Raw genomic sequence first — 112,650 nt, 5'->3', positions numbered from 1 at the left:
ACCGCATCATCGGGCTGGAGATCGGCGCCGACGACTACCTCGGCAAGCCGTTCAACCCGCGCGAACTGGTCGCCCGCATCCGCGCCGTGCTGCGACGGGGCGGCGAGGCCGCGGCCGCGCCGTCCGCGCGCCGCTGGCGCTTCGCCGGCTTCCAGGCCGACGCGGCATCGCGCGCAGTGTTCGACGCCGACGGGGCCGCGATCGACCTCACCGGCGCCGAGTTCGATCTCCTGCGCGTGCTGCTCGACCGGCCGGGGCGGGTGCTGTCGCGCGACCAGCTCCTCGACCTGACGCAGGGCCGCGACGCCGACCCCCTCGACCGCTCCATCGACGTGCTCGTCAGCCGGCTCCGCCGCAAGCTCGGCGACGCGCCGCCCTTTCACATGGTGAAGACCGTCCGCAACGGCGGCTACCAGTTCGCCGCCCGCGTCGAGACGGAAGGGGAAGTGCCATGACGACGCTGCGCGTCCGCGTCGCGGCGCTGCTCGTCGTCGCCATCGTCGCCGTCGTCGGCCTCGCCACGGCGGTCGCCGTCCTCGTCATCGGACCGCCGGTCCGCGATGCGCCGTTCCGCGCGATGGCGGCGCAGGTGCGGGTGCTGCACGCGCTCGCCGCCGAGCGGGCCGGCCTCGTCGCGCCCGCCGAGGCAGTGGCGGTCACGGCGCAGCCGAGAGGAGACCTCGTCGAGCCGCTCACCTCGGCGCTGCGAAGCACGCTCGCGGCGGGCGGCACGCCGATCGCCGCCGAGGTCCGCCGCAATCCGGACCCGCCGTCGCTTACGCTTGCCGTCCCCGTCGGAAACGCCGGCTACGTCGTCGTGCCGCTCGACGACCGGCCGCCACCCGCGGGGGGCTGGCCAATCCTCGCCGCCTGGATGGGGGCGATCGTCGTCGGTGTCGCCGGCGTGGCGCTGGTCGGCGCGCGCTGGCTGACGCGGCCGCTGGCGATCCTGGAAGGCGCCGTCGCCGGCGTCGGTCCCGACGGCGCGCTGCCGGTGCTGCCGGAAACGGGGCCCGCGGAGGTCCGCGCGACCGCCGTGGCGCTGAACCGCCTGTCGGAGCGGCTGCAGGCGGCGGTGGCGAGCCGCATGCGCCTCGTCGCCGCCGCCGGCCACGATCTGCGCACGCCCATTACCCGCCTCCGGCTGCGCGCTGAGTTCCTGCCCGACGCCGAGCGCCCGTCCTGGCTCGCCGACCTCGACGAACTCGAGCGCATCGCCGACAGCGCCATCGAGCTGGTGCGCGAGGAGGCGGGCGGCGGTGGCGAGCCGGTCCGGCTCGACCTCCTCGCCGGCGAGGTGGTCGCCGAACTCGCCGGCCTCGGTATGCGGGTGGTGATGTCCGCGCGCGATCCCGTCGTGGTGTCGGCGCGCCCGCTCGCCCTGAAGCGGGCGTTGCGCAACCTCATCGCCAATGCCGCCACCCACGGCGGGGGAGCGTGCGTCGCCGTCGTCGCGGACGCCTCCGCGGCGACCACGACCGCGCTGCTGCGCATCGACGACGACGGTCCCGGCATCCCGCCGGAGCAGTTGGCGCGCGCGTTCGAGCCCTTCTTCCGTGTCGATCCGGCCCGTCGGCGCTCCGCTCCGGGAGCCGGCCTCGGCCTCGCCATCGCCCGCGAGATCGTCACCCGCGCCGGCGGCGAGATCCGGCTTGCCAACCGGCCGGAGGGCGGGCTGCGCCAGGAGGTGGTGCTGCCGCTCGCGTGATGCGTGCAGGCTTCGCCGCGACCACCGTTTCCGCTATGATCGCTGCCATGAACGCCCCGATGACGACAGCAGCCGAGGGACTGCCGCGCCGCGCCTTCACCGTGAAGGACGTCGAGCGGATGGTCGAGGTCGGCCTGATCGCCGAGGACGAGCGCATCGAGCTGATCGGCGGGGAGATCGTGCCGATGTCGCCGAAGGGCCTATGGCACGAAATCCTTAAGACGGAGCTTTGCGTGCTGTGGTACCGCGCGGCGCCGGACGACCTGGAGCTGATTCCGGCGACGACCTTCCGCCTCTCGAAGGACACCTACCTCGAGCCCGATGTCGTCGTGTACCGCCGCACCGACGGGCTGAAGCGCCTCGACGGCGGCACAGCGCTGCTCTGCGTCGAGATCGCCGATACGAGCCTCGGCTACGATCTCCACCGCAAGCCCGCGATCTATGCTTCCTTCGGCGTCGCCGAGCTCTGGGTGATCGACGCCGTCCGCCGCGTCACCCACGTGCACCGGGACCCTAAGCGGGGCGGCTACGGGTCCGTCACGGTTCACCAGCTCGGCGATACCCTGGTGCCGCTGCTGGCACCGGCCCTGACTTTGCGGCTCGACGACCTCGATCTCGGCGATCTCGACCAGCCGGACTGACACGGCCCCAGGCCGTTGACGTCCGACGCCCGCCCCACCATCTCCGCCGTCCGTCCACGCTTCGCGTCACCGGCCGGCGACGCGGGCGACGGACTTTCCTCCAGAAGGCCACGCCCGGTGGCCGGGACCACCCGCATGGCAACTCGCCGATGAAGGTCGACGCTCCCTCCATCATGGCCTGGCTCGTCGGCGAAGGCCGCAGCCTGGCGTTTTCCGCGCTGATCGACGGCTTCGGCTGGCGCCTGACGGCGGCCGGCCTGCCGGTCGATCGCTTCTCCGTCTCCGTGCGCGTGCTGTCGGCCAGCGTCCTCGCCGTGGGTGCGGTCTGGCGGCCGCACATGCCACTCGAGTTCCGCACCTTCGACTATGCCGACCGCGACGCCGGCTTCTACGACCGCAGCCCGTTCAAGGTCGTCTACGATACCGGGCGGCCCCTTCATCTCGACCTTCGCACGACTCCCGACGATCGCTTCGGCATCGTGCCGGAGCTAAAGAAGGAGGGCTACGTCCACTATCACGTGCTGGCGCTCGACTTCGCCGACGGCGTCAAGAACGCCGTGACGATGTCCTCGAAGGCCCCGGAGGGCTTCACTTCCGACCAGATCGCCCTCGTCGAGGCCGTGCTGCCGGCGCTGGCGGCTGTCATCGAGATCCGCACCTACCACCGGGTCCTGCGCGAGCTGCTCGCCACCTATGTCGGGCGCGGCCCGGCCGAGGCGATCATCGGCGGCACCGTCTTCCGCGGCGACGTCAAGACGATGCGGGCGGCGATGATGTTCGCCGACCTTCGCAACTTCACCTCGCTGTCGACGCGGCTGCCGCCGGAGGCCACCGCCGACCTGCTCAACCGCTACTACGACGTCCTGGTGCCGGCGGTGACGGAGCGCGGCGGCGACGTCCTGAAGTTCATCGGCGACGGCATGTTGGCGGTCTTCGAGCACACCGACGAGGGCGCCGATGCGGCCGCCCGTGCGCTCTCAGCAGCCGAGGTCGCCCTCCTCAACGGCGCGGAACTCACGGCCGGCGGCGAGCCGGTCCGCTTCGGCGTGGCGCTGCACCACGGCGAGGCGATCTACGGCAATGTCGGCGCCCTCGACCGGCTCGACTTCACCGTCGTCGGCCGCGACGTCAACGAGGTCGCCCGCATCTCGTCTTTGTGCGGCCAACTCGGCAAGCCGATGCTCGCCTCCCGTGCCTTCGCGGGCATGATGCCGGAGCGCTTCCGACCCGCCGGCGCGCATCCGGTGCGTGGGATCGTCGAGCCGCTGCCGGTGTTCGAGCCGGCCCCCGCCCTGCTCGCCCTGTCGCAGCCGGTGGCCGAGGCGCTCGGATGAGCCGCGGTCCCGACCGCGTCCGCGTCGCCGCCGTCCAGCTGGAGATCGTCCGGCCGGCCTCCTTCGCCGCCTGGGCCGACCGCATCGCCGATCTCGTCCGCGATGCCGCCGACACCGGCGCCGACCTCGTCGTCTTCCCCGAATACGGCATGCTGGAGCTGACCGGCATCTTCGAGGACGCCGTGGCGGCCGACGCGGCGCGGGCGCTCACCGAGATCGGCACGGTTCTGCCGGAGGCGCTCGGCCACGTCGCCGGCCTCGCCGCCCGGGCGGGCGTCCACATCCTCGCACCCAGCGCGCCGGAGGCCGGTCCTGACGGACGCCTGCGAAACGTCGCCCGGCTCTACACGCCGTCCGGTGGCGAAGGGGTGCAGGAGAAGATCGTCATGACGCGCTTCGAGCGCGATCCGTGGGGCATCGTCGGCGGCGGCCCGGTCCGTGTCTTCGACACCGCCCTCGGCCGGCTCGGCGTGGCGATCTGCTACGACGTCGAGTTCCCGCTGATCGCCCGCGCGATGGTGGAAGCAGGGGCCGAGTTCATCCTGGCACCGAGCTGCACCGACACGCTCGCCGGCTTCCACCGCGTCCGCACCGGCGCCCGCGCCCGCGCGCTCGAAGGCCAGTGCGTCGTCGTGCAGGTCCCGACAGTCGGGACCGCGCCGTGGTCGGGCACGCTCGACATGAACCGCGGCGCCGCCGGCTTCTACGGCCCGTCCGACGACGGCTTCCCGGACAGCGGCGTCATCGCCCAGGGGCCGCTCGACACCGGCCACATCCTCGTCGCCGACATCGATCGCGCGGCGATCCGGCAGGTGCGCCGCGATGGCCAGGTGCTGACCTTCGCCCACTGGCCGGAGCAGGGCGGCGGCGGCACTCCGCCCTGCGCGGTGGTGCGGCTCGACTGAGCCGCAGCCATGCCCCGTCGGAGCCCGCAGTTCGACCCTGCGGCTCGCGAACGCTCAGAGACCGCTCGGCTCGAGCGAGAAGATCACCGTGACGTCCGCCGACAGCTCGACGGAGCCAGCCTCGACCGGCACCGACGGCGCCGCCTCGGCGGCCATCCGCATCATCGGGCGGGGCGACGCGTCCGCGGTCATCTCGGAGATCGCCAGCACGCGGCCGGTCTTGACGTTGGCGGCGGCGGCATAGAGCTCCGCCTTGCGGCGGGCGTCGCGCACCGCGCCTTCGCGCGCCTGGTCGCGCAGGCTGGTGTCGTCCTCGATGGTGAAGGCGACGCCGTCGATCTGGTTGGCGCCAGCGCGCACGGCGGCGTCGAGCAATTCGCCGAGCTTGCCGACCTCCCGCACCCGCACCGAGACCCCGTTGCGCACGGTGTAGCCGGCGATGCGCGGCGGGGCGTCGTCGTCGGCGCGGTCGGCATAGCGCGGATAGACCGAGAAGCCGGACGTCTGCACGTCGGCGGCCGCCACGCCGGCCGCCTTCACTGCGTCGATCAGCCGGGTGGTGTCGGTGGAGTTGCCCGTCAGCGCGTCACCGGCGGTGGCGGCTTCGGTGACCACAGAGAGCGTCACCATCGCGGTGTCCGGCGCGCCGGAGACGGTGGCGGAACCGGTGACGACGATGCGGCCGTCCGCCGGCATCGCGAGCAGCTGCTGCGCCTCGGCGCGATCGAAGCCGACCGGGGCGAGGAGAACGCCGGCGAACAGGGCGGCGGCGAATGCGGCGGCTGGCCCGCGGCGGAAGGTCGTCATCGTGTGGTCTCCTCGGCTATCGGCATCGGCTCGCTGCGCCGGCGCGCGCCCGAGCGGTCCCACGCCATTGCGACCGCAATACGACGTGCTATAGCGCTGACACGCGCCTCGCGCGGGCCCGTAGCTCAATGGTTAGAGCCGGCCGCTCATAACGGTCTGGTTGCAGGTTCGAGTCCTGCCGGGCCCACCAGACGCGCCGGGCCCTCTTTCCAATCGTCTCGCCGGGCGACGAACGAGACGCTGCGACCCCGGCAGCGGAAGCCGAATAAAAGCCTAAACTTCACGCGACTATCTCGACCACGAGGTCGGCAGGCAGATTAGCGCGCGCGAGAAGACGCCGGAGAAAGTAGCCATTTGTCTTTTTTTGGATCCAGAGGCACACGGGGTATATAGTTCGGGATCCAGGTCGAATGGATCTGTGAGATTATGCTTCTCATTGTCAAAAGAACAATAATGATGAGCCGGCACTTCGGTGCTTTGAATGCTGGCTTTTGTAGTCGATAGTAGGGTTCGCTAAAGTTATGTAAGTGGGGTCGCTGCCGTACCTAAATGCTGGTAGCGCGGGGAGTGATCCGATGATCGAGAGCATTGAACTTGCAAGTGCAGGGGCTCGGCCTTGACCCGGATCGTCGTGACGAAACCGTGGCAGCCCGTCGTGGCGATCGCACTCGTGAGCACCGGGGTCGTCCTCGTCGATATTCCCTCCGGCACGTGGCTCACCACAGCAACAATGAGCCTGGCGTCGGGCGTCGCGGCTCTCGCCCTCATGGCGGCGGCCGCGATCCTGAGTGGACGATGGTCGTGGTTGGAGGGGCTCTTCGGAGGACTGGACCGGGTCTACGAGGTCCACAAGTGGCTTGCGATCGCGGCGCTCAGCTTCGCGTCTGTGCACCTATTGTTCAAGGCGGGCACTGGCGAGTGGGAGACGGCTGCGATCCTCGCGCTGCCCGGCGAGTGGACCCGGTTTGTCCGGCAGGCGAGCTTTGTTGGCCTGATGCTGATCGTGATGCTGGCGCTCAATCGCAATATTCCCTACAGCGCCTGGCGCTGGTGGCATCGCCTGTCGGGACCGCTCTTCCTGATCGTCGTGCTGCACTGGGTCAGCATCAAGTCTCCACTGCCATTGGTCAGCCCCGCTGGGATTTGGCTCGGCGCACTGAGCGTCCTGGGCTTCGGAGCCGCAGTCTACAAGCTGTTGCTCTATCCGATCATCGCCAACCACGCGGAATACCGGGTTCTGGGCGTGACCAGAGGACCCGCTGCTGTACAGATCGAACTCGAACCGACCCGCCGGGGGATATCGTTCCGGCCGGGGCAGTTCGGCTTCCTCAGGATGAAGGTCGATGGTCTTCGCGAGTCGCACCCATTCACTATTGCCGCTGCAGAAGCTCCGTCTGGGCGCGTTTCGTTCGTCATTCGCGCACTGGGTGATTATACGCAGAAGCTGATCTCGACTATCCAGCCCGGTATGCTTGCGGACATCTATGCCCCCTACGGCCGCTTCGAACGCTCCCCTCGCGCTGAACGAGAGATATGGGTCGGCGGTGGTGTTGGCATTTCACCCTTCCTAGCCTGGTTGCAGGACAGGAATGCAGAAAACCTCCAGCGCGTCAGCCTCTTCTACTTTTATACGCCGGACCGGGCTTTCCCGGAAATCAACGCACTCCGGGATCTGGCTGCTCAGAAGGGCGTCGAATTCGTACCGGTGAGCAGCGGTCCCAGCACTCCGAGTTTCGTTGAACGCTTCGCTGAGATCATCCGCGAAGATGACACCGCCAAACTGGATATAGCCGTGTGCGGGCCTGCCGGCCTGCTGAACCACATCCGTGTGCTGGCCGTCGCGAATGGAGTCGAGCCAGAAAAGATCCGGCACGAATTGTTCGTGTTCCGCTGACCGCCGGCTTTACCCGGCGGGGAGCGTTTGCGAGTGGACCCAGCTCAGGCAACGGAGTAGTCGCCTCCTGCGGGAAGGGGCGGCGCGGTTCATCACGCGCGGTTCCCCAGCGCCTCCACCAGCCCGTCGTCGACATAGTGCGGACCATCGAAGAGGTAGAGCGGATAGCCTTTGAGCGCCGCGATCTGCGGGGCGATCTCCGCGGCGACGGCGGCGCGGAAGCCGCCCTCGGTGTGCGGGCGGAAGGCCTCGACGATGACGCGCAGCCGTTCCCGCCCGAGCCTCTCGGCCAGCGCATCGGCGTATTCCCGCGCCACCGTCGGCGTGCGGGCGTGGACGCCCACCCCGTCCTGGAAGAACACGCCGATGTCGGCGGGCAGCCAGCCCGCGAGCCAGTCGGCGAGGGTCGCGGCGCCGACATTGGCGCTGTCGTAGACGCTGATCCACAGGGGCCGCGGCAGCGGCGCGAGGAGTTCGGCGAGGCGCGGCGCCTCCTGCCAGGTCGGGTCGACCTCGACGGGGAAGTACCAGCCGGTGATGTTGAGGGGCGTCGGCAGATAGGCGAGGCGCCACGACAGCTTTGCGAGCTCGGCGATGTCGGCGCGCGCCTCGCGCTCGCCGAAGCGGCCGGCGAGGCCGAGTATCACCTGGCTCGCCCACGGCTCGCGGGCGATGCGGCTCCAGTCCGGCAGCACGGGTACGGTCGGCAGACCAGCATCGGCGACGAAGGACTGGCCATCGACGACGATCCACTGCACGAGGAGCTCGTGGGCGCCGAGCTCGTCCCAGCGGCCGGCGATGCCGACGGTGGCGTTGTCCGGCTGCCAGACGATGCCGTCGACGAGCGGCGGCGGCACCTCCGGCGCACGCGTCCGCCACAGCGCCACGCCGCCGGCCCCGGCGGCGAGAGCGCCGGCGGCGAGCGTGCCGGCGACAAGCCGGCGCGAGGGCCCGCTCAGTAGGACACCGTCATGCCGGCGAACAGGCCGCGGGCGCGGTTGTCGCCGGCGAGCCTGAAGCGGTACTGCACGTTCATGTCCACATAGGAGCGCGGCGCCGCGTACTTGTCCTCGCGGAACCAGTAGCGCAGCGCGAAGCCCGGCCCGGTGCCGAGCGCGCCGGGATTGGCGAAGCTCGAATCATAGCTGCCGCCGAGTGCCAGGAACGGCGTCGCCACCAGCTTGTCGCTGATCGCATCGAGGCGGAAGCTCTCGCCGACGCGACCCTCGAACACCGCGACGTTCTGCGCCGTCTCGAAGAAGCGATCGGCCTCGCCGTAGACCTGCCAGGTCGTCCAGTGCGGGTCGACGACATTGAGGTCGGTGCCCTGTCCGGCCGAGAAGGCGGCGCGGGCCAGCCAGTCCTCGCGCGAGGCCGAGCCGAGCTTCACGAGGCGGGCGCCCTCGAAGATCAGGTTCCAGTCGGAAAAGGGCTTCCAGCGCACGCCGACGAGGCCCTGCAGCGTCTCCGGCCCGGTCTGGCCGCCGCGCTCGTCGTAGATCGTCTGGAAGGCGCGGGCGAACACCTCGACCAGCGCGCCGTTGCGGTAGCCGATCTCCGGCGGCCGCCAGTAGACCTCGGCACCGATCTGGCCGACGTTGCGCCCGCCGCTCGGCGTCGGCGCCGTCGTCGAGCTCGGCGCCACCCCGACGGCGCCGTAGGTGACCGTCAGGTAGGCACCCCAGGTGCGGGTGATGTCCGCCACCTCGCGGCGCAGGCCGAACTTGTACTGCGGATCGAGCTCGATCTCCCCGGCGTCCGCCGCGTCGATGCCCGCCTTGAAGAACTCCACCGCCTCCGCGTTGCGGAACCGCCGCTTGGCGGCATAGGCGGCGTCGAGATAGGCGCGGCCCTTGAGCTCGCCGGCAGCCTCAGCCTTCTCGTAGTAGGGCAGTGCGAGTTCATCGTCGCCGACGCCGCTCGCGAGATAGGCGATGTCGAGGTCGGAGGCACCGGCGAGCGAGCCGTCGGCGAGCGCATCGGTCAGCAGCGCGCGCGCCTCCTCCCGCCGCCCGAGCTCGCTCATCAGGGCGATGACGGTGCGGGTGGCGAGCGTCCGTTCAGTCGCGCCGGGGGCGAGGTGGCGGGCGGTCTCGAAGGCGGCGAGGGCCTCTTCCTTCCGATCGAGGGCCAGCAGCGCGAAGCCGGCGCGCGAGGCGACGGCGTAGCTGTTTTCGCCGGAAAGCGGCTCCAGCAGGTCGAGCGCCAACTGCGGCTGCTCGGCCGACATCGCGGCATCGACAGCGGCGAGCCTGAGCGTGCGCGCCTCGCCCGGCCGCGTCGGGCCGAGTCGCAGCGCCGCCTGGAAATCCGCGAGCGCGCCGGCGGCATCGCCGCGCTGCAGACGCAGATTGCCGCGCTGGGTGAACAGCGCGACCGTCGGGCGGCGCGAGAGCAGCTCGGTCAGGATCGTCTCCGCCTCGCTGGTGCGCCCCGCGGCGAGGGCTGCTTCGGCCAGCGCCAGCCGCAGCGTCCACGCCTCGGGCGATCCCGCCGGCAGGAGCCGCAGCGCGGCGGCGAAATCGTCGGCTGCGGCGGCGGGCTTGCCGAGCGCCTGGCGGAGGTAGCCGCGTTGCGTCAACAGCGCCGCGTCCGGCCGCGCGGCGATCAGGGCCGACAGCACCGTCTCCGCCTCGGCCCTGCGGCCGGCCGCGGAGAGCGCGTCGGCGAGCAGCAGCCGGTACTCGCGCCGGTCGGGGGCGAGGCGGACGGCGGCGCGGGCGCGCTCCACCGCCACCGACGCCCGCCCGGCGGCGAGTGCCTTGAAGGCGGCGTCGGCCTCGACGAAGGCCGGATCGGTCGTCGACGGCGCGCCGCCGATGGCGTCGCGATAGTCGAGGCTGTCCCACGATCGCCGGTCGGCCCGGAAAGCGAGCCGTTCGCGGATGGTCGCCAGCCGCTCGGCGATGCGCGGGTCGCCGGCATCGGCGATGCGCGCCTCGGCGGTGGCGGCGGCGAGGTCGTCGGCGGCGATCAGCGCATCGACGAGCTGCACGCGCAGCTGCTCGGAATCCGGCCGCTGGCGGAGCGCCTCGCGCAGCAGCGAGACGGCGGTGGTGAAATCGCCGGCGGCGACGGCCTCATAGGCGCGGGTGGCGAGTGCGAGCGGCGGGCCGGACAGCGGCAGCTCGATCGTCTCCTGGGCGCCGGCGCCGAGCGGCATCGCCAGCGCGAGCGCGAGCAGGAGAGAGGTCGACGGAATCCGAATCCGTCGAGCCCGTCGTGGCGGGGACGCTGCGCGCCCGCCGAACAACGCCCGCACCATCCCCAATCCTTCGACGCGAGGGCCGCCCTGTCGCGGCATCCGGTCGGCTCGTCGTGTTTGTTGTTCGAGCCGCCGCCTTCCGGCCGATTCTCACTGATTCGTCGCGTTTAGCCGAGCCCGGCGTGAATCGCGCCGCGAATAAAATCTCCGCGGGAATCGCCCTTCGAACGCTCAGGCGGCGGCGCGCTGCTGCAGCGACAGGGCCTTGGCGAGGTTGGCCGCCGAGAGAACGCCGGATTGCACCAGGAAATCGCCGATGCGGCCGTGCTCCTCCGGGCGGTAGAGCGCCATCGCCTTGTCGAAGGCGGCGCGGTCGATGAGCCGGTTTTCGATGAGGACGTCACCGAGGAGCGGAATGGCGCGGCCCGTGGCGACGTCATCCAGGGCCGTCTCGGCGCCGCGCAGGACGCGCAGGCCGGCGGCGACCTCGCTCTCGCGGGCGATCACCTGGATCGGCTCGGCACCGAGCATGGTCACCAGTTCCCGCAGGTCCTCCGCCTGCAGCGGCGAGGCGGTGGCGAGGATCGTCCGCCCCTCCTCGTTCCGACCCACGGCCAGCACGCGGTAGCGAACGGCGGCGTCCAGCGGCAGGTCGGCGGCATGGGTGCGCAGGTCATCCGCCGTCAGCGCCATTCGCCCGAGCCCGGACTGCACGGCGATCGCCTCGGCGAGCGTCTCCTCGTCGAGCCAGCCGTTGATGACGAGGATGCGGCCGAGCGGCAGATCCCGCTCGCTCTGTTGCTTGAGCGCCGCCGACAGCCGGCCCTCGTCCACCACCTGCCACGAGGTGAGCAGTTCGCCGAGCCGCCGCCGCCGCTTCTCCAGCACCTCCTCGGAGGGGAAGTCGTGGGCGGTCTTGTCCCAGGCGATGCGCGTGCCGAACAGGAGATGGCCGATGAACAGCTTCCACGCCCGCGCAGCCGCCATGAAGTTCACGAAGTTCGCGACGATCATCCGCGGGAGCGACAGCAGCCCGTGCTCCCAGCCGTAGATGCGGGCCACGAAGTAGAAGCGCTGAACGGCCCGCAAGGCCAGCGCCACGGCGTTCGCCACGAGCAGCCAGGCGAAGATGCTGTCGGGCTCGAACAGCGGCGGGAAGCGGATGAACCAGACGCCCGCCACCGCCAGGAAGTAGAAGGCGACGAGATTGAAGGCGATCAGGTAGCCGGCGATGTTGATGAACTGGGTGAAGATGCCCTTGCGGTCGCGGAACAAGAGGTAGCGGGCCGCGAGCGACCCCGTCCAGCCGATCTGCTGCCAGCTCTGCAGGCCGATGCCGACCGTCCAGCGCGCCTTCTGGCGATAGGCGGCGCGGAAGGAGTTCGGGAAATACTCGCGCACGCAGAGCGGCATGCGGATACGCACCTCGCGCTCCGGTCCGAAATTGAACAGGAGCCGCCGCCGCGTCGAGAACTCCACCGGGAAGCGCGCGAAGATCGAGGTCATGCCGGCGCGCGAGAGCCGCTCGCCGATGTCGTAGTCCTCGGTCAGCGTGTCGGTGTTGAAGGGCTGGTTGTCGGTCTCGGCGGCGAGCGTCATCAGGGCGCGCCGCGAGAAGCAGGTGCCGACGCCGGCCGACGGCACCACGCCGGCGAGGCTCTCGCGCACGACGAGGTCCTTGGCGTGCCACTCGGCGAACTCGTCCATGTAGGTGCCGGCAACCATCTCGAACCAGTCGCGGTCGAGCGAGACGACGGGGATCTGGATGAGGTCCTTGCGCGGCAAGAGGTAGTTGAAGAACTTCAGCTCGAGCGGGTGCAGCACGTCCTCGCTGTCGTGCAGCACCATGCCGGCGAAGTGGATGCCGGTGCGCTTCTCGTGGTGCAGGATCGCCTGGACGATCCAGTTCAGGCAGTCGGCCTTGCAGGTCGGGCCGGGGTGGGGCACCTCGACCCGCACGACCTGCTTGAAGCGCCGCAGCATGCGGTCGACCTCGCCGATCGTCGCGGGGTCGTTGACGTAGGTGCCGACGAAGACGACGTAGTTCCGGTATTCGAGCACCGACACCATGCTTTCCAGCATGGCGGCGATGACGTCGGATTCGAGCCAGGCCGGCACCATGATCGCCATCGGCTGCTCGGCGCGGGCGCGCAGTTGTTCCGAGGTGAGCGGCTTGTACTTCCGCTTCACCGTCAGCTTCCGCCACGTCTCCCGCGTCCAGAACCACGCGTCGATGAACAGGTCATCGATCGACGAGATCAGGATCAGCACCGCGACGAGCAGCGCCGCCCGTTCCAGCCAGATCTGGTACTCGGCGATCAGATAGGGCCAGAAGAGCTCCACGGCGGGCGGTCCGGTTCCTCAGCCCTGCTGGGCCTTGCGGGCCTTGCGCCGGGCGACCGCCGCGCGGATCAAGAGCAGCACGAACAGCAGCACGGCGATGGTGGCGATCGGCACCGCCCAGCCCATCGGTGTTCCGCTCGGCAGCGCCCGCACGATGGGCTGGAACTCGGCTGGCAGCCAGGCGCTGATGTCGGTGGCGCCGGGCAGCAGCCCGGACTGCGAGCCGCCGATCTCCAGCGTGCGGTTGCCGCTCACTTCCGCGAGCACGCCGGTGGCGCCGACGACGGCGACGTCGCCCCGCCCGAGGCGGATCGGCTTTTCGAGGATCGGCGCCCGCTGGCCGACGGTGGCGTAGGCGATGCCGTGGCGCTCGCCGGCCTTGACGACATCGACGACGCCGATGTCGTCGAGGCCGGAGATGTCGAGGATGGCGGCGCCGGCATTGTTGTCGACGACAAGCCGCCCCGCTTCGGCGCGCGCCTGGCCGCTGACGCCGGCGACGGTCGCCCCGAGCGACAGGAAGGACTGCGTCGGCGCAACCGGGATGGTGCCGGAGGCGACGACGAGGGTCGCCTTGTCGGCGGCGATCCCCACCGCCTCGGCGATGCCGGCGAGCGTCGGCAGGGTGGCGGTGGCATCGGCCAGCGCAGCCGCGGGCACGATCACCTCGGCGCCGCCGGCATAGCGGGCGATCATGCCGACGAAGTCGTCGGAGGCGGCGACGGCGCCGAGCTGCACGTGGCTCGTCGGCAGAACCGCCGCCGGATAGGCCTGCGGCGTCTCCCGGCAGTGCTCGCCGCCCGGCTGGCGCTGGAAGGTGACGCGCAGCACGTTGGTGGCGGCCAGCGCATAGCTCGGGATGCGGCCGCTGATGCGCTCGGGGCGTCCGTCGGCCGTCAGCATCTTCGCGCCGAGCAGCACGTCATTCAGGTAGACGGTCGCGACCGGCGCGGTGGCGGTGGCACCCGGCGCTGCGGCGACGTCGACGACGAGCTGGTCCGGCACGCGGCCGGCTCGGGCGATGGCGCCGAGGCCGAAGGTCGCCGTCCAGTCGCCGCGCGCCAGCACCTCGATCGAGCCCGGCGTGCCGCCGAGGTCGCTGAGCGGCAGGATGTCGGCGGCGGGCAGCGCCGGCTCGGCGACGCGCGCCACGACGCTGCGGGTCAGCACGATGCGGTGCCACAGCTGCGTGAACAGGCCGGCCGCCTGTGCGCCGGCTTCGGGAGCCACCGCGATGACCGGCAGGCCGGCGAGGCCGGCGACACGGATGGCATCGGCGGCGCCCGGCGTCGCCGCCGCGTTCGCCGGGCCCGTGCGCCAGTCGGCCAGCGTCTGCGCCGCGGCGGGGGCCTGGCTGGCGATCTCGGCCGCGAGCGCGTCGAGCGCCGTTGAGGTGGCGGCGGACAGCGCGGCGTCGGAGACCACGACGTCCGCCCTGAGCCCCCCGGCAGCGAGCGTCAGGAAGGCTCCCGCCTCCGCGTCGCTGGCGAGCACGCGGCTGCCGCCATTGGCGAGCGCCGCATAGGACGGGATCGCCCTGAGCGCCGCCGGTACGGTGACGCCGGCGAGGTCGACCGTGTCGCCCTTGGCCGGCAGCGCCGCGAAGATCGGCCGCTTGCCGGCGCGCGCCAGCGCGACGCCGATGCGCCAGGCCGCATCGTAGGAGCGCTCCGCAAGGGCGCGGCCGGCGACGAGAACGACCGGGCGGGCCGGCAAGGCCGTCCAGGCGGTGGCGACGTCGCGGACGGCACCGCCATCGAAGGCGTAGGTGAAGCGCGTGTCGGGGCCGATCGCCAGCGCATTGGCGATCTGCCGCTCGTCCTCGCAGGCGTCGACCGAGACCTGCGACGACCACGCGAGGCCGAGCTGCACGAAGCCGCTCGGGCGCGCCTCGCCGTCGACGCCGACGCGCAGCGACGCGTCGCCGGCGTCGTTGGTGAAGGCGCGGGCCGAGACCGGGAAGCCGTCGAGCGACATGAGCAGCGTCGAGCGCCCGGGCACGGCCCGCAGATAGCGCGCGTCGAAGTCGAGGGTGGCCTCCTCGATCGGAATGCCGGCCGGCACCGGCAGGTAGATCTCGCGCCGGGCGTCGAGGGAGGCAAGCACGTCCGGCCGGTCGAAGCCGAGCTCGCGCAGTGTCACGGAGCGTGTCACCTCGCGGTCGTCGAGGAGGGCCGCCAGCGCCGCCGCCGTGGCGTCGCCACCGGATGCGTCCTGCGCCGCGACGGGGCCGGCGGTCGCCAGAATCGCGGCGAGGATGATGGCTGGCAGCGCGCCCGGCCGAGCGGCGCGGTCGCGGCGGAGCGGAGAGACGGAGATCATCGAGGCTGTTCCTGTGCGGCCGCGGTCGGCCGTGCGTGCGGATCTGCCGCGGCAGACCCGTCGATGGCGGAGTGTGGGCGGAATTCGTCGACCGGCCGGCCGAGCAGGCCGGCGACGATGCGCCCGGCCGCCCGGCCGTCGCCGTACGGGTTGACGGCGCGCGCGAAACGCTCGCGCCAGGCCGCGTCGTCGAGCAGGCGGGTGACCTCGGCGACGATGCGGTCGGGATCGGTGCCGACGAGGCGCACGGTGCCGGCGGCGAGCGCTTCCGGCCGCTCCGTCACCTCGCGCATCACCAGCACCGGCCGGCCGAGCGAGGGCGCCTCCTCCTGCACGCCGCCGGAATCGGTGAGCACCACGTCGGCCCGCCGCATCAGGTGGACGAAGGGCAGGTAGTCGAGCGGCTCGATCAGGTGGACGTTGGAAAAGCCCGACAGCGCCGCCGTTACCGGCCCGTGGACGTTCGGATTGAGGTGGACGGGGTAGACGATGTCGAGGTCGGTGCGGCGGGCGAGCGTCGCGAGCGCCGTGCAGATGCCCTCGAAGCCGGCCCCGAAGTTCTCCCGCCGATGCCCGGTGACGAGCAGCAGCCGGTGCCCCGGCCGCAGGAAGGCGAAGCGGGCGTCGAGCCCGGCACGCAGGGCGGGGTCGGCGTCGAGCCGGCGCACCGTTTCCTGCAGCGCGTCGATGACGGTGTTGCCGGTGACCAGGATCCGCCCGGCGACGCTCTCCGCCTCGAGGTTCGCCTTCGCGGTGGCGGTGGGCGCGAAGAGGAGGCCGGCGACGACGTCGACGACGCGGCGGTTGAACTCCTCCGGCCACGGCTGGGAGAGGTCACGGGTGCGCAGCCCCGCCTCGACGTGGCCGATCGAGATGCGGCGATGGAAGGCGGCGACGGCCGCGGCCATTGCCGTCGTCGTGTCGCCGTGCACGAGGATGCAGTCCGGCTCCTCGGCGAGGATGACGGGATCGAGGGCCGTCAGCGTGCGGGCCGTCAGGTCAGACAGCGTCTGCCCCGCCGCCATCAGGGCGAGGTCGTGGTCGGGGCGGATGTCGAATAGCGTCAGCACCTGGTCGAGCATCTGTCGATGCTGGCCGGTGACGCAGACGATCGAATGGACGGCTGGCTCGGCGGCGAGCGCCGACACAACCGGAGCCATCTTCAGGGCCTCGGGTCTGGTCCCGAAGATCGACAGGATGCGGATCAAGATGGACTCGCTGTGTGCCCGCCACAGGTAGGACAGGACGGATCGCGCGCAGGATGGAAAGAGAGGTGCCAGGAGAGCGAACAGGCCGGTGCGGCGGAAACAAGGCCACCGTCCGCGGGCCCTTGTGGCGCCCGCCAGCGTTCACAGGTCTCGTCCCCCGCTTCAAAAGACGAGAGGCGCCCGGACCGGATGTCCCGCGCCTCGCTTCTTCTCGGCCGCTCCACGATGCATCCCCCGATGCACGCGTTGTTGGCGCGCATACGCTCATAAGGCGAGTGAATTGTCCAGTTACGACGGCGTAATCCGCTGGGAGCGCGGCTCACCCGGCGGGTTCGGTCTCCGTGGACTTTCCGACGACCCACTCGGCACCGTGTCGGATGGCGCGGGCTGCGATCGTCCTCGAGTTGGAAGGCCGGCGAGACAGCGAAGACGCCGGTCGTGACCATGGAGGGACGCCATGACCGATCGCAAAGCCATCCTGATGTCGCTCGAGGAGGGGTTCGACGCCATCGCCGCAGGCGATGCGCAGCGCGCCGTGGCCGGGCTTGCACCGGATGTCGTCGCCTACGAGTTGCAGCCGCCGCTGGCGTTCACCGGCGACGAGGCGCGCGACCCGGCAGGCCTCAGGGAGTGGTTCGCGACCTGGCAGGCGCCGCCGAAGATCGCGCTGCGCGATCCGCGCGTCGAGATCGAGGGCCCGCTCGCCGTCGTCTATGGCCTCGCCAACATGCAGGGTCGCAAGACGGATGGGGCCGACATCGACCTCTGGTACCGGGCGACCTTCGTGCTGCGCGACGGCGGAGGCGGATGGCAACTCGTCCACACGCACACCTCGGTGCCCTTCCGCATGGACGGCAGCGAGAAGGCGGCGCTCGATCTGAGGCCCTGACGGCTGGAAGCCGGGTGCGCGGTCGGCTTCAGGCGTCGGGATCGTCGCCCTCGCCGGGCTTGCGGTTGAGCGCGTCGGCCAGAGCCTCGATGCGGACGGCGGCCGCCTCCAGGCGGTGCGCCACGTCATGCTCGATCTCGTCGGTGCGGGAGAGCACGGTGTCGCGCGACTCCTTCAGGGCCGCGACTTCCGCCTGTGCCGCCTGCAGGCGGCGCTCGGCCTCCGACAGCTGGTCGGTCATCATGATGCCGGCCATGACGGTGAGGCGCTGGTCGCCGATCTCGCCGAAGCCGCTTCGAAGCTGCGAGATCGCCGCGTCAAAGCGGCGGGCGAGGCCGGACAGCCGGTCCTCCTCGCCGTCGTCGCACGCCATGCGAAACGTGCGTCCGTTGATGGTGACGCTCACCTGCGCCATGTCGTCACCCGCGCCTTCCCGTCATGCCGTTCACCCGCCGTGCCGTTCGAGCACGGCGCGGATCGATTCCATCGCTGCGACGAGGCGCCGGGAGACCTCCCGGTTCGCCTCCTCGAGGCGCGCCGAGCGGGCTGCCGACTGGTCGAGGTCGAGCGCCAGCTTCGAGCGATCCTCGCCGAGCCGCTGCAATTCCATCTCCAGCGCCCCGAGCGAACGGTCGACATCGAGCCGGCGCGCCACCGACACCTCGAGCCGTCCGATCGCCTGATCGAGTCTCGCCAGCGAGGTCTCGACGCTCCGTCGCTCCGCCATCGTCCGATCCCGCCGGCCCACTCGCGGCGCGCGCCCGCCGAGCCTCGTTGCGACTTGGCCCCGATTCGGAGCCCGTCGAAGACCTTACGCGTCCGCCCGGCGGCGGTCGAGACGTGCGCCCGGCCCGGGTCGTCGATCGATCTTTCGCGCGTGCGACACGGCATGCCGCAGTGCACGGCGACGGCGTGCCGCGCCGTCACAACCGCCGCGTTCGGTCCCCTCGCGTTGACAGGCGGGGTCTTGCTGCTAAGCAGTGCGCCCGGACTTTCGGCCGATCTTCGCGGCTGCGGGCGAGGGTGCCGCAGTGAATGCGGCGCCGCGGTCGAGGGCGTCCCGGCGACGGCGTCCGGGTGTCGGCCGGCGCCCCGCGCGCGGACGGTTCTCGGCGCGGACGCACTTCGGCACGGACGGATTCCAGAACAGACGGGCCTGGCATGATCGACAGCGACAAGCACAAGCGGATGGCCGATGCGCTCCGCGTCCTCGCCATCGACGCGGTGGAGGCCGCCAAATCCGGCCATCCCGGCCTGCCGATGGGTGCCGCGGACATCGCCACGGTCCTCTACGGGCATGTGCTGAAGTTCGATCCGACGGCGCCGCACTGGCCCGACCGTGACCGCTTCGTCCTGTCGGCCGGCCACGGCTCGATGCTGCTCTATGCGCTGCTGCACCTCACCGGCTACGAAGACTTCCCGATCGATCAACTCAGGCGCTTCCGCCAGCTCGGCGCCCGCGCCGCCGGCCATCCGGAGTACGGCCACGGCGCCGGCATCGAGACCACCACCGGCCCGCTCGGCCAGGGCATCGCCACCGCCGTCGGCATGGCGCTCGCCGAGCGCCTGATGAATGCCCGCTTCGGCGACGACCTCGTCGACCACCGCACCTATGTGCTCGCCTCCGACGGCGACCTCATGGAGGGCATCAGCCACGAGGCGATCTCGATCGCCGGCCACCTCAGGCTCTCCCGCCTGATCGTCCTTTATGACGACAACGGCATCTCCATCGATGGGCCGCTGAACCTGACGGAGACCGGCGATGCCGTGCGCCGCTTCGAGGCGGCCGGCTGGGATGCGGTGCGCGTCGACGGTCACGACCCGGCCGCCATCCTGCGCGCGCTGGAAGTCGCCCACGGCAACGACAAGCCGACGATGATCGCCTGCAAGACGATTATCGGCTTCGGCGCCCCGAAGAAGGCCGGCACCTCGTCCGCCCACGGCTCGCCGCTCGGACCCGCGGAGGCCGCTGCGGCCCGCGCCGCCTACGGCTGGACGGCGGAACCCTTCGAGCTGCCGGCGGACGTGCGCGACGGCTGGCGGATCAGTGCGCTCCGCGCCGGTCTCGGCCGCAAGGAGTGGGAGAAGCGCTACCGCGCGCTGCCGCCGGAGGAGCGCGCCGAGTTCGACCGCCGCGTCCGCGGCGACCTGCCGAACGGTTTCGACGAGGCCGTCCGCGCCTACAAGCGCCGGCTCTCCTCCGAGCGGCCGACGGTCGCGACCCGCAAGGCCTCGGAGATGGCGCTCGACGTCATCAACGCGGTCGTTCCCGAGACGATCGGCGGCTCCGCCGACCTCACGGGCTCGGTCAACACCCGCAGTGCCGGCATGGTGGCGGTGACGCCCGACGACTTCTCCGGCCGCTTCGTCCACTGGGGCATCCGCGAGCACGGCATGGCGGCGGCCATGAACGGCATGGCGCTGCACGGCGGCGTCATCCCCTATGCCGGGACCTTCCTCGTCTTCTCCGACTACTGCCGCCCGGCGATCCGGCTATCGGCGCTGATGGGGCTGCGCGTCGTCTACGTGATGACGCACGACAGCATCGGCCTCGGCGAGGACGGCCCGACCCACCAGCCGGTCGAACACCTCGCGGCGCTGCGCGCCATCCCCAATCTCCTCGTCATGCGGCCGGCCGATGCCGTCGAGACGGCGGAATGCTGGCAGATCGCGCTGGAAAATCGCGCGACGCCGAGCGTGCTGGCCCTGTCGCGGCAGAACCTGCCGACGGTGCGCACGCACCAGGAGGACGCCAACCTCTGCGCCCGCGGCGCCTATGAGCTCGAAGCCGCCGACGGCGACGCCGAGGTCAGCCTGTTCGCCACCGGGTCGGAAGTGCAGGTGGCGCTCGCCGCCCGCGACCTCCTGCAGCGCGACGGCATCGGTGCCCGCGTCGTCTCGGTGCCCTCCTTCGAGCTCTTCGCCCGCCAGTCGGCCGACCACCGCGCCGAGGTGATCGGCACGGCGCCGGTGCGCGTCGGCATCGAGGCGGCGGTGCGCATGGGCTGGGATGCGGTCCTCGGCACGGACGGCATCTTCGTCGGCATGACCGGCTTCGGCGCGAGCGGCCGCATCGAGGATCTCTATCCGCACTTCGGCATCACCGCCGAGCGCGCGGCGGCGCTCGCCCGCGAGGCGCTGGCGGCGAAGAAGGGCTGACGGCGACACGGCGGCAGGCACACAGGCAACGGCAGACAAACAGGCAGGAGGCGACGATGGCGGTGAAGGTTGCGATCAACGGGTTCGGGCGGATCGGCCGCAACGTTCTGAGGGCGATCATCGAGTCGGGTCGCACCGACATCGAGGTGGTGGCCATCAACGATCTCGGCCCGGTCGAGACCAACGCTCACCTGCTGCGCTTCGATTCCGTGCACGGCCGCTTCCCGGGCGTGGTGACGGTCTCCGGCGACACCATCGACGTCGGCCGCGGCCCGATCAAGGTGACGGCGATCAAGGATCCGGCGACGCTGCCGCACGGCGAGCTCGGCGTCGACATCGCCATGGAATGCACGGGCATCTTCACCGCCCGCGACAAGGCGGCGGCGCACCTCACCGCCGGTGCCAAGCGCGTCATCGTCTCGGCCCCCGCCGACGGCGCCGACCTCACCGTCGTCTACGGCGTCAACCACGACAAGCTGACCAAGGACCACCTCGTCGTCTCCAACGCCTCCTGCACCACCAACTGCCTCGCCCCCGTGGCGATGGTGCTGAACGACGCGATCGGCATCGAGCGCGGCTTCATGACGACGATCCACTCCTACACCGGCGACCAGCCGACGCTCGACACGATGCACAAGGACCTCTACCGGGCCCGCGCCGCCGCCCTGTCGATGATCCCGACCTCGACGGGCGCCGCCAAGGCGGTCGGCCTCGTTCTGCCCGCGCTCAACGGCAAGCTCGACGGCACCGCCATCCGCGTGCCGACGCCGAACGTCTCGGTCGTCGACTTCAAGTTCGTGGCGAAGAAGGCGACGACGAAGGACGAGGTCAACGCGGCCATCAAGGCCGCCGCCGAAGGCCCGCTGAAGGGCATCCTCGGCACGACGTCGCTGCCGAACGTCTCGACCGACTTCAACCACGACAGCCACTCGTCGGTGTTCGCCTACGACCAGACCAAGGTGCTCGACGGCACGATGGTGCGGGTGCTCTCCTGGTACGACAACGAGTGGGGCTTCTCGAACCGGATGAGCGACACCGCCGTCGCGATGGCGAAGCTGATCTGAGGGGAGGGGGGCCGATGACCGCCTTCCGCACCCTCGACGACGTCGACCCGCACGGCAAGCGGGTCCTCGTCCGCGTCGACCTCAACGTCCCCGTCAAGGACGGGGCCGTCACCGACGACACCCGCGTGAAGGCGGTGGCGCCGACCATTGCCGAGCTCGCCGACAAGGGCGGCAAGGTCCTGCTCCTCGCCCACTTCGGCCGGCCGAAGGGCGGGCGCGACCCGTCGCAGTCCCTGAAGGTCGTGGTGCCGGCGCTCGCCGCCGCCCTCGGCCGCCCGGTCGGCTTCGTCGACGATTGCGTCGGCCCGGACGTGGCCGCCGCCGTCGCCAACATGGTGCCGGGCGACGTTATCCTCCTCGAGAACACCCGCTTCCACGCCGGCGAGGAGAAGAACGACCCGGCCCTCGTCGCTGAGCTCGCGGCGAACGGCGACCTCTACGTCAACGACGCCTTCTCCGCCGCCCACCGCGCCCACGCCTCCACCGAGGGGCTGGCGCGGGCGCTGCCGGCCTATGCCGGCCGCAGCATGCAGGCGGAGCTCGATGCGCTCGGCAAGGCGCTCGGGTCGCCGCAGCGGCCGGTGATCGCCATCGTCGGCGGCGCCAAGGTGTCGTCGAAGATCGACCTCCTGGAAAACCTCGTCGGCCGCGTCGACGTCCTCGTCATCGGCGGCGGCATGGCGAACACCTTCCTCGCCGCCCAGGGCAAGGCGGTCGGCAAGTCGCTCTGCGAGCACGACCTTGCCGACACCGCCCGCCGCATCCTCGCGGCGGCGGAGAAGTCGGGCTGCGCGATCGTGCTGCCGACGGACGCCGTGGTGGCACGCGAGTTCAAGGCGAATGCCGACAACGAGACGGTCAGCGTCGACGCGGTGCCGGCCGACGCCATGATACTCGATGCTGGGCCGGCCTCTGTGGACGCCGTCCGCGCCCGCATCGACGGAGCGAAGACGCTCGTCTGGAACGGCCCGCTCGGCGCCTTCGAGCTGACGCCGTTCGACGCTGCGACGGTCGCGGCGGCCCGCCATGCGGCCGATCGCACCGATGCCGGGGCGCTCCTCTCGGTCGCGGGCGGTGGCGACACGGTGGCGGCGCTCAACCACGCCGGCGTCGCCGAGCGCTTCTCCTACGTCTCGACGGCGGGCGGTGCGTTCCTCGAGTGGCTGGAGGGCAAGCCGCTGCCGGGGGTCGAGGCGCTCAAGGCGTGAGTGTCCGATTGGCCTGAGCGGCCGATCTCGCACTTGTGGTGAGGCGATCGCCTCACCGAACCTTGCCCTGCCGCGGCGGACGGACTACAGCCTGCTGCCAAACGGCGCCGTGCATACACGCGGCGCCGAAGATCGACCGGAGCAGCAAAAAGGGTAGGGATCGATGAGTGAACGGCTCGCCGACATCGCCGTCGCCATGGTGGCCGACGGGCGGGGCATTCTCGCCGCCGACGAGAGCACCGGCACGATCAAGAGGCGCTTCGATTCGATCAACCTCGAGTCGACCCCCGACAGCCGCCGCGACTATCGCGAGATGCTGTTCCGCGCCGACGATGCGATGCGCAACTACGTCTCCGGCGTCATCCTCTATGACGAGACGATCCGCCAGAAGGCGAAGGACGGCACGCCGTTCGTCGACATCCTGAAGGCCGCCGGCTCGATCCCCGGCATCAAGGTCGACAAGGGCGCGCAGCCGCTCGCCGGCACCAAGGGCGAGCAGATCACCGAGGGCCTCGACGGCCTGCGGGGCCGGCTGGCCGAGTACCACCAGCTCGGCGCCCGCTTCGCCAAGTGGCGGGCTGTCATCGATATCGCCCAGGGCATCCCGACCTACAACGCGCTTGCCGCCAACGCCCACGCGCTCGCCCGCTACGCCGCGCTCTGCCAGGAAGCGCAGATCGTGCCGATCGTCGAGCCGGAGGTGCTGATGGACGGCCCGGTGGCCACCCACGACATCGCCACCTGCTACCGCGTCACCGAGCTCGCCCTGAAGCTCGTGTTCGAGCAGCTCTATTTTGCCGGCGTCGACCTCACCGGCATGATCCTGAAGCCGAACATGATCATCGCCGGCAAGGACTGCCCGACCCAGGCGTCCCCCGAGGAAGTCGCCGAGATGACCGTGAAGGTGCTGAAGGCGTGCGTGCCGCCGGCGGTGCCGGGCGTCGCCTTCCTCTCGGGCGGCCAGTCGGACGAGGTCGCCACCCGGCACCTCTCCCTGATGAACGAGCTCGGCGGCCCGCTGCCGTGGAAGCTCACCTTCTCCTACGGCCGCGCCCTGCAGGCGGCGGCGCTGAAGGCGTGGGGCGGCAAGGCGGAGAACGTCGCCGCCGGCCAGCGCGCCTTCGCGCACCGCTGCCGCATGAACGCGCTCGCCGCCACCGGCCGCTGGTCGGCCGACGCGGAGCGGCAGGCAGCGTGAGCAAGCGCGACAGCAACCGCAGGGGCGCGGGCGCGGACAAGCCCGCGCGCTCCCGGCTCGTGCTGGTGACGCCGGACACCGGCGACATCGGCGTGCTCGCCGACGACCTGCGGCTGGCGCTGTCGGGCGGTGATGTCGCCGCCGTGCTGATCGGCCGGGTCGGCAGCGATGCCGACCGCCAGTCCGCCGCCGAGCGCCTCGTGCCGATCGCACAGGGCGCCGGCGCCGCCGCCGTGGTGATCGGCGATACCCGTGCCGCCGGCCGCTCCAAGGCCGACGGCATCCACCTCGATCTCGGCGCCGGCGAGGACGATTCCGACCTGCCAGCCGCCGACGAGGACGACGCGGCCGGCGAGGTCGAAGAAGACGGCGACGACGACGACGAGGCGCCGTCGCGGGGCGACCCGGTTACCGCCGAGATCGCCGACATGGTGGCGCGGTTCAAGGGCAAGATCGTCGGCGTCGGTGGTGTGCGCACCCGCCACGCCGCGATGGCCGCTGCGGAAGCCGATGCCGCCTATGTGCTGTTCGGCCTGCTCGAGCGCCCGGACGCCGACGTCACCCACCACAAGACGCTCGCTTTCGCGGACTGGTGGGTGCCGCTTTTCGAGGTGCCCTGCATCGCGCTTGCCGGCGCGACGCGCGACGCCGTCGCCGAGGCCGCCTCCACCGGCGCCGAGTTCGTCGGCGTGCGCACGTTCGTCTGGTCGCATCCCGACGGCCCCGCCGCCGGCGTCGCCGAGGCGAACGCCGTGCTGGACGAGGCCTTCGCGGCCCGTTCGGCCGAGCCGTGAGACGACGGCGACCGGCTCTCCGCCCCGTTGTCGCCACGATGCCGGACACCATCGCGCCGATGCAGTCCGCCCCTTCTCCACCGGCCGCCGCGCTCGCCACCGACGTCATCCCTGCCGGCGCACGCCCCGCCCGGACCGACCGCGTCGCGGCGCGATCGCGCGCGACCACTGCGCGGGCGGTGACCGCTCCCGCGCTGGCGGTGGCGATTGCGATGTCGGCGGGCATACCCGCCCATTCCGTGCCGCCACCGGCCGGCGGTGCGCCGACGCTGCGCCCCGTCGCCGTCGTGGAGCCGCCGCCGAAGCCCGCGGAGATCGCCGAACCCGCCGAGGGCGCCGCGACCGCCGAGACACCGGCGGCCAATGCCGTCGACACGACCGCCGGCGAGGCGGGCGAGAGCGATGCGGCGGACGCCGAGGCCGCCCCTCGGGCCCCGGCCGAGCCGGACCTCGCCTACGCCGCCTTCGACGACGTCCGCTATCTCGAGGCGCTCGCCTACGCCACCGACCAGGCGGCGGCCGGCAGCCCCGCCGCCCAGACCCTGCTCGGCATGCTCTACCAGGACGGCCTCGGCGTGCCGCGCAATGCCGCGACGGCGGCGAGCTGGTTCGAGCTCGCCGTCGGCCGTGGCGACCGCGAGGCGGCCTTCCTGCTCGGCCTGCTCTATCTCGCCGGCGACGGCGTGCCGCGTGACCACAAGCGGGCGGCCGAGCTGTTCGAGATGGCGGCGGAGAAGGGCCAGGCCTCGGCCGCCTTCAATCTCGGCACGCTCTATCTCGAGGGCAAGACACTGCCCGCCGATCCCGCCGCTGCGGCGCGCCTGTTCCGTCAGGCCGCAGATGCCGGCAACGCAGACGCCCAGTACGCCATGGCCGTGCTGCATCAGACCGGGCGCGGCGTCCCGCAGGACGACCACCTCGCCTCGCTCTGGTTCGGTCGCGCCGCCCGCAACGGCCACGTCGACGCCCAGCTCGAATACGGCATCCGTCTGTTCAACGGCGTCGGCCTCGTCGTTGACGAGCACCAGGCCGTGGTCTTCCTCGCGCGCGCCGCGCAGGCGGGAAACCCGGTGGCGATGAACCGCCTCGCCCGGGCGCTCGCGCGGGGTCGCGGCGTCCCGGAGAGCGCCGTCGAGGCGGCGAAATGGCACCTCATCGCCCGCCGCCGCGGCGTCGGCGACGCCTGGCTCGACGACTACTACCTCCGGCAGCCGCCCGAGGCGCGCCATCGTGCCATGGACGCCGCCGCGCTCTGGTGGACAGGCCGCTGATCCCTCCTCTGCTGGCGGCGCGCGGCGGCAGGGGTTGCGCGCAGTCGGCGAGTGTGGTGCTTGACCCCGAACTCGCCCCCTTACCCCGCATGGATGACACCCGATGGCCCGTTCGGCGATCCTCAACGTCATGGTCTCCGCCGCCACCAAGGCCGGCCGCGGTCTCGTGCGCGACTTCAACGAGGTCGAGAACCTGCAGGTCTCGCGCAAGGGCCCGGGCGACTTCGTCTCGCTCGCCGACAAGAAGGCCGAGACCACCATCAAGACCGAGCTGATGAAGGCGCGGCCCGGCTATTCCTTCATCGGCGAGGAGGGCGGCGCGGAGGAGGGCACCGACGGCCAGCACCGCTGGATCGTCGATCCCCTCGACGGTACCACCAACTTCCTGCACGGCATCCCGCTGTTCGCCGTCTCGATCGCGCTCGAACGCCAGGGCGTGCTGGTCGCCGGCGTCGTCTACAATCCGGTGATGGACGAGCTCTACGTCGCCGAGCGCGGCGGCGGCGCCTTCCTCAACGACCGCCGCCTGCGCGTCGCGCAGCGCCGCGACTTCGACGACTGCGTCGTCGCCACCGGCCTGCCCAACCTCGGCAAGGGGGAGCACGGCCGGGCGCTGCGCGAGCTCGGCGGCGTCATGCTGCACGCCGCCGCCGTGCGCCGCTGCGGCTCCGCCGCCCTCGACCTCGCCTGGACGGCCTCGGGCCGCTTCGACGCCTACTGGGAGCACGGGCTGCAGTCGTGGGACATCGCCGCCGGCGTGTTGCTGGTGCGCGAGGCCGGCGGCTTCGTCAGCGACGCCAAGGGCGGCGAGACGATGCTGGAGACGGGCTCGGTGGTGGCCGGCAACGAGCGCACCCACGCCGAGTTGCTCGCCCATCTGAAGCGCGCGGCGGCGGCTGGATGAGCGGTGCGCGCGTTAACCGCCGCGGCAGGACGGCGAACTTTCCTGTTTTTCCGCGCGTTGCGTCGGGCTATTGAGAAGGCCCACGCGACGTGACGACTTTGCACTTCTGACGCTTTCGGCGGTCCATGGCGCGAGATATCGATCCCTATCGGTTGACGAACCCGCAGATCTTCCTGTGGCGGATGGTCGTCTTCCTCGTGCTGGTCGGCTTCGTCGCGGTCATCCTGTACCGCCCGATCCTGATCGCCTTCCAGGCGAACCCGGCGCTCAATGGCCTGATCCTCGGCGTCGCCATCATCGGCATCGTGCTGGCGATCCGCCAGGTGACGCGGCTGTTCCGCGAGATCGCCTGGGTGAAGTCGTTCCGCGCCCAGGGCGACGACCGTGACGGCCGCCGCGCGCCGATCCTGCTCGCGCCGATGGCGACCCTCCTCGGCGACCGCTTCGGCCAGGGGGCACTGTCGGCGCCGGCGCTCAGGGCACTGCTCGATTCGATCGGCTCGCGCCTCGACGAGTCGCGCGACATCATGCGCTACCTCACCGGGCTCTTGGTCTTCCTCGGCCTGCTCGGCACCTTCTGGGGCCTGCTCACCACGGTGACGGCGGTGAGCGACACCATCCAGAACCTCAACATCGGCGGCGGCGACACCGCCGTCGTCTTCGAGGACCTGAAGCGCGGCCTCGCCGAGCCGCTCGGCGGCATGGGCATCGCCTTCTCGTCCTCGCTGTTCGGCCTTACGGGTTCGCTGGTGCTGGGCTTCCTCGACCTGCAGGCCGGCCAGGCGCAGAACCGCTTCTACACCGAGCTCGAGGACTGGCTGTCGAGCCTGACCGAGCTCACGCCAGTGGAGGCGGACGAGCGCCACGGCGTGCCGCCCGGCGACCTCAAGGAGGCCTTCGACCGCATCGCCAAGCTGGTCGGCGAGCAGGGCTCGAGCCGCAACGCCACGGCGGCGATGGCCAATCTGGCGGAAGGCATCCAGGGGCTGGTGCAGCATCTGCGCGCCGAGCGGCAGATCATGCGCGACTGGACTGACGGCCAGGCCCGCCAGCAGGCGCGCATCGAGGGCTTCCTCGAGAAGCTCGCCGGCGTCGTCGACCGCGAGCGCCAGGACTGAACGGGGCGGCTTGATCGGGGCCCGCCATATCGGCGGCCGTGATCGCAGAGGCCGGGCGGCCCGGGCCGCCCGCACCGGACGAGGGTTGGAAAGCGCGACATGGCGTACTCGTCGACCCGCCGCAGGGACAACCGCGTCGATCAATGGCCGGGCTTCGTCGACGCCCTGGCGACGCTGCTGCTCGTCTTCATCTTCCTCACCTCGCTGTTCATGATCGCGCAGTTCTTCCTGAGCCGCGAGGTGAGCAGCCGCGACACCGTGCTGACGCGCCTCAACGCCCAGATCAGCGAACTCACCGAACTGCTGGCGCTGGAGCGCTCCTCGCGCAGCGACGTCGAGGACACGCTCGCCGCCCTGCAGGCCAGCCTGTCGATCGTCACCGGCGACCGCGAGCGGCTGCAGGGCCTGCTCGACGCCCAGCGCTCGGGTGCCTCGGATGCCACCGGCGCCATTGCCGGCCTGCAGGGCGAGCTCGATTCCGAGCGCCAGCTTTCCCGCGAGGCGCTCTCACAGGTCGAGATCCTCAACCAGCAGATCGCCGCCCTGCGCTCGCAGATCGCCTCGCTGGAACAGGCGCTCGGCGCGTCGGAGAAGCGTGACGAGCAGTCCCAGGCGCAGATCGCCGACCTCGGCCGCCGCCTGAACGTGGCGCTCGCCCAGCGCGTCCAGGAGCTGTCGCGCTACCGGTCCGACTTCTTCGGCCGCCTGCGCGACATCCTCGCCGACCGCACCAACATCCGCATCGTCGGCGACCGCTTCGTGTTCTCCTCCGAAGTGCTGTTCCCGTCCGGCTCGGACGAGCTCAACAGCGCCGGGCGTGGCGATCTCGACGAGATCGCTGCCGCGCTGATCGAGCTCGAGGGCCAGATCCCGCCGGAGATCGCCTGGGTGCTGCGCGTCGACGGCCACACCGACGCCCGCCCGGTCTCCGGCGCCGGCCGCTTCCGCTCGAACTGGGACCTGTCGGCGGCACGCGCCATCGCGGTCGTGCGCTACCTGATCGAGCGCGGCGTCGACCCGGTCCACCTCGTTGCCGCCGGCTTCGGCGAGTTCCAGCCGATCGACCCGGGCACCGGCGACGAGGCGAACGCCCGCAACCGCCGCATCGAGCTGAAGCTCACCGAGCGCTGAGCCGGCGCGCCGTCGCGCGCCCGCTTTACTTTGGCTGCGCGGCCTATTCCGCGTCCGGATCGGACGCCGCCATCGCCGCGAAGCCGCGTTCGAGGTCGGCGATGAGGTCGCCCGGATCCTCGAGGCCGATGTGGAAGCGCATCAGCGGGCCGGTGCCGCGCCACGGCACGGCGGTGCGCGCCTCCTCCGGCCGCGCCTTGATGACGAGGCTCTCGAAGCCGCCCCACGAATAGCCCATGCCGAACAGCGTCACGGTGTCGAGGAAGCGCCTCAGCGCCGCGTCCGAGACCGGCGCGAAGTCGGCTCCGAACAGCCCGCTCGCCCCTGTGAAGTCGCGCTTCCAGATCGCGTAGCCGGGATCCTCGGGAAGCGCCGGATGGCGCACCCGCGTCACCTCCGGCCGGCCCGCCAGCCAGCGCGCGACCGTGAGCCCGCTCTCCTGGTGGCGGGCGAGCCGCACCGCCATCGTCTTCAGGCCGCGCCAGGCGAGGTAGATGTCGTCGGGCCCGACGTGCAGGCCGAGATTGCGGTGCATGGCGGTGAGGTCGTGGGCCGCCCGCTCGCTCGCCGCCACCGTGCCGATCAGGACGTCCGAGTGGCCGGAGATGTACTTCGTCGCCGCCTGGATCGACAGGTCGACGCCGTGCTCGAGCGGCCGGAAGAACAGCGGCGTCGCCCAGGTGTTGTCCATCAGCACGACGGCGCCGCGGGCGCGGGCGACGGCTGAGAGCGCCGGCACGTCCTGCATCTCGAAGGTGGCCGTGCCGGGCGCCTCCAGCATCACCGCGCGGGTGTTCGGCCGGAACAGAGCCGCAAGCCCATCCGCGTCCACTTCCGGGTCGTAGTATGTGGTTTCGACCCCGAACCGCTTCAGCACCGTGTCGCAGAGCCGGCGCGTCGGCGCGTAGATGCTGTCCGTGACGAGCAGGTGGTCGCCCGCCGACAGGCACGACATCAGCGCCAGCGACACCGCTGCGAGCCCGGAGGGCGCGAGCCGCACCGTTGCCGCGCCCTCGAGCTCGGCGAGCGCCAGTTCGAGCGCGTCGATCGTCGGCGTGCCGGTGCGCCCGTAGGTGTATTTCTGGGCGTTCGCGACATGCGCGGCGGCGTCGTTGAAGAGCACCGTCGAGGCGTGCACCACCGGCGGGTTGACGAAGCCGTGGTAGGCGCGCGGGTCGTAGCCGGTGTGGAGAAGGCGCGTTTCCGGGGCGAGCGGGCGGTCTTCGTCGGTCGGATGGGACGGCGGCATCGTGGAGAGATCCTCGCTGGCTCGGCCGCGCGCAGACGCGCCGCAGCCTGCCCGATGTTTAGGCGGTGCGGTTCGTCTGGTCGAGAGGGAGGCAGCCGCGGGGTGGGCCATTCCGGCATTGGTCCGGGCGGAGGTCGTCTACGACTTCCGTGGCAGTGCAGCGGAAACGCTTGACCGTCTGGTTCATATGCCCTTCGATACCCGTCAGGGGTGGTGCCGGCTGCGCTTGGCCGTGCCTGCGGGGGTGTGGGGCCGGCTCGGGCCGCCACGGCCGGGGGACGGTCAAGACGACGACGCCACCCACTCGCCCGATCGGTTGGGCGGGAGCCGTTTGGCATACCCGGGCGCCCTGCGGGGCCCGGGCTGGCCATCAGCGCTCGGCGTGTGGCGAAGGAGAGGCTCTCGCTGCCGCCGTCGAAGCAAAAAGGGAACAGACAAGATCATGACAAACAAGTTTCTCCCCTGGCTCGTCGCCGCCGCGCTCGGCGTCGGCGCCACCGCCGTGCAGGCGGACACGCTCGCCGACGTCAAGGCGAAGGGCTTCCTGCAGTGCGGTGCGAACACCGGCCTGCTCGGCTTCGGCTCCCCGGACGACAAGGGCGAGTGGAAGGGCTTCGACGTCGATTTCTGCCGCGCCATCGCGGTGGCGGTCTTCAACGACCCGACGAAGGTGAAGTTCACCCCGCTCACCGCCAAGGAGCGCTTCACGGCGCTGCAGTCGGGCGAAGTCGACGTCCTCGTCCGCAACACCACCTGGACGCTGTCGCGCGACAGCCAGATGGGCCTGATCTTCGCCGGCGTGAACTACTACGACGGCCAGGGCTTCATGGTCCGCAAGTCGCTCGGCATCTCGTCGGCGCTGGAGCTGTCGGGCGCGTCGGTCTGCGTGCAGACGGGCACCACCACCGAGCTCAACCTCGCCGACTACTTCCGCGCCAACGGCATGCAGTTCAACCCGGTCGTCTTCGAGAAGTCGGACGAGGTGGTGCAGGCCTATGACGCCGGCCGCTGCGACGCCTTCACGACGGACGCCTCCGGCCTCTACGCCGAGCGCCTGAAGCTGACGAACCCGGCCGACCACATGGTGCTGCCGGAGATCATCTCGAAGGAGCCGCTCGGCCCGGTCGTCCGCCAGGGCGACGACAAGTGGCTGAACGTCGTGAAGTGGACCCACTTCGTGATGCTGAACGCCGAGGAAGCCGGCGTGACGTCTGCGAACGTCGAGGAGATGAAGACCTCCGACAACCCGGACATCAAGCGCCTGCTCGGCACCGAGGGCACCTTCGGCGAGCCGATGGGCCTCACCAACGACTGGGCCGCCAACGTCATCAAGACGATCGGCAACTACGGCGAAGTGTTCGACCGCAACGTCGGCCCCGACACCCCGCTCGGCATCTCCCGCGGCCTGAATGCGCTGTGGACGAAGGGCGGCCTGCAGTACGGCATGCCCGTCCGATGATCTCGTGAGAGGGCGCGCCGGCCCTCGGAAAGGCACCCGGCGCGCCCTCCTCGTCTCCCGACAAACAATCACCTTCCAGGGGGAGACATGGCGGTCCAGAACGAGCTCGGAACCGACACGTCCAGCGGGCGGGTATCGCCCTTCTACGACCCGAAAATCCGCGGCATCGTCTTCCAGGCGGCGCTGATCGTCTTCGTCGGCGTGCTGATCTACATCGGTGCCTCGAACGCGATCCGGAACCTGCAGGCCCAGAACATCGCCTCCGGGTTCGGCTTCCTCGGCAACACCGCCGGGTTCGCCATCTCGCAGACGCTGATCCCCTATACGGTGACTTCGACCTACGGCGACGCTTTCATCGTCGGCCTCCTCAACACGCTGCTGGTCGCCGCCATCGGCATCGTGCTCGCCACCATCCTCGGCTTCATCATCGGCATCGCCCGGCTGTCGTCGAACTGGCTCGTCGCCAAGGTGGCGACCGCCTATGTCGAGATCGTCCGCAACCTGCCGCTCCTGCTGCAGCTGCTGTTCTGGTACTTCGCGGTGGTGAAGTCGCTGCCGTCGCCGCGCGAGTCCTTCGGGCCGTGGGCCGGCACCTACCTCAACATCCGCGGGCTGTTCATGCCGCGGCCGGTGTTCGGCGCCGGCAGCTGGCTGTTCGATCTCGCGATCGTCGTGGCGATCGTCGCCATCGTCGTGATCTACCGCTGGGCGCGCAAGCGCCAGATGGCGACCGGCCAGCAGTTCCCGATCCTGTGGACGAGCCTCGCGCTGTTCTTCGGCCTGCCGCTGTTCGCGCTCGTCGTCACCGGCTTTCCGGTCACCTTCGACATGCCGGAGCTCACGGGCTTCAACTTCACCGGCGGCATGCGGATGGAGCCGGAGTTCGTCGCCCTCCTGCTCGGGCTCGTCATCTACACCGCCTCCTTCATCGCCGAGATCGTGCGGGCCGGCATCCAGGCGGTCAGCCACGGCCAGACCGAGGCTGCGGGTGCACTGGGCTTCCGGCGTGGCCTCACGCTGCGCCTCGTCGTCATCCCGCAGGCGATGCGGGTGATCATCCCGCCGCTCACCAACCAGTACCTCAACCTCACCAAGAACTCCTCGCTCGCCGTGGCGATCGGCTACCCGGACCTCGTCTCGGTGTTCGCCGGCACGGTGCTCAACCAGACGGGCCAGGCCGTCGAGGTGATCTTCATCACCATGCTCGTCTACCTGACGATCAGCCTGCTCACGTCGGCGTTCATGAACTGGTTCAACCTGCGCATGGCGCTGGTCGAGCGGTGAGGGGGGGTCGCATGTCTGTCGCTTACGTTCGCGAGACGCCCGCCGAAGTCCTGCCGCCGCCGTCGACGGCCGTCGGCGCCATCGGCTGGTTGCGGGCCAACCTGTTCAACGGCTGGTTCAACACGATCCTGACGCTGGTCGGCTTCTACCTCGTCTACATCATCGTCGTGCCGTTCCTGAACTTCGCGATCTTCGACGCGGTGTGGACCGGCGAGAACCGCGAGGCCTGCATCGGGCCGGAGGTCGGGGCGTGCTGGCCCTTCGTCTGGGCGAAGTTCGGCCAGTTCATGTACGGCACCTATCCCGACCCGCACCGCTGGCGCGTCGACCTCGTCGCCCTCATGTTCATCGCCTCGATGGTGCCGCTCGCCATCCCGAGCGTCCCGTTCAAGCGCTGGAACGCCATCTTTTTCTTCGGCATCTTCCCGGTGCTGGCGTTCATCCTGCTGGTCGGCGGCTTCTTCGGGCTCGAGCACGTCGAGACGGCGCGCTGGGGCGGCCTCTTGGTGACGATCGTCGTCTCCTATGTCGGCATCGTCGCCTCGCTGCCGCTCGGCGTGCTGCTGGCGCTGGGGCGGCGATCGAAGTTGCCGATCATCAAGACGTTCTCGGTCATCTTCATCGAGTTCTGGCGCGGCGTGCCGCTGATCACCGTCTTGTTCATGTCGTCGGTGATGCTGCCGCTGTTCCTGCCGGACGGCGTCTCCTTCGACAAGCTGCTGCGGGCGCTCATCGGGATCGCACTGTTCTCCTCCGCCTACATGGCGGAGGTGATCCGCGGCGGCCTGCAGGCGATCCCGAAGGGGCAGTACGAGGCGGGCCAGGCGGTCGGCCTCGGCTACTGGCAGTCGATGCGCCTCATCATCCTTCCGCAGGCGCTGAAGCTCGTCATCCCCGGCATCGTCAACTCGTTCATCAGCCTTCTGAAGGACACCTCGCTCGTCCTCATCATCGGCATCTTCGACCTGCTCGGCATCATCCAGCGCAACTTCACCGACGCGAACTGGGCGACGCCGGTCACCAGCCACACGGGCTATCTCTTCGCCGGCCTGATCTTCTGGGCGCTGTGCTTCGGGATGTCCCGCTACTCGATCTTCATGGAACGGCGGCTCGACACCACCCGCCGCTGATCCACAAACCCGTTCGGAGGTCCGCCGAGATGACGACCGAATATGCCGTCGACGCAGCCGAGATCCACGTCGACCCGACGAAGCTGCACATCACCCAGGAGATCGCGGTCGAGATGGCCGGGGTCAACAAGTGGTTCGGCGAGTTCCACGTGCTGAAGGACATCAACCTGCGCGTCCACCGCGGCGAGCGCATCGTCATCTGCGGGCCGTCGGGCTCCGGCAAGTCGACGATGATCCGCTGCATCAACCGCCTGGAGGAGCACCAGAAGGGCCGCATCGTCGTCGACGGCATCGAGCTCACCGAGGACCTCAAGCGCATCGACGAGGTGCGCCGCGAGGTCGGCATGGTGTTCCAGCACTTCAACCTGTTCCCACACCTCACCATCCTCGAGAACTGCACGCTGGCGCCGATCTGGGTACGCAAGATGCCGAAGCGGGAGGCCGAGGAGGTGGCGATGCACTACCTCACGCGGGTGAAGATCCCCGAGCAGGCGAAGAAGTACCCCGGCCAGTTGTCCGGCGGCCAGCAGCAGCGCGTGGCGATCGCCCGCGCCCTCTGCATGAAACCGAAGGTGATGCTGTTCGACGAGCCGACGTCCGCCCTCGACCCCGAGATGGTGAAGGAGGTGCTCGACACCATGGTGTCTCTCGCCGAGGACGGCATGACGATGCTGTGCGTCACCCACGAGATGGGCTTCGCCCGCCAGGTGGCGAACCGCGTGATCTTCATGGACGCCGGCCAGATCGTCGAGGAGAACGAGCCGATCTCCTTCTTCGAGAACCCCCAGCACGAACGCACCAAGCTGTTCTTGAGCCAGATCCTGCACTGAGGGGGAGAGGGGAGCACCGAGGTAAGGGGCACTGTTCCCGGGCCGCTTCGAGCGCCCGGGGTGCTCCGAGCGGTGGTTCGCGACCCGGTTCGATGAAGCCACGTCTTCAGAGGGTGTCATTCCCGGCCTTGTGTGCCGGGAACCCATCGCTGTCGACAAACAATGCCCTGTCGGGTCGTGTGGCGTCGGGGGCAGACGTTGCTTGGGTTCCCGGCACAAGGCCGGGAATGACCCCGGAAGGGTTGGGCCAAGCCTCACCCGCATCCGTCATCGCCCGGCTCGACCGGGCGATCCATCCCACCCGGAAGTCTCGAAGCGTGGATGGTGTGGTCCAGCCGCGCCATGGCGGAATGGAAGAGGAAAACGGCTCGCAGCTCATGCAAGCGACGTTGCACGCGCTCCAAACCCTCGATGGCGAGGACCTCGCTGCCTTTGCCCCCGGCGGGGAAGCGTTCTTCCTGACCGTGAGAGCCTTGATCGGACCTGCCGGCCAGGCCGGACAGGAGACGTTCGATTTCGACGTCTGCTCGACCGCCTGGCTCCATCGCGAGCTTCAGGACGATGCGGCCGTGTGCGGCCGGTATCGTTTGATCATGGACGACTTCAGCGCAGTGGCCATCGAGCGCCACGTCCGCCATCGCATCGCGCAGGCTTCCGGTGCCGACTGGAGCGAGGTCGCGGGCAGGCTTGCGGGTTGGTTCCGCTGGGAGTTCGACGGCTACAGGGCGTCGCCCTAGGCCGCGGTCCTCACCCAGCCCCCGTCGCCACCTTAGTATCCTCCCGGCTGCCCCATTCGGCCCAGGAGCCGTCGTAGAGGGCGACGGCGCGGTTGCCGAGGCTTGCGAGCGCCAGCGACAGGATCGCCGCCGTGACGCCCGAGCCGCACGTCGTCACCACCGGCTTGCCCGGATCGACGCCCGCCGCCGTGAATGCCGCGGCGATCTCCGCCGCCGGCTTGAGTTTTCCGTCCGCCAGCACCGCCCCGAACGGCACGTTCCTCGCTCCCGGCATGTGGCCGGCGCGCAGGCCCGGCCGCGGCTCCGGCACGCGGCCCTCGAAGCGCTCCGCCGCGCGCGCGTCAACCACGGTGCGCCCTCCGGCGAGCGCCGCGCGCACCGCCTCGATGTCGGCGATGACGCCGTTGTCGAGCCGTGCCGTGAACGCCCGCTCCGGCCGCTTCACCTCGCCCTCCTCGAGAGCGTGACCCGCCGCTGTCCACGCCGGCAGGCCGCCGTCGAGGACGAGCACGCGCTCCACCCCCATGGCGCGGAACGTCCACCACGCCCGCGCCGCCGAATAGAGCCCGACCGAATCGTAGACGACGATCGTCTGGCCGTCGCCGATGCCGAGCTTGCGGACGGCCGCCGAGAAGGCGAGGGGCTTCGGCAGCATGTGCGGCAGCGGGCTGTCAGCATCGCTGACGGCGTCGATGTCGAAGAACACCGCGCCGGGGATGTGGCCGGCGAGATACTCGGCCCTCGCGTCGCGGCCCGCGGTCGGCAGGTGCCAGGAGGCGTCGACGACGACGATGTCGGGCGCCGCCAGCCGCTCGGCCAGCCACTCCGTCGAGACGATCAGGCGGTCGCGTGCCGCCGTGCTGACATCGGACATTCCCGGCCCTTCTCTCCCCTCGGCACCCATCCGCCGCTCAGCCGGCGGCGAAGCCGATGCGCACGCGGCGGTTCAGCCGCCCCTTCTTCTCGATCTTGGTCACCGCGACCGCGCCGATCTCGGCCGTCGAGGCGACGTGGGTGCCGCCGCACGGCTGCAGGTCGATGTCGCCGATGCGCACCAGCCGGACGCGGCCGGAGCCCATCGGCGGCTTCACCGCCATCGTCTTGACGAGGGCGGGGTTGGCGATCAGCTCCTCGTCGGTGATCCACTCGGTCGTCACCGCATGGTCGGCCGCGGCGAGCGCGTTCAGCCGCTCGGTGATCTCCTCGCGCTCCAGCCCGCCGTCCGGGATGTCGAAGTCGAGCCGGCCCTCCTCGGCGCCGATCTGGCCGCCGGTCACCGGATAGGGCAGCACCACCGAGAGCAGGTGCAGCGCCGTGTGGATGCGCATGTGGGCGTAGCGGCGCGCCCAGTCGAGGTGGGCCGTCACGGTCCGCCCGACCAGCGCCGAGACGTCGAGCGGCTGCGCCAGCTGGTGGACGATGCTTGCCCGGTCGGCGCCGTAGACGGCGTTCGCCACCGGCAGGAAGATGCCGTCGTCGAGCTCGATGACGCCGGCGTCGCCCGGCTGCCCGCCGCCGGCGGCGTAGAACACCGTGCGGTCGAGCACCAGCCCGCCGCCCTCGGCCACGTCGACGATGCGCGCCTCGCAGGCGGCGAGGTAGGGATCGTCGCGGAAGACGAGCTCGGTCGCGCTCATCGCCCGATCCCCCTCACTCGGCCGCCTCGTAGGGCACCGTCACGCTCGGCGCCCGCTCCAGCCACGCCGGCACCGGCAGGTCCTTCGAGCGCAGGAAGTCCGGGTTGTAGAGCTTCGAGGCGTAGCGGGTGCCGTAGTCGCAGAGGATCGTCACGATGGTGTGGCCGGGCCCCATCTCGCGGGCGAGGCGCACTGCACCGGCGATATTGATGCCCGACGAGCCGCCGAGGCAGAGGCCCTCGTGCTCGAGCAGGTCGAAGACGATCGGGATCGCCTCGCCGTCGGTGATCTGGAAGGCGGTGTCGATCGGCGCGCCCTCGAGGTTCGCGGTGATGCGGCCCTGGCCGATGCCCTCGGTGATCGAGGAGCCTTCCGACTTCAGCTCGCCGTGGGTGTAAAACTCATAGAGCGCCGCCCCCATCGGGTCGGCGAGCGCGATCGTCACCTTCGGGTCGCGCTCCTTCAGCGCGATGCCGGTGCCGGCGAGCGTGCCGCCGGTGCCGACGGCGGCGACGAAGCCGTCGATGCGGCCGCCCGTCTGCGCCCAGATCTCCGGGCCGGTGGTCTCGATGTGGGCCTGCCGGTTGGCGACGTTGTCGAACTGGTTCGCCCAGATCGCCCCGTTCGGCTCGGATCGCGCCAGCTGCTCGGCGAGGCGGCCGGAGATCTTCACGTAGTTGTTCGGGTTGCGGTAGGGGACGGCCGGCACCTCGACGAGCTCGGCCCCCATCAGCCGCAGCATCTGCTTCTTCTCGTCCGACTGCGTCTCGGGGATGACGATGACGGTGCGGAATCCCATCGCGTCGGCGACCATCGCGAGCCCGATGCCGGTGTTGCCGGCGGTGCCCTCGACGATGACGCCGCCGGGCTTCAGCGCGCCGCGGGCGATGGCGTCGCGGACGATGAACAGCGCCGCCCGGTCCTTCACCGACTGGCCGGGATTGAGGAACTCGGCCTTGCCGAGGATCTCGCAACCGGTCATCTCGGAGACGCGGTTGAGGCGGATCAGGGGAGTATTGCCGATCGCCTCGACGACCGACGGGTGCACGCTCATGGATGGCTCTTCCCGGACAGCGACCGGCCTTGCGCCGGCCTCTTTCGTTTCGGCGGCCACGCTAAACCATCCCCCGCGCGGATGGAAACGCACCGCCGCCATTTCCGCTCCGTCAGCCCGGCCCGCGGCGGTGCGAACGATTGCGCCGGCCGGGCGCGCGCGGCAGAGTTTCCCGGGCGGCGCGGGTCGAATCGCAACCTCTTCTTCGGACGTGATCCAAGCCCGGCACCGGCACGTAATGCCGGCTGAGGGGTAGAGTGCCGCGGTCTCGCGGCCATCTGGGCAACAGGTCCGGCCGCGGCCGGGCGGAGTGAACGCTGACCATGCCGACCAGTCACATCCAGCAAACGGACGCCGTCGACACGCTTCTGGCGGAGTACGCGGCGGGCACCCTGCCGCTTCCGGTGCGTCGCATCGTCGAGGCGCATCTCGAGATGACGCCGGGCAACCGGCGCTTCGTCGAGGCGCTCGAGATGGTCGGCGGCGCCGAGCTCGAGGCGATCGAGCCGATGCCGCTCGCCGATCGCGACGCCATCCTCGCCGCGATCTTCGCGCAGGGCGACGCAGCCACCGTGCCGGGCCACGGTGCTGCGGCTCAGGCGACGCCCGATGCCCGACCCGCCGACGCCTTGCCGAGCGCGCTCTCCCACTACCTGCCGGGCGGCGTCGCCACCGCCAAGTGGCGCCGCCTGCTGCCGAGCCTGAAGGAGTGCCAGCTCGACGAGCAGGACGGCATGGTCACCAAGCTCGTCTGGGTGCGCCGTGGCGCGGCGATCCCGAGCCACACCCACCACGGCACCGAGATTACGCTGGTGCTCTCCGGCGGCTTCACCGACGGCCCGCATCACGCGGCGCGCGGCGACATCGTCGTCGCCGACGACAGTGTCGACCACCGCCCGATCGCCGACGCCGACGAGGACTGCATCTGCATCGCGATCACTGACGCACCGTTGCGCCTCACCGGTCCGATCGGCCGGCTGTTCGCGCCGCTGATGCGCGGCTGAGCGTGCCGGCCGCCCCCGCGGCCGGTGCCCCCGCGATGTCCCCCCCCCCACGCCCCGACCCCGCCGCCGGCCCCGTCTGGATCACCGGGGCGAGCAGCGGCATCGGCCGGGCCGTCGCCGAGCAGCTGCGCGACCGCGGCTGCACCGTCGCCGTCACCGCCCGCGACGCCGATGCCCTCGCCGAGCTCGCCGCCACCCCCGGCCGGAACGGCGGGCGGATCGTCGCCTATCCCGGCGACGTGACCGACGCCGGCCGCATGGCCGACATCGTCGCCGCCATCGAGGACGAGCTCGGCCCGCTCGCGCTCGCCATCCTCAATGCCGGCGTCTACATCCCCGTCGCCGCCGATGCGCCGCTGACCGTCGCCCCCTTCGAGACCACCTTCGCGGTGAACCTCAACGGCACCGTCAACGCCCTCGTGCCGGTGCTCAACCTGATGCGGCCGCGCCGCCGCGGCCACATCGTCATCGTCGCCTCGGTCGCGGGCTATGCGGGGCTGCCGACCTCGGCGGCCTACGGCGCCACCAAGGCCGGGCTGATCAACCTCGCCGAGAGCCTGAAGTTCGATCTCGACAATCTCGGCATCCGCATCCAGCTCGTCTGCCCAGGCTTCGTCGACACGCCGGCGACGAAGAACAACCCGTTCCCGATGCCGCATCTGATGCAGGTGGACGACGCGGCCGCTGCCCTGGTCGAGGGGCTCGCGTCGGACGCCTTCGAGATCACCTTCCCGCGCCGCTTCACGCGCCAGCTGAAGCTTCTGCGGATGCTGCCCTACGGCCTCTATTTCCGCCTGGTTGCCCGATCCACGGGCTGGGACAAGCGCGGCCGCTGAGGGCCCGCTCAGACGGCCTCGTTCGCCCGGATGCGCGCCGACGTCGCCTCCGCCGAGGCCTCGTCGACGGGGAAGTTCCACATCAGCGCGATCGCCGCGAGCTTGAGGGCCACCGGCACCGCCGCGTAGAGCAGCGCCAGCGCGAGCAGGCCGCTGCCCGTGCCGTCGTCGCCGGGCGTGAAGCCGGCCACGTCCAGGATCGGGAAGGCGACGCCGACGGCGAGCGCCAGCGCGAGCTTCGTCGCGAGCCCCCACAGCGCGAAATAGAGCCCCGAGCGCTCCTCGCCGGAGCCGGCGGTGTCGACGTCGATGACGTCGGCCTGGATCGCCGGCGGCAGCACGAGATCGGCCCCCACCGCCGCGCCGGTGAGCACGCAGACGCCGACGAACAGCCAGAGGTCGCCGGGCCCGAGGAAGGGCACGAAGGCAAAGATCGCGCAGGCGAAGATCATCGCCCCGCACCAGGTGCGGTGCTTGCCGAAGCGCCGGCTCAGGCGCAGCCACAGCGGGATGCCGGCGACGCCGGCGATGAAATAGACGAGCAGCAGCACACCGGCGAAGTCCGGCGCCTCCAGCACGCTCGAGACGAAGAACAGGAACAGCGTCGCCGGCAGGCCGTTGGCGAAACCGTTCAGCAGGAAGGCGGCGACGAGGCGCACGAACGGCCGGTTGCGGACGATGTGGCCGAGGCTCGCCCACAACGCCAGCCGGGTGCGCGAGGCGTCGTGCGGCTCCGGCACCAGCCAGACCGCGAGCGCGGCCGTCAGGGGCAAGGCCACGAGCACGAACAGCGCCAGTGCCGCGAGCCCGCCCGCCTGGTCAGCGAGCCCCCCCGACGTGACGGCCACCGGCAGCGCGATCGCCACGACGACGCCGATCACGACCGTGCCCTCGCGCGCGGCGGCGATGCGGGTGCGGCCGTGATAGTCGCGGGCGAGCTCGGCGCCCCAGGCGGTGTAGGGGATCGAGGCGGCCGTCCAGGCGCAGGACAATACGATGCCCCAGAGCAGCAGGTAGGCCGCCGTGGCGCCGGCGGGCGGCGTCAGCATCATCGCTGCTGCGATGGCCGTCGGCAGTGCGGCGGCCGCAAACCAGACCCGTCGCCGTCCGAGCCGCGGGCGGAAGCGGTCGGCGAGCAGGCCGACCACCGGGTCGGAGATCGCGTCGACCAGCCGCACCAGGAACAGCGCCTGCCCGACGGCGGCGAGCGACAGGCCGACCGTCTCCACGTAGAAGGTCGGCACGACGACGTAGAGCGGCAGCGTCAGCGCGGCCAAAGGCAGCGCCGGGAGCGCATAGGCGATCAGCCGCCGCGCCGACAGGGGAGCGTCGGCGGAGGGTTCGCGGGGCGGAGGGGACGCGGGGGCGGTCATCACCGCGGACCGGGTGGGATCAGCGCGGGTCCGCGAAGACGATCTGGCGGACGTCGATGTTGCCGGCGCGGAAGCCCGCCTCGCAATAGTGCAGGTAGAACTCCCACAGCCGCTTGAAGCGCTCGTCGAAGCCGAGCGGCTCGATCGCCGGCCAGGCGGCGCGGAAACGCTCCCGCCATTCGGCGAGCGTGCGCGCATAGTCGAGCCCGAACACCCGCTCGACGCTGATCGGCAGGCCGACACGGCGGCCGAGCTCGGCGAGCGCGCGCGGTGGCGGCAGCATGCCGCCGGGGAAGACGTGGCGCTGGATGAAGTCCGGCGTGCGCCGATAGGCCGGGAACATCCGGTCCTGGATGGTGATGACCTGGATGCCGGCGCGCCCGCCCGGCTGCAGCCGCTTGGCCATCATCTGGAAGAAGGCCGGCCAGTAGCGCTCGCCCACCGCCTCGAACATCTCCACCGAGACGATGCGGTCATAGCGCCCGGTCTCGTCGCGATAGTCGGAAAGCTTGATGTCGACCTTGTCCGACAGGCCCGCATCGGCGATGCGCTTCGTCGCAAACGCGTGCTGCTCGCGGCTGATCGTCAGCGCCGTGACGTGGCAGCCGAACTCGGAGGCGAGAATTTCCGCAAACCCGCCCCAGCCGCAGCCGACCTCCAGCACCCGGTGGCCGGGGCGGATGTCGGTGGCGCGGGCGAGCGCCCGGTACTTCTCCTTCTGCGCCGCCTCGAGGTCGTTCGCGCCGGTCTCGTAGAGCGCCGACGAGTAGGTCATCGAGCGGTCGAGCCAGGCGGAATAGAAGGCGTTGCCGAGGTCGTAGTGGGCGGAGATGTTGCGCTTCGAGCCACGACGCGTGTTGCTGTTGAGGAGATGGCGCAGGTGCAGCAGCATCCGCACCAGCGGGCGCGCCGCCAGCGCCTCCTCGGTGGCGTCGGAGTTGCGCGCGAACAGCTCGAGGAAGGCCGTCACGTCCGGGCTCGACCACTCGCCGGCGATGAAGGATTCGCCGACGCCCACCGTGCCGGCACTGAGCACGCGCCGGACGAAGCGCCAGTCGTGCACGACGAGCTCCGCCTCCGGCCCGGGCTGCCGGCCCCTGACGAGGAAGCGGCGGCCATCCGGCACGACGATGGTGAGATTGCCGATCTCCAGCGCCATCACGACGCCGAAGGCCCGGCGCGCGATGCGGGGAAGGTCGGCGAGAGCCTGGCGGGCCGTCTCGGGCGAAAGTTCGATTGCTCGCTCAGTCATCGCGAAGTCCATGGCCGTTACTTTCGCTCTGCCACGACACGCGGCCCGGCGCCAGTGGCCGGATTGGGTTGCAGCGGCACGCCCTTCCACCAGAGCCGCAAGGCCTCCAGGTGGATGGCCGCGATCACCTTCAGCGTCATCAGCGGCACGCGCCCGCATTCGGAGAGGATCGAGGCGGTGGAGAACCGCCGCGCCCGCCCGACGAAGGTGGCGGCGAGCGTCGGGCCGGCCGCATCCGTCTCGAGGATACGCACCCGCACCGCCTCGCCCGGCGGCAGCAGGCGGAAGTGGTAGGTCTGCTTCATGTCGATGAACGGCGAGACGTGGAATACCTTCGGCCGGCGCTGGCGCAGCCCCTCCGGGCCGGCTTCGCCGTCGCGCACCGGCGCCACATAGGGGTGAAGCTCGCCGAAGGTGTTGCGCACCTCGTAGACGACGGCCGTCAGGCGCTCGTCCGCGCCGTAGCAGAAATAGACCGACAGCGGATTGAAGACGTAGCCGAGCACCTTCGGATAGCAGAGCAGCAGGATGCGGCGCGGCGGCTCCGGGTGGCCGGCGGCGGCCAGCATCGCCTCGACGGCGGGCCGCAGTGCCGAGCCGTCGCGGCGGCCGTGGTCCTTGATGTCGAACGACAGCAGGTTGAACCGCCCGAGCGAGAACAGCGGGCTCGCCCGCCGGGCCTCCTCCAGCCGGTCGATGTCGATCAGGAGCGTGAACACGCGGTACTGGAAGCGGTGGCCGACCGGCTTCATCCGCGCGTGCATGACGTCGCCGGCATAGAGCATCGCAGCCGCCTCCGGCGCCGGCCCGTTCGCCGCCACCGTCGTCGGCATCGTCCGCTCGGTCGCCACGGCCGTCGCCTTCGTCACTCCGCCGCCTCTCGGATGGGCTCTTCTTCCAGCATCGGCTGCTCCGGCCGCCACGGCACGCGGCCACCCAGCGCCTCGGCCACCTCGAGCCCGGATTTCAGCCCGTCCTCGTGGAAGCCGTAGCCGCACCAGGCCCCGCAGAACCACGTGCCCCGCTGGCCCTGGATCGCCGACAGCGAACGCTGCGCCGCCAGCGCGCCCGAGTCAAACTGCGGATGCGCATAGGAATACTGGCCGAACACCGTCTCCGGCGAAGGCGGCTCGATCGGGTTCAGGCTGACGAACAGCGGCCGCTTGTTGTCGAGGTTCTGCAGACGGTTCATCCAGTAGGTCACCGACACGTCGCGGCCGGCCTCGCCGGTGCGGCCGGCGACGTTCCACGACGCCCAGGCAGCCTTGCGCTTCGGCATCAGCCGGACGTCGCGGTGGAGGTAGACGTCGTTCGGACGGTAGCGGACCGCTCCCAGCACTGCCCGCTCGGCAGCGGTGGCGTCGGCGAGCATCCCGAGAGACTGGTCGGAGTGGCTCGCCGGCACGACCGCGTCGAAGCGGTCGGCGTGGCCGGCCTCGTCGGTGACGATCACGCCGGCGGCCGTGCGCTCGATGCGGGCGACGGGCGTCGCCAGCCGGACGCGGCCCGTCAGGCGCTGCATCATCTTCTGCACATACATCCGGCTGCCGCCGCTCACCGTGCGCCAGACCGGCCGCTCGATGTGCATCAGCCGGTGGTTCTCGAAGAAGGCGATCAGGCTCTCGGCCGGGAAGGCCAGCATGTCGGCCGGCGGCGTCGACCAGATCGCCGCGCCCATCGGCTGCAGGTAGTCGGTGGCGAAGCGGCCGCGGAAGCCGCGCATCTCGAGATAGGCGCCGAGGCTGAGGCCCGCGAGCCGCCCCGCCGCCCGGTCCACCGGCGCGGTGCGGTTGAAGCGCAGGATCTCGCGCAGCATCCACAGGAACGCGGGAGAGGCGAGGTTCGTGCGCTGCGCGAACACGCCGCCGAGGCCGTGGCCGCACCACTCGCGCCGGCCGCCGTCGAGCGACACCGACAGGCTCATGTCGCTCGCCTCGGTTTCGACGCCGAGGGTGGCGAACAGCGCGGTCAGGTTCGGATAGGTCAGCTCGTTGTAGACGATGAAGCCGGTGTCGACCGCGATCTGCGCACCGTCGTATTCGATGTCCACCGTCGCGCTGTGCCCGCCCGGCCGGCCCTCACGTTCGTAAAGCACCACCTCGTGCGCGGGAGCGAGCGACCAGGCGGCCGCGAGGCCGGAAATGCCGGAGCCGACGATGGCGATGCGCATGCGGGTGGGCGTCCTTGACTGTCGAACGATGGGGATACTCGTCATGCCGCCGCGCGGATGCGCTCGAAGGCGGCGAGCGCGCGGGCGCGTCCGTCGGCGAGCGTCACCACGGGCAGCGGATAGTCGCGGCCGAGATGGAGGCGGGCAGCGGAGCGGACCTCCGCCGGCGCCTCCCACGGCTTGTGCAGGAAGGCATCGGGCAGGCGGGCCAGCTCCGGCACCCACCGTCGCACGTACGTGCCGTCGGCATCGAACTTTTCGCCCTGCAGCACCGGGTTGAACACGCGCACGTAGGGGGCAGCGTCCGCGCCGGTGCCGGCCACCCACTGCCAGCTCGCCGGGTTGTTCGCCTGGTCGGCGTCGACCAGCGTGTCCCAGAACCAGGCTTCGCCCACGCGCCAGTCGACGAGGAGGTGCTTGACCAGGAACGAGGCTGTGATCATCCGCACGCGGTTGTGCATCCAGCCGGTCGTCCACAGCTGCCGCATGCCGGCGTCGACGATCGGCACGCCCGTTTGGCCGCGCCGCCACGCCGCGACGGCCGCATCCTCGCCGTCCGCCCACGGGAAGTCATCGAAGCGGGGCTGGAAGTTGCGGGTGGCGAGGTCGGGCGCGTGGTGGAGGAGGTGCCAGGCGAACTCCCGCCAGCCGAGCTCGGCGTGGAATTTCTCCACCGCCCGCACCGTCCGCCCGCCCTCGGCGACGCGCGCTGCCGCGGCATGCCAGACGCGGAACGGTGAGATCTCGCCAAAGCGCAGATGCGGCGACAGCACCGAGGTGGTGGTGCCGCCGGGCACGTCGCGATCGTCGGCGTAGCGGGCCAGCGCGGCGTCGAGGAAGGTCGAAAGCCGCTTCTCCGCTCCGGCTTCACCGAGCTCGAAGGTCTCGCGCAGGCCGCCGGCCCAGTCGGGTCGCGTCGGCGTCAGCGTCCAGTCGGCGAGCGTGTCGCTCGCGACCGTGCTGGAGAAGCCTGAAACCGCCGTGGGGGCGGGCAGGGGGCGTCGCGGCTCGCCGGTCGCCCGCGCCGCCCGCCAGAACGGCGAGAACACCCGATAAGGCCTGTCCTCGCCCGAGCGCACCGCCCACGGCTCGTAGAGGAGCGAGCCCTGGAAGCTCTTCACCGCCACACCGTCGGCCGCCAGCCGAGCCTTCAGCGCCGTATCGACGGCGATCTCGCCGCCGCCGTAGCGCCGGTTCCAGAACACCGCGCCGGCACCGCTCTCCGCCACCACCGCCGACACGACGTCGCCGGCCGCCCCACGCCGCAGCACCAGCGGCACGCCGAGTGCGGCGAGGCTCTCCGTCAGCCGCTGCAGCGAGCCGGCGAGCCACCAGCGCGCCGCGCCGCCGAGCGGGCGGATATCTGGGCTCTCCTCATCGAGAACATAGAGCGCCAGCACCGGCGCCCCGGTCGCCATCGCCGCCGCCAGCGCCGGATTGTCGGCCAGCCGCAGGTCGTCGCGGAACCACACGACGGCCGGCCGGGCGGCGGAAGGATCGTCGGAGTTCGGCATCGCGGAGGGGTCTCGTGGGGTATGCGGGTAGGCTGTCGGTCGAGGTACGCGAACGCACCGCCGCCGGATCAGCGCGACCGCAAGCCGGCTATCCTCAGCGGCCCTCGAAGCGCGGTGTCCGCTTGGCGAGGAAGGCATCGCGGCCCTCGGCGAAGTCGGTCGAGGAGAAGCACGCTTCTGCCGCTGCCCGCGCCCGCGCGGCCGCCGCGGGATCGGCCGACACGGCGGCGGCGATCGCCGTCTTCGCCGCCGCGATCGTCAGCGGCGCGTTGGCGGCGATGGTTTCCGCGAGTGCCAGCGTCTCCGTCCGCAGGTCCGCCGCCGGCACCACGCGGTCGACGAGCCCGATCGCCAGCGCCTCGGCGTGGTCGAGGCGGCGGGCGGTGAAGAACATGTCCTTCGCCCGCGAGGCGCCGACGAGGGCCACCACGTCGGCGATCGCCGGCGGCGGATAGGCGATGCCGAGCTTCGCAGCCGGGATCGAGAACACAGCGTCGTCGGCGGCGATCCTGAGATCACAAGCCGCCGCCAGCCCGACGCCGCCGCCGAAGCACGGCCCCCGGATCATCGCCACCGTCGGCTTGGCGGCCATCCGCAGCGCTGCGAACGCCGCCTCGTTGACGTCCTCGTAGGCGCGTGCGCTCGCCGCATCCCGCCGCACCTCGGCGAACTCGGCGATGTCGGCGCCGGACACAAACGCCTGCTCGCCGCCGCCGGCGAGCACGATGACGCGCACGGCAGGCTCTGCGTCAAGCGCGGCGACGAGCGCCGGCAGCGCCTTCCACATCGCCAGCGACACGGCGTTGCGCCGCTCCGGATGGTCGACGATCAGCCAGCCGATCGGCGCCTCCACGGCGATCCGCAGCCGCGGGTCGGTCGCCGGTTCGCCGCCGGCAGCGGTCGCAGGTGGCGTGGAATTCATCGTCATCGGCGCCCCCCGGCGGTGTCGGACCGGCCCAGCAGGCCCGTCGGCCGCCGCCGTGTCAACGCCGCGGCCGCGCGCCGGCTTTGACCTTTGCGCCGAAATCGGCTTGAGAGTGCAGCGTTGCCGCGGCGCACCCGTCCGCCGCCGGCCGACGGGTGCGCCATGACCCTGAAGATCCGCGTGATCCCCTGCCTCGACGTCAAGGGCGGCCGTGTCGTCAAGGGCGTGCAGTTCGTCGACCTCGTCGACGCCGGCGACCCCGTCGAGGCGGCGAAGGCCTACGACGCGGCCGGTGCCGACGAACTCACCTTCCTCGACATCACCGCGAGCCACGAGCAGCGCGGCATCCTCCTCGACGTCGTTCGCCGCACCGCCGAGCAGTGCTTCATGCCGCTCACCGTCGGCGGCGGCGTGCGCACCGTCGACGATATCCGCCAGCTGCTGCTCGCCGGTGCCGACAAGGTGTCGATCAACACCGCCGCCGTGAACGACCGCGGCTTCGTCCGGCGCGCGGCGGAGAAGTTCGGCGACCAGTGCATCGTCGTGGCGATCGACGCCAAGCGCGTGTCGGCGCCGGGCGAGCCGCCGCGCTGGGAAATCTTCACCCACGGCGGCCGCACGCCGACCGGCATCGACGCGGTCGAGTTCGCCGCCGAGGTGGTGTCGCTCGGCGCCGGCGAGATCCTGCTCACCTCGATGGACCGCGACGGCACCAAGGCCGGTTACGACTGCGAACTGGTGCGAGCCGTCTCCGACCGCGTGCCCGTCCCCGTCGTCGCGTCCGGCGGCGTCGGCACGCTCGATCACCTCGTCGAAGGCGTCCGCGAGGGGCACGCCTCGGCGGTGCTCGCCGCCTCGATCTTCCACTTCGGCACCCACACGATCCACGAGGCGAAGGAGCGGCTCGGCGCCGCCGGCATCCCCGTGCGGCTAGACGCGTGAAGCCCATGACGACGAGCCCGACCTCGACCTTCACCCTCGACGATCTCGCTGAAATCGTCGCCCGCCGCGCGACGAGCGGCGACCCGTCGTCCTACACCGCCAAGCTGATCCGCAAGGGCGTGCCGCAGATCGCCAAGAAGCTCGGCGAGGAGGCGGTGGAGGCCGCGCTCGCCGGCGCGCTCGGCCGAACGGACGACTTGCGCGGCGAAGCCGCCGATGTTCTCTATCATCTCGTCGTTCTGCTGCATGCGACGGGCGTCCCCCTCGCCGACGTCTATGCCGAACTGGAACGGCGCACGGCCGTCACCGGCCTCGACGAGAAGGCTTCGCGTCCGAAGGACTGATCACCCAAGTCCGGTTCACCAAGTGCGGCCCATCGCGTGCGAGACCGTCCGTCTCGCCGCCGGGCCTCGTGGACGCGGCTCTCGCGCCCCGCAGAACGGAATGCCGCGCCGAACGATGGATACCACGACCCCGCGGGCGCTCTCGCCCTATCGCGTCTTCACCGAGGGCGAGTGGGCGCGGCTGCGCGCCGATGCGCCGATGACGCTGTCGAAGGACGAGGTCGAGCGGCTGCAGAGCCTCAACGATCCCGTCTCGCTCGACCAGGTGGAGAGCATCTACCTGCCGCTGTCGCGGCTGCTCTCCTTCTATGTCGAGGCGATGCAGGGCCTGCATGCCGCCACCGAGCGCTTCCTCGGCGACGACAACATCCGCATCCCCTTCGTCATCGGCATCGCCGGATCGGTCGCCGTCGGCAAGTCGACCACCGCCCGCGTGCTGCAGGCGCTGCTCGCCCGCTGGCCGTCGAGCCCGCGCGTCGCCCTCGTCACCACCGACGGCTTCCTCCTGCCCAACGCCGTGCTCGAGGCGGAAGGCCTGATGGAGCGCAAGGGCTTCCCGGAAAGCTACGACCTGCCGGCGCTGCTCGGCTTCCTCACCGATGTGAAGTCCGGCCGGCCGCGCGTCTCCGCCCCCGTCTATTCCCACCTCGTCTACGACGTCGTGCCGGGCGAGACGGTGACGATCGAGGAGCCCGACATCCTCATCGTCGAGGGTCTCAACGTCCTGCAGACGCGCTCGCCGCCGAAGGACGCCAAGGCGATCCCCTTCGTCTCCGACTTCTTCGACTTCTCGATCTACATCGATGCCGACGAGGCGGTGATCCACCGCTGGTACATCGAGCGCTTCATGCGCCTGAAGACCACGCGCTTCCGCGACCCGCGCTCCTATTTCCACGGCTTCGCCGAGGTCTCCGAGGAGGAGGCGCTGCGCATCGCCGAGGGTCTCTGGCGGCGCATCAACCTCGTCAACCTGCGCGACAACATCCTTCCCACCCGTCCGCGCGCCGACCTCATCCTCGCCAAGGGCGAGAACCACGCCATCGAGAGCGTCTCGCTGCGCAAGCTGTGAGCGCCGTCCCGACCGCCGCCGCGAAAGGCCCCGCATGCGCCCCCGCTCGCCCGTCGACCGCCTGATCCTCGCCCTCGACGTGCCGACCGTCGCCGAGGCGCGCGCCGTCGTCGCCGAGACCGAGGGCGACGTCGGCGTCTACAAGGTCGGCCTCGAGCTGATCTATGCCGGCGGTGTCGAGTTCGCCCGCGAGCTCGCCGCCTCCGGCAAGCGCGTCTTCCTCGACGGCAAGCTGCACGACATCGACAACACGGTCGCCGGCGCGGTGCGCTCGATCCTGTCGGTCGGCGCCACCTTCCTGACGCTGCACGCCTATCCGAAGACGATGGCCGCGGCGGTCGCCGCCCGCGGCGACGCACCGCTGGCACTGCTCGCCGTCACCGTGCTGACCGCTTTCAACGATGCCGACCTCTCGGAAGCCGGCTACCGCGCCGGCGTCGCCGAGACGGTGGCGATGCGCGCCGCCCAGGCGAAAGCCGCCGGCGTCGAAGGCATCGTCTGCTCGCCGCGCGAGGTCGGCGCGCTCAGGGCGCTGGTCGGTCCGGACGTGTTGCTGGTGACGCCGGGCGTCAGGCCGGCCGGCTCGGCCGCGGGCGACCAGAAGCGCGTGGCGACGCCGGCGGACGCGATCCGCTCCGGGGCCGACATGATCGTGGTGGGCAGGCCGATCCTCGGCGCGCCGGACCGCCGTGCGGCTGCGCGCGCGATCGTCGCGGAACTCGCCGGAGCCTGAGGCGGGACGGGGCCACCCTCGTCTCAGCAGGTTGGCGGCCTGGGTTGGCACCGCCGTCCAGCGAACGCAGGCGCCTGCCTCAGGACGGCGACTTCAGGAACGCGATGATCGCCGCTCTCTCCTCGGGCGAACGGATGCCGCCGAACGGCTTCATCCCGTGCCCCGATGCCACGGCGTCGGGGTTCTCGATGAAACGGTCGAGGGTGGCCTCGTCGAACGTCACGGCGCCATTGGCGAGGGCGGAGGAATAGTTCACCCGCTCCATCGCGCCGGAGGGCCGTCCGACGATGCCATGGAGCGACGGCCCCAGCCGGTTGTCGCCCTCGTTCACCGAGTGGCACGTCCGGCAGGCGTTGTTGAACAGCAGCTTACCCTCCTCGGCGGCGTCCTGGGCGCTGGCGCCGACCGCCGCCGGAAGGGACAGCGCACACACGGCCGCCGTCAGCAGGATGCGGGATCTCATTGTCATCGCCCTCTCCGGGTCACATTGGAACGCTTCCATGGCGAGCCAACGGTCCTCGGCACCGGAGCGTTCCTTCGCCCGTCCCGTATGACGGTCGGACAAAAAGCGGGATTCCCTTGTGGTGAAACGGCTTGAATACGTCTAGAAGAGCATCCGGCTGTGGCGCGCCGGGCGCCGATTCGGCCGCGTCGGTGATTTTATGATCTCGCAGAAGGCGAAGTACGCATTCAAGGCGCTGTTCGCGCTCGCCGCGGCAGATGCCGAGGGGGGCCGCCAGATCCAGGAGATCGCGCTCGCCGAGAAGATCCCGCGCAATTTCCTCGAGCACATCCTGCTCGACCTGAAGCGCCACGGCCTCGTCTCGAGCCGCCGCGGCAAGAACGGCGGCTACCGGCTTCTCAAGCACCCGACCCAGATTACCGTCGGCCAGGTGCTGCGCATCGTCGACGGTCCGGTGGCCCCGCTGCCGTGCCTGTCGCGCACCGCCTACGATCGCTGCGCCGATTGCGTCGACGAAGCCAACTGCCAGGTCCGCCGCGCCTTCGCCGACGTCTACCGGGCCCAGGTGGAAGTGCTCGATTCCCGCACCCTCGCCGACGCGCTGGCCGCCGGCGACCCGGACGATGCGGGGGCTCTCGCCGAGCCGTCGCGCCGCCGCGCCGTCGGCTGACGCGAGCGCGACGCAGCCGGGGACAGACGCGAGCGCGGTCCTGAATCAAGCCGGCGCGGCGGAACGCGAAACGCCGCCGGCGGGTGCCGACGGCGTCTCGTCAAGAACTTCGCACATACCCGCGGCCGGTCGCCCGGGCGGGCCCCGAGCCTGATCCCTGTCCGGTCAGGCCGCCGTCTCGCGGACGGAGATGCCCTTCGACTTCATCAGGTCCTGCAGTTCGCCCGCCTGGAACATCTCGCGGACGATGTCGCAACCGCCGACGAACTCGCCCTTGACGTAGAGCTGCGGGATCGTCGGCCAGTTCGAGTAGGCCTTGATGCCGTCGCGCACGGCCATGTCCTCGAGCACGTTGATGCCCTTGTAGGGGGCACCGACGTAGTCGAGGATCTGCACGACCTGGCCGGAGAAGCCACACTGCGGGAACGTCGGCGTGCCCTTCATGAACAGCACGACGTCGTTGCTCTTCACTTCGTTGTCGATGAAGGCGTTCACGTCAGTCATCGGCTCGTATCCTGCTTTTGCCGGCCCCGGTCGCCCACGCGGGCGAGCCGCAGCGCGGAAACCTCATCCGCCGGCCTCAGCCGGCGACTTCGCCCCCGTCCGCCTTCTTGGCACCCTTCGCCCCGGCGCCCTTCTTCTTGGGCGTCAGGTACTGCCGGAGCTTGGCGTTCTTCACGCGGAAGATCCGCATCATCCCGGCCGCGCGCAGTGTCGGCATGATCTCGCGGATCGCGAGGCCGGCCTGCTTGACCGCATCCTCGGAGGCCGAGGCGTCGGTGAACACCGCAGCGTTCTTCGTGAAGGTGGAGATCGCCGCGTGCAGATCCTCCGCCGATACCTCAGCCATCGGCTTCTTGCGGTCACCCATCGTCGACCCCTGTCCTTCCTTCTCGTGACCGCGCGCGGTCTCTAAGCGTCTGGTGCGGCCGTCTGCAGCGCCAGCGCGTGCAACTGGCCGCCCATGGAACCCTTCAGCGCTTCGTAGACCATCTGGTGCTGCTGCACCCGGGTCTTGCCGGCGAACTTCGACGAGACGACGACGGCGGCATAGTGGTCGCCGTCACCGGCGAGATCGCGAATCTCCACCCGGGCGTCCGGAAGCGCCGCCTTGATCAGCGCTTCGATCTCGCGGGCGTCCATCGCCATCCGTCGGTCCTCACTGTTCGCCGTGCATGAATCGCGGGAACCAATCTTCGTGCCGTGCCCGCAGATTTGCAACGGATATGGCGATTTCCCCTTGCAGGATCAACTCCGTCCCGCCCGTTTCTCCAAGGCGGTCAGCCGGCACCCCGCTCTGGAGGGCGGCAGCCTCGAAGGCGCGAGCGTCGCCGGCGGCCACCGTCACCACGTAGCGCGCCTGGTCCTCGGCAAACAGCGCGACATGAGCGGGCGCCGGAACGGTGACGCGGGCGCCGATGCCCGACGCCATCGCCATCTCGGCGAGCGCGATGGCGAGCCCGCCGTCGGAGAGGTCGTGGACGGCGCTGGCGCGGCCGGCGCGGATCTCGGCCCGAACGAAGTCGCCGTGGCGGCGCTCCTTCTCGAGGTCGACCGGCGGCGGCGGGCCCTCGTCACGGCCGAGCACGTCACGCAGGTAGATCGAGGCGCCGAGGTGGCTGCCATGGCCGCCGACCAGGAAGACGACGTCGCCGGCGCGGGCGAAGGCCGCGGACGAGGCCCTGGAAACGTCGTCGAGGAGCCCGACGCCGCCAATCGCCGGCGTCGGCAGGATCGCCTCGCCGAGCGTCTCGTTGTAGAGCGACACGTTCCCGGAGACGACCGGGAAGTCGAGCGCCCGGGCGGCCTCGCCGATGCCGCGGATGCAGCCGACGAACTCGCCCATGATCTCCGGCTTCTCGGGATTGCCGAAATTGAGGTTGTCGGTCAGCGCGATCGGCAGGGCGCCGGAGGCGGTGATGTTGCGCCAGCACTCGGCGACCGCCTGCTTGCCGCCCTCGAAGGGGTCCGCGTAGCAATAGCGCGGCGTCACGTCGACCGACATCGCCAGCCCGCGGGAGGTGCCGTCGATGCGCACCACCGCGGCGTCGCCGCCGGGGCGGCGCACGGTGTTGCCCTGGATCAGGTGGTCGTACTGCTCCCACACCCAGCGGCGCGAGCTGAGGTCCGGCGAGCCGACGACATCGAGCAGCGTCTGGGCGAGATCCGCCGGCGCCGGCACGGTGGCCGGGTCGAGCGGCAGGCGCGCCGGCCGGGCGACGTGCGGCCGGTCGTACTCCGGAGCCATGTCGCCGAGGTCCTTGATCGGCAGGTCGGCCATCGTCTCGCCCTGGTGGCGGACGACGAAGCGCAGCGTGTCGGTGGTGTGGCCGACGACGGCGAAGTCGAGCCCCCACTTGCGGAAGATCGCCTGCGCCTCGGCCTCCATCTCGGGGCGGAGCACCATCAGCATGCGCTCCTGGCTCTCCGAGAGCATCATCTCGTAGGCCGTCATGCGCGCCTCGCGGCACGGCACCTGGTCGAGGTCGAGCTCGACGCCGAGGTCGCCCTTGGCGCCCATCTCCACCGCCGAACAGGTGAGGCCGGCAGCGCCCATGTCCTGGATGGCGATGACGGCGCCGGACGCCATCAGTTCGAGGCAAGCCTCCAGCAGCAGCTTCTCGGAGAACGGGTCGCCGACCTGAACCGTCGGCCGCTTCTCCTCCGAGCCCTCGTCGAACTCGGCCGAGGCCATCGTCGCGCCGTGGATGCCGTCGCGGCCGGTCTTCGAGCCGAGATAGACGATCGGCATGCCGACGCCGGACGCCGCCGACAGGAAGATGCCGTCGGCGCGGGCGAGGCCGACGGCCATGGCGTTGACGAGGCAGTTGCCGTTGTAGCGGCGGTCGAAGTTGACCTCGCCGCCGACCGTCGGCACGCCGAACGAGTTGCCGTAGCCGCCGATGCCGGCGACGACGCCGGAGACGAGGTGGCGGGTGCGCGGATGGTCCGGCGCGCCGAAGCGCAGCGCGTTCAGCGCCGCGATCGGCCGGGCGCCCATCGTGAAGACGTCGCGCAGGATCCCGCCCACCCCCGTCGTCGCGCCCTGGTAAGGCTCGATGTAGGAGGGGTGGTTGTGGCTCTCCATCTTGAAGACGACCACCATCCCGTCGCCGATGTCGACGACGCCGGCGTTCTCGCCGGGTCCGTGGACGACGCGCGGCCCCGTCGTCGGCAGCGTCCTGAGCCAGCGCTTCGAGGACTTGTAGGAGCAGTGCTCGTTCCACATCGCCGAGAAGATGCCGAGCTCGGTGAGCGTCGGCTCGCGTCCGATGAGGTCGAGGATGCGCTGATATTCGTCGGGCTTCAGCCCGTGCTCGGCGACGAGCGCGGGGGTGATCGCAATGGCGTTCGGGAGCATTCCGGACTCCGGCGGGCCGCAAAGGCGGCGCGGACGAGCGCGTGGCGGGCGGGCCACGCGCCGGGATAGGCGAGGGGCGGTGCCCCGTCAACAGCGCCGCCGCACGATCGCCCCGGCGCCGATGCCGCGGCCGTGGCCGGCGGCACCACGCTTGCGCCGGCCGGGCGGGGGGATCAGCATCGCGCGGATCGGCGGCGGGCGAATGGGGGACTGGCGTGACGGGGGACGGGAAACGCAGGAAGCAGGCGCCGGGCGTCGACGCGCCGGCCCGGTCGTGGCCGCTGTCGACGCTGGCCGCCCTGCTGCTGGCGGTGGTTCTCCTCGCCGCCGGCCCGATGGCGCTCCCCGTCGCGACGCCGGCCCTCGCCCAGACGACGTCCACCGACAGCGGCACCACGGACGCCGCCACACCGGACTCCGCCTCCACGGAGGCCGCCGACGCCGCCGCGGCCAAGGCGCTGTCCGATCTCGTCGAGGCCGCCAAGAAGCAGGGGGCGACGGTGCTCGTCATCGCGCCGCCGGCCCCGGCGGCCGCGACCGAGACCGAGCCGCCGCAGACCTTCGTGCGCTCGCTGATGCACGTCCGCCAGGCGATCCTCAACATCGCCGACAACATTCCCCGCCACGTCGCGGCATTGCCGGACACCCTCCGCACGGCGCGCGAGGCCGGCTTCTTCGAGCGCATCCGTCACTCGGCCTCGATCGCTGTCGCGGCGATCCTGGTCGGCTTCGCGGCGATGCTGTCCTGGCGCCGGGTCGGGCACGCAAAGCTCGACGCCCTGCCGATCGCCCACCCGCAGGATCGCGCCGACCGGTTGTCCTACCTGCTCCTGCGGGCACTCGGCATGGCTGTCGGCATCACCCTCTTCCTCATCGCTGGCGGTGCGGTGGTGGTGGCGCTGTCGGAGGACGTCCACCAGGCCCGCCGGGTGCTGCAGGTGTTCCTGCTGCCGGTGGCGGCGGTGCTGTTCGTGCGCCTGCTCGTCTCGATCGCACTCGCCCCCGGCGCCGCCGACTTCCGCCTCCTGCCGCTCGACGACCGCGCCGCCGGGCGGATCGCGCTGCTCCTCGAGGTGACGGCCGCCATCGCCGCGCTGTTCGCGGCGATCGTCTGGTGGATGGTGACGATGGAGTTCCCGCGCTCCGTCTACCGCCTCACCGGCCTCGTCGGCATCGCCGTCGTCGCGGTCATGCTGTGCGCGGCCGTCTTCTCGGTCAAACGCCACCTCGACGTCGCCGCCCTCACCGGTGCGATCGAGAGCTACGAGATCCCGGCGCGCCGGGTCATCGCGCGGTGGTGGCACGTCGTCGTCGTCGTCGGCATCATCGTCGCCTCCACCGTCGCCGTGCTGCGCCTGCTGCTCGACCTCGAGCGCCCGGTGATGCCGGTGTTCGGACCGTTCGCCGTCGTCGCCGTGGCCATGCTGGTCCACGCCGTGATGCTGCTGCTGATCGACCGCAGCCTGAAGGTGCCGACATCCGTCGCCGTGCCGCCGCTGCGGGGGGCGGACGCGCCTCCGGTCCGCCTCGATCCCGCCGCCGAGGAGGCGGTCACCCAGACGGTCGGCAGCGAGGTCGCCTACGAGCGTGCGAACATCCTGCACGGCCTCGCCGAGCACGCCGCCCTCATCGCCACCTTCGTCGGCGCCATCGTCGCCATCCTGTGGACGTGGGGCGTCGACGTCTTCGACGCCGACGGCATCGTCAGCCATGCCGCCGGCTTCGTGCTGATCGTCGTCGTCGCCATGCTCGCCTACCGGGCGGTCAGGCTGTGGCTCGACCGCGAGATCGCGGTGGAATGGATGGCGGCCCAGGAGGAGGAGGCCCGCGGCGCCTCCGCCTCCGTCATCGGCGCCAACACGCGCCTCGGCACGCTGCTATCGATCGTCCGCAACTTCCTGCTCTTCGCCATCTTCGGCCTCGCCGCGATGATGGCGCTGTCGCAGCTCGGCGTGCCGATCACGCCGCTGTTCGCCGGTGCCGGCGTCGTCGGCCTCGCCATCGGCTTCGGCGCCCAGAGCCTGATCAAGGACATGTTCTCGGGCATGTTCTACCTGATCGACGACGCCTTCCGTCTCGGCGAGTACATCGACATCGGCGCCGCCAAGGGCACGGTGGAGAAGATCTCCATCCGCTCCTTCCAGTTGCGCCACCAGAACGGCCCGCTCAACACCGTGCCGTTCGGCGAGATTCAGCGCCTCACCAACTATTCGCGCGACTGGGTGATCGTGAAGCTGCCGGTGCGCGTCACCTACGACACGCCGGTGAGCAAGCTCAGCCGCGTCGTCAAGGCGCTGTCGAAGGAGCTGCTGGCCGACGAGGACATCGGCCACATGTTCCTCGAGCCGCTGAAGTCGCAGGGCGTCTACCAGATGGAGGACTCCGCCATGGTCATCCGTCTGAAGTTCAAGACGCGGCCGGACGACCAGTTCGTCGTCAAGCGCGTCGTCTACGCCAAGATCCGCGAGACTTTCGAGCGCGAGGGCATCCATTTCGCCCACCGCAACGTCACCGTGTTCATCGGCAACCCCGAGGCGCTCCGCCCCGGCGAGCCGCCGCCGGGGGCGGCGATGGCGGCCCCGCCGACGCAGCCCGGCGTGGTGCCTGCCGCGGCGATGGCGGCCGCCGCCGCCGCGGCCGGCCCGATGTTCGACGACGAGGACGGTCTGCCCCTCGACGACCCGAGCGAGGCGCGCTGACGGCGGCGGCGGCCGCGGCCGTGCCGGGCAGGGAGCGCCGAGAACACGCCATCGTTCGTTGACGCGCCGCGCCGCGCGGCCGATGACGGGCGAGGTGCGATGAGACCGGGCTCGAGCCCGGCGGGGAGGGGTCCCATGCAGACCATGACAGATGCACGCCGTCCGGCGGCGGGAATGGCGGCGCTCGTACTGGCGATGGCGTTAGCCGTTCCGGCCGCCCCGGCCCGGGCCGGCGACGTGTCCGCACCGCAGATCGTCGGTGGCGAGAAGGCGGCCCCCGGCGAGTTCCCGTGGCAGGTGGCGCTTCTCGACAGTGGCGTTTCGAACAATTTCCAGGCGCAGTACTGCGGCGGCGCCCTCATCGATGCGCGCTGGGTGGTCACCGCCGCCCACTGCGTCTTCGACGGCCGCGTCGAACGGCCGAGCGCGGTCGACATCCTCGTCGGCACCACCAGCCTGAAGAGCGGCGGTACCCGCGTCGACGTCGACACCATCGTCGTCCACCCCCGCTACAACGAGCGCACCAGCGAAAACGACATCGCGCTGCTGCGCCTCGCCCTGCCGGTCGACGTCGAGACACTGCCGGTCGTCACCCTCGCCGACGAAGTGGCTCTCACCTCGGCCGGCACGCTCGCCACCGCCATCGGCTGGGGCGACACGCTGGTGAAGGGCGACCGCTTCCCCGTCGACCTGCGCAAGGTGCGGGTGCCGATCGTCACCAACCGTGTCTGCAACGGCCCGCGCTCCTACGCCGGCGAAGTGAAAGTGAAGATGCTGTGCGCCGGCTTCGCCGCCGGCGGCAAGGACTCCTGCCAGGGTGACAGCGGCGGCCCGCTGGTGGTGCCGGACGGCGACGGCGGCTTCGCGCTCGCCGGCGTCACCTCGTGGGGCGCGCGCTGCGCCGCGCCCAACAAGTACGGCGTCTATACCCGCGTCGCCCGTTTCGCGACGTGGATCGAGAAGGTCGTCTCGGCCCCTCGCCGGGGGGCCGCAACGCGCGTGTCCACCGCCTCTCACGCCGCCCCGCCTTGAAGCCGCCCGTCGGGTCGTGCCATAGGGGGGCGCCCCGGTCGCCCGGCCGCGGGCGATCCGGAGACGGTCACCATGGCGGATAATCCAGGTCTGATGAGCGGTAAGCGGGGCCTCGTCATCGGCGTCGCCAACAACCGCTCCATCGCTTGGGGCATCGCCAGGGCGCTCGCCGCCCACGGCGCCGAGATCGCCTTCACCTACCAGGGCGATGCCTTGAGGAAGCGCGTCGAGCCGCTCGCCGCCGAACTCGGCGCCCGCGTCGTCGGCCACTGCGACGTCACCGAGCCCGCCACCATCGACGCCGTGTTCGAGACGCTCGCCGCCGACTGGGGCAGCCTCGATTTCGTCGTCCACGCGGTGGCGTTCTCCGACAAGGACGAGCTCGACGGCCGCTACGTCGACACCTCGCCCGACAACTTCACGAAGACGATGCAGATCTCCTGCTACTCCTTCACCGCGATCGCGCAGCGGGCGGAGAAGCTGATGACGAACGGCGGCGCGATGCTGACGCTCACCTACTACGGTGCCGAGAAGGTGATGCCGCACTACAACGTCATGGGCGTCGCCAAGGCGGCGCTCGAGGCGAGCGTGCGCTATCTCGCCGTCGATCTCGGCCCGAAGGGCATCCGCGTCAACGCGCTCTCGGCCGGCCCGATCAAGACGCTCGCCGCCTCCGGCATCGGCGACTTCCGCTACATCCTGAAGTGGAACGAGTACAACGCGCCGCTGAAGCGCACTGTCTCGATCGACGAGGTCGGCGACGCAGCGCTCTACCTGCTGTCGCCGCTGTCGCGCGCCGTCACCGGCGAGATCCACCACGTCGATTCGGGCTATCACGTCGTCGGCATGAAGGCCGTCGACGCGCCCGACATCTCGGTCGTCAAGGACTGAGGCCGGCTCCGCCCGACACCCTCACCTGCCGAACGGCCCGCTCGGGAGCACCGACGATGCGGACCTTGCCGACGCTCATCCACATCCGCCACGGCCAGACCGACTGGAACGTCGAGAGCCGTCTGCAGGGTCAGCAGGACATTCCGCTGAACCCGCACGGGCGCGGCCAGGCGGCCCGCAACGGCCGCGTCCTCGCCGACCATCTGGAGGCCGCTGGCCTCGATCCCGACACGCTCGACTGGATCGCCTCGCCGCTCGGCCGCGCCCGCGAGACGATGGAGATCGTCCGCGACGCCGCCGGCCTGCCGCCGACCGCCTACCGCCTCGAGCCGCAGCTGAAGGAAGTGACCTTCGGCACGTGGGAGGGCTTCACCATTCCCGAGCTGAAGCTGCGCGACCCGGCGGGCGTAGCGGCGCGGCGGGCCGACAAATGGAGCTTCGTGCCGCCCGGCGGCGAAAGCTACGCGATGCTCTCGGCGCGCATCGCCGCCTGGCTGCGCCACGTCGAACGGCCGGCGGTGATCGTCTCGCACGGGGGCGTCCAGCGCGTGCTGGAAGGCCTGCTGCTCGACCGCCCGAACGCCGAGATCCCGAACCTCGACGTTCCCCAGGACCGCTTCGTCATCTACCGAGCCGGCACGGCCGAGTGGATCTGAGCGGCGGACTGCCGTGAGCGTCGGAGTGCCCTGAGCGAGAGAGTGGCGTGAGCGGCGGAGTGGCGGGAGCGACCTGCTCGTCACCCGGCCAGACGGGAATTCCCCTTCTCCCGGCCGAAGGCGGGGAGAAGGTGGCGCGCAGCGCCGGATGAGGGCCGCCCGACGAAGTCGGGCGGAACAGCCTCGCCGCCGCATCAAAACCCGCGCCGCTCTGCGGCGCTCATCCGCCCTTCGGGCACCGTCTCCCGCCTTCGCGGGAGACGGGACGCCGTCTCACCCGACCTTGAGGTTGCCGGCGGAGGTCTTGCCGCGCTCGGTCAGGAGATCATAGGTGATCTGCTGGCCCTCGATCAGGTTGGTGATGTTGGCCTTCTGCAGCGCGGTGATGTGCACGAACACGTCGCGCGACCCGTCGCTCGGCTGGATGAAGCCGTAGCCCTTCTGAACGTTGAACCACTTCACGGTGCCGGTCGCCATCTCGGACTCCTGCTCGACGCATCAATCGGGGAGCCGGAGTGGAGATAAGCGCGTCCGGCCGAACTGCGAATTCTGCGGTTCACCTGGACCTTGGCGCCGCAGCGCGCGGGTCGGCACGGCACGCCGGTAGAAAGGTCGCACCCAAATTTGCGACCCGGCGCTTCGCGAGTCAATTCGCTCGTGGTGGACGCTGGCCGCGGCCCGCTTCGGTGACATTCTAGCCCGTCGTCGGCCGTCCGTCGGCACCGCGGCCGGGGGAGGGTGCCGCCACCGCTCCGTCGCTGCGCGCCAGATGCGCCTGCAGCAGCAACTGGTAGCGGTCGCGGCTGCGCGACAGGTGCGCCCGCATCGCCAATGCGGCGCCGTCGCCGTCGCCCTCGGCGATCGCCGCCAGGATCGCCGCGTGCTCGGCGTGGATGCGGGCGAGATAGGCGGGGCCGTGGATGGCGTCGCCGGCGATCGCCGCGAGGAAGTCGCGCGGGATCGTGCGGTGGCCGAGCGTCTCGAGCGACTGCGGGAACAGCGGATTGTTGGTCGCCATGGCGATCGACAGATGGAAGGCGAAGTCCGCCGGAGCCGTGCCGCCGCCGCCCCGCATCGCCGCCTCGAAGGCGGCGAAGGCCTCGCGGATCGCCGCCTCCTGCGCGCCCGAGCGGCGGCGGGCGGCGAGTGCGGCGGCCTCCACCTCGATGGCGGTGCGCAGTTCCAGCACGTTCAGCACCGTCGTCAGCCGATCGTGCGCCTCCGGCACGAGGATGGTCAGCCGGTCCTCGGCGGGCGCGAGCACGAAGACGCCCGAGCCCTGGCGCGCCTCCACCCGACCGTCGGCAGAGAGTGCCGCGATCGCCTCGCGCACCACCGTGCGGCTGACGCCGAAGCTCTCGACCAGCGCCGGCTCGGTCGGTAGCCGGTCGCCGGGGCGCAGGTCGCCGTCCTCGATGCGCTGGCGCAGCGCCTCGATCACCTTGTCCGCGAGCTTCGGCCGGCGTGTCATGCCTCTCCCGTCAGTCCCCGAGGAAGTCCGCCCTGGGCGGCGTGAACACGTCGACGAGGGCACCCGCCTCCACCGCCACGCAGCCGTGCACGGCATCGCCCGGCACCAGGAACGACGACCCGGCGGACAGCCTCGTCGTCACGCCTGAAATCGTGACGTCGAACGTGCCCGATTCGACGAGGCTGCATTGTATGTGCGGATGGCTGTGCAGTGCACCGACGGCGCCCTGCTCGAAGGCGACGCGCACCATCATCATGCGCTCGTCATGGGTGAGCAACTGCCGGCGGATGCCGCCGCTGAGGTCCGTCCAGGCCGCCGCGGCGGCATCGACGAAGGGGCCCGAGGCCGCGTGGTCGGTCATCGCCGTTCTCCTCACCGCGCCAGCCAGCCGCCGTCGACCGGCAGCACGGCGCCATGCACATAGTCCGACGCCTCGCTCGCGAGGAATACGGCCGCACCGCCGAAGTCGGCGGGCTTCGCCCAGCGCCCGGCCGGGATGCGCTTCAGGATCTCGGTCGAGCGCTCGGTGTCGGCGCGCAGCGCCTCGGTGTTGTTGGTCTCGGCATAGCCCGGCGCGATGGCGTTGACGTTGATGCCGCGCCCCGCCCACTCGCAGGCGAGCAGCCGCGTCAGCCCGGCGAGGCCGCTCTTCGACGAGGTGTAGGCGGCGATGCGGATGCCGCCCTGGAAGGCGAGCAGCGAGGCGACGTTGATCACCTTGCCCGTCCGCCCCGGCTCGGCCAGCACCCGCCGCCCGAACGCCTGGGCGAGGAAGAACGCCGACTTCAGGTTCGAATCCATCACCGCGTCCCAGTCGGCCTCCGTCACGTCGACGGCGTCGGCGCGGCGGATGATGCCGGCATTGTTGACGAGGATGTCGATCGGCCCGACGAGCCCCACCGCCGCGTCGAAGACCGCCCCGGCGCCGTCGGGGGAAGTGACCTCGCGGAGCTCGAGGCTGAGCGGCGCGGCCTTGCCCCCGGCGGCGGTGATCGCCGCCATCGTCTCGTCCATCGGCGAGCGCCCGGCGAGCACCACGGTGGCGCCGGCGGCGGCGAGCGCCTCGGAAATGCCTCGGCCGATACCGGTGTTGGCACCGGTGACCAGCGCCCGCCGGCCGGCGAGCGAGAACAGGCTCATCGTCAACGCAGGCTCTCCATCGCCACCGGGTCGACGTCGGTATAGTCGACGTTGTCGCCCGCCATCGCCCACACGAAGGTGTAGTTGGCTGTACCGGCGCCGCAATGGATCGACCAGCCCGGCGACAGCGCCCCTTCCTCGTTCTTCAGCACGAGATGGCGGGTCTCGTCGGGCTCGCCCATGAAATGGAAGACGCGCGCCGCCTCCGGCAGGGCAAAGTAGAGATACGCCTCCGAACGCCGGTCGTGCACATGCGCCGGCATGGTGTTCCACACCGAACCGGTGGCGAGCGCGGTGTAGCCGAAGACGAGCTGGCACGACTTGCAGACCGCCGGATGCACGAACTGGAAGATTGAGCGCTGGTTCGACGTCTCCGGCGTGCCGAGGTCGACGCGCTTCGCGCTGGCCTGCGGGATCGCCACCGTCGGATGGGCCGTGTGGGCCGGGGCGCTGACGAAGTAGAACCGCGCCGGCGCCGCCCCCTCGTCGCTGTCGAAGGTCACCGGGCCGGCGCCCATGCCGATGTAGATGACGTCGCGGTGGGCGAGGGGATGGCGCGTGCCGCCGACGGTGACGCCGCCGGCGGCGCCGATGTTGACCACCGCCATCTCGCGCCGGTCGAGGAAGCCCGGCGTGCCGGTGGGGGCGGCAGCCGTCAGCGTCAGGGGCGTGCCGTCCGGCACGGCGCCGCCGACGATCAGCCGGTCGAGATGCGTCGCGACGATCGCGATCTCGCCCGCCCGGAACAGGTTCTCCACCAGGAACGCCTTCCTGAGCGCCTCGGTATCGAAGCCCTGCGCCTCCTCGGGCGTCGGCGCCCACCGCTTCTCGATCCGCATGCGCGTCGCTCTCCTGCCTCGGCGGACCCCGCAAAAAGGGGGATGACCGCCCGAAAAATTCATACTATGACATACAAGTCATCATATGAATTGTCGAGGCCCGACGACGTGCCCTTCGCGCTTTCAGCTCTCCCCGGCGGTCCGCAGCAGCGCCTCGACGGCGTCGCGGCGCGGCAGCGGCGCCACCGCGCCGTAGCCCTGCACGGAGAGCGCCGCGGCGGCGTTGGCGAAGCGGGCGCTGGCGAAGGCGTCCCCGGTCGCCAGCCACTCGGCCAGGAACGCCCCGTCGAAGGCATCGCCCGCACCGGTCGCGTCGACCGCCTCGACCCTGTGCGGCGCGATCCGGGCCCGTGCGTCAGCGGTGGCGACGAGCACGCCGTCGGCGCCCATCGTCAGCGCCACCACCTTGGCGCCGCGCTTCAGCAGCCGGTCGCAGATCGTGTCGGGATCGTCGACGCCCATCAGGGTTCGCGCATCGTCGAGGCCAGGCAGTACGATGTCGGCATGCCGGAGTGTCGCATCGATCACCGACCAGGCCCGCTCGAGCGTCCACAGCTTCAGGCGCAGGTTGGTGTCGTAGGAGATGGTGACGCCCGCCGCCCGGGCCGACTCGATCGCGGCGAAGGACGCCTCGCAGGCCGTCTCGGAGATCGCCTGGCTGATCGCCGACAGGTGCAGCACCCGGGCGGCACGGATCGCCGACAAGGGCATCCGCTCGGCCGTCATCCGGCTCGCCGCCGAGCCCGACCGGCGGTACTCGAAGCTGTGGCCCTCGGCGCCGTGGGTGACGAAATAGAGGCCCGTCGGCGCGGCGGCATCGACCTGCACCGTCGTCGTGTCGACGCCCTCCGCCTGCCAGAGGTCGAGCAGCATCCGGCCGAACAGGTCGCTGCCGACGCGGCTGACGTAGCCGGCGGAAACGCCGAGGCGGGCCGCGGCGATCGCCGTGTTGGAGGTGTCGCCGCCGAACCCCTGGCGCCACGCCGGCCCGTCCTCGGGCCGGTTGAACTCCACCATCGCCTCGCCCAGGCACAACAGCGCCGGTCCGTGCTTCATGGCCCCCGCCACCGCCCGGTCCGTTCCCGTGGCGTCGCTCCGCCTCTGCGGCATCCAGCGTCCTCCCCCTCAACCCCGACGTGCCCCGGCCAACTGGTCTGGCCACTTGACCATCTAACCAACGGGGTCATACTCGGCAAGCCTTGGAGGGGGCTACCCGTGCCGATCACACCCATTGCGCCGCTGCGTCTCTACCAGAAGGTGGCCGAGCAGCTCGCCCGCCTCGTCGCCGCGGGGGAGCTCCCGGTCGGCAGCCGCCTGCCCGCCGAGCGCGAGCTGGCACAATCCCTGGGCGTATCGCGTCCCGTCGTTCGCGAGGCGATGATCGCGCTCGAGCTCGCCGGCGTCGTCGAGGTGCGGATGGGCTCCGGCGCCTGGGTCGTCCACGCACCGTCGCCGGACCTCGTCACCGGCGGCTTCGCCCGCGCGCTCGCCGATGCCGGCAGCGGCCCGCTCGCCCTGGTCGAGGCGCGCGAGGCGATCGAGGGCGAGACGGCGGCCCGTGCGGCGCTCGCCCGCTCGGACGCCGACCTCGCCGCGCTCGCCGCCGCCATCGCCGAGATGCGCGCCTGCCCGGGGGCGGCCGCCCACAGCGACGCCGACCACGGCTTCCACGTCCGCATCGCCGAGGCGACCGGCAACGAGGTGCTGGCCCGCATCGTCGACCAGCTCTGGCGGGAGATGTTCTCGCCGCTGTTCCTGCGCATGGGCGACACCACCGGCCTGTTTCGTGGCGCCCGCGAGGGGACGGCGCACGAGCACGAGGCGATCCTCGCCGCCATCGCCGTTCGCGATCCCGACGCCGCCCGGGCCGCCATGCACCTCCACCTCGCCACCGTCCGGCGCGTGCTCACCACCCCGGCCGAGGACGTCGTCACCGCCGGCGGCCCCGACCTCTCCCGGGAGGCCGTGCCGTGCTGATCTCCGACGACCGCCTGCTGCCCGCCGATCCCGCGACCCGCGCCATCGCCCGCCGCCTCTACGAGGCCGTCCGGCATCTGCCGATCATCTCCCCGCACGGCCACACCGATCCGCGCTGGTTCGCGGAGAACGAGCATTTTCCCGATCCGGCGCAGCTCCTTGTCGTGCCCGACCACTACGTCTTCCGCATGCTGCACAGCCAGGGCGTGCGCCTGGAAGACCTTGGCGTGCCCCGCCGCGACGGCGGTCCGGTCGAGACCGACCCCCGCGCCATCTGGCGCCGCTTTGCCGCGCACTGGCACCTCTTCCGCGGCACGCCGACCCGCCTCTGGCTGGACCAGACCTTCCAGGATCTGTTCGGCATCGACGTCCGCCTCTCGGCTGACACCGCCGACGAGACCTATGACGCCATCGCCGGCTGCCTCGCCCGCGACGAGTTCCGGCCGCGCGCCCTCTACGAGCGCTTCAACATCGAGGTGATCGCCACCACCGAGAGCCCGCTCGACGACCTCAAGTGGCACGCGATGATCCGCGCCTCCGGCTGGCCCGGCCGCGTCGTCACCGCCTACCGCCCGGATCCCGTCGTCGACCCCGACTTCGAGGGCTTCGCCGCCAACCTCGATCGCCTCGCCGACATGACCGGCGAGGACACGCGATCCTGGCGCGGCTACCTCGCCGCCCACCGCGCCCGCCGCGCCGTCTTCCAGTCCTTCGGCGCCACCGCCACCGACCACGGCCACCCGACCGCCCGCACGGCCAACCTCGGTCCGGCCGAGGCCGAGCGCCTGTTCGACCGCGTCGTCTCCGGCCGCGGCGAGGCTGGCGACGCCGAGCTCTTCCGCGCCCAGATGCTCACCGAGATGGCGCGCATGAGCCTCGACGACGGCCTCGTCATGCAGATCCACCCGGGCTCGTTCCGCAACCACGACGCCTCGGTTTTCGCCCGCTTCGGCCGCGACAAGGGCGCCGATATCCCGATGCCCACCGGCTACGTCGAGGCGCTCAAACCGCTGCTCGACGCCTTCGGGGCGGAGCGCGACCTCTCGGTCATCCTCTTCACGCTGGACGAGACCGCCTATTCCCGCGAGCTCGCCCCGCTCGCCGGCCACTATCCGTGCCTCAAGCTCGGGCCGGCCTGGTGGTTCTTCGACAGCCCGGAGGGCATGCGCCGCTACCGCGAGCTCGTGACCGAGACGGCCGGCTTCTACAACACCGTCGGCTTCAACGACGACACCCGCGCCTTCCCCTCGATCCCCGCCCGCCACGACGTCTCGCGGCGGGTCGACTGCGGCTTTCTCGCCAACCTCGTCGTCACCCACCGCCTCGACGAGGACGAGGCGCACGCGGTGGCGCACGACCTCGCCTACCGTCTCGCCAAGGAGGCCTACCGCCTGTGACCGCGCGCGCCGGGGAGGGCGCGCGGCACAGGCTTCGCAACGACCACCAGGGAGGACCAACAATGAACGCCTTCAAGAGCTTCACGCTGCCCTTCGCGCTCGCCGGCGCGCTCATGTCCACCACCGCGTTTGCCGCCGACACCATCGTGCTCAAGTCCGCCGACATCCACCCGGACGGCTACCCGACGGTGGTCGCGGTCGAATACATGGGCGAGCTCCTGAAGGAGCGCTCCGGCGGCCGACTGTCGATCGACGTCCTCAACGCCGCCCAGCTCGGCCAAGAGAAGGACACCATCGAGCAGACGCGGTTCGGCGTCATCGACATGAACCGCATCAACCTCGCGCCGCTCAACAACCTCATCCCCGAGACGAGCGTCCCGGCGCTGCCGTTCATCTTCAAGTCGACCGAGCACATGCGCGAGACGATGGACGGCCCGATCGGCGAGGAGATCCTCGCCGCCTTCGAGCCGCACGGCCTGATCGGCCTCGCCTTCTACGATTCCGGTGCGCGCTCCTTCTACAATTCGAAGAAGCCGATCGTCACCGTCGAAGACATGAAGGGCATGAAGATCCGGGTGCAGCAGTCCGACATGTTCGTCGGCATGGTCAACGGTCTCGGCGCCAACGCCACGCCGATGTCCTTCGGCGAGGTCTATTCCGGCCTGCAGACCGGCGTCATCGACGGCGCCGAGAACAACTGGCCGAGCTACGAGTCCACCAAGCACTTCGAGGTGGCGCCGTACTACAGCCTGTCGCAGCACTCGATGGCGCCGGAAGCCCTGGTGATGTCGAAGATCGCCTGGGACAAGCTCACCCCCGAGGACCAGGCGCTGGTGAAGCAGGCGGCGAAGGACTCGGTGGCCAAGATGCGCGAGCTCTGGGACGCCCGCGAGGCGGAGTCGCGCAAGATGGTCGAGGCCGGCGGCGCCAAGATCAACGAGGTCAACAAGGAGGAGTTCATCGCCGCGATGCAGCCCTTCTACGCCTCCTTCGTCACCGACCCGAAGCTGAAGGACCTCGTCGCGCGGATCCAGGCGGGGGAGTGAGAGCTGGCTAGATCGCCGGGTTCCAGTTCTTCGCGCTGACGCGCGCCAAACCCGCGAAGGCGTCCCTCCCCTGCCAGGGGGAGGGACAGGCGACCGCAGGTCGCCAGGGTGGGGCCCGTCAATCCGCACGACCACGCCGACGTCGCGCTCCGGATTGACGGGCCCCCACCTGCCGGCTTCGCCGGCTGTCCTCCCCCCTGACAGGGGGAGGACGCGCTCCACTTGCTGCGCCCGCTGCGCAGTTTTTTTCCGGCAGGGGGAGGACGCGTCCCGTCTGCCGCCCACCCGAGGCCCCCCATGCGCACCGCCCACTCCGATGGCATCGCCGACCACCACCTCCCGCCGGCGCTGGTGCTGATCTCGCGCGTCCTCGGCGTGCTCTCCACCCTCGCCCTGTGGATCGCCGCGGTCGGCCTCGTGCTGATGACCGCCTTCGTCGCCTGGCAGGTGTGGGGCCGCTATGTGCTGAACGCCTCGCCCGCCTGGACCGAGCCGGCGGCGATCGTGCTGATGGGCTGGTTCATCTTCCTCGGCGCCGCCGTCGGCGTCCGCGAGAACTACCACCTGGGCTTCGAGGTGCTGCTCGCCATCGCCTCGCCGCGCGCCGCCTTCGCCATGCGCTGCGTCAGCGACGTCGTCACCGGCGGCTTCGGCGCCGCCATGGCCTGGTACGGCATGACGCTGACGATCGGCACCTGGACGGCCACCCTGCCGACGCTCGGGCTGCCCGGCGGCGTCGACTACATGCCGATCGTCGGCGGCGGCGTGCTGATCTTCCTGTTCTCGCTCGAGCGGCTGGTGCGCCGCTTCGTCATCGGTCCGGGCCGGGAGGACGTCTCTTGGAACTCCTGATCCTGTTCGGCACCTTCGTCGGGCTGCTGTTGATCGGCACGCCGATCGCCTTCTGCCTCGGCATCGCCTCGCTCGCCACCGTCGTCTACATGGGCCTGCCGCCGCTCATCGTCTTCCAGCGGATGAATTCCGGCGTCAGCTCGTTCTCGCTGATGGCGATCCCGTTCTTCATCTATGCCGGCGACCTGATGGTGCGCGGCGGCATCGCCGCCCGGCTGGTGGCGCTCGCCGCCGGCTTCGTCGGCCACTTCCGCGGCGGCCTCGGCCAGGTCAACATCGCCGCCTCGACGCTCTTCGGCGGCATCTCCGGTTCGGCGGTGGCCGACGCCTCGGCGATCGGCGGGCTGATGATCCCGCAGATGAAGGCGCGCGGCTACGACGTCGACTATGCCGTCAACGTCACCGTCACGGCGGCGATCATCGCGCTCCTGATCCCGCCCTCCCACAACATGATCATCTATGCGATCTCCGGCGGCGGTGGCATCTCGATCGCCGACCTGTTCACCGCCGGCATCATCCCCGGCCTGCTTCTGGCGATGGCGCTGGCGGTCGCCGCCTTCTTCGTCGCCCGCCGCCGCGGCTACCCGACCGAGCCCTTCCCGGGCTTCGCCAACCTCGGCTGGCGGGCCCTGCAGGCGATCCCCGGCATCCTGCTCATCGCCATCATCTTTGGCGGCGTTCGCTCCGGCGTCTTCACCGCCGCCGAGAGCTCGTGCATCGCCGTCGTCTACGCCCTGCTGGTGACGCTGCTCGTTTACCGCGGCCTCGGCTGGTCCGGCTTCGTCGAGGCGACGCTGGGGGCCGCCCGCACCACGGCGATGGTGCTCCTCGTCATCGGCTGCGCCGCCTCCTTCGGCTGGCTGCTCGCCTACCTGCAGGTGCCGGCGGCGCTCACCGGCTTCCTGAAGGCGATCAGCGACGAGCCGCTCGTCATCTTCCTGCTCCTCAACATCGTGCTCCTGTTCCTCGGCACCTTCATGGACATGTCGCCGCTGATCATCATCACCACGCCGATCTTCCTGCCGGTGGTGACGGCCTTCGGCATGGACCCCGTCCACTTCGGCGTCATCCTCATCCTCAATCTCGGCATCGGCCTCTGCACGCCACCGGTGGGGGCGGTGCTGTTCGTCGGCTGCGCGGTGGCGAAGATCCCCCTCGGCCAGGCGCTCCGGACGATCTGGCCCTTCTACTGCGCCTCCCTCGCGGTGCTGATGCTGGTGACGTACATTCCGGCCCTCTCCCTCTGGCTGCCGTCGCTCTTCCGCTGAACCCGGACCCTCGCATGTCGCTGCCGCGCCTCTCGAACGCCACGCTCGGTCGGCTGCCGCCGGCCGTCGCCCGCCCCGCCTACGACCGGGCCGCCGTCACGCCCGGCATCGTCCATCTCGGCATCGGCGCCTTCCACCGCGCCCACCAGGCGCCGGTGATCGACGACCTGCTCGCCGCCGACACTTCCTGGGGCATCGTCGCGGCGAGCCTGCGCAGCCCCGCCACCCGCGACGCGCTCGCCCCGCAGGACGGCCTCTACACGCTCGCTGTCGCCGGCGCCGAGGGCACCAGCCACCGCGTCATCGGCTGCGTCACCGAATTGCTCGTCGTGCCGGAGGACCGCGCGCGCCTCATCGCCCGTATGGCCGATCCGCGCGTGCGCATCGTCAGCCTCACCGTCAGCGAGAAGGGCTACTGCCACGACCCCGCCACCGGCCGCCTCGCCGAGGACCACCCCCTCGTGCGGGCCGACCTCCTGGACCCGCACGCGCCGTCGAGCGTGCCCGGCCTGATCGTCGAGGCGCTCGCCCGCCGCCGCGCCGACGGCCTCGCCCCCTTCGCGGTGATGCCGTGCGACAACCTCCCCGCCAACGGCGCCACCGTCCGCCGCATCGTCGCCCGCTTCGCCAGCCTCCGCGACCCCGACCTCGGCCGCTTCGTCGAGGGCGAGGTGGCCTTCCCGGCGACGATGGTCGACCGCATCACGCCCGCCACCACCGACGCCGACCGGGCGGCGATCGCCGCCGCCACCGGGCTGGAGGACGCCTGGCCGGTCGTCACCGAGCCGTTCAGCCAGTGGGTGGTCGAGGACCGCTTTCCCGCCGGCCGGCCGGACTTCGCGGCGGCCGGCGTCACCGTCTCCAACAAGGTGCCCGCCTACGAGCGCATGAAGATCCGCCTCCTCAACGGCCCTCATTCGACGCTCGCCTATCTCGCCGTGCAGATGGGCCGCGAGACGGTGGCGGACGCGATGCACGACCTCCACCTAGTGCGCTTCCTCGCGATGATGATGCGCGACGAGATCGAGCCGACGCTGCGCCCGGACGGCCTCGGCGACCTCACCGGCTATCGCCACGAGACCTTGAAGCGTTTCGCCAACCCGGCGCTCCGCCACCGCACCCGCCAGATCGCCATGGACGGCTCGCAGAAGCTGCCGCAGCGCCTGCTCGGCTCCGTCCGCGACCGGCTTTCCGCCGGCGCCCCGATCGACCGCCTCGGCCTGGCGCTCGCCGCCTGGATGCGCTGGGTCGTCGGGGTGGACGAGGCGGGCAAGCCGCACGACCTCAATGACCCCCTGGCCCCGAAGCTCACTGCCATCGCCGCGAAGGCTGGCCGTGACGCCGCGGCGCTGGCGACCGGCCTCCTCTCCGTCCGCGAGATCTTTGGCGACGACCTCTCGACCGACCCGCGCCTCAAGGCGGCGGTGGTGCAGGCGCTGGCGAGCTTGTTGGAGCGCGGCACCGCTCGGACACTGGCGGAGTGGGACAGGGAGTAGAGGCGGGCGCATCTCCTTCTCCCACTGGCGCGCGCTGTTGCCCGCTATGCCCAAGGTCGCCCGTACTCGAGGTCGCCCACTGGCGCCTGCTGCCGCATGCACTGGCGGAATGGGCATCCACCCCTCCGGAGTCATTCCCGGCCTTGTGCCGGGAACGCATGCAACGTCAGCCCGGTCGCACTTTCCCCTCCAACGCCGTGAGCGCTGGAACGAATGGGTTCCCGGCACAAGGCCGGGAATGACCACCAAGAGGGTTCACCCCGCGACATCCGGTGGGGGAGCGGCTGACATCCGCGCTCTGGCACCGCGCTGCGCGCCACCTTCTCCCGCCGGCGCGGGCTAGCGGGACCCCACTTTCGAATGTGTCTTGACAGCCGGCCGCACCGGAGAGACCGTTAGCACACAAACGATAACGCTTGCCGAGCGAAGCCCGCCCGCGCGGGTGCGAGGGGACCGATGAGCTATCTGAGGCCGCGCACGGTCGAGGAGGCCGTCGAGATGCTGGCGGAGCCCGCCTGCATCCTCGCCGGGGGCACCGACGTGTTCCCCGCCCTCGTCGACCGCCCGGCCCCCGCCCGCATCGTCGACCTCTCCCGCCTCGAGGGCCTGTCGGCGATCACGCTCGAGCCCGGCCTCGTGCGCATCGGCGCTCGCGTCACCTGGAGCGCGCTCGTCCGCGCGCCCCTGCCGCCATGCTTCGCCATGCTGAAGGCGGCCGCCCGCGAGGTCGGCTCGGTGCAGATCCAGAACGCAGCGACGATCGCCGGCAACCTCGTCAACGCCTCGCCCGCCGCCGACGGCGTGCCGCCGCTCTTGGCGCTCGACGCCTTCGTCGAGATCGCCGGCCCGCGCGGCCGCCTCCGCGTCGCGCTCGCCGACTTCATCACCGGCTACCGCAAGACGGTGCTGGCCCCGGGCGAACTCGTCACCGCCATCCTGGTGCCGCGGACGATCGAGGCCGGCCGCTCGGCCTTCCTAAAGCTCGGCACCCGGCGCTATCTCGTCATCTCGATCGCCATGGTCGCAGCGGTGGTGCGGATGGAGGCGGGCAGGGTGGCCGAGGCCCGCGTCGCCGTCGGTGCCTGCTCGGCGGTGGCGAAGCGGCTGCTCTCCCTGGAAGACGCCCTCGCCGGCGCGGACCTTGCCGAGCCGCTGTCGACGCGGGTCATGCCTGAGCACCTGGCCCACCTCGACCCGATCGACGACGTCCGCGCCACCGCCGCCTACCGGCGCGAGGCGGCGCTGGAACTGGTGCGGCGCGCCCTCGACGCCTGCACCGCCGACCCCGACACCCCGGAGGGCTGACCGATGCTGGAGACCGTGCACAAGCCCGCGGTGGCCGATGACGGCAGGTCCGCCGCCGCGTCAGCATCCATCCAGTCCGCAAGCCACGCCGCCGCTGGCGCGAACGCCATCACCTTCATCCTCAACGGCCGCGAAACCGCGACCGACGCGTCGCCGGCGCGGCGGCTGACGTCGGTGCTGCGCGACGATCTCGGCCTCACCGGCACCAAGGTCGGCTGCGACGCCGGCGACTGCGGCGCCTGCACGGTGCTCCTTGATGGCGAGCCCGTCTGCGGCTGCCTCACCGCCGTCGGCCAGGTCGAGGGCCGCTCGGTCGAGACCATCGAGGGCATCAGTGATCGGCATCCGGCGGCCAAGCGCCTGCAGGACGCCTTCCTCGCCCACGGTGCCGCCCAGTGCGGCATCTGCACGCCGGGGATGCTGGTGTCGGCGACGGCGCTGCTGGAGCGGGAAACCGCACCGTCGGAAGCGGCCGTCTTCGACGCCATCGGCGGCGTCCTCTGTCGTTGCACGGGCTACCGAAAGATCGTCGCGGCGGTGCTCGATGCTGCCGGCGGGGACGGGGCCGTCGACGCCCGTCATCACGGCACCGTCGATGGCACCGTCGGCGCGCCGGTGACGGCCGGTGCCGTCGGACGCCGGCTGGCGCGGCTCGATGGCGTTGAAAAGGTTGAAGGTTCTGACATTTTCGGAGCCGATTTCGCCCCGGCGGGAACGCTGGCGCTCCGTGCCGTCCGCAGCTCGTTCCATCACGCCCGCTTCCGGCTCGGCGACGTGGCGGCGTGGATCGCGAAAAACCCCGGCGTTCTCAGGGTCTTCACTGCCGCCGACGTGCCCGGCGAGAACCGCTTCGGCGTCATCCCGCCGTTCGCCGACCAGCCGGTCTTCGCCGTGTCGGAAACCCGCTTCCGCGGCGAGGCGGTCGCCGCCGTCGTCGGCGAGCCGCATGTGGTGGCCTCGCTGTCGCTCGCGGATTTTCCGGTGGAGTGGGAAGAGCTTGCGGCGCTGACGACGATGGATGCGGCGCTCGCCCCCGGTGCGGACGCCGTGCAGCCCGGCCGCGTCGGCAACGTGCTGGTGAAGGGCCGCGTCGTCCGCGGCGACGTCGAGAAATCCTTACAGGACAACGCTCTCGTCACTGTCGAGGGCGACTTCTCCTCCGGCTTCGTCGAGCACGCCTACATCGAGCCGGAGGCCGGTTTCGCCCGGCGCGTCGGTGACCGCATCGAGGTGCAGGCCTGCACCCAGTCGCCCTACATGGACCGCGACGAGGTGGCGAAGGTGCTCGGCATCGCGCCCGAGGCCGTCCGCATCATCCCGACCGCGGTCGGCGGCGGCTTCGGCTCGAAGCTCGATCTGTCGGTGCAGCCCTTCGTGGCGGTCGCCGCCTGGCACCTCGACCGGCCGGTGCGGATGGTCTACTCGCGGCCGGAATCGATGGCGACGACCACCAAGCGCCACCCGGCGAAGATGCACATCCGCGTCGCCGCCTCTCCCGACGGCCGGATCCAGGCGTTTGATTTCGCAGCCGATTTCAACACCGGCGCCTATGCCTCGTGGGGGCCGACGGTGGCTAACCGCGTGCCCGTGCACGCCTCCGGCCCCTATCTCGTGCCGCACTACCGGGCGCTGACGCGGGCCGTTCACACCCACCTCGTCCCCGCCGGCGCCTTCCGCGGCTTCGGCGTGCCGCAGGCGGCGGTGGCGCAGGAGCAGGCCTTCGACATGCTGGCCGAAAAGCTCGGCCTCGACCGGCTCGAGTTCCGCCTGTTGAACGCACTCCGGCCCGACCAGCCGACGGTGACCGGCCAGGTGCTGGGCGAGGGCCTGGGCATCGTCCCGTGCCTCGAAGCGCTCCGCCCGCACTGGGCGCGCGCGCTCGAAGACGCCAGCGATTTCAATGCGAAGGCCACCGGCCCCCGCCGCCGCGGCGTCGGCGTCGCCGGCATGTGGTACGGCTGCGGCAACACCTCGCTGCCGAACCCCTCGACCATCCGCCTCGGCCTCAAGCCCGACGGGCGGCTTTCGCTGCACCAGGGCGCCGTCGACATCGGCCAGGGCTCGAACACCGTCGTCACCCAGATCGCCGCCGAGGCGCTGGGCGCGCCGATCGTGATCATGGATCGTGTTTCCGCCGACACCGATCTCACCCCCGACTGCGGCAAGACCTCCGCCTCGCGCCAGACCTTCGTCACCGGCAAGGCGGCCGAGCTCGCCGGCCGGGCGCTGCGCCGGGAGATCCTCCGCCTCGCCAACGCCGGCGAGAGCGCCCGCCTCACCTTCGGTCCCGGCACAGTCACGGTCACCGACGGCGACCACGCCCGCACCCTCGACCTCGCCGCGATGGCGCCCGACGCCCGCGGCTATGTCCTTGCCGTGGAAGAGACCTTCGACCCGCCGACCTCGCCGCTCGATGCCGACGGCCAGGGCAGCCCCTATGCCGTCTATGGCTGCGGTGCCCACATCGCCGAGGTCGAGGTCGACACCACGCTCGGCACCGTCAGGGTCCTGAAGATCACCGCCGCCCACGATGTCGGCCGCGCCATCAACCCGACGTTGGTGGAAGGCCAGATCGAGGGCGGTGTCGCCCAGGGGTTGGGCCTCGCGCTGATGGAGGAGTTCTTCCCCGGTCGCGGCGAGAACCTCCACGACTACCTGATCCCCACCGTCGGCGACATGCCGGAGGTCGTCTCGATCCTGATCGAGGACGCCTCGCCGGTCGGCCCGTTCGGCGCCAAGGGCATCGGCGAGCAGGCGCTGATCCCGACCGCGCCGGCGATCCTCAACGCCATCCACCACGCCACCGGCGCCCGCCTCACCCGCGTGCCGGCGACGCCCGACCGCGTCCGCGCCGCCATCCGCGCCGTCGCGGAGACCGCCGGCGAGGGGGCCTGAATGCTCGACGACATCGCTCCGCCCCCCGCCGCCGCGGCGCCAGCGCCGGCAACGGACGACAAGATCCGCTGCGACGCCTGCCCGGTGATGTGCTTCATCCGCCCCGGCATGGTCGGTGCCTGCGACCGCTACGCCAACCACGAGGGCACGCTCGTGCGCGTCGACCCGCACGTCGTCCTCGACCGTACGCTGTCGCAGGGCGGCGCCGTGGTGCCCTTCGACAGAGGCGCTTGGGACGGCGGCGTGCTGCACGGGCCTGACACCTTCGTGACCGCCATCGGCGCCGGCACCACCTATCCCGACTACAAGCCGGCGCCGTTCATCGTCTCGTCGGAGGTCGACGGCGTCGACATGGTCACCGTCGTCACCGAGGGGATATTTTCCTACTGTGGTGTCAAGGTGAAGATTGACACAGACCGCCATCTCGGCCCCGAGCGGTCGCTGGTGCGGGCGAACGGCGAGCCCGTCGGCCACGTCACCACGGCCGAATACGGCTCGCAGATGCTGTCGCTGGGCGGCGTCCACCATCTCACCGGTGGCACCAAGCCCGAGGGTCGCGTCACCTGCGAGACGCTGCTCGCGCTGTCGAACGGCCAGCCCGTCGAACTCACGGTGGACGACGGCGCCACCGTCATCGTCGCGGCCGGCCGGCCGCCGGTGGTGAACGGTGCGGTCGAGGAGCGCATGCGCGTCGGCTGTGGCTCGGCCACCATCGGCATGTTCGCCAAGCAGTGGCACGGCAAGGTCGACGAGGTCGTGGTGGTCGACGACCACATCACCGGCGTGCTGTCCGAGCACCAGGCCGGCAAGCTCTTGGGCATCCCCGACACCGGCATCAAGCTGAAGGGCCGCCGCTCGACGCCCGGCCGCTATTTCCGCGTCGCGGAGCCCGGCACCGGGTGGGGCGGCACCAACATCACCGATCCCCTGTCGATCCTCGGCCCCTTCGATGCGAAGAAGGCACGGCCGGGGCTGACGATGCTGATGGTGTCGACCACCGGCGAGCAGCACGGCTACTACGTCCTCGACGAGGCGCTCACGCCCGTCGAGACGGCGCTGCCGGCGAGCCTCACGCACTCCGTCGAGCTCATCCGCGAGAACTGCGAGCCGGCGCTCTGCACCGTGCTCTTCATGGGTGGCGCCGGCGGGTCGCTGCGCTCCGGCGTGACGGAGAACCCGGTCCGGCTGACGCGCTCGGTCAAGGAGGCGCTCACCACCGTCACCTGCGGCGGCGCGCCGGTCTATGTCTGGCCGGGCGGCGGCATCACCTTCATGGTCGACGTCACCCGCCTGCCGGCCAATGCTTTTGGGTCCGTGCCGACGCCGGCGCTGGTGGCGCCGATCGAGTTCACCTTGAGCCTCGAAGATTACGCGGCGCTCGGCGGGCACCTCGATCACGTCCGCCCGCTGTCGTCGCTGACGGGAGCGGAGACGCCGAAACGCGTGGCGGTGCAGGCGGACAACCCGTGGCCCTTCGCCCCGCGCACGGCGGGGATGCGGGGGTGAGGGTGGACAGGGCCGGCTGGTGGGATTTGCACCGATCCCCTCCGCCGTCATCCCGGACAAGCGAGGCGCAGCCGAGCGCCGATCCGGGACCCAGCGGAAGAATGCGCGCCGGAGGCGCGGCTCAAGCGTCGCGCTGCGCGCGACCAGTCTTCCGCGGGGCCCCGGCTCGCTCCGCGTTGCTTCGCACCCGGGATGACCGCGGAGAGGATGGCGGGAGGTCACGTTCGTGACCCGCGCCCACGCCGCGATGCTGCCGGACGGCCGGCGCCTGCACCTGCAGGACGGGCCGATCGACCTCGTCATCGAGGCGTTCGGATCGCCGGCGGCGGTGCAGGCGGCCTATGCGGCGGCGATGCGGCGCTTCGATGGTCTGCTCGACGAGCTGTGTTCCGAGTTGCCGCTGCTGCGCGCTCCAGCGCGAGGGGAGGGGAAGGTGCTCACAGGCCCGGTGGCGAGGCGGATGTATGAGGCGGTAGCGGAGCATGCCGAGGGAGGTGGCCAACCTTCGGGCCTTCGACACTCGGGCGTCCTTCCCTCGGCAGACCCTCCCTCGGTGGTCATTCCCGGCCTTGTGCCGGGAACCCATTCCTCTCCCCGATCACCGACGCTGCATTTGCCGGGCCGTTGCATGGGTTCCCGGCACAAGGCCGGGAATGACTTCGGAGAGGGAGGTGCGCTCCCACACACCGCCCCCTTCATCACCCCGATGGCCGCGGTCGCCGGGTCGGTCGCCGACGAGATCCTTGCGGCGATGCTGGCCGGGGCCAGCGCGGCAGAGGGCGCGAGCGGGCGGGAGCATAGCCCGCTGGTCGACCACCCCCTCTCCCGCGCCTACGTCAACAATGGCGGCGACATCGCGCTTCACCTCGCGCCCGGCGAACGCTTCAGGATCGGCCTCGTCGACCGGCCGGACCGGCCGAGCCTCGACGCTTCGTCCCTGTTCGCGCGCACCGAGCTCTCCGCCGCGGACGGCGTCGGTGGCATCGCCACCTCCGGCTGGCGCGGGCGGTCGTTCTCGCTCGGCATCGCCGATGCGGTGACGGTGCTGGCCGCGACCGCAGCGTCGGCCGATGCAGCGGCGACCGTCATCGCCAACGCGGTGAACCTGCCCGGCCATCCGGCGATCGTCCGCGTGCCGGCGCGCGACCTCGCCCCCGACAGCGACCTCGGCGACCGCCCCGTCACCCGCGGTGTCGGCCCGCTGACGGCCCAGGAGATCGATGAAGCGCTCACGGCCGGCGTCGCGGTGGCGGAGGACCTCTGCCGCCGCGGGCTGATCGCCGGGGCGGCGCTGCACCTCGCCGGGGCGACGCGCATTGTCGGCATCCGGTTCGCGGGCGAGATCGAGGCCGCCGGCATCGCATCGCCACGCGCCGGCGTCGGCACCCGCGGGGACGGGCGCGACCACGACGCCGCGGATGCCGTATCGTCGATCTGAAAATCCGGTGCATCGGGAACAAGGGCGAAGGTCAATGAAGGCGAAGATCCGCAAGATCGTCACGGTGGTCGAGGAGACGCTGACCGAGATGGGCCGCCCGGTCGACCCGCCGACGCGGCGGGCGGCGGCGATCGCCGTCATCGAGAACCCCTTCGCCGGTCGCTATGTCGAGGACCTGTCCGAGCTGATCGACGTCGGCGAGGAACTGGGCGCTCTCCTCGGCGAGAAGGCGGTGGCGGCGCTCGGCATCGACGGGCCGGCGGCCGAGAGCTACGGCAAGGCGGCGCTGGTCGGCACCGAGGGCGAGCTCGAGCACGCCGCCGCGATCCTGCACCCGAAGCTCGGCGCGCCCTTGCGCAAGGTGCTCGGCAAGGGCGCGGCGCTGGTGCCGTCGTCGAAGAAGCGCGGCGGCCCCGGCGCCGACCTCGACGTGCCCCTCGGCCACAAGGACGCCGCCTACGTGCGCAGCCACTTCGACGGCATGACGGTGTCGATCGCCGACGCCCCGCGGGCGAACGAGATCATGGTGGCCGTGGCGGTGACCGACAGCGGCAGGCCACTGCCGCGCGTGGGCGGCCTGACGACGGCGGAGATGAAGGGCGAGGACGGGCTGAGATAAGACGCCGAAAACCCTCCCCCCTTGCGGGGGGGGGGGTCGCGTTGTGCTACTGGGGCATAGTTTGCAGACCGGGCACCTCTCACCGCTTCAGAAGAGTATCGACCGCCTTCCGGTAAATCTGGAGGATCTCTCGGGCTGTCGTTGCGCGCATGTAGTCGGATTTATACTTTCCGCTCCGTCCGAAAAAATAGCTGTGACTAGAAACTGCGATCATGAAGAGCAGGATTGCGAACATCATGGAGAGATTGGCGAGGTTCACGAGAAGCGGGCGGTAATTTCCGTAAGGGGCGGTGTCGAGGTTGAAGATCAGGGGAATCAGCGCGAAGCTGAGCAGCACGTAGCGGAACTTCACGACCACGAGCGCGGCGTAGACGGGAAGCATCGCAAGCCTGAGGGCGAACATGGACAAGTCGCTGGCGAGAAGGGTCGGCAGAGGCTGATCTATCAGTTGGCGGCGAGGCACTCCAGGATCGAGGCCCGGCCCGAAGGTCCTCTGGTGCCGGTCGGCCTGACCAAGGCGAAGATGAAGGGCGAGGATGGGCTGAGGTGAAGGGCGGAAACGGTGACGACGCGTCCCTCCCCTGCCAGGGGGAGGGACGGACCGCGAAGCGGTCAGGGTGGGGCCTGTCAATCCAAACTCGGGTTCGCGTTGGGATTGACGGGCCCCCACCTGCCGCGCCTTCGGCACGGCTGTCCTCCCCCATGGCAGGGGGAGGACGTGTCTCAAGTGCGGCGCCGTCACGGCCCAACCCCACAACCCGCGCCAAACAGTCGCAGTCCCGCCTTGATAGGATGACGGTATTACCGTACCATGTTTGTGTACGAATGAACTGCCATTCCAACACCGCTTGAGCCGGGGGCATGGGCGGGTGGCGGGAGGCGCGGACCGGGGAATGATCGCCTCATCATCGCACGCCCGGCAAAATGGGCAGGGAACGTCGGCAGGCTCCGCGCCGCGTCCGCGTTGGGGTCCGCTGCGCCATCCGGCGTTTCCACGGTCTGGAAACCGGGCGCCCGTCGCCGTATGTGATGCCCCGCGCGGGTCGGTCGGAACGGCTACGGCGGACGGCCGTGCCGACCGTGTCGGGCCGAAGACCATCCGACCTGCCGTGCCTGTCGCCCAGTCCGCCGTGCCTTGCCGAACCCGACCCGCCGCCCCGCGGCCTTGAACCGGAGCGAGAGCCCGATGAGCGCATTCTTCGAGGAGCAGGTGCTCTCCGTCCACCACTGGACGGACACGCTGTTCTCCTTCACGACGACGCGCGACCAGGCGTTCCGCTTCAAGAACGGCCAGTTCACGATGATCGGCCTGAAGGTCGACAACAAGCCGCTGCTGCGCGCCTACAGCGTCGTCAGCACGAACTACGACGAGAACCTCGAGTTCCTGTCGATCAAGGTGCCGGACGGCCCGCTCACCTCGCGCCTGCAGCACATCAAGGAAGGCGACCGCATCATCGTCGGCCGCAAGCCGGTCGGCACGCTGGTCATCGACAACCTGAAGGCCGGGCGGAACCTCTATTTGCTCGGCACCGGCACCGGCCTCGCCCCGTTCATGAGCATCATCCGCGACCCGGAGACCTACGACCAGTTCGAGAAGGTGGTGCTGGTGCACGGCTGCCGGCAGGTGGCCGAGCTCGCCTATGGCGAGCGCATCACGCAGGAGCTGCCGCAGGACGAGCTGATCGGCGAACTCATCCGCGAGAAGCTGATCTACTACCCGACGGTGACGCGCGAACCCTTCCACAACCGCGGCCGCATCACCGACCTCATCACCTCCGGCAAGCTGTTCGAGGACATCGGCGTGGCGCCGCTCGAGCAGGCGCACGACCGGGTGATGATCTGCGGCAGCCCGGCGATGCTCGCCGACCTCAAGGCGCTGCTCGACGCGCGCGGCTTCGAGGAAGGCAACACCGGCGAGGCCGGCGACTACGTCATCGAGAAGGCCTTCGTCGAGCGCTGAGGGCTAAGGCCGTCCGCCGCCGGCACCGAACAGCCGGCGCTCGATAGCCTCGCGCGCCGCCACGTCGGCGGGCGTGGCAAGCCCCGCCGTCAGCCGCCACGCCGTGGCGTCATCGCCACGCCGCAGCGCCCGACGCGCGCGGCGGCGCGCCCATCCGTCCCGCAGTTTTCCCATGAACCGCGACAGCGGGCCGCCGGCCGGCACGAGCCGGCGGCGCAGCAGCGCCGTCGTCGCGGTGGCGGCGGTGAGGAAGGCCAGTGCCGCCAGCGCCAGGTCGCCCGGCGTGCGGCTCACCGGTGTCATAGGCCTGGCGGTGAGGCCGATGTCGCGCTCGAGTTCCTCGAGGCTGCGGCCGGCCTGGCGGAAGGCGACCGTCCGCGCGGGCAGAACCGCCATGCGCATCTCCCCCGCCTCGGTGTCGAACCACGGAATGCTGATCTCCGGCAGTTCGGCCGGAGCGCCGGAGACCGGCCGCACCGCCCAGGAATAGACGATCCGGCCGATCGGCCCGTCGCGGCCCTCGACCACGGCGAGGCGGCCGGGGCGCGGCAGCGACTGCCGCAGCGCCTCGCCCTTCTTGCCCTTCGGCTCGGCGGAAATGACGGTGCGCCGCTCCGGCGCCTCGGAAAAGACGATGAGGCCGGCGGCGGCGAGCTTCGGCGGCGGCGGTAGCTGGTCGTCGGTGACGCCCTCGGCCTCGAGCGTCACGGTGCGGCGGACGGGGCGGCCGATGGCGAGCGCCTCCGGCGGCTCGCTCCACGTCTCCGTCAGCGTCAGGCGGCGGGCCGGCAGCCACCACGTCCCGGCCGCGACCGTGGGTGCTGCGACCTCGAGCGTCGTCGCGGCGGTGGCGATCGCCACCTCGACGCGCTTTCCGGCCGTGTCGAAGACGGTGAGGTGCTGCACGATCGGCGGGATGGTCAGACGGCCGCTCGCCTGCGGGAACAGGGCCAGCGTCTGTTCCATCGCGCGGCCCTGGATGCCGTCCTCCTGCGCCTCCGCCCAGTGCTCGCGGCCGATGGTGAGGACGCGGAAGCCCTCCATCGGCGGCACCTCGAGCTTCGTCAGCGCGATCGGGATCGTGTAGAAGCCGCGCACCCGCACCAGCACCATCTCCTGCACCATCGGCGGCCGGCCGTTCGAGACCACCTCGAGGCGGAGGCGGGCGCCGTCGATCGCGACGGCGGGCTGCGCGACGGCGGGCCGGGCGGTGGGCGTCTCGGCGGCGACGGGCCACACAGCAAGGGGCGCCGCGAGGACGAGAGCGACGAGCGCGAGGCGGAGCGGGCTCACCACGGGTCTCCTCCCGGCGGCACGGCGGTGCCGGACTGGATGCGGTGCTGGTGCTCGGCGGCGATCCGCAGCCGCAGGAACTTCACCGGATCATCGGGAATGGCGGCGAGCCACTGCAGCGTCGCCTGGGCGCTTTCGTCGAGGGCAGGGCGCTCGGCTTGCGGCGCGGCCGTCTCGTCGGTAACCGCGGCAGACGTCATGCCGCCGGAGCGGCCGGAGCGGCCGGCGCTGTCGGTGGCGGCGCCCTTCGAACTCGCCTGTCCGGTCTCGCTGTCGCCGGGCCGCGCCTTGCCGCGCCGGTCGACGCGGCTGGTGCCGGGGCTCTTCGAGGCGCCGCCGGCCTCCTTGTCGCCGGCCATGCCGTCGCCGAAGGATGAGGTCGGCGTGTCGTCGTCGGCAGCGGTCGAATCGGCGCCGCGGTTCTCGCGCGTCGCCCGGGCGTTGGCGTCGCTGAGGGAATCGTCGCCCTCCCCCGCCTCGGCGGCGGCGATCGCCGCCTCGACGATCGCCTTGTTGGTGCGCGCGTCGGCATCGTCGGGATCGCGGGCGAGCGCCACGTCGTAGGCCTTCACCGCCTCCTTCCAGCGGCCGGCGCGGGCGAGCGCGTTGCCGAGATTGTAGGCGGCCGACGGGCCGCCGGCGGTGCGGAAACCCTCGGCGGCGGCGCCGGGATCACCTGCCTCATAGAGTGCCACCGATTTCCAAGCCGGATCGGCGAGGAGGGGAGCCGCGAGGGCGGGCCTACCGGCCGACAGCAGCGCCCGGCCGATCCGCTCGGCGCCGGCGAACGCCGCGAGCGCCAGCGCCGCGATAGCGACGATAGCGATCAGCGGCGCCCTCATGTCCGCCTCCGGAAAAGCAGCAGCATCGGCAACGCCGCCAGGGCAAGGAGGCCTCGGCCCAGGTCGGTCCAGGCGAAGGCGGTGAAGCCGCTCTCGGCGAGGCCGGCCGTCGCGGGACGGGCGACGGCGGCGGCCACCGCGGTCGGGTCGGCGGCATCGGCGAAGCTGCCGCCGCCGGTGGCCGCGAGGCGCGCCGCGGCGCCACGGTCGCCGGTCGGCGCGCCGCCGATGGCGGTGGAAGGGACGTGGACGACGTGCAGGCGGCGGCCGTCGGCGGCGAAGCGCGCGGCGGCGGCAAGGGCCGCGGCGTCGATGCCGCCGCCGTCGGTGACGATGACGACGTCGCCGCCGACCATGCCGGCGGCGGACAGCCGGGCGCCGGCGAGCGCGATGGCGCGCACCGGCGCGCTGCCGGGATCGGGCACGGCGCCTTCGAGGCCGGCGGCGACGAGGGGGCGCAAGGCCTCGCGGTCGGTCGAAAACGCGCTGGCGAGGTAGGCGTCGCCGGCATAGAGGGCGAGCGCCGCCTGCCGTCCCGCAGCGGCGTCGAGCACCTGCAGGGTGGCGAAGCGCGCCTCGTCGAAGGCGCCGCCCTCGCTCATGGAGCGCGACACGTCGAGGGCGACGACGAGGGCGTCGAGGTTGCGCCAGCCGGCGGCGTCGCGTCGCTCGATCGCCGGGCCGGCGAGCGCCAAGCCGATCAGTGCCGCGGCGACGAGCCAGGCCGACAGCCCCAGCGCCCGCCGGCTGGCGGAGACGACGGCGCCGCGGGCAGTCAGCGCCGCGAGCAGCGGCGCATCGATCGCCCGCCGCCAGTCGCCCAGGTCGCCGCGGCTGCGGGCCAGGATCGCGAGAGCCAGGATCAGCGGCGGCGCCAGCAGCCACCACGGCCGGAGCAGCGTGAACGCGTCGAGGCTCATGCCGCCCTCCGGGTCTCGGGGGAAGCGGCTAGAGGGGCCGAAGCGCCGGGGCGTGGCGGAGAGCCATCCCCTCGCGAAGCTGCGGAGCGGGACCGGGCGGGCCGCAGGCGGGTTGCCAGCGCGGCGAGGCGGGCGGGCATCAGGCGGGCGCCGCCGTCGCCGAGAGCGAAGCCGGCGAGGCAGAGGACGAGGGCGGCCACCGCCGGCCACGGCCACAGCTCGCGCACGGCGACGACCGGGGCGGCGGGGAAGGCGATCGGCTCCAAGGCGTCGATCGCCGCCGTCACCTGGCGGAGGTCGTCGGTCGACTGCACCCGGAAGGCGCTGCCGCCGCTGGCCGCCGCGATGTCGGAGAGTGCAGCCTCGTCGACGCGGATCGAGGCGCCCTGGAGTTCGCCTTCGAGCGTGGTGTCGCTGCCGAGCGCGATGGTGTGGACGCGTACGCCCATCGTCTCGGCGAGCTTCGCCGCCGCCTCGGCGCCGACGGCGCCGGCGGTGTTGGTGCCGTCCGACAGGAGCACAACGACGCGCGAGGGCGAGGTCGAGTCCTTCAGCCGCTTCAGCGACAGGCCGAGGCCGTCACCGATGGCGGTGGAGCGGCCGAGCGCCCCGATCTCGATCTCGCCGAGGATTTCCGCCACGGCGGCGAGGTCGAAGGTCGGCACGGCGGCGAGTTGGGCTTCTTCCGCGAAGGCGACGAGGCCGACGCGGTCGCCGGCGCGCCGCTGCAGGAACTCGGATGCCACCGCCTTCACCGCATCGATGCGGCGGACCGGCGTGCCGTCGAGGACGAAGTCCTTCGCCTCCATCGAGCCGGAGAAGTCGAGCGCCAGCATGATCTCGCGGCCGCTCATCGGCTGCAGCGCGTCCGGCAGCACGCTCTGCGGCCCGGCGGCGGCGACGACGAGGGCGATCCAGGCGAGCGAGGCCAGCGCCAGCCGCGCCACGCCGCCGCCGGCGGTCGCGGGCGTCGCGCCGTCACTGATCCCGACGAGGGAGGCCGGCACGCGCAGCGCCGCCGCCTCGCCGGCACGCCGCGCCAGCAGTCGCCGCGCCAGCAGCGGCAGCGGCAAGGCGAGCAGGGCGAGCGGGGTGGCGAGGCTCAGCACGGCACGACCCTCCTGCCGGAAAGCAACGCCGAGAGCGCGGTCTCTGCCGCGCCAACCTCCGCGGCATCGACCGGCCGGTAGAGCGTCTCGCCATAGAGGCGGCCGGGGCCGGCGGTGAAGACGGTGGTGGCGAACGCGGCGTCCAGGCGGGCGAGCCACGCCTCGCCCTGGGTCCGCGCCGCGTCCTCGCCGGCGATGGCGGCGACGTAGGCGCGCAGCGCAGCGGCCTGGGCGGCGAGGCGCTCGTCGGCCGGCAGCGCCCGGGCGGCGGCGAGTGCCGTGGCAAAACGCCGGCGCGGCGACCGACGGCGGGAAAGCGCAGCGGCGATCCGCGGCGCGAGCAGGATCGCGAGCGCGACGAGAATGCCGGCGGCGACCGACAGCGCCAGAAGGTCGAGGAGCGGCGCGGGCGCCTCGGCCGGCAGCCGGATCGGCCGCAGCGCCGCGAGCGGATCAGCGTCGGTCGCCATGCAGCTCCCCGATCGCCCGCATCTGCGTCTCCGGCGCTTCTTCGGCCGGAAACAACACCGCGCGGGAGCCGAGCCTCATGAGGCGGCCGATCCACTCGGCCGCGGCGGCGTCGCCGGCCTCGCGCCCGCCGTGGTGGACGCCGCGGGCCCCAGTGGTGGTGAGAAAGGGGTAGACGCCGATCGGCGCCGCGCGCGGGAAGGCGTCGCCGACGACGGCGACGACGAGGTCGATGCGCCGGCGCAGTGTCGCGGCGGTGTCGTCGAAGGTGGCGCCGGGCGCGTCGAGGGCGCTCGCGAGCACCACCGTGCCGCCGCGCGGCAGCGAGCGGGCGGCGAGCGAAAGGGCGTCCTCGAGCGGCGGATCGGTGGCGGGACCAGCGGCGAGCGCGGCGGCGTGGGCGCGGCGGAGGCCGCCGATCACCGCCGTCATCGCCCGGTCGCCGGTGGCGGCGCGGACGAACACCGGCTCGAAGGCGCCGACGGCGATCAGCGCCACCCGCGCCCCGAGCCCGACGGCGCGCCAGCCGGCGAGCGCCAGGATCTCGGCGGCGGCGACCGAACGGAAGGCGCGGCGGGTGCCGAACAGCATCGACGGGCGGAAATCGGCGAGCAGCAGCGTCGTCTGCTCGCGCTCGTCGCGGAAGGTGCGCACGTGCGGCACGCCGGTGCGGGCGGTGGTGTTGCGGTCGATGTGGCGGATGTCGTCGCCGTGCGTCCACGGGCGGATCTCGTCGGGCTCCGAGCCGCGACCGCGCCGCTTGGTGGTGATCGGCCCCGGCAGCGCCGCCGTGCGCTCGACGCCGGCGCGGCGGTGCGCCGCGACGACGTGGCGGAGCATCAGCAGCGCCTCGGTGTCGACGTCGGTGCCGGCGGTCATCGGTTGGGCGACCATCGCTCCCGCGCCCTCACAGCGGCACGACGCGCTCGACCAGACGGGCGACGACGCCGCGCGGCGTCTCGCCCTCGGCGGTCGCCCGCCAGGTGAGGCCGAGGCGGTGGGCGAGGGCGTCGCCGGCGAGCGTCGCGACATCCTCCGGCACGGCATACGCGCGACCCGAGAGGTAGGCGCGCGCCTTGGCGGAGGCGGCGAGCGCCAGCGAGCCGCGCGGCGACACCGGATGCTCGATGGCGGCGCGGACGTCGTCGCCGGCCGAGCCGTCGCGCGTCGCCATGACCAGGCGGACGATGTAGTCCTTCAGGGCCGGCGCCAGATGCACCGACGCCACCTCGGCGCGGGCGGCGCGGATCTCGGCGACGGTGAGGCGGCGGATGGGAGTGGGTGCCGGCCCGGCGGCTTCGACCTGCTCGCGCTCGACAAGGTCGAGGATCCCGCGCTCGGCGACCGCATCGGGAAAGCCGACGGCGACGTGGAAGAGGAAGCGGTCGAGCTGCGCCTCCGGCAGCGGGAACGTGCCCTCGTGCTCGATCGGGTTCTGGGTGGCGACCACCATGAACGGGTCCGGCAGCGGGTGGGTGGTGCCGGCCGAGGTCACCTGCTGCTCGGCCATCGCCTCGAGCAGCGCCGACTGCACCTTCGGCGGGGCGCGGTTGATCTCGTCGACGAGCAGCAGCGAGTGGAAGACGGGGCCGGCGACGAACTCGAAGACGCCGCGGTCGGGCCGCCAGACGGGCGTGCCGGTGAGGTCGGCCGGCATCAGGTCCGGCGTGCACTGGATGCGGGAGAACGAGGCCTCGAGCCCGTCGGCGAGGCGCTTCACCGCCCGCGTCTTGGCAAGCCCCGGAGCGCCCTCGACGAGGAGGTGACCGCCGGCCAGCAGCGCGATCATCAGCCGCTCGACGAGCGCCGCGTGGCCGACGAGGCCGGCCTGCAGGGCGTCGGCCAGCGCTGCGACGCGCTCGCGCGGCGTTCCCGGCGGGTCGGTGGCTTCGGCGGGTTCGACAGTGCGGGGATGGTCCATGCGGCGTCTCCCGGGGCGTTCCTCGAGGCAGTCTCGCGGGGTCAGCCCCGTCTCTCGGTCCGGTCTGATCGTCCGGCCTCACCAACCGCGGTCGCCGCGGCGGTGAGCGGGCATTCTTTCACCGGTGACGGGAAGACGACAGGGGCGTTCGCCCGTCCCGGGCTGGGCATATTGCCCGATCGCGGCGCGAGAGTTGTCCCCGGCGCCGCCGATCGTGAGACAGTGGCTGCGTGTGGCGCCGGGACGAGGTGCCGAACGGGAGGCGACCATGAGCCTGTTGGCCGGGCTGACGCTGAGGATCGTGGCGGTGGCGGCTGCCTGCCTGGTCGCGGCGGCGCTGTGGGTGCTCGCCGACACCAACCGCCTGGTCGACAGCGAGACCGCCGCCACCGCCGGCCGCGTCGCCCGCACGCTCGAGCGGATGTACATGCTCGGCAGCAGCGGCATGACGCCCGGCTCCGGCTACGGCCGCCCGCTGGCGGCGCGACAGGCTGTCGCCGTCGTGTCTGTGATGGCACCCGGGCAGTGCGTCGTCTTCACGGTGAGTGGCGACACCGACCGGCGGGTGTGCAGCGGCTGGAACGAGTTCGGCCCGACGGCGCCGGCGTGGTTCCGCCAGGCGTTCGCGTTGGTGTTCGACGCGGGCGCGCCGGTGGAGCGGGCGGTGCCCGTCCACAACGGCACGCCCGGCCGCGTCGTCGCCACCGCCGACCGCGTCGCGGTGACGACGCGGGCCTGGCACCAGATGCGCGTCGTCGCCGGCATGGCGGCGGCGATGGCGGCGGGCATGGCGGTGCTGGCGGCGCTCGTCGTCGGCCACGCGCTGTCGCCGCTCGGCACCATCGCCGGCGGGCTGCGGCGGCTCGAGCACGGCGACTATACGGGGCGGCTGCCGGCCTTCCGGACGCGTGAGTTCGCCCGCATCGCCCAGGCGGTGAACGACCTTGCGAGCCGGCTGCAGCGCACCACGGCCGAGCGGGCGGCGCTGACGCGGCGGCTGTTCCAGGTGCAGGAGGAGGAGCGGCGGGCGCTCGCCCGCGACCTGCACGACGAGTTCGGCCAGTGCCTGACGGCGGCCGGCGCGCTCGCAGCCTCCATCCAGGTCGGCGCACCGGCGGCACGGCCCGACCTCGCGGAGGACGCCCGCGCCATCGGCCGCATCACCGCGCAGATGATGGCGACCCTGAAGGGAGCGCTCGCCCGGTTGCGCCCGCCGGACCTCGACGAGGTGGGGCTGGAGGCGAGCCTGCGCGCCATGGTCGGCGGCTGGAACCTCGGCGGCGGGTCCGTTGGCGGTGCGTCGGGCGGCGGCCGCACCACCTTCGATCTCGACGTCGCCGACGACCTCGGCGCGGTGCCGCCGCAGGCGGCGCTCAGCGTCTACCGCATCGCCCAGGAGTGCCTGACCAACGCCGTCCGCCACGGCCGGCCGAGCCGGGTTTCGGTGAGCGTCGCGCGCAGCCACGAGGGCGTGGCGCTCACCGTCGATGACGATGGCGGCGGCGATCCGGCGCGTGTCACGACCGCCGCCGGCTTCGGCATCCTCGGCATCCGCGAGCGCATCGAGGCGCTCGGCGGGGCGCTGACGATCGGGCCGGCCGCGGGCGGGGTCAGGGTCTCGGCGCTGATCCCCGTGGCGGCACCGGCGTGAGCGTGCGGCGCGGAGCCGGGGCCGGGGCGGCCGGAGGGTGGCGATGAGCGGGCTCGCGATCATGCTGGTCGATGACCACCCGATCGTCCGCGAGGGCTACCGGCGGCTGCTCGAGCGGCATCCGGGCTACCGGGTGGTCGCGGAGGCCGAGAGCGCGGCGGAGGCCTACCGGTGCTACCGCGAGGCGAAGCCCGACGTCGTCGTCATGGACCTCGCGCTCGGCGGGGCGGGACGGGACGGCGCGGCCGCACCCGGCGGGCTGGAGGCGGTCCGCCACATCCTGCAGTGGGACAAGGCGGCGCGCATCCTCGTGTTCTCGATGCACCAGGCGGCGGCCTTCGCGCTGAAGGCGTTCGAGGCGGGGGCGGCCGGCTACGTGACGAAGTCGAGCGCGCCGGACGAGCTGGTGCGCGCCGTCGAGACGGTGGCGGCGGGCGGGCGAGCGCTTTCGGCCGACATCGCCCGCGAGATCGCCGCCGAGCGCCTCGCCAACCAGCGCTCGCCCCTCGACGGGCTGGGCCCGCGCGAGACGGAGATCCTTCGCCTGCTCGCGGCGGGGCGCACGGCGGCGGAGATCGCCGACGCGCTCTGCCTCAGCGTCAAGACGGTGCAGAACTACCACTACGCCATCAAGGGCAAGCTCGGCGCCCGCACCGACGCCGGCCTCGTCTGGCTCGCCATCGACACCGGGCTCGTCGGCTCGCACCGGGACGGGTGAGACGGCAGAGTTCGGGTCGTCGCGAGGCCCGGCGGCCTCGCCCGTTTGCCGGTGGAGGTCGGCCCCCCGACCGGCCTCCGGTGGTCCGCGGCGCGCCAGGGTGCGTAGGGTCGTCTGGGCGCGGGCGGCTCGAACGAGGCATGGCAGATGCGGGAGAGCGTGGACCGGCGGCGCGGGAGGGCGATCGTGCGGGCGCCAGCGGACGGGGCAGCGCCGTGGCGGGTCCTCGGCTGGCTCGCCTTCGCGCTGGCGGTGGCGGCGATGCTGGGGCTCGCCGGCCCGGCGCGGGCGGACGAGGCGGCGTGGCAGGCGCTGCGGTCGGGCGGGCACGCGCTGCTGCTCCGTCACGCGCTGGCGCCGGGGACGGGCGATCCCTCGAATTTCGTGCTGACCGACTGCGCGACGCAGCGCAACCTGTCGGCCGCCGGGCGCGACCAGGCCCGACGGCTCGGCGCCGCCATCCGGGCGGGCGGGGTGCGCGTCGACCGGGTGCTGTCGAGCCGCTGGTGCCGGGCGCTCGAGACGGCGCGGCTGATGGAGGTGGGCGCGGTCGAGCCGTTCCCGCCGATCGATTCCTTCTTCCAGGACCGCGGCGAGGGACCGGCGCAGACGCGTGCGGTGGAGGCCTTCCTCGCCGGGCTCGGCGACGACACCGTCGTGATGGTCACCCATCAGGTGAACATCACGGCGCTCACCGGCATCGTCCCGCGCTCCGGCGAGGGGATCGTCGTCAGGCCGTCGCCGACGGGGCTCACCGTCGTCGGCCGGCTGTCGCTGCCGGCGGACTGAGGCGGGGGACGAAGGGTCAGTCGCGCCCGGTGTCCTCTCCGGGACCCGCCAAGCGTTGCTGGGGCTGCGACGGCAGGCGCTCGCGACGCTCCTCCCGCTCCGGCCGCGGCAGGGTGGGGTTCGTCTCGCCCGCCGGGCCGCTCGGCTGGTAGAGCTGCGGCGTCGTCCGGTTCACCTGGACCTGGAAGATGTCCGGGCGGTTGTAGTGGCCCGCGAAGTCGTGGCGCAGCTTCATCTGGATGCACATCTCGATGTCGCAGTCGCCGTAGAGGATGCCCTCCTCGGCGCCCATCGGCCCGGCGATGACCCGGCTGTTCGGCCCGACGATGACGCTGCCACCGCAGCAGTCCGGGTTGCGCATGAAGGCCTCGCCCTCGGGCGACAGCCGCATCTGCTCGATCATGTCCTCGTCGACCGTGCCGCAGGCGGAGACGACGAAGGCCTTACTCATCTGCGCGAAGGCCTGCGAGTCGACCAGGACACGGTTGCGCATCGGGTCGCCGCTGGCGCGGAAATGGTTCGGCCAGCTCATGGCGTGGATGCGCGTGCCCTCGGCGACGAGCGCGAAGACGGCGAGCGGATTGGAGTTCTCGCCGCAGATGAGCCCGCTCATCGGCCCGAACTCCGTCGGGAAGGCGCCGAAGGTGTCGCCGTGTCCGCCCATGTGGACGAGACGCTCGCCACCCGTCGGCATGATCTTCTGGTGCTTGCGGATGATCGACCCGTCGGGGCCGAAATAGATCTGCGAGTTGAACATGGTGCCGGTGGTGTTCGGCAGCTTCTCGCAGGCGCCCATCACGACATAGGCACCGGCGGCGCGGGCGGCTGCGCCGATGGCGCGGGTCTCCGGGCCGGGGATCTCGATCGAGTTTTTGAAGAGTTCGGTGGCGAGACGGTTGGAGATCGCGCCCGTCGCCGGATGGTGGTGGTACCAGACCGGGTGGGTGGGGATGAAGCCTTCCGGAAAGACGATGAACTTCGCGCCGTTGTCGGCGGCCTCGAGGATCAGCCGGCAGGCCTTCTCGACGCAGGCTTCGCGATCGAGGAACACCGATGCCGCCTGCACGGCGGCCACACGCACGACCGGATAGACGTCACCCACCTTGGAGCCCCCCGCTTGTTCTGCCCCACCGGTCTTCCGCCGGCGCCCGTATTACGGGATTACATTGTGCAGCGGTTTGATGCGGGCGCGCAAGGACGGTGCGGACGGGCGCGGGCGATCAGAACAGCTTGAGTTGCCGCTGCGGCGGGGCCGGGTCAGGTCGTGCGGCCTCGGCCTGCGGCGGGGCGACATCCTGCACGGTGCCGTCCTCCTTCGCGCCGCGGGCGACGATGGTGAGGGCGCCGTCGGGCAGCGGGCGCTGCAGGGTGCGGGCTTCCGACCAGGGGGCGTGCATCCACGCCTCGATCTCCTCGTCGGTGGTCAGGATCACCGGCATCGCCTTCGGGTGGACGGCACCGACCTCGGCGTTGGGCTCGCAGGTGAGGAAGCCGTAGACGTCGGCCGTCACCTCGCCCTCGGCCTTGCGGCGCACCGAGGTCCAGGTCGTCCAGAGGCCCGCGAAGGCGGCGAGCGGGCGGCTCTCGTCGAGGGCGAACCAGACGGGCTGCTTCTTGCCGCTCGCGTCGGTGTCGTATTCGGAGAACGAGGTGAACGGCACGAGGCAGCGGTGGGCCTCGCCGGTCCAGCGCCGCCAGTGCGGCGAGGCGACGTTGCGGATGTTGGTGACGCCGGGGTCGGTGGCGCGGCCCTTGAGGGCGAACACCGGCGAGGGCATGCCCCAGCGGGCGGTGACGAGCTCGCGCACGCCGTCCTCGCCGGTGCGCACGATCGGGGCGGCATAGTCTGGGAAGATGCCGGTGAGCGGCGGCAGGTTGCCGGCGCGGTCGCGCACCGCGCGGGTGAAGGCGAGGATCGCCTGCTGGCCCTTGGTCTCGCTGTAGAGATTGCACATCGCCCTTGGGTCCGATCGCCGCCGTCCGGTGGTCATCATAGCCGCGCCGGCGCCCCGTCAACCAGCCGCCGGGGACGACCAGCGGCGGGCGGGATTTCCGCCGTGGGAGAAAGAAGTTTCCGAAGGCCTTGTAATCCCGGCCGCTTCGGCGCATATTCCGGGTGTCGAAGTACGGTTAGACGAACCGGCGTCGCGGCGTACACGCTGCACTTGCGCTGATAACTTTTCTAACAATATGACGATGATGACGGAGCGCCGGTGGCGCGCCGCACTTTCTCCTGTTTGGATATCTCGAAAATGACCTCTGGAACCGTCAAGTGGTTCAACGCCCAGAAGGGCTTCGGTTTCATCGCCCCCGACAACGGTGGCAGTGACGCTTTCGTCCACATCTCCGCCGTCGAGCGCTCGGGCATGTCCCACCTCTCCGAGGGCCAGCGCGTCGAGTACGAGCTGGTGGTGGACCGTCGCACCGGCAAGTCCTCGGCCGAGAAGCTTCAGCCCATCACCTGATGATGGGTCGCGGCAGGCCTGGCGCCGCCGCTTGAGATCGTGCTTTCCGCCACGGCCGACCACGGATGTACCGGCGGCCCGGCGGAAAGCCTCTCTCCGCAGCGACTTCGCGTCTGCCTCTCGTACGGCCCCTCTGTTCGCAGTGGGGCCGTCGTCGTTTCTGGCGCGTCTTGCTTTTCCGGCGAGTCTTGCAGGAGGCGTCGTTTCCGAGGTTTATCCCCGGAGGCGTCGGTCCGGCGCCTGTTCCCGAGTCGTCGTTTCCGACGCTTGTCCCGGAGCGGCCGTTCGAATGTCCAGCCTGAAGCGGCTCGCGAAGCATGTGGTGACGCCGGCCCTCGTCGGCCGCCTCGCCGCCCGCTATCTGCGCTTCGTGTGGACGACCAATCGCTGGGTCGCCGGCGCCGTCGATCCCTATGAGGTCGCCGAGGGCCACATGCCGGCGATCATCGCGATGTGGCACGGCCAGCACTTCCTGGTGCCGTTCGTGCGCCGCCCCGACCACCCCTCCGTCAGCCTCGTCTCGCGCTCGAGCGACGGCGAGATCGCCGCCACCATCGTCGAGGATCTCGGCGTGCGGGCGATCCGCGGCTCAGGCGCCGGCGCCCGCAAGACCGTCAAGAAGGGCGGCGCGTCGGCCCTGCTCGGCATGGTGCGGGCGCTGAAGGGCGGCGAATCCGTCGTGCTCACTGCCGACGTGCCGAAGGTGGCGCGGGTGTGCGGGGCCGGCATCATCGCTCTCGCCCGGATCTCCGGCCGGCCGATCGTGCCGCTGGCGGTGGTGACGAGCCGCTCGTGGACTGTCGGGTCCTGGGACCGGGCGTCGGTCCCGCTGCCGTTCGGCCGCAAGATCGCGGTGGCGAGCGCGCCGATCTACGTCGCCGCCGACGCCTCGCCGGAGGCGCTGGAAGAGGCGCGCCTGGCGGTGGAGGCGGCGATGGTCGCCGTCCACGCTGCGGCCGACGCGGCGCTCGGGCGCAAGGCAGCGCCGTCGGCCTGAGGCGGGCTGGGCCGTTATCCCTTCATCACCGTGACCTTGTAGACGGCGCCGGTCTTGTCGTAGGTCGTCCACGCGCCGACCTGGCGGCCGGCCTCGAAGCGCCCGGAGCGCAGGCGCGTGCCGTCCTTGCGGAACCACTGCCAGTCGCCCTCCGGCACGCCGTCGCGCATCGGCCCGACGGCCCAGAGGCTGCCGTCCTTGTGATAGTGCCGGTGCTCCGTCGGCTCCTCGGACATCCTCCGTCCCCCTCCGCTCCCCGGGCCGATCTGCGGGCTGCGCGCCTCCGCTGCGCCTGATCGCGGACCCGTCGGCCGAACGCGCCCAGGGTGGGTGTGGTTCGGGGCAGCAGGAAGGATCGTGTCCTCCTCAGCCCCGACCGCGCAACGCAACGGGCGCCGCCCGGACCGGCGGCCGACCGCGGCCGTGTGATCCGGGTCGCGGGCGGCCACCTCCGGATGATACCGGATCCCCTTGACTGTTATATTCGAAATAACGAAGATACGTAGACAACAAGGGAGAGCCGTCATGTCCAACGTCGGAACCGTCGACCGCCTGCTGCGTGCCCTCGTCGGGCTGGTGCTGATCGCCGTGCCGTTCATCGGCGGAGCGGAGCAACTCGGCTCCTTCGCCTATGGCGGCTCGCTGTGGTGGCTGCCCGTCGTCGTCGGCCTGGTGGCAATCGCCACCGCGGCGATGCGCTTCTGCCCGCTCTACCGGGTGCTCGGCATCCGCACCTGCCGGATCAACTGACCGTCCCGTCACAATGTCCCCCGCCGGCGCGGTGGCGTCGGCCGCGCGAGCCAATCCTCGCCGCCGGTCCGCCGGCGGTGCCAGAAACGAAGAGGAAATCGCCATGAACACCGCACTGGAGACCAGGGCCGTCGAGACGACCGTGAAGCCGCACGCCGCCGTCGCCGGCCCCGACGTCACCGCCTTCTTCGACGAGGCGACCTTCACTGTCAGCTACGTGGTGAAGGATCCGGGCTCGAACGCCTGCGCCATCGTCGACTCGGTGCTCGACTTCGATCCCGCCTCCGGGCGCACCTCGACGAAGTCGGCCGATGCGATCGTCGAGCACGTCCGCCGCCACGGGCTCACCGTCGAATGGCTGCTCGAGACGCACGTCCACGCCGACCACCTGTCGGCGGCGCCGTATCTCAAGGAGCGCGTCGGCGGCAAGCTCGCAATCGGCTTCAACATCACCATCGTGCAGAACGTCTTCGGCAAGATCTTCAATGCCGGGACCGAGTTCCAGCGCGACGGCAGCCAGTTCGACCACCTGTTCCAGGACTGCGAGACGTTCTCGATCGGCGGCCTCGAAGGCCGCGTCATGCACACCCCCGGCCACACGCCGGCGTGCATGACCTTCGTCATCGGCGACGCCGCCTTCGTCGGCGACACGCTGTTCATGCCGGACTTCGGCACCGCCCGGGCAGACTTCCCCGGCGGCGACGCGCGCACGCTCTATCGCTCGATCCAGACGGTGCTGTCGCTGCCGGCCGAGACGCGGCTGTTCCTCTGCCACGACTACAAGGCCCCCGGCCGCGACGAGTATCGCTGGGAGACGACGGTGGCCGAGGAGAAGGCGAAGAACGTCCACGTCCACGAGGGCGTCAGCGAGGACGAATTCGTCGCCATGCGCACCGCCCGCGACGCGACGCTGTCGATGCCGCGGCTGATCCTGCCGTCGGTGCAGGTGAACATGCGCGCCGGCGAGATGCCGCCGCCCGAGGACAACGGCCAGCGCTACCTGAAGCTGCCGGTCAACCTGCTCTGAGCTTCGGCGCCCAACACCCAAGAAAATCCGGAGGAGCGAAGCCATGGACGTGAAGCGTCTCGACGAGGGCCTGTCGGTCACCGCCCAGATCCGGCCGGAGGACGTGCCGGCGCTCGCCGCCGCGGGCTTCCGGTCGATCATCGTCAACCGGCCGGACGGGGAGGGGGCGGACCAGCCGTCGTTCGCCGAGATCGCCGCTGCGGCGGCCGCAAGCGGCCTCGAAGCGCGCTATCTGCCGGTCACCCCCGGCAAGGTGCGCGACGAGGACGCCGCCGACTTCGCCGCGGCGATGGCGGCGCTGCCGAAGCCGGCGCTCGCCTTCTGCCGCACCGGCACGCGCTCGACGACGCTGTGGGCGCTCTCGGAAGCGGGCAAGCGGCCGCTGCCGGAGATCCTGGCCACCGCCAGGGCGGCCGGCTACGACATGTCGGGCATCGCCCGCCGCGTGCTCGCCGGCGGCAAGGTCTCGACCGCCGGCGCGGTGGCGAGCCACGACGTCGTCATCGTCGGCGGCGGATCGGCCGGCATCGCGGTCGCCTCCAGCCTGCTCGCGCGCCGGCCCGACCTCGACATCGCCATCATCGAGCCGGCCGACATCCACTACTACCAGCCCGGCTGGACGCTGGTGGGGGCGGGCGTCTTCGACCCGCTCGTCACCCGCCGCGACATGGCGCGCGTGCTGCCGCGTGGCGTCCACTGGATCAAGGCGGCCGTGGCCGCCTTCGAGCCGGAGGAAAACGCCGTGCTGCTCGAGGGCTGCCGGCCGGTGACCTATCGCCAACTCGTCGTCTGCCCGGGCCTGAAGCTCGACTGGAACGGCATCGCCGGCCTTGCCGAGACACTCGGCCAGAACGGCGTCACCTCCAACTACCGCTACGATCTCGCTCCCTACACCTGGCAGCTGGTGCAGGAGCTGAAGCGCGGCAAGGCGCTGTTCACCCAGCCGCCGATGCCGATCAAGTGCGCCGGCGCGCCGCAGAAGGCGATGTATCTCTCCTGCGACCACTGGCGCCGCAGCGGCCGGCTGAAGGACATCGACGTCGGCTTACACACCGCAGGCGCCGTGCTGTTCGGTGTGCCCGACTACGTGCCGGCGCTGATGGAATATGTCGAGCGCTACGGCATCGCGCTGAACTTCGGCGAGACGCTGGTGTCCGTCGACGGGCCGGGCAGGCTCGCCCGCTTCCGCCGCGCCACGGCGGACGGCGGCACCGAGATCGTCGAGCGCGGCTTCGACATGCTGCACGCCGTGCCGCCGCAGACGGCGCCGGACTTCGTCCGCGTCAGCCCGCTCGCCGATGCGGCGGGCTGGGTGGCGGCCGACCCGGCGAGCCTGCGCCACCCGAAGTACGCCAACGTTTCGACCCTCGGCGACGCCGCCGGCACGGCCAACGCCAAGACGGCGGCGGCGGCGCGCAAGCAGGCGCCGGTGGTGGCGCAGAACGTCCTCGTCGGCCTCGGCCTCGCCAAGGGCGACGCCGTCTATGACGGCTACGGCTCGTGCCCGCTGACGGTGGAGAAGGGCAAGATCGTGCTCGCCGAGTTCGGCTATGGCGGCAAGCTCGCCCCGAGCTTCCCGACCTGGCTGATCGACGGAACGCGCCCGACGCGCGCCGCCTGGTGGCTGAAGGAGCGAATCCTGCCGCCGATGTACTGGCAGGGCATGCTGAAGGGCCGTGAATGGATGGCCAAGCCCGAGATCACCGGCTGAGGCAGGGCGGGACGGCGGACGGTCGTGACGAATGGAAGGCGGGACGGGCCGATGAAGCTCGAGACTGAGACGAACGGCCCGGCCGGCGCGCGCCCGCCCGCCCCGCTTGCGGCCGGCCGGGGGCTCGCCCGCTTCTTCCCCGTGCTGTCGTGGGCGCCGCGCTACCGCCGCGCCGAGGCCGGGCGCGATCTGCTCGCCGCCGTCATCGTCACGATCATGCTGATCCCGCAGAGCCTCGCCTACGCGATGCTCGCCGGGCTGCCGCCGGAGGTGGGTCTCTATGCCAGCGTCGCGCCGCTGGTGCTCTATGCGATCTTCGGCACCTCGAGCGCGCTCGCCGTCGGCCCCGTCGCGGTGGTGTCGCTGATGACCGCCTCGGCGGTCGGCGGTGTCGCCGCCGTCGGAACGCCGGAGTACGCGGCCGCCGCCGTGGCGCTGGCGCTGCTGTCGGGGCTGATGCTGATCGCGCTCGGCGTGCTCAGGCTCGGGTTCCTGGCGAACTTCCTCAGCCACCCGGTGATCGCCGGTTTCATTTCCGCCTCCGGCATCCTGATCGCCGCGAGCCAGCTGAAGGACCTCCTCGGCATCAAGGGGAGCGGCCAGACGCTGATCGAGCTCGGCCGGTCGCTGCTGCCGCAGCTCACCGAGGCGAACATCTGGACGGCGGTCGTCGGCTTCGGCACGCTCGCCTTCCTGTTCTGGGTGCGCCGCGGGCTGAAGCCCATGCTCGCCCGCCTCGGCATCACCGGCCGCAGCGCCGACCTCGCCGCCCGGCTCGGGCCGGTGGTGGCGGTGGCGGCGGGCATCCTCGCCTCGTGGGGCTTCGACCTCGCCGGGCGCGGCGTCGCGGTGGTCGGCGCCGTGCCGGCCGGGCTGCCGCCGTTCGCGCTGCCGCCGCTCGACCCGGCGCTGTGGCTCGACCTCGCAGGCGCCGCGGCCCTCATCTCCATCGTCGGCTTCGTCGAATCCGTCTCCGTCGCGCAGACGCTCGCGGCCAAGCGGAGGGAGCGCATCGAGCCCGACCAGGAACTCGTGGCGCTCGGCGCCGCCAACATCGGCGCGGCCGTTTCCGGCGGCTATCCGGTGACCGGCGGCTTCGCCCGCTCGGTGGTGAACTTCGACGCGGGGGCGGCGACCCCCGCCGCCGGCGCCTACACCGCCGTCGGCATTGCGCTCGCGACGCTGCTGCTGACGCCGCTTCTCACGGCGCTGCCGCGGGCGACGCTGGCCGCCACCATCGTCGTCGCCGTGCTGTCGCTGGTCGACCTTGCCGTGCTGAAGCGCACCTGGGTCTACTCGAAGGCCGATTTCGCCGCGGTGGCGGCGACGATGCTGGTGACGCTGATGGTCGGCGTCGAGATCGGCGTCAGCGCCGGCGTCGGCGTCTCGGTGGCGCTGTTCCTCTACCGCACCAGCCGGCCACACATGGCGGTGGTCGGCCAGGTGCCGGGCACCGAGCACTTCCGCAACATCGACCGCCACACGGTTGCCACCTCGCCGGCCGTGCTCGGCGTGCGCGTCGACGAGAGCCTCTACTTCGCCAACAGCCGCTTCCTCGAAGACCGCATCGCCGCCCTCGTCTCCGCCCGGCCGGACGTCCGCCACGTCGTGCTGCAGTGCTCGGCGGTGAACGAGATCGACGCGAGCGCGCTCGAAAGCCTCGAGGAGATCAACCGGCGGCTCGCCGACCTCGGCGTCGGCTTCCATCTCTCCGAGGTGAAGGGACCGGTGATGGACCGCCTCGGCCGCACCGACTTCTTCGACCATCTCGGCGGCCGTGTTTTCCGCAGCCACTATGACGCCATCGCCGCCCTTGACCCGGGCTCGCTGACGGGCGGGGCCGATGCGGGCGTCTCCCGTGGGCCCGACGGCGGGGGCTCCCCGGCCGGCAAACCCGTGCTATCGGTGCCGTGATGAACGTCGATCCCGCCATCATGTCGTCCGCCGCCGACAAGGCGAGCGAGCTCCTGAAGTCGCTGGCGAACCGCCACCGGCTCCTGATCCTGTGCCGGCTGATCGAGGCCGAGCACTCGGTCGGCCAGCTCGCCGCCGCCCTCGATCTGCGCGATTCGACCGTCTCCCAGCACCTGGCGCTGCTGCGCAAGGACGGCCTGGTGGCGGCCCGCCGCGATGGCCAGACGATGTGGTACGGCATCGTCAGCCCACCGGCGCGCCGCATCGTCGAGACCCTCTACGACCTGTTCTGCAGCGCCGAGGCGTGCGGGGCGGCGGGGGAGGGGGGTGAAGCGAGCCGCGAGGGTGGGGGCCGGGGCTCGGCGGCACGGCTGGAGACGGCAGCGGGGTCCGGGGAGCGGGGCTGACGGTGGCGCGCTGAGGGGGCGCCGAGGGTGAGCCGGCTTCGTCAGGTTGCTGCTGATGTTCTGTCGAGGACACAGCGCATCCGAGGCTGAAGCCACGCCTCCCGTCGCGGGAACGGGCGGTGATGACGGACGGCTGCGGAGGCCGTGGCGCGTGCGAAGCCTCGGTTGGTGAGGGGCCAGGAACCGCTACGGCTTGGCGATCTTCATGGCCGTCACGGCGGCCCACGGCGTGCCGGCGATGGACACCCACCCGAGCAGCATCTGCTTGTCGGGGGAAATCGACAGCTTCGCGCCGTTGACGAAGTAGGTCACGTTGCCGAGAACCAGGCCAAAATCATTCGAAAAAACAATATCTCCGCTGAAGGCGACCGTGCAATTCGATGCTTTCATGGCGAGTTTTCGGTTGGACGGAGCAATAAAGAAGCTTCCTGGATCTCCACTGTTATTGACCGTTTCGCAATCGCCCGGTGTAATCGTTCCGTCAGCCTTGATGTTGAGGATGCAGCTCAAGAACTGGACGCGCTCTGCGCCGTCGATGGTGATTGTGCGATTGAGGTCGAAGTTGAACCGCCATTTCCCCTTGAGGTCGGCCTGCGTACAGGCGGCGAATGCGGCGGACGGGAGGGTGACGGCCAAGGCTGCTGCCAGCAGACGGGTGAACATGGGACCCTCCAAGCTTACGGCCTCACCGGCGATCACGCGCCAACCACAATCCGATGATGGAAGACAGTAAGCACGCGGTGGCCGCGCGTCAGTCACAGCCGTGTGATGGCCGAGACGGTTGGTCCGGCGACGCGACCTGTGAGGGTTGGCTGTAAGGCCGTTTCTTCGCTTCCTCGCCTCCCGCCCCGGCGCGCCACCGCATTCAGCGATGAAGTCGACGTCTGGCCTTGAGGGCGGGGTGAATCCCATCGATAGCGTCTGTCAGGACAGGTACACCCCAGCCACTCGCTGCGCGCTCGATCGTTGGGAGTGACGATCCGGGGGCAGCGACAATCTTCGCCTGCGATTGTCAGACGAGGTGCCGGTCGGCGCGCAGTTTTCCAGATGGCGTCAGGGGTGTCGATACCGAAGTGTCAAATCCACGTTTCCGTAGACATGCGGTCGATCGACGATTTTGAAGGTCTGGCGAGCCCAGCCAAGCGCTTGGAAGTGTTGGCTCCCCGGGCCGGATTCGAACCAGCGACCAACCGGTTAACAGTCAGATGTTGGTGACCGTTCCTGTCACCATGAGGCCTGTCGTGAACCTTTGAAAACCACGGAATCCCAGTCACTTAACTGGTCACGTGGTGTCACCTTCGGACTAGAAGTGTCGACAGAGGCCGCGCTTTCCCGTACATAAATCCGCACATCACGCGACCAACCGGCCGCGTGCCTCGCCCCTCGAGGTCTCCGCGGTGCCTGTCGCCACTCTCACCGACCGCTTCGTCAGCACTGCCAAGCCGGCCGCCGGGAAGCGGCAAACGGAATTCTTCGATGGGCTCGTGCGCGGGCTCGCATTCCTGGTGTCGAGCGGCGGCGCGCGGTCGTGGTTTCTCATCTTCACCCGACCGGCTGACGGGAAGCGCGCCCGCATCAAGCTTGGCACCTATCCCGAAATGTCCCTCGCAGAGGCACGTCGGGCGGCACGCGAGACGCGGGCGAGGATCGGCGAGGGTGTCGACCCTGTCGCCGCGAAGGCGGCAGAGGCGGCCGCTATGCGGGTCCGCGACCTAGTGGAAAGCTACCTAGCCCGACACGTCGTGGCGAAGCGGTCCGCCGCCGAGATTGGCCGACGCCTCCGGAAGAACGTCGTGGAGGCCATCGGCGATGTGAAGCTGTCGGCCCTTCACCGGCGCGACGTCACGCGCGCAATAGACGCCGTCGCGGACAGGGGCGCCGTGATCGAGGCGAACCGAGTGGCGCAAGATCTTCGGGCGATGCTGCGATGGGCGGCCGGGCGCGGGGATGTCGACCCGAGCATCGCGCTCGCCATCCGCCTTCCGACGCCTGCGACGCCGCGGGAGCGGGTGCTTTCCGCGGGCGAGCTCCGCACCGTGTGGGCGGCGCTCCCCGCCGCTGGCATGACCGAAGGAATGCGCCGCATCCTCCGGCTTTGCCTCATCACCGGCCAACGGGTCGGTGAAGTCGCAGGGATGACACGCGACGAGATAGACCTTGACGCCGCGGTTTGGACAATCCCCGGCCGCCGCGCGAAGAACGGTCGCGACCACGTTGTGCCGTTGTCCCCAATGGCGCTCGCCACGATCCGCCGGCAGCTTGCCGACGTCGACGCCGCAGACGAACGGCGCGAGCGTCGCGAGGGGCGGGGCAGGGGCGCGACGCCGTTTGTGTTCCCCGCCCCGGGCGGACGCGCGCCCATCACCGTGCAAGCCGTCTCAAAAGCGGTGAAGCGGGAGGAGTCGCCCACGGCCGGCGCGAAGGTGCCGACCGCGCCGGGCGTGGCGCCGTGGACGCCGCACGACCTTCGTCGGACCGCCGCGACGCATATGGAGGAGCTCGGCGTGTCGCCCTTCGTGGTGGGGCACGTCCTCAACCATGTGAGCGTCACCCGGGCGAGCATTACCAGCCGCGTCTACGCCCGATATGACTATGCCCGCGAGAAGCGGGAGGCACTCGAGCTTTGGGCGAACCGGCTCGCCGCCATCGTCTCCGCGCCTGACGTCGAGCCTCATGTGCACCCGGCGGCTGCACAATGACGAAGGCTCCTCCCGAGCAGCCCCCCGCCATCGCGACCTCGTCGTTTGCAGACCTCTACAGCCAGGCTGGCACGGGCGACCGGCTCATCGAAATTCTGGCGGTGCCGTCCGGCCAGCTTCGATTGACCGGAGCCGCGGGAGACGATGGGCCGCCGGAAATCCTGATACGCCTCCTAGCCGAGCTTGCCGGCGAAGAGCCCGACGACGTCGTGCGCGCCTTCGGCGACAAGGGCAACGTTCTGGCGCGGGTGTTCGGGAAGCTTCTCACGCAAGGGCTCACGCAAGAGAAGACCAAAAAGCGCGGACGCGGCCGACCCCGCGACGACGGCGTGCGGCTCGTCGTCTTGATCCTCTCCGACTACCTGTTTGCCTCCGGCGCATCGCAAGCCGAAGCCGAACAGCGGCTTGCGGCGGTATTGAAGAAGCTGGGGGTCAATAAGCAGCCTTCACAGGTACGCCACATCATCGAAAAGGGGCGTGCGCGCTTTCGGGATGGGGGCTGATTTTCTGAGGAATTAAGTAGGGTGCCGAGGATGCACATTTAGCGCCACCTGATAGCAGAGGAGGCCGCTAGTATGGACGTCCGCGCAGCACATGATGACGGGGATGCTCTCGCCACCCTTCGACAAGGCCGCAGCCTTGCGGAGCCGCTGTCCTACAGAGATGGCGCGCGGCTGGCGGGAGTCTCGCTTCGCACCTTCCGGCGCATCGTTGCGCGGGGCGAAATCCCGGCCATCAAAGTCAGCCCCCGCCGTGTCGTCTTTCGGCCCGACGACATCCGCGCCCACCTCGAGCGTTGCCAGGTGCGACGTTGAAGGGGGCGAACTCTCCCGCGGGTCCGTCGGGTGGGCTCGACGAGCCGTACTTCGTGGCGATCGGCCCTGACGGGACCGTCGTGCACCTGCCGTATGCAGGTTTGGAACGCGCCGCGGCGGCGGCCGACGCCGAGTTCCTGAAGACTGACGACCTCTTTCAGGTGCTCCAACTCCGCCCGATGCTGAAAGCGGAAGTCCCCGACTTCTACAAGCTCAAGCCGGGCGAGCTCGTGCTTTGCGTCTTGTTCGCCGGCAGGACTGTGCGGCGGATTGGTGTTGGCGCTGACGTGCAGGGGGAAGCCGCGATCCGCCACGGGCTGTCGATGCTGAGGCGGTACGACCCTGAGTTCTATTCGGTGCTCCAATCCTGTTTGGACTTCACGCGGCGCGCCGAGCGCTTCATGCGAGCAGCGCCGGGCGCATCTGATTCGAGCCGCCGGCAGCGTCGCCGCTCGGGCCGACGGTAAGGGCGGCAGGCCAATGACTTCCGGCGCCGTCGACAGCGTCACTGTCCTTTATGCGCTTCACGGCATCTTGCCGGCGAAGGTGTTCCGAGGGCCGAACCTCGAGAAAGATCCCCGCCCACAGAACGAGTGGCATTGGCGCGTCGAAACGCGTGAGTTTCGGGACCTGGAGACGCTGCACGCGGTGCTGGCGGAGGTAAGCGCCACCCCCACCGCGTGCGTGATCCGCGGGGCGCCGCTCGACGACACTGATAGGAGCCGCACGCGCCGCCGCAAGGAGCACTTCGCCGATGTTCCCCGCAGATGGGCGATGCTCGACTTTGACGGCATTGCCGCACCCGACGGGCTCGATTGGTTGAACCGGCCGGCGGAGACGGTGGCGTTCCTCCAAAGCCTGTTGCCGGCCGCCTTCCAGGGCGTGGGCTGTCGCTTCAACTATTCCGGCTCGGCAGGCACCGCGGCCGGCGGCGGTATTCGGATGCACCTTTGGTTCATCTTCGACCGGCCGGTATCGAACGCGGCGTTGAAGGCTTGGCTCGGCGACCTGGTGAAGCCGGAAGGCGGGAGGCTCGTCGACCCCGCGCTATTTCGGCCGGTCCAACCTCACTTCACTGCGGCACCTCTCTTCCTCGACGGGGCGCGCGATCCGGTCCCCCTGCGAAGCGGGATTTGGCGCTCGGCGCGCGACGTGGTCGCCGTTGGCGAGGTCGCAGCGTGGCACGAAGAACGGCAACCGCGTGAGGCGGTGGCGCCGGTCGGCGCCCCGACGCCGCGCGCCCTCGCGCCGGCTGGCGGCGGCGGCTTCGATTTCTATCTGTCGCGGATCGGCGACCATGCCGACGGCTTCCACGAACCGGCGAGCCGAGCGGCCGGCGCATGGTTCGCAGCGCGACGCGGGCGTGACCTCGAGGAAGCCGAATTGCTCCTGAGGCTGACGGACGCGATGCGCGCCGCCCCTGTTCGGCCCGGCGAGGCGCGTGAGGCAGAACGGCAGCAACGGATTGCCGACCTCCCGCGGCTCGTCGCCGACATCAAGCGCGCCGAGCTCTCCAACGTCGTGGGCAGTGTCTGTCCGCCGCCCATCGGAATGTTCGCCCTGCCGTTCGCGGACGCCGAGCGGGACCTTGCCGCCGCCGTCAGAGCCGCCTTTGCGGAGATCGAAAAGCGGTTACCTGACGATGGCGCGCCGGCGGTCACTGCGCCCGCTGTGCGCCTTTTTGATCCGCTTCCGTGCCTCGCCATCACCGCCGACCTGGGGCTCGGAAAAACCCGCTCGACCGTCGCTGCGCTCGTCGAGCTCGCCGCCAGGCGCCCTCATGCCGAGCGCTACGCTTACTTCGTGCCGACGATCACCCTCGCCGAACAGGTTGCGCGGGACCTGGACGAAATGGCTGGCCGGCGCATCGCCGGCTTGTGGCGCGGCGCCACCCAACCCGACCCCGCCGACGCGAGCCGGACCATGTGCCGCCGCGCACCCGAGCTAGTCGAAGCCGTCCATGCCGCCGGCGACGAGATCAACACCTTGTGCAAAGGCTGTCCGTTTCACCCGCGGCACTCAGACGACCCGTGCGGCTACCTCACGCAATCGACTGGCGATGAGCGCATTATCGTCATGACGACGGCGATGCTGGCACACGCCAGGCCGGAGGCGATGCGCGGACGGCCCTTCTCCCTCGCCGTCGTCGATGAGCTCAACGTCCTCAGTTTCGTGATCGGTGTGACCGCCGGCGAAGATGACGCCGCGCGCATTCGCGTCGACCTTCGGAAGCTCGGCGCGAGGCGCCGGAAGGCATCCGCTGAGGCGAGCAACCGCGCCAACGACTATGACGAAGCGTGCGCCCGGTTGAAGGCCGTCGTTGCGCAACACGATGCGAGGGGCGAACCCCTTTCGCGTCCGCGGCTCGAGGCGGCCGACCTGACAGGCGCGATCTGCAAGTCCGCGGCCGGCGAGGTTCGGAACCGATGGGCGTTGCCGATCGCCAAGGGCGGGAGTGACGCCGAGATCCTGCGAGCGATCCGAACGGCCGCAGAGGGCGGAAACCCTCCGCATCACGAGACACTTATGTGGCGGCTGCTCGGCGACTTCCTCGCCGGTGACGGCAACGATCAATCCATCAATCTTCACGCTACGGGCGGCCGATACATCGACGTCGCGGCGCTCATACCGATCAACAAGCTTTGGCTCGGTATGCCGATGCTCGTTCTCGACGCCACCCTGGACGAAGAGATCGCCAGACAGCTCCTCCCGAACCTCCAGGTAACAGGGCGGATCGCCGTCCAGGAAACGGCCGTCTACCGCGTCGTCGTGATCGGGCAGGAATTCAGCAAGGCCTATCTCAGGGGCGGTCGCGGCGGTGGCGAGAGGCAAGGTGAACACGGCGCCCACCTTCAGAGCATCGCCGAGCTGATCGCCGCCGTAGCGCACGCCGCCAGGGCGGATGCCGGCAACGCCGTCGGCCCTCTCGTCGGGTGCATCGTCCAGAAAGAGTTCGTCGAGCCACTGCGAAGCCACCTTGCCCGGCTGAAGGCATCCGACCTCGTCATCGTCATGCACTTCAACAACGTGCGTGGCCGCAACGACATGGCGCGGGTGCGGGTGCTCTTCGACATTGGCCGCCCGCTGCCGCAGGTGGGGCAGCTCGAGAAGACGACGGAGGTCTTTTTCGGTCGTCGGCTCGTTGGCGCCATCGGAGGGGGCGCCCCCTTCGAGAAGCGGCCGGCCGCGCTCCGCATGCGCGATGGCACGGGCCGTAGGGTTGAGGTTCGATCGCATCCCGACGCGCGCGCCAACCGCGTTTTGGGGTACATGGTGGACGGAGAGGTCCGCCAGGCGGACGGCCGCGGACGCGGTGTGCGGCGCACGGCGGAAAACCCCCTTCTTGTCGTCGACATGACGGGAACAGCGTCGAGCCCGGCGCGGCCGATTGACGAAGTTGTAGCGGCCGGAGAGCTCATCGGGTGCGCCTCCCCCGTGCGGCTACTCTCTGGCATTGGCATCATTCCTGCCGACAGCGCGGCGGCCGCCAAGCTCCTAGATTGGAGCGACAGCAGCCTCCGGGAAGCGATCGGCGCTGCTGCCGCCGGGCCGAATGCGCTCGCACGCATCACGGCTCTCGACGGCTCCGGACCGGCGGGAGTCGGCAGCGACTTGCTGCGGACCGCGTTGACAGAACCGACTCCCGCGGACCTGGCGGGCTTCCGATCCTTCACGTACCGCGCGGCGGGGCGGCAGAGGGCGCGGCAGCACCGCGTGCTGATCGACGTGCGGCGCCACCGTGATCCGCGCGCCGCCCTCGAGGCCGCGTTAGGGCCGCTGGCGTCATTCGAGCCTGCGGAGCCGCCGCAGTGGTTGGCAGACGCCGCGGCGGCGAGGCGGGCGGCTCTTCACGCCAGGCTGTTCGGCCCAGCGCCGGCGCCGGCGGCGGGTGGTGCGCGGTCCATCTCCGTTTCGTGCGCGGCTTGCGCCCCCGGCAACGTGCGGGAGGTGGCGGAGTGCGCGCGGCTGATCCGATTTTACCGACGGGCGGGTCATCTCGCGCCAGTCGAAATCGGCGCGAGCTCGGCGGCCGCCACGTCTTCAAGGGATGGAGGTTTTCGTTCGGAGCCGGGGGCCCCGGCCCCGTTCAACAAAAAGCCAACTGACAACCTGTCACCGCCGACGTTCACGCTGCCGGTGATCGCGCGGGCTTTGGGGTTTTCGGCGAGGGCGATCGAAGGGCTCAGAGCGTCGCCCCGCGTCAAGTCTTTGAAGCGACGCGGGCTCCCGATGGAAAAGGCAATCCTCCTGGAAATGCGTTGCCGCGTCGGGGAGGAGAAATTCGGCGAGGCAATTAAAGGACTCACGGCTGACAAGCCGATGCGTTCGGCCGCCTCATAATCCATCAGGTCAGTCATGAGAAAACGCATCCACCCGCCCAGGCTTCGGCGCTTGCAGCCTTACCACGGCTCTCAGGAGAACCTCGAGGTGCTCGCCCGGGCGCGGCAGATCCTTCGTCGCATGCGACAGACGGCGCCGATGTGCGGCGCCGCCAGGCGCACGGACGGCGAGCCGTGCCGCAACTTCCCCCTCGAGAACGGCCGTTGCAAGTTTCACGGCGGGCTCGTGCCGAAGGGGAAGAACTGGCACCGCGTCCAGCCGGCGCACAACCCTAAGCGCACCCTGGCGAAGCTGCACGAGATCGAAGCCCGGCAGGCCAAGCAGCGGAAGCGCTTCGCCAGAATGACGCCTGAGGAACGGGAGGCGCATCAGGCGTGGCAGGCATCCCACAACCCGAACCCCCGGAAGCGATGGGAGCGGCGCGTTGCCCTCGAGGCGCGCGAGCTCTTGCGCCTCGCCGACGAGAAAGCACGAGCGAAGGATCTGGACGAATGACGAAGCGCCCAAATGAACCACCGGTGGCCGCGACCGCACCGGCCGCCGACGCCAGGCACGGCGGCACGGCCCCCTCCGACGTCGAGCTTGACGAGTTCCTGAGAAAGGCGATGCCGGCAGCTGTCGCCGCCCTGGTGGCGGTGGCGTCCAACGAGAAGGCAGCCCCCTCGCCGCGGACCACGGCCGCCATCGCGTTGCTTCGGGCGGTCGGGGTGCTGTCGCCGATCACGGTACGGGTCGGGAGCGAAGTGGAACGCCTGACGCCTGCCGAAATGGGTGCGGTGCTCTCGACGGCGGCAGCTCTTTCGGAACGGCGCGGCCGCATCGGCGCACGTCGGCCGGCCGCCGGCGACCTGTTTGAATAGCCGGCGATAACTGTCGAAACCCTTTGCACCGCGATCATGACGCTGCGCCGGGTGTGATAACTGTCGAAACCCTTTGCACGGCGCTCGTCACAGCGCGCCCTGCGGGGAACGACTTTCGGCTTTCTGAGTGTCGGGGCGCTGTCGCCGAAATGCGCACGCGGTGCGCCCGATAACTGTCGAAACTCTTTTTATATAGGAAGGGTTTCGACAGTTATGCGGCCGGCCGAACAAGACGGGCACTCGACCGGCGCGTCACTCGATCGCCGTCCGTTGATCCTGGGGAGGGGAAGCGTGGGAAGATCGCTCAAGGCGGCCGCGTTGGCCGGTTGCATGCTGCTCGTCGCGAGCGTCGCGCCGGCGGCAGCGAAGTGTGGCACGGCCGACTTCAAAGGTGTGTGGGTCTACGGCTCGAGCGGCGGTCAAATCTGCTTGGTTGAAGGCGATCGGGCAGGCGCGATCCGCAACAGCCGGTGCTATTCGGGCGACCTTCGCGAAGATCTGGGCCCCGTACACGGAAAGGTCAGGATCAGCAGCGGCTGCAGGGTCTCCGCAACCGTCACGCAACGCTACCAGGGGAAGGTCTACAAATTCCGCCTCAGTGGTACGCTCGACCGTTCTGGCGAGCGCATCCGCGGCACAGGCAAGGGCGAAGCGGGCACCTTCGGCTTCGACCTGACGAAGCAGTGGTGAGTAGCGCGCGCCGCGCCGGCCATCCATCAGAGGGCTGACGCCTCGCCGTCCGCCTTCACGATCTTGGACAGGGTCGCCAGGGACAGGCGCTCCCCGTGCGCCGCCTCGAGGCGCCCGGCGATGGTCCGCAGCGGATCGCCGTCGACGCGGAACCGGACAGCGTCCGCGATGATCGCCTGTTGCCGCTCGTCGGGCTCGAGGTCGCCGGCTGGCGACACGCGAAAGCCGAATGGGACCTTGCCGCCGAGATAGCGCCCCCGCGCCCGTTGGTCAGCCTTTGTCGTGGCGACCCGTTCCCGGATCCGGTCGCGCTCGGCTTCCGCCACCGCTGACAGGATGGTGAAGACGAGCTTGGAAATCCCGTTGGACGTGACGTCGCCTCCGAGGTCGATCATGTGAAGGCTCACGCCGCGCTCCTTCAGCTTGGCGAGCACGTCCAGCGCGTCAAGCGCCGATCGGAACATGCGGTCGAGCTTCGCCGTGATGACGACGTCGCCAGCCTTGAGCCGCTCCACTAGGGCGCGCCCCTCAGGCCGTTCCGCCAGTGGGCGGGAGCCCGAGACGCCACGCTCGATAAAGCGATGGTCGACCGTGAGACCGACCATGTGCGCGTATCCGTCAATCTGCCGGGTCTGCACGTCCAGGCTTTCACCGTCCGTCGCCTGTCGGTCCGTCGAGACCCGCGCATATCCGTAGACCGCCACTGCCGCCTCCCTTGTTCGCTTGTTCGCTTGCAAGTGACAACCTGTCACGAGCGCGCGGTTTGTTCAAGTGCTGTAGCAAGCGAACAAGCATCAAAACGCTTGGCGTCCGCAATTAGGACTTCTGTCTCGACGTTGCCCCTAGGCCTGCGGCGGCCCGGCGCTGCAGGGAGGGCCGCCAGCGCGCAAACCCGTCACGCGGTTGCCCTGGTGGCCGGACCCTGCATACTGCTCACCAGTGAATTTCTGTGCGGGCTGGCAAGGCCCCGAAGCTTGGCGTCATGGAGATGCGATCCGGCGTCGCTCCCGCCGACATCATACGGTCCGATCCGGCGCGCATGACTGACTGCCCCGTTCGCCGGGTGCGTCGCTGGCCGCCAAGCTGTGACGTGCGATCACTCTTGGCGTTCGACGCCGCGCGAGGCGCCAAACGCCACGACGTTCGCGCGGTCCGTATTAGGAGCGGCGGCCAAGTCGTCGCCAATGGCCTTGCCGAGCTCGCATTCGAACCGCTCGCGGAGCGTGACGTCCACCGACCCCGTCAAGGGAGGGCGCCACTGGTTTGCGACGCCGGCTGCGGCCTCGGCCGCCCATTGCAGGACGCGAGCGTGCGCCTCTATCAACAGGGCGTCGCCTTGCGAGTCACCCCCGCGCTCCCGGATCCGCTCAGCAATGTCCTCGATTTGCGCCGCGACAAGCGAGATTGCGAACAAGAGGTCGGCTTGAGAATCTGACGTCATGGCGTGCGCTCACCGTTGGAGGGACGCCCGAAGTCAAGGCTGTCGCCCGCAGTTCGTCAAGCCATGGCAGTGATAACCTACTGATTTATAATAAGTTTTGTCGGATCACGCGACAGACTGCGGCCCGGCACTTCCGACACAACACGCGGCACCCCGGCCCGACCCCACCCCCCCGGGTATAGACCGATCGCGCGCGCCGGTGACGTCGCCGGGGGCGCAAACAAAAATTGCGAGAAATTGAAACGCCTGACAACTTGTCCTCTCTCCAGACGGTAACGCGATGCCGGGCCCTTCGCACCGACTGCGAAGCGGCAGAAGATGACGGCAGCGGTCCAAGATGTTATTGATCTCGTACTAGTTAGCAGAGAGGCCGAACGCCCCCGCTATGATCTCCGCGCCTTCGAACCGACATCGGGATCGCTTTGATGCCCAGACGTACCCTTAGCACCAGCGAGACCGGTGGCGTCGACATGCGCAGGTTCGCGCGCCTGGTGGCCGAAGGTGTCGCCCACTCCGATGCGATCGTGGAAGCGGGCTTTACCGGCGCGAACCCCAAGAGGGCGGCGGCGCGGCTGCTCGAGGATGAGGACGCGCTTCGCTTCGTTCAGCAGGAACACCGGCGCTACATGACGGCACAGGTGGGGCCCGTCGCCCGCCGCGAGCATCTTCGGATGCTGTCGGATCCGTTGACGCCCCCGGCAGTGAAGGCGCGGCTCGTGGCTATCGCCCTTGAGTATGCGCTGCCCGACGAGAAGGCACCCGAGCACGTGGAGCCCGAAAGGTCCCTTGCAGAGCTCGAGGCCGAGAGGGACGCGTTGGTTGCGAAAATAAGATCGCGACCGATGAAAACGATCGACGTGACGCCCGTTGTCGCGAAGCCGGCAGACCTGTTCGAATGAGGCAGGCGCGACTGTCCATAATCTTAAGCGTGCAGCACCCTCGTCTAAGACCGCCGACGCGACTATGTCAATCTCGACGAGGTGGTGGGTTTTCAGCCCTGAGCAATCGTCATCAGCAAATGGCGTGGCTAGAGGGTCTTCTACTTGTCAGCGTAGGGACCGAGTCGATTTGCCCACAGATACCTTTCTTGGGCATCGGCAGGGGGAGAACGATCCGCATCAATGCGGCGGTTCTCATGATTTCTTCGGTGTTGCTTCCGAAAGGTTTTGTTGACCCCGACAGCCATCCCCCCGATC

General features: G+C 70.9%; 105 protein-coding genes, 1 tRNA gene and 1 pseudogene (1 of these 107 only partly in view). 64 read left to right on the top strand and 43 right to left on the bottom strand.

Going from position 1 to position 112,650, the window contains the following annotated elements; genetic code table 11:
* From RUR49_RS12275 to RUR49_RS12255, 5 genes are all read left to right on the top strand, one after another.
* Positions 1-455 carry the 3' portion of a response regulator gene (locus tag RUR49_RS12275; RefSeq protein WP_409146668.1) on the top strand. It extends 319 nt beyond the left edge of the window, so 455 of the gene's 774 nt are visible here — the last part of the coding sequence; its start codon lies beyond the left edge, outside the window; it ends in the stop codon at positions 453-455.
* The gene (locus tag RUR49_RS12270; protein ID WP_409146667.1) at positions 452-1,708 is read left to right on the top strand and encodes an ATP-binding protein; all 1,257 of its coding nucleotides are present in this window, start codon (positions 452-454) and stop codon (positions 1,706-1,708) included. The genes RUR49_RS12275 and RUR49_RS12270 overlap by 4 nt, the downstream gene beginning before the upstream one ends.
* A gap of 59 nt (positions 1,709-1,767) precedes the next feature.
* Positions 1,768-2,349 carry a Uma2 family endonuclease gene (locus RUR49_RS12265; protein ID WP_409146666.1) on the top strand — a complete coding sequence of 194 codons (582 nt, stop codon included), beginning with the start codon at positions 1,768-1,770 and terminating at the stop codon, positions 2,347-2,349.
* A gap of 149 nt (positions 2,350-2,498) precedes the next feature.
* On the top strand, positions 2,499-3,683 hold the full coding sequence (locus RUR49_RS12260) for an adenylate/guanylate cyclase domain-containing protein (protein WP_409146665.1): 1,185 nt from the start codon (positions 2,499-2,501) through the stop codon (positions 3,681-3,683).
* Positions 3,680-4,588, top strand: coding sequence for a carbon-nitrogen hydrolase family protein (locus RUR49_RS12255; protein WP_409146664.1), 909 nt, complete (start codon positions 3,680-3,682; stop codon positions 4,586-4,588). The genes RUR49_RS12260 and RUR49_RS12255 overlap by 4 nt, the downstream gene beginning before the upstream one ends.
* A 54-nt stretch (positions 4,589-4,642) precedes the next feature.
* Here the strand turns inward: RUR49_RS12255 and RUR49_RS12250 are convergent, their stop codons facing one another.
* Positions 4,643-5,395, bottom strand: coding sequence for an SIMPL domain-containing protein (locus tag RUR49_RS12250; protein ID WP_409146663.1), 753 nt, complete (start codon positions 5,393-5,395; stop codon positions 4,643-4,645).
* 114 nt (positions 5,396-5,509) lie between these two features.
* On the opposite strand from RUR49_RS12250, the gene RUR49_RS12245 reads away from it, so the two are divergent.
* Both RUR49_RS12245 and RUR49_RS12240 read left to right on the top strand, forming a co-directional pair.
* Positions 5,510-5,585: transfer RNA gene (locus RUR49_RS12245), tRNA-Ile, on the top strand.
* Positions 5,586-6,011: 426 nt separating this feature from the next.
* The gene (locus tag RUR49_RS12240; protein ID WP_409146662.1) at positions 6,012-7,289 is read left to right on the top strand and encodes a ferric reductase-like transmembrane domain-containing protein; all 1,278 of its coding nucleotides are present in this window, start codon (positions 6,012-6,014) and stop codon (positions 7,287-7,289) included.
* 92 nt (positions 7,290-7,381) lie between these two features.
* Here RUR49_RS12240 and RUR49_RS12235 read toward each other — a convergent pair whose 3' ends face one another.
* The 5 genes from RUR49_RS12235 to wecB all read right to left on the bottom strand — a co-directional run bounded on the left by RUR49_RS12235 (position 7,382) and on the right by wecB (position 16,364).
* Entirely contained in the window at positions 7,382-8,176 is a 795-nt protein-coding gene (locus RUR49_RS12235; protein ID WP_409146661.1) for a hypothetical protein, read from the bottom strand.
* Positions 8,177-8,244: 68 nt separating this feature from the next.
* Complete coding sequence (locus RUR49_RS12230; protein WP_409146660.1) at positions 8,245-10,452, bottom strand: NfrA family protein; 2,208 nt, start codon at positions 10,450-10,452, stop codon at positions 8,245-8,247.
* 273 nt (positions 10,453-10,725) lie between these two features.
* Complete coding sequence (locus tag RUR49_RS12225; protein WP_409146659.1) at positions 10,726-12,837, bottom strand: glycosyl transferase family protein; 2,112 nt, start codon at positions 12,835-12,837, stop codon at positions 10,726-10,728.
* A gap of 18 nt (positions 12,838-12,855) precedes the next feature.
* Entirely contained in the window at positions 12,856-15,159 is a 2,304-nt protein-coding gene (locus RUR49_RS12220; protein ID WP_409146658.1) for a hypothetical protein, read from the bottom strand.
* Positions 15,156-16,364 (bottom strand): non-hydrolyzing UDP-N-acetylglucosamine 2-epimerase, encoded by a 1,209-nt coding sequence (gene wecB / locus RUR49_RS12215; protein WP_409147133.1) that lies wholly within the window; start codon positions 16,362-16,364, stop codon positions 15,156-15,158. Before wecB ends, RUR49_RS12220 begins: the two co-directional genes overlap by 4 nt.
* A 460-nt stretch (positions 16,365-16,824) precedes the next feature.
* On the opposite strand from wecB, the gene RUR49_RS12210 reads away from it, so the two are divergent.
* Positions 16,825-17,256, top strand: coding sequence for a YybH family protein (locus tag RUR49_RS12210; RefSeq protein WP_409146657.1), 432 nt, complete (start codon positions 16,825-16,827; stop codon positions 17,254-17,256).
* Positions 17,257-17,284: 28 nt separating this feature from the next.
* Here the strand turns inward: RUR49_RS12210 and RUR49_RS12205 are convergent, their stop codons facing one another.
* Positions 17,285-17,671 (bottom strand): cell division protein ZapA, encoded by a 387-nt coding sequence (locus tag RUR49_RS12205; RefSeq protein ID WP_409146656.1) that lies wholly within the window; start codon positions 17,669-17,671, stop codon positions 17,285-17,287.
* Between the two features lie 30 nt (positions 17,672-17,701).
* On the bottom strand, positions 17,702-17,983 hold the full coding sequence (locus tag RUR49_RS12200) for a DUF4164 domain-containing protein (RefSeq protein ID WP_409146655.1): 282 nt from the start codon (positions 17,981-17,983) through the stop codon (positions 17,702-17,704).
* 434 nt (positions 17,984-18,417) lie between these two features.
* Here RUR49_RS12200 and tkt point away from each other — a divergent pair, with 434 nt between their 5' ends.
* The 9 genes from tkt (at position 18,418) to RUR49_RS12155 (ending at position 29,103) form a co-directional block, all read left to right on the top strand.
* Entirely contained in the window at positions 18,418-20,415 is a 1,998-nt protein-coding gene (gene tkt / locus RUR49_RS12195) for a transketolase (protein ID WP_409146654.1), read from the top strand.
* Between the two features lie 56 nt (positions 20,416-20,471).
* Entirely contained in the window at positions 20,472-21,479 is a 1,008-nt protein-coding gene (gap, locus tag RUR49_RS12190) for a type I glyceraldehyde-3-phosphate dehydrogenase (RefSeq protein WP_409146653.1), read from the top strand.
* Between the two features lie 14 nt (positions 21,480-21,493).
* Positions 21,494-22,687, top strand: a complete 1,194-nt coding sequence (locus RUR49_RS12185) for a phosphoglycerate kinase (protein WP_409146652.1) — start codon at positions 21,494-21,496, stop codon at positions 22,685-22,687.
* A 163-nt stretch (positions 22,688-22,850) separates the two neighbouring features.
* Positions 22,851-23,885, top strand: a complete 1,035-nt coding sequence (locus RUR49_RS12180; RefSeq protein ID WP_409146651.1) for a class I fructose-bisphosphate aldolase — start codon at positions 22,851-22,853, stop codon at positions 23,883-23,885.
* Positions 23,882-24,679 carry a thiamine phosphate synthase gene (locus RUR49_RS12175; protein WP_409146650.1) on the top strand — a complete coding sequence of 266 codons (798 nt, stop codon included), beginning with the start codon at positions 23,882-23,884 and terminating at the stop codon, positions 24,677-24,679. Before RUR49_RS12180 ends, RUR49_RS12175 begins: the two co-directional genes overlap by 4 nt.
* 38 nt (positions 24,680-24,717) lie before the next feature.
* Entirely contained in the window at positions 24,718-25,950 is a 1,233-nt protein-coding gene (locus tag RUR49_RS12170) for an HcpA family protein (protein WP_409146649.1), read from the top strand.
* Between the two features lie 103 nt (positions 25,951-26,053).
* A complete protein-coding gene (locus tag RUR49_RS12165) occupies positions 26,054-26,854 on the top strand; it encodes an inositol monophosphatase family protein (protein WP_409146648.1) in 801 nt (266 codons plus the stop codon).
* A gap of 125 nt (positions 26,855-26,979) precedes the next feature.
* Positions 26,980-27,972, top strand: coding sequence for a flagellar motor protein MotA (locus tag RUR49_RS12160; RefSeq protein ID WP_409146647.1), 993 nt, complete (start codon positions 26,980-26,982; stop codon positions 27,970-27,972).
* A 99-nt stretch (positions 27,973-28,071) separates the two neighbouring features.
* A complete protein-coding gene (locus RUR49_RS12155) occupies positions 28,072-29,103 on the top strand; it encodes a peptidoglycan -binding protein (protein ID WP_409146646.1) in 1,032 nt (343 codons plus the stop codon).
* A gap of 43 nt (positions 29,104-29,146) precedes the next feature.
* On the opposite strand, the gene metC is transcribed toward RUR49_RS12155, so the two are convergent.
* On the bottom strand, positions 29,147-30,352 hold the full coding sequence (metC, locus tag RUR49_RS12150) for a cystathionine beta-lyase (protein ID WP_409146645.1): 1,206 nt from the start codon (positions 30,350-30,352) through the stop codon (positions 29,147-29,149).
* A gap of 442 nt (positions 30,353-30,794) precedes the next feature.
* On the opposite strand from metC, the gene RUR49_RS12145 reads away from it, so the two are divergent.
* The 5 genes from RUR49_RS12145 to RUR49_RS12125 all read left to right on the top strand — a co-directional run bounded on the left by RUR49_RS12145 (position 30,795) and on the right by RUR49_RS12125 (position 35,792).
* Complete coding sequence (locus RUR49_RS12145; RefSeq protein ID WP_409146644.1) at positions 30,795-31,811, top strand: amino acid ABC transporter substrate-binding protein; 1,017 nt, start codon at positions 30,795-30,797, stop codon at positions 31,809-31,811.
* Between the two features lie 87 nt (positions 31,812-31,898).
* Positions 31,899-33,095, top strand: coding sequence for an amino acid ABC transporter permease (locus tag RUR49_RS12140; protein WP_409146643.1), 1,197 nt, complete (start codon positions 31,899-31,901; stop codon positions 33,093-33,095).
* An 11-nt stretch (positions 33,096-33,106) separates the two neighbouring features.
* Positions 33,107-34,225 (top strand): amino acid ABC transporter permease, encoded by a 1,119-nt coding sequence (locus RUR49_RS12135; RefSeq protein ID WP_409146642.1) that lies wholly within the window; start codon positions 33,107-33,109, stop codon positions 34,223-34,225.
* A 113-nt stretch (positions 34,226-34,338) separates the two neighbouring features.
* Positions 34,339-35,055, top strand: coding sequence for an amino acid ABC transporter ATP-binding protein (locus RUR49_RS12130; RefSeq protein ID WP_409147132.1), 717 nt, complete (start codon positions 34,339-34,341; stop codon positions 35,053-35,055).
* A gap of 227 nt (positions 35,056-35,282) precedes the next feature.
* A complete protein-coding gene (locus RUR49_RS12125) occupies positions 35,283-35,792 on the top strand; it encodes an Imm8 family immunity protein (protein WP_409146641.1) in 510 nt (169 codons plus the stop codon).
* A gap of 10 nt (positions 35,793-35,802) precedes the next feature.
* Here the strand turns inward: RUR49_RS12125 and sseA are convergent, their stop codons facing one another.
* From sseA to RUR49_RS12110, 3 genes are read right to left on the bottom strand one after another with little or no spacing between them, the layout of a single operon-like run.
* Entirely contained in the window at positions 35,803-36,666 is an 864-nt protein-coding gene (sseA, locus tag RUR49_RS12120) for a 3-mercaptopyruvate sulfurtransferase (RefSeq protein ID WP_409146640.1), read from the bottom strand.
* Positions 36,667-36,703: 37 nt separating this feature from the next.
* Positions 36,704-37,429, bottom strand: coding sequence for an alanyl-tRNA editing protein (locus tag RUR49_RS12115; RefSeq protein WP_409146639.1), 726 nt, complete (start codon positions 37,427-37,429; stop codon positions 36,704-36,706).
* A 13-nt stretch (positions 37,430-37,442) separates the two neighbouring features.
* The gene (locus RUR49_RS12110) at positions 37,443-38,483 is read right to left on the bottom strand and encodes a cysteine synthase A (protein ID WP_409146638.1); all 1,041 of its coding nucleotides are present in this window, start codon (positions 38,481-38,483) and stop codon (positions 37,443-37,445) included.
* Positions 38,484-38,806: 323 nt separating this feature from the next.
* Between RUR49_RS12110 and RUR49_RS12105 the strand changes: the two genes are divergently transcribed.
* The gene (locus RUR49_RS12105) at positions 38,807-39,487 is read left to right on the top strand and encodes a ChrR family anti-sigma-E factor (protein WP_409146637.1); all 681 of its coding nucleotides are present in this window, start codon (positions 38,807-38,809) and stop codon (positions 39,485-39,487) included.
* A 35-nt stretch (positions 39,488-39,522) separates the two neighbouring features.
* Entirely contained in the window at positions 39,523-40,323 is an 801-nt protein-coding gene (locus RUR49_RS12100; RefSeq protein WP_409146636.1) for an SDR family NAD(P)-dependent oxidoreductase, read from the top strand.
* Between the two features lie 8 nt (positions 40,324-40,331).
* On the opposite strand, the gene RUR49_RS12095 is transcribed toward RUR49_RS12100, so the two are convergent.
* The 6 genes from RUR49_RS12095 to RUR49_RS12070 all read right to left on the bottom strand — a co-directional run bounded on the left by RUR49_RS12095 (position 40,332) and on the right by RUR49_RS12070 (position 47,560).
* Positions 40,332-41,696 (bottom strand): MFS transporter, encoded by a 1,365-nt coding sequence (locus tag RUR49_RS12095; protein WP_409146635.1) that lies wholly within the window; start codon positions 41,694-41,696, stop codon positions 40,332-40,334.
* Positions 41,697-41,715: 19 nt separating this feature from the next.
* Positions 41,716-42,948 carry a class I SAM-dependent methyltransferase gene (locus RUR49_RS12090; RefSeq protein WP_409146634.1) on the bottom strand — a complete coding sequence of 411 codons (1,233 nt, stop codon included), beginning with the start codon at positions 42,946-42,948 and terminating at the stop codon, positions 41,716-41,718.
* Between the two features lie 17 nt (positions 42,949-42,965).
* Positions 42,966-43,817 (bottom strand): DUF1365 domain-containing protein, encoded by an 852-nt coding sequence (locus tag RUR49_RS12085; RefSeq protein WP_409146633.1) that lies wholly within the window; start codon positions 43,815-43,817, stop codon positions 42,966-42,968.
* The gene (locus RUR49_RS12080) at positions 43,814-45,118 is read right to left on the bottom strand and encodes an NAD(P)/FAD-dependent oxidoreductase (RefSeq protein WP_409146632.1); all 1,305 of its coding nucleotides are present in this window, start codon (positions 45,116-45,118) and stop codon (positions 43,814-43,816) included. The genes RUR49_RS12085 and RUR49_RS12080 overlap by 4 nt, the downstream gene beginning before the upstream one ends.
* Before the next feature lie 41 nt (positions 45,119-45,159).
* A complete protein-coding gene (locus RUR49_RS12075) occupies positions 45,160-46,632 on the bottom strand; it encodes a cryptochrome/photolyase family protein (RefSeq protein WP_409146631.1) in 1,473 nt (490 codons plus the stop codon).
* 94 nt (positions 46,633-46,726) lie between these two features.
* Positions 46,727-47,560 (bottom strand): enoyl-CoA hydratase, encoded by an 834-nt coding sequence (locus tag RUR49_RS12070; protein ID WP_409146630.1) that lies wholly within the window; start codon positions 47,558-47,560, stop codon positions 46,727-46,729.
* A gap of 159 nt (positions 47,561-47,719) precedes the next feature.
* On the opposite strand from RUR49_RS12070, the gene hisF reads away from it, so the two are divergent.
* The 4 genes from hisF (at position 47,720) to pyrF (ending at position 50,645) form a co-directional block, all read left to right on the top strand.
* Positions 47,720-48,499, top strand: coding sequence for an imidazole glycerol phosphate synthase subunit HisF (hisF, locus tag RUR49_RS12065; protein ID WP_409146629.1), 780 nt, complete (start codon positions 47,720-47,722; stop codon positions 48,497-48,499).
* 5 nt (positions 48,500-48,504) lie between these two features.
* Positions 48,505-48,843 carry a phosphoribosyl-ATP diphosphatase gene (locus RUR49_RS12060; RefSeq protein ID WP_409146628.1) on the top strand — a complete coding sequence of 113 codons (339 nt, stop codon included), beginning with the start codon at positions 48,505-48,507 and terminating at the stop codon, positions 48,841-48,843.
* Between the two features lie 115 nt (positions 48,844-48,958).
* Positions 48,959-49,912 (top strand): type I pantothenate kinase, encoded by a 954-nt coding sequence (gene coaA, locus RUR49_RS12055; RefSeq protein ID WP_409146627.1) that lies wholly within the window; start codon positions 48,959-48,961, stop codon positions 49,910-49,912.
* Positions 49,913-49,946: 34 nt separating this feature from the next.
* Complete coding sequence (pyrF, locus tag RUR49_RS12050; RefSeq protein WP_409146626.1) at positions 49,947-50,645, top strand: orotidine-5'-phosphate decarboxylase; 699 nt, start codon at positions 49,947-49,949, stop codon at positions 50,643-50,645.
* A gap of 79 nt (positions 50,646-50,724) precedes the next feature.
* On the opposite strand, the gene RUR49_RS12045 is transcribed toward pyrF, so the two are convergent.
* A complete protein-coding gene (locus tag RUR49_RS12045; protein WP_409146625.1) occupies positions 50,725-51,114 on the bottom strand; it encodes a c-type cytochrome in 390 nt (129 codons plus the stop codon).
* A 193-nt stretch (positions 51,115-51,307) separates the two neighbouring features.
* On the opposite strand from RUR49_RS12045, the gene RUR49_RS12040 reads away from it, so the two are divergent.
* Positions 51,308-51,778 carry an RrF2 family transcriptional regulator gene (locus tag RUR49_RS12040; RefSeq protein ID WP_409146624.1) on the top strand — a complete coding sequence of 157 codons (471 nt, stop codon included), beginning with the start codon at positions 51,308-51,310 and terminating at the stop codon, positions 51,776-51,778.
* Between the two features lie 165 nt (positions 51,779-51,943).
* On the opposite strand, the gene grxD is transcribed toward RUR49_RS12040, so the two are convergent.
* The 4 genes from grxD to purL all read right to left on the bottom strand — a co-directional run bounded on the left by grxD (position 51,944) and on the right by purL (position 55,139).
* Positions 51,944-52,282, bottom strand: a complete 339-nt coding sequence (grxD, locus tag RUR49_RS12035) for a Grx4 family monothiol glutaredoxin (protein ID WP_409146623.1) — start codon at positions 52,280-52,282, stop codon at positions 51,944-51,946.
* Positions 52,283-52,358: 76 nt separating this feature from the next.
* Positions 52,359-52,649 (bottom strand): hypothetical protein, encoded by a 291-nt coding sequence (locus RUR49_RS12030; RefSeq protein ID WP_409146622.1) that lies wholly within the window; start codon positions 52,647-52,649, stop codon positions 52,359-52,361.
* Positions 52,650-52,690: 41 nt separating this feature from the next.
* Positions 52,691-52,927: a BolA family protein gene (locus RUR49_RS12025; RefSeq protein ID WP_409146621.1), complete on the bottom strand. Its 237-nt coding sequence runs from the start codon at positions 52,925-52,927 to the stop codon at positions 52,691-52,693.
* A gap of 10 nt (positions 52,928-52,937) precedes the next feature.
* A complete protein-coding gene (gene purL, locus RUR49_RS12020) occupies positions 52,938-55,139 on the bottom strand; it encodes a phosphoribosylformylglycinamidine synthase subunit PurL (RefSeq protein WP_409146620.1) in 2,202 nt (733 codons plus the stop codon).
* Positions 55,140-55,354: 215 nt separating this feature from the next.
* Here purL and RUR49_RS12015 point away from each other — a divergent pair, with 215 nt between their 5' ends.
* The 4 genes from RUR49_RS12015 to RUR49_RS12000 all read left to right on the top strand — a co-directional run bounded on the left by RUR49_RS12015 (position 55,355) and on the right by RUR49_RS12000 (position 60,417).
* Positions 55,355-57,838, top strand: a complete 2,484-nt coding sequence (locus RUR49_RS12015; protein ID WP_409146619.1) for a mechanosensitive ion channel family protein — start codon at positions 55,355-55,357, stop codon at positions 57,836-57,838.
* 135 nt (positions 57,839-57,973) lie between these two features.
* Positions 57,974-58,870: a serine protease gene (locus tag RUR49_RS12010; RefSeq protein ID WP_409146618.1), complete on the top strand. Its 897-nt coding sequence runs from the start codon at positions 57,974-57,976 to the stop codon at positions 58,868-58,870.
* Positions 58,871-58,942: 72 nt separating this feature from the next.
* The gene (gene fabI, locus RUR49_RS12005; protein ID WP_409146617.1) at positions 58,943-59,761 is read left to right on the top strand and encodes an enoyl-ACP reductase FabI; all 819 of its coding nucleotides are present in this window, start codon (positions 58,943-58,945) and stop codon (positions 59,759-59,761) included.
* A gap of 56 nt (positions 59,762-59,817) precedes the next feature.
* Positions 59,818-60,417 carry a histidine phosphatase family protein gene (locus RUR49_RS12000; protein ID WP_409146616.1) on the top strand — a complete coding sequence of 200 codons (600 nt, stop codon included), beginning with the start codon at positions 59,818-59,820 and terminating at the stop codon, positions 60,415-60,417.
* Positions 60,418-60,690: 273 nt separating this feature from the next.
* On the opposite strand, the gene RUR49_RS11995 is transcribed toward RUR49_RS12000, so the two are convergent.
* The 6 genes from RUR49_RS11995 to RUR49_RS11970 all read right to left on the bottom strand — a co-directional run bounded on the left by RUR49_RS11995 (position 60,691) and on the right by RUR49_RS11970 (position 64,977).
* Entirely contained in the window at positions 60,691-60,894 is a 204-nt protein-coding gene (locus tag RUR49_RS11995) for a cold-shock protein (protein WP_409146615.1), read from the bottom strand.
* A 217-nt stretch (positions 60,895-61,111) separates the two neighbouring features.
* Positions 61,112-61,888, bottom strand: a complete 777-nt coding sequence (locus tag RUR49_RS11990) for a FadR/GntR family transcriptional regulator (RefSeq protein ID WP_409146614.1) — start codon at positions 61,886-61,888, stop codon at positions 61,112-61,114.
* A 10-nt stretch (positions 61,889-61,898) separates the two neighbouring features.
* Positions 61,899-62,249 carry a cupin domain-containing protein gene (locus RUR49_RS11985; RefSeq protein WP_409146613.1) on the bottom strand — a complete coding sequence of 117 codons (351 nt, stop codon included), beginning with the start codon at positions 62,247-62,249 and terminating at the stop codon, positions 61,899-61,901.
* An 11-nt stretch (positions 62,250-62,260) separates the two neighbouring features.
* Positions 62,261-63,028: a 2-dehydro-3-deoxy-D-gluconate 5-dehydrogenase KduD gene (kduD, locus tag RUR49_RS11980; RefSeq protein ID WP_409147131.1), complete on the bottom strand. Its 768-nt coding sequence runs from the start codon at positions 63,026-63,028 to the stop codon at positions 62,261-62,263.
* A gap of 2 nt (positions 63,029-63,030) precedes the next feature.
* On the bottom strand, positions 63,031-63,867 hold the full coding sequence (gene kduI, locus RUR49_RS11975; RefSeq protein WP_409146612.1) for a 5-dehydro-4-deoxy-D-glucuronate isomerase: 837 nt from the start codon (positions 63,865-63,867) through the stop codon (positions 63,031-63,033).
* A 123-nt stretch (positions 63,868-63,990) separates the two neighbouring features.
* Complete coding sequence (locus RUR49_RS11970) at positions 63,991-64,977, bottom strand: sugar kinase (RefSeq protein WP_409146611.1); 987 nt, start codon at positions 64,975-64,977, stop codon at positions 63,991-63,993.
* A 105-nt stretch (positions 64,978-65,082) separates the two neighbouring features.
* On the opposite strand from RUR49_RS11970, the gene RUR49_RS11965 reads away from it, so the two are divergent.
* The 11 genes from RUR49_RS11965 to RUR49_RS11915 all read left to right on the top strand — a co-directional run bounded on the left by RUR49_RS11965 (position 65,083) and on the right by RUR49_RS11915 (position 79,666).
* The gene (locus RUR49_RS11965; protein ID WP_409146610.1) at positions 65,083-65,844 is read left to right on the top strand and encodes a FadR/GntR family transcriptional regulator; all 762 of its coding nucleotides are present in this window, start codon (positions 65,083-65,085) and stop codon (positions 65,842-65,844) included.
* Complete coding sequence (gene uxaC / locus RUR49_RS11960; protein ID WP_409146609.1) at positions 65,838-67,241, top strand: glucuronate isomerase; 1,404 nt, start codon at positions 65,838-65,840, stop codon at positions 67,239-67,241. Before RUR49_RS11965 ends, uxaC begins: the two co-directional genes overlap by 7 nt.
* 113 nt (positions 67,242-67,354) lie before the next feature.
* Positions 67,355-68,287, top strand: coding sequence for a TRAP transporter substrate-binding protein (locus RUR49_RS11955; RefSeq protein ID WP_409147130.1), 933 nt, complete (start codon positions 67,355-67,357; stop codon positions 68,285-68,287).
* A gap of 297 nt (positions 68,288-68,584) precedes the next feature.
* The gene (locus tag RUR49_RS11950; RefSeq protein WP_409146608.1) at positions 68,585-69,139 is read left to right on the top strand and encodes a TRAP transporter small permease; all 555 of its coding nucleotides are present in this window, start codon (positions 68,585-68,587) and stop codon (positions 69,137-69,139) included.
* A complete protein-coding gene (locus RUR49_RS11945; RefSeq protein ID WP_409146607.1) occupies positions 69,127-70,407 on the top strand; it encodes a TRAP transporter large permease in 1,281 nt (426 codons plus the stop codon). The genes RUR49_RS11950 and RUR49_RS11945 overlap by 13 nt, the downstream gene beginning before the upstream one ends.
* Before the next feature lie 14 nt (positions 70,408-70,421).
* Positions 70,422-71,903 carry a mannitol dehydrogenase family protein gene (locus tag RUR49_RS11940; RefSeq protein ID WP_409146606.1) on the top strand — a complete coding sequence of 494 codons (1,482 nt, stop codon included), beginning with the start codon at positions 70,422-70,424 and terminating at the stop codon, positions 71,901-71,903.
* A 456-nt stretch (positions 71,904-72,359) separates the two neighbouring features.
* Positions 72,360-73,208: an FAD binding domain-containing protein gene (locus RUR49_RS11935; RefSeq protein WP_409146605.1), complete on the top strand. Its 849-nt coding sequence runs from the start codon at positions 72,360-72,362 to the stop codon at positions 73,206-73,208.
* A gap of 3 nt (positions 73,209-73,211) precedes the next feature.
* Complete coding sequence (locus tag RUR49_RS11930; protein ID WP_409146604.1) at positions 73,212-76,103, top strand: molybdopterin-dependent oxidoreductase; 2,892 nt, start codon at positions 73,212-73,214, stop codon at positions 76,101-76,103.
* The gene (locus RUR49_RS11925; protein ID WP_409146603.1) at positions 76,104-77,609 is read left to right on the top strand and encodes a 6-hydroxynicotinate reductase; all 1,506 of its coding nucleotides are present in this window, start codon (positions 76,104-76,106) and stop codon (positions 77,607-77,609) included.
* Between the two features lie 226 nt (positions 77,610-77,835).
* Positions 77,836-79,047, top strand: a complete 1,212-nt coding sequence (locus RUR49_RS11920; protein WP_409146602.1) for a UPF0280 family protein — start codon at positions 77,836-77,838, stop codon at positions 79,045-79,047.
* A gap of 34 nt (positions 79,048-79,081) precedes the next feature.
* The gene (locus RUR49_RS11915; protein WP_409146601.1) at positions 79,082-79,666 is read left to right on the top strand and encodes an amino acid synthesis family protein; all 585 of its coding nucleotides are present in this window, start codon (positions 79,082-79,084) and stop codon (positions 79,664-79,666) included.
* Between the two features lie 79 nt (positions 79,667-79,745).
* Here the strand turns inward: RUR49_RS11915 and RUR49_RS11910 are convergent, their stop codons facing one another.
* Positions 79,746-80,069 carry a hypothetical protein gene (locus tag RUR49_RS11910; protein ID WP_409146600.1) on the bottom strand — a complete coding sequence of 108 codons (324 nt, stop codon included), beginning with the start codon at positions 80,067-80,069 and terminating at the stop codon, positions 79,746-79,748.
* A 783-nt stretch (positions 80,070-80,852) separates the two neighbouring features.
* Here RUR49_RS11910 and RUR49_RS11905 point away from each other — a divergent pair.
* A complete protein-coding gene (locus RUR49_RS11905; protein ID WP_409146599.1) occupies positions 80,853-81,626 on the top strand; it encodes a ferredoxin--NADP reductase in 774 nt (257 codons plus the stop codon).
* Between the two features lie 3 nt (positions 81,627-81,629).
* On the opposite strand, the gene RUR49_RS11900 is transcribed toward RUR49_RS11905, so the two are convergent.
* The 7 genes from RUR49_RS11900 to RUR49_RS11870 are packed head-to-tail and all read right to left on the bottom strand — an operon-like array spanning position 81,630 to position 88,179.
* Positions 81,630-82,919, bottom strand: a complete 1,290-nt coding sequence (locus tag RUR49_RS11900) for a hypothetical protein (protein ID WP_409146598.1) — start codon at positions 82,917-82,919, stop codon at positions 81,630-81,632.
* Complete coding sequence (locus RUR49_RS11895) at positions 82,916-83,761, bottom strand: tetratricopeptide repeat protein (protein WP_409146597.1); 846 nt, start codon at positions 83,759-83,761, stop codon at positions 82,916-82,918. The genes RUR49_RS11900 and RUR49_RS11895 overlap by 4 nt, the downstream gene beginning before the upstream one ends.
* A complete protein-coding gene (locus RUR49_RS11890; RefSeq protein ID WP_409146596.1) occupies positions 83,758-84,681 on the bottom strand; it encodes a VWA domain-containing protein in 924 nt (307 codons plus the stop codon). Before RUR49_RS11890 ends, RUR49_RS11895 begins: the two co-directional genes overlap by 4 nt.
* On the bottom strand, positions 84,678-85,790 hold the full coding sequence (locus RUR49_RS11885; RefSeq protein WP_409146595.1) for a VWA domain-containing protein: 1,113 nt from the start codon (positions 85,788-85,790) through the stop codon (positions 84,678-84,680). Before RUR49_RS11885 ends, RUR49_RS11890 begins: the two co-directional genes overlap by 4 nt.
* Positions 85,784-86,260 (bottom strand): DUF4381 family protein, encoded by a 477-nt coding sequence (locus RUR49_RS11880; protein WP_409146594.1) that lies wholly within the window; start codon positions 86,258-86,260, stop codon positions 85,784-85,786. Before RUR49_RS11880 ends, RUR49_RS11885 begins: the two co-directional genes overlap by 7 nt.
* Positions 86,244-87,152 (bottom strand): DUF58 domain-containing protein, encoded by a 909-nt coding sequence (locus tag RUR49_RS11875; protein WP_409146593.1) that lies wholly within the window; start codon positions 87,150-87,152, stop codon positions 86,244-86,246. The genes RUR49_RS11880 and RUR49_RS11875 overlap by 17 nt, the downstream gene beginning before the upstream one ends.
* A 13-nt stretch (positions 87,153-87,165) precedes the next feature.
* Positions 87,166-88,179, bottom strand: a complete 1,014-nt coding sequence (locus RUR49_RS11870; protein ID WP_409146592.1) for an AAA family ATPase — start codon at positions 88,177-88,179, stop codon at positions 87,166-87,168.
* Between the two features lie 268 nt (positions 88,180-88,447).
* Here RUR49_RS11870 and RUR49_RS11865 point away from each other — a divergent pair, with 268 nt between their 5' ends.
* The 3 genes from RUR49_RS11865 to RUR49_RS11855 all read left to right on the top strand — a co-directional run bounded on the left by RUR49_RS11865 (position 88,448) and on the right by RUR49_RS11855 (position 91,337).
* The gene (locus tag RUR49_RS11865; RefSeq protein ID WP_409146591.1) at positions 88,448-89,830 is read left to right on the top strand and encodes a histidine kinase; all 1,383 of its coding nucleotides are present in this window, start codon (positions 88,448-88,450) and stop codon (positions 89,828-89,830) included.
* Between the two features lie 43 nt (positions 89,831-89,873).
* Positions 89,874-90,548, top strand: a complete 675-nt coding sequence (locus tag RUR49_RS11860; RefSeq protein WP_409146590.1) for a response regulator — start codon at positions 89,874-89,876, stop codon at positions 90,546-90,548.
* 147 nt (positions 90,549-90,695) lie between these two features.
* Entirely contained in the window at positions 90,696-91,337 is a 642-nt protein-coding gene (locus RUR49_RS11855) for a histidine phosphatase family protein (protein WP_409146589.1), read from the top strand.
* Positions 91,338-91,353: 16 nt separating this feature from the next.
* Here RUR49_RS11855 and RUR49_RS11850 read toward each other — a convergent pair whose 3' ends face one another.
* Positions 91,354-92,439 (bottom strand): carbon-nitrogen hydrolase family protein, encoded by a 1,086-nt coding sequence (locus RUR49_RS11850; protein ID WP_409146588.1) that lies wholly within the window; start codon positions 92,437-92,439, stop codon positions 91,354-91,356.
* Between the two features lie 118 nt (positions 92,440-92,557).
* Positions 92,558-93,292: an SOS response-associated peptidase gene (locus RUR49_RS11845; RefSeq protein ID WP_409146587.1), complete on the bottom strand. Its 735-nt coding sequence runs from the start codon at positions 93,290-93,292 to the stop codon at positions 92,558-92,560.
* Positions 93,293-93,589: 297 nt separating this feature from the next.
* Between RUR49_RS11845 and RUR49_RS11840 the strand changes: the two genes are divergently transcribed.
* Both RUR49_RS11840 and RUR49_RS11835 read left to right on the top strand, forming a co-directional pair.
* Positions 93,590-93,802 (top strand): cold-shock protein, encoded by a 213-nt coding sequence (locus tag RUR49_RS11840; protein ID WP_409146586.1) that lies wholly within the window; start codon positions 93,590-93,592, stop codon positions 93,800-93,802.
* 289 nt (positions 93,803-94,091) lie between these two features.
* Positions 94,092-94,799, top strand: coding sequence for a lysophospholipid acyltransferase family protein (locus RUR49_RS11835; RefSeq protein WP_409146585.1), 708 nt, complete (start codon positions 94,092-94,094; stop codon positions 94,797-94,799).
* Between the two features lie 14 nt (positions 94,800-94,813).
* Here the strand turns inward: RUR49_RS11835 and RUR49_RS11830 are convergent, their stop codons facing one another.
* A complete protein-coding gene (locus tag RUR49_RS11830; RefSeq protein ID WP_409146584.1) occupies positions 94,814-95,035 on the bottom strand; it encodes a toxin-antitoxin system YwqK family antitoxin in 222 nt (73 codons plus the stop codon).
* 289 nt (positions 95,036-95,324) lie between these two features.
* Between RUR49_RS11830 and RUR49_RS11825 the strand changes: the two genes are divergently transcribed.
* The 5 genes and pseudogenes from RUR49_RS11825 to RUR49_RS11805 form a co-directional block, all read left to right on the top strand.
* Positions 95,325-95,549 carry a DUF2892 domain-containing protein gene (locus RUR49_RS11825; RefSeq protein WP_409146583.1) on the top strand — a complete coding sequence of 75 codons (225 nt, stop codon included), beginning with the start codon at positions 95,325-95,327 and terminating at the stop codon, positions 95,547-95,549.
* Positions 95,550-95,652: 103 nt separating this feature from the next.
* A complete protein-coding gene (locus RUR49_RS11820) occupies positions 95,653-96,576 on the top strand; it encodes an MBL fold metallo-hydrolase (RefSeq protein ID WP_409146582.1) in 924 nt (307 codons plus the stop codon).
* Between the two features lie 43 nt (positions 96,577-96,619).
* Positions 96,620-98,287 (top strand): TIGR01244 family sulfur transferase, encoded by a 1,668-nt coding sequence (locus RUR49_RS11815; RefSeq protein ID WP_409146581.1) that lies wholly within the window; start codon positions 96,620-96,622, stop codon positions 98,285-98,287.
* A 51-nt stretch (positions 98,288-98,338) separates the two neighbouring features.
* Positions 98,339-100,201, top strand: coding sequence for a SulP family inorganic anion transporter (locus RUR49_RS11810; RefSeq protein ID WP_409146580.1), 1,863 nt, complete (start codon positions 98,339-98,341; stop codon positions 100,199-100,201).
* Positions 100,201-100,512 (top strand): annotated as a pseudogene (locus RUR49_RS11805) (ArsR/SmtB family transcription factor); the annotation flags it as partial. The gene RUR49_RS11810 and the pseudogene RUR49_RS11805, both read left to right, overlap by 1 nt.
* 282 nt (positions 100,513-100,794) lie before the next feature.
* Here RUR49_RS11805 and RUR49_RS11800 read toward each other — a convergent pair.
* Complete coding sequence (locus RUR49_RS11800; protein WP_409146579.1) at positions 100,795-101,271, bottom strand: hypothetical protein; 477 nt, start codon at positions 101,269-101,271, stop codon at positions 100,795-100,797.
* A 734-nt stretch (positions 101,272-102,005) separates the two neighbouring features.
* Here RUR49_RS11800 and RUR49_RS11795 point away from each other — a divergent pair.
* From RUR49_RS11795 to RUR49_RS11760, 8 genes are all read left to right on the top strand, one after another.
* Positions 102,006-103,307, top strand: a complete 1,302-nt coding sequence (locus RUR49_RS11795; protein ID WP_409146578.1) for a tyrosine-type recombinase/integrase — start codon at positions 102,006-102,008, stop codon at positions 103,305-103,307.
* Positions 103,304-103,810, top strand: coding sequence for a hypothetical protein (locus RUR49_RS11790; RefSeq protein WP_409146577.1), 507 nt, complete (start codon positions 103,304-103,306; stop codon positions 103,808-103,810). The genes RUR49_RS11795 and RUR49_RS11790 overlap by 4 nt, the downstream gene beginning before the upstream one ends.
* 72 nt (positions 103,811-103,882) lie before the next feature.
* Positions 103,883-104,122, top strand: coding sequence for a helix-turn-helix transcriptional regulator (locus tag RUR49_RS11785; protein WP_409146576.1), 240 nt, complete (start codon positions 103,883-103,885; stop codon positions 104,120-104,122).
* A gap of 53 nt (positions 104,123-104,175) precedes the next feature.
* The gene (locus RUR49_RS11780) at positions 104,176-104,589 is read left to right on the top strand and encodes a hypothetical protein (RefSeq protein WP_409146575.1); all 414 of its coding nucleotides are present in this window, start codon (positions 104,176-104,178) and stop codon (positions 104,587-104,589) included.
* 13 nt (positions 104,590-104,602) lie between these two features.
* Complete coding sequence (locus RUR49_RS11775) at positions 104,603-108,463, top strand: hypothetical protein (protein WP_409146574.1); 3,861 nt, start codon at positions 104,603-104,605, stop codon at positions 108,461-108,463.
* 87 nt (positions 108,464-108,550) lie between these two features.
* Positions 108,551-108,958 carry an HGGxSTG domain-containing protein gene (locus RUR49_RS11770; protein ID WP_409146573.1) on the top strand — a complete coding sequence of 136 codons (408 nt, stop codon included), beginning with the start codon at positions 108,551-108,553 and terminating at the stop codon, positions 108,956-108,958.
* A complete protein-coding gene (locus RUR49_RS11765; protein ID WP_409146572.1) occupies positions 108,955-109,323 on the top strand; it encodes a hypothetical protein in 369 nt (122 codons plus the stop codon). Before RUR49_RS11770 ends, RUR49_RS11765 begins: the two co-directional genes overlap by 4 nt.
* A 291-nt stretch (positions 109,324-109,614) precedes the next feature.
* A complete protein-coding gene (locus RUR49_RS11760; RefSeq protein WP_409146571.1) occupies positions 109,615-110,013 on the top strand; it encodes a hypothetical protein in 399 nt (132 codons plus the stop codon).
* A gap of 26 nt (positions 110,014-110,039) precedes the next feature.
* On the opposite strand, the gene RUR49_RS11755 is transcribed toward RUR49_RS11760, so the two are convergent.
* The gene (locus RUR49_RS11755) at positions 110,040-110,717 is read right to left on the bottom strand and encodes a recombinase family protein (RefSeq protein WP_409146570.1); all 678 of its coding nucleotides are present in this window, start codon (positions 110,715-110,717) and stop codon (positions 110,040-110,042) included.
* Positions 110,718-111,109: 392 nt separating this feature from the next.
* Positions 111,110-111,454: a hypothetical protein gene (locus tag RUR49_RS11750; RefSeq protein ID WP_409146569.1), complete on the bottom strand. Its 345-nt coding sequence runs from the start codon at positions 111,452-111,454 to the stop codon at positions 111,110-111,112.
* Between the two features lie 425 nt (positions 111,455-111,879).
* Here RUR49_RS11750 and RUR49_RS11745 point away from each other — a divergent pair, with 425 nt between their 5' ends.
* Entirely contained in the window at positions 111,880-112,353 is a 474-nt protein-coding gene (locus tag RUR49_RS11745; RefSeq protein ID WP_409146568.1) for a hypothetical protein, read from the top strand.
* The last annotated feature ends 297 nt before the right edge of the window (positions 112,354-112,650 follow it).

The sequence above is a fragment of the Pseudoxanthobacter sp. M-2 genome, assembly GCF_046156265.1.
In the GTDB taxonomy this organism is placed as follows: domain Bacteria; phylum Pseudomonadota; class Alphaproteobacteria; order Rhizobiales; family Segnochrobactraceae; genus CAMDHY01.
The sequence above is the reverse complement of the archived record's forward strand: the minus strand, read 5'-3'. Positions and strand labels throughout refer to the sequence as shown.

Coding starts and splice junctions, on each gene's coding strand:
- RUR49_RS12270 (WP_409146667.1), top strand. CDS start 452: ATGACGACGCTGCGCGTCCGCGTCGCGGCGCTGCTCGTCGTCGCCATC.
- RUR49_RS12265 (WP_409146666.1), top strand. CDS start 1,768: ATGACGACAGCAGCCGAGGGACTGCCGCGCCGCGCCTTCACCGTGAAG.
- RUR49_RS12260 (WP_409146665.1), top strand. CDS start 2,499: ATGAAGGTCGACGCTCCCTCCATCATGGCCTGGCTCGTCGGCGAAGGC.
- RUR49_RS12255 (WP_409146664.1), top strand. CDS start 3,680: ATGAGCCGCGGTCCCGACCGCGTCCGCGTCGCCGCCGTCCAGCTGGAG.
- RUR49_RS12250 (WP_409146663.1), bottom strand. CDS start 5,395: ATGACGACCTTCCGCCGCGGGCCAGCCGCCGCATTCGCCGCCGCCCTG.
- RUR49_RS12230 (WP_409146660.1), bottom strand. CDS start 10,452: ATGCCGCTCGGCGCCGGCGCCCAGGAGACGATCGAGCTGCCGCTGTCC.
- RUR49_RS12220 (WP_409146658.1), bottom strand. CDS start 15,159: ATGATCTCCGTCTCTCCGCTCCGCCGCGACCGCGCCGCTCGGCCGGGC.
- RUR49_RS12210 (WP_409146657.1), top strand. CDS start 16,825: ATGACCGATCGCAAAGCCATCCTGATGTCGCTCGAGGAGGGGTTCGAC.
- RUR49_RS12205 (WP_409146656.1), bottom strand. CDS start 17,671: ATGGCGCAGGTGAGCGTCACCATCAACGGACGCACGTTTCGCATGGCG.
- RUR49_RS12200 (WP_409146655.1), bottom strand. CDS start 17,983: ATGGCGGAGCGACGGAGCGTCGAGACCTCGCTGGCGAGACTCGATCAG.
- tkt (WP_409146654.1), top strand. CDS start 18,418: ATGATCGACAGCGACAAGCACAAGCGGATGGCCGATGCGCTCCGCGTC.
- gap (WP_409146653.1), top strand. CDS start 20,472: ATGGCGGTGAAGGTTGCGATCAACGGGTTCGGGCGGATCGGCCGCAAC.
- RUR49_RS12185 (WP_409146652.1), top strand. CDS start 21,494: ATGACCGCCTTCCGCACCCTCGACGACGTCGACCCGCACGGCAAGCGG.
- RUR49_RS12180 (WP_409146651.1), top strand. CDS start 22,851: ATGAGTGAACGGCTCGCCGACATCGCCGTCGCCATGGTGGCCGACGGG.
- RUR49_RS12170 (WP_409146649.1), top strand. CDS start 24,718: ATGCCGGACACCATCGCGCCGATGCAGTCCGCCCCTTCTCCACCGGCC.
- RUR49_RS12165 (WP_409146648.1), top strand. CDS start 26,054: ATGGCCCGTTCGGCGATCCTCAACGTCATGGTCTCCGCCGCCACCAAG.
- RUR49_RS12160 (WP_409146647.1), top strand. CDS start 26,980: ATGGCGCGAGATATCGATCCCTATCGGTTGACGAACCCGCAGATCTTC.
- RUR49_RS12155 (WP_409146646.1), top strand. CDS start 28,072: ATGGCGTACTCGTCGACCCGCCGCAGGGACAACCGCGTCGATCAATGG.
- metC (WP_409146645.1), bottom strand. CDS start 30,352: ATGCCGCCGTCCCATCCGACCGACGAAGACCGCCCGCTCGCCCCGGAA.
- RUR49_RS12145 (WP_409146644.1), top strand. CDS start 30,795: ATGACAAACAAGTTTCTCCCCTGGCTCGTCGCCGCCGCGCTCGGCGTC.
- RUR49_RS12140 (WP_409146643.1), top strand. CDS start 31,899: ATGGCGGTCCAGAACGAGCTCGGAACCGACACGTCCAGCGGGCGGGTA.
- RUR49_RS12135 (WP_409146642.1), top strand. CDS start 33,107: ATGTCTGTCGCTTACGTTCGCGAGACGCCCGCCGAAGTCCTGCCGCCG.
- RUR49_RS12130 (WP_409147132.1), top strand. CDS start 34,339: ATGGCCGGGGTCAACAAGTGGTTCGGCGAGTTCCACGTGCTGAAGGAC.
- RUR49_RS12125 (WP_409146641.1), top strand. CDS start 35,283: ATGACCCCGGAAGGGTTGGGCCAAGCCTCACCCGCATCCGTCATCGCC.
- sseA (WP_409146640.1), bottom strand. CDS start 36,666: ATGTCCGATGTCAGCACGGCGGCACGCGACCGCCTGATCGTCTCGACG.
- RUR49_RS12115 (WP_409146639.1), bottom strand. CDS start 37,429: ATGAGCGCGACCGAGCTCGTCTTCCGCGACGATCCCTACCTCGCCGCC.
- RUR49_RS12110 (WP_409146638.1), bottom strand. CDS start 38,483: ATGAGCGTGCACCCGTCGGTCGTCGAGGCGATCGGCAATACTCCCCTG.
- RUR49_RS12105 (WP_409146637.1), top strand. CDS start 38,807: ATGCCGACCAGTCACATCCAGCAAACGGACGCCGTCGACACGCTTCTG.
- RUR49_RS12100 (WP_409146636.1), top strand. CDS start 39,523: ATGTCCCCCCCCCCACGCCCCGACCCCGCCGCCGGCCCCGTCTGGATC.
- RUR49_RS12095 (WP_409146635.1), bottom strand. CDS start 41,696: ATGACCGCCCCCGCGTCCCCTCCGCCCCGCGAACCCTCCGCCGACGCT.
- RUR49_RS12090 (WP_409146634.1), bottom strand. CDS start 42,948: ATGACTGAGCGAGCAATCGAACTTTCGCCCGAGACGGCCCGCCAGGCT.
- RUR49_RS12080 (WP_409146632.1), bottom strand. CDS start 45,118: ATGCGCATCGCCATCGTCGGCTCCGGCATTTCCGGCCTCGCGGCCGCC.
- RUR49_RS12075 (WP_409146631.1), bottom strand. CDS start 46,632: ATGCCGAACTCCGACGATCCTTCCGCCGCCCGGCCGGCCGTCGTGTGG.
- RUR49_RS12070 (WP_409146630.1), bottom strand. CDS start 47,560: ATGACGATGAATTCCACGCCACCTGCGACCGCTGCCGGCGGCGAACCG.
- hisF (WP_409146629.1), top strand. CDS start 47,720: ATGACCCTGAAGATCCGCGTGATCCCCTGCCTCGACGTCAAGGGCGGC.
- RUR49_RS12060 (WP_409146628.1), top strand. CDS start 48,505: ATGACGACGAGCCCGACCTCGACCTTCACCCTCGACGATCTCGCTGAA.
- coaA (WP_409146627.1), top strand. CDS start 48,959: ATGGATACCACGACCCCGCGGGCGCTCTCGCCCTATCGCGTCTTCACC.
- pyrF (WP_409146626.1), top strand. CDS start 49,947: ATGCGCCCCCGCTCGCCCGTCGACCGCCTGATCCTCGCCCTCGACGTG.
- RUR49_RS12045 (WP_409146625.1), bottom strand. CDS start 51,114: ATGACAATGAGATCCCGCATCCTGCTGACGGCGGCCGTGTGTGCGCTG.
- RUR49_RS12040 (WP_409146624.1), top strand. CDS start 51,308: ATGATCTCGCAGAAGGCGAAGTACGCATTCAAGGCGCTGTTCGCGCTC.
- grxD (WP_409146623.1), bottom strand. CDS start 52,282: ATGACTGACGTGAACGCCTTCATCGACAACGAAGTGAAGAGCAACGAC.
- RUR49_RS12030 (WP_409146622.1), bottom strand. CDS start 52,649: ATGGGTGACCGCAAGAAGCCGATGGCTGAGGTATCGGCGGAGGATCTG.
- RUR49_RS12025 (WP_409146621.1), bottom strand. CDS start 52,927: ATGGCGATGGACGCCCGCGAGATCGAAGCGCTGATCAAGGCGGCGCTT.
- purL (WP_409146620.1), bottom strand. CDS start 55,139: ATGCTCCCGAACGCCATTGCGATCACCCCCGCGCTCGTCGCCGAGCAC.
- RUR49_RS12010 (WP_409146618.1), top strand. CDS start 57,974: ATGCAGACCATGACAGATGCACGCCGTCCGGCGGCGGGAATGGCGGCG.
- fabI (WP_409146617.1), top strand. CDS start 58,943: ATGGCGGATAATCCAGGTCTGATGAGCGGTAAGCGGGGCCTCGTCATC.
- RUR49_RS12000 (WP_409146616.1), top strand. CDS start 59,818: ATGCGGACCTTGCCGACGCTCATCCACATCCGCCACGGCCAGACCGAC.
- RUR49_RS11995 (WP_409146615.1), bottom strand. CDS start 60,894: ATGGCGACCGGCACCGTGAAGTGGTTCAACGTTCAGAAGGGCTACGGC.
- RUR49_RS11990 (WP_409146614.1), bottom strand. CDS start 61,888: ATGACACGCCGGCCGAAGCTCGCGGACAAGGTGATCGAGGCGCTGCGC.
- RUR49_RS11985 (WP_409146613.1), bottom strand. CDS start 62,249: ATGACCGACCACGCGGCCTCGGGCCCCTTCGTCGATGCCGCCGCGGCG.
- kduD (WP_409147131.1), bottom strand. CDS start 63,028: ATGAGCCTGTTCTCGCTCGCCGGCCGGCGGGCGCTGGTCACCGGTGCC.
- kduI (WP_409146612.1), bottom strand. CDS start 63,867: ATGCGGATCGAGAAGCGGTGGGCGCCGACGCCCGAGGAGGCGCAGGGC.
- RUR49_RS11970 (WP_409146611.1), bottom strand. CDS start 64,977: ATGCCGCAGAGGCGGAGCGACGCCACGGGAACGGACCGGGCGGTGGCG.
- RUR49_RS11955 (WP_409147130.1), top strand. CDS start 67,355: ATGTCCACCACCGCGTTTGCCGCCGACACCATCGTGCTCAAGTCCGCC.
- RUR49_RS11950 (WP_409146608.1), top strand. CDS start 68,585: ATGCGCACCGCCCACTCCGATGGCATCGCCGACCACCACCTCCCGCCG.
- RUR49_RS11940 (WP_409146606.1), top strand. CDS start 70,422: ATGTCGCTGCCGCGCCTCTCGAACGCCACGCTCGGTCGGCTGCCGCCG.
- RUR49_RS11935 (WP_409146605.1), top strand. CDS start 72,360: ATGAGCTATCTGAGGCCGCGCACGGTCGAGGAGGCCGTCGAGATGCTG.
- RUR49_RS11930 (WP_409146604.1), top strand. CDS start 73,212: ATGCTGGAGACCGTGCACAAGCCCGCGGTGGCCGATGACGGCAGGTCC.
- RUR49_RS11925 (WP_409146603.1), top strand. CDS start 76,104: ATGCTCGACGACATCGCTCCGCCCCCCGCCGCCGCGGCGCCAGCGCCG.
- RUR49_RS11915 (WP_409146601.1), top strand. CDS start 79,082: ATGAAGGCGAAGATCCGCAAGATCGTCACGGTGGTCGAGGAGACGCTG.
- RUR49_RS11910 (WP_409146600.1), bottom strand. CDS start 80,069: ATGTTCGCCCTCAGGCTTGCGATGCTTCCCGTCTACGCCGCGCTCGTG.
- RUR49_RS11905 (WP_409146599.1), top strand. CDS start 80,853: ATGAGCGCATTCTTCGAGGAGCAGGTGCTCTCCGTCCACCACTGGACG.
- RUR49_RS11895 (WP_409146597.1), bottom strand. CDS start 83,761: ATGAGGGCGCCGCTGATCGCTATCGTCGCTATCGCGGCGCTGGCGCTC.
- RUR49_RS11890 (WP_409146596.1), bottom strand. CDS start 84,681: ATGAGCCTCGACGCGTTCACGCTGCTCCGGCCGTGGTGGCTGCTGGCG.
- RUR49_RS11880 (WP_409146594.1), bottom strand. CDS start 86,260: ATGGCGACCGACGCTGATCCGCTCGCGGCGCTGCGGCCGATCCGGCTG.
- RUR49_RS11875 (WP_409146593.1), bottom strand. CDS start 87,152: ATGGTCGCCCAACCGATGACCGCCGGCACCGACGTCGACACCGAGGCG.
- RUR49_RS11870 (WP_409146592.1), bottom strand. CDS start 88,179: ATGGACCATCCCCGCACTGTCGAACCCGCCGAAGCCACCGACCCGCCG.
- RUR49_RS11865 (WP_409146591.1), top strand. CDS start 88,448: ATGAGCCTGTTGGCCGGGCTGACGCTGAGGATCGTGGCGGTGGCGGCT.
- RUR49_RS11860 (WP_409146590.1), top strand. CDS start 89,874: ATGAGCGGGCTCGCGATCATGCTGGTCGATGACCACCCGATCGTCCGC.
- RUR49_RS11855 (WP_409146589.1), top strand. CDS start 90,696: ATGCGGGAGAGCGTGGACCGGCGGCGCGGGAGGGCGATCGTGCGGGCG.
- RUR49_RS11845 (WP_409146587.1), bottom strand. CDS start 93,292: ATGTGCAATCTCTACAGCGAGACCAAGGGCCAGCAGGCGATCCTCGCC.
- RUR49_RS11840 (WP_409146586.1), top strand. CDS start 93,590: ATGACCTCTGGAACCGTCAAGTGGTTCAACGCCCAGAAGGGCTTCGGT.
- RUR49_RS11835 (WP_409146585.1), top strand. CDS start 94,092: ATGTCCAGCCTGAAGCGGCTCGCGAAGCATGTGGTGACGCCGGCCCTC.
- RUR49_RS11830 (WP_409146584.1), bottom strand. CDS start 95,035: ATGTCCGAGGAGCCGACGGAGCACCGGCACTATCACAAGGACGGCAGC.
- RUR49_RS11825 (WP_409146583.1), top strand. CDS start 95,325: ATGTCCAACGTCGGAACCGTCGACCGCCTGCTGCGTGCCCTCGTCGGG.
- RUR49_RS11820 (WP_409146582.1), top strand. CDS start 95,653: ATGAACACCGCACTGGAGACCAGGGCCGTCGAGACGACCGTGAAGCCG.
- RUR49_RS11815 (WP_409146581.1), top strand. CDS start 96,620: ATGGACGTGAAGCGTCTCGACGAGGGCCTGTCGGTCACCGCCCAGATC.
- RUR49_RS11810 (WP_409146580.1), top strand. CDS start 98,339: ATGAAGCTCGAGACTGAGACGAACGGCCCGGCCGGCGCGCGCCCGCCC.
- RUR49_RS11800 (WP_409146579.1), bottom strand. CDS start 101,271: ATGTTCACCCGTCTGCTGGCAGCAGCCTTGGCCGTCACCCTCCCGTCC.
- RUR49_RS11790 (WP_409146577.1), top strand. CDS start 103,304: ATGACGAAGGCTCCTCCCGAGCAGCCCCCCGCCATCGCGACCTCGTCG.
- RUR49_RS11785 (WP_409146576.1), top strand. CDS start 103,883: ATGGACGTCCGCGCAGCACATGATGACGGGGATGCTCTCGCCACCCTT.
- RUR49_RS11775 (WP_409146574.1), top strand. CDS start 104,603: ATGACTTCCGGCGCCGTCGACAGCGTCACTGTCCTTTATGCGCTTCAC.
- RUR49_RS11765 (WP_409146572.1), top strand. CDS start 108,955: ATGACGAAGCGCCCAAATGAACCACCGGTGGCCGCGACCGCACCGGCC.
- RUR49_RS11750 (WP_409146569.1), bottom strand. CDS start 111,454: ATGACGTCAGATTCTCAAGCCGACCTCTTGTTCGCAATCTCGCTTGTC.
- RUR49_RS11745 (WP_409146568.1), top strand. CDS start 111,880: ATGCCCAGACGTACCCTTAGCACCAGCGAGACCGGTGGCGTCGACATG.